The organism is Gordonia metallireducens (assembly GCF_021245825.1).
Taxonomy (GTDB): domain Bacteria; phylum Actinomycetota; class Actinomycetes; order Mycobacteriales; family Mycobacteriaceae; genus Gordonia; species Gordonia namibiensis.
The window spans coordinates 57,672-173,014 of sequence record NZ_JAJQJP010000002.1 but is presented as its reverse complement, the minus strand read 5'-3'; the positions used below and the strand labels follow the sequence as shown (position 1 = coordinate 173,014).

At 66.1% G+C, this 115,343-nt stretch carries 84 protein-coding genes (2 of these 84 cut by a window edge); 27 read left to right on the top strand and 57 right to left on the bottom strand.

The window, feature by feature from the left end; all coding sequences use genetic code 11:
• From LQD00_RS00815 to LQD00_RS00780, 8 genes are all read right to left on the bottom strand, one after another.
• On the bottom strand, window positions 1-4,548 hold the 5' portion of the coding sequence (locus tag LQD00_RS00815) for a DEAD/DEAH box helicase (RefSeq protein ID WP_232715217.1). Its footprint begins 1,695 nt before the window's first position; the window shows 4,548 of its 6,243 coding nt (coding positions 1-4,548); the start codon lies at window positions 4,546-4,548; its stop codon lies beyond the left edge, outside the window.
• Window positions 4,545-9,257 carry an Eco57I restriction-modification methylase domain-containing protein gene (locus LQD00_RS00810; protein WP_232715216.1) on the bottom strand — a complete coding sequence of 1,571 codons (4,713 nt, stop codon included), beginning with the start codon at window positions 9,255-9,257 and terminating at the stop codon, window positions 4,545-4,547. The genes LQD00_RS00815 and LQD00_RS00810 overlap by 4 nt, the downstream gene beginning before the upstream one ends.
• A gap of 4 nt (window positions 9,258-9,261) precedes the next feature.
• Window positions 9,262-12,078: a DEAD/DEAH box helicase gene (locus tag LQD00_RS00805; RefSeq protein ID WP_232715215.1), complete on the bottom strand. Its 2,817-nt coding sequence runs from the start codon at window positions 12,076-12,078 to the stop codon at window positions 9,262-9,264.
• Between the two features lie 33 nt (window positions 12,079-12,111).
• Complete coding sequence (drmB, locus tag LQD00_RS00800) at window positions 12,112-13,848, bottom strand: DUF1998 domain-containing protein (RefSeq protein ID WP_232715214.1); 1,737 nt, start codon at window positions 13,846-13,848, stop codon at window positions 12,112-12,114.
• Window positions 13,845-17,030, bottom strand: a complete 3,186-nt coding sequence (locus tag LQD00_RS00795; RefSeq protein WP_232715213.1) for a helicase-related protein — start codon at window positions 17,028-17,030, stop codon at window positions 13,845-13,847. Before LQD00_RS00795 ends, drmB begins: the two co-directional genes overlap by 4 nt.
• A complete protein-coding gene (locus LQD00_RS00790) occupies window positions 17,027-18,850 on the bottom strand; it encodes a UvrD-helicase domain-containing protein (protein ID WP_232715212.1) in 1,824 nt (607 codons plus the stop codon). The genes LQD00_RS00795 and LQD00_RS00790 overlap by 4 nt, the downstream gene beginning before the upstream one ends.
• Before the next feature lie 148 nt (window positions 18,851-18,998).
• Window positions 18,999-19,454, bottom strand: coding sequence for a very short patch repair endonuclease (locus LQD00_RS00785; protein WP_308195909.1), 456 nt, complete (start codon window positions 19,452-19,454; stop codon window positions 18,999-19,001).
• A 33-nt stretch (window positions 19,455-19,487) separates the two neighbouring features.
• Complete coding sequence (locus tag LQD00_RS00780; RefSeq protein WP_232715211.1) at window positions 19,488-20,114, bottom strand: uracil-DNA glycosylase family protein; 627 nt, start codon at window positions 20,112-20,114, stop codon at window positions 19,488-19,490.
• 513 nt (window positions 20,115-20,627) lie between these two features.
• Here LQD00_RS00780 and LQD00_RS00775 point away from each other — a divergent pair.
• From LQD00_RS00775 to LQD00_RS00765, 3 genes are all read left to right on the top strand, one after another.
• Complete coding sequence (locus LQD00_RS00775) at window positions 20,628-26,099, top strand: DUF3320 domain-containing protein (RefSeq protein WP_232715210.1); 5,472 nt, start codon at window positions 20,628-20,630, stop codon at window positions 26,097-26,099.
• Window positions 26,099-26,647: a hypothetical protein gene (locus LQD00_RS00770; RefSeq protein WP_232715209.1), complete on the top strand. Its 549-nt coding sequence runs from the start codon at window positions 26,099-26,101 to the stop codon at window positions 26,645-26,647. Before LQD00_RS00775 ends, LQD00_RS00770 begins: the two co-directional genes overlap by 1 nt.
• A 67-nt stretch (window positions 26,648-26,714) precedes the next feature.
• Window positions 26,715-27,038: a hypothetical protein gene (locus LQD00_RS00765; RefSeq protein ID WP_232715208.1), complete on the top strand. Its 324-nt coding sequence runs from the start codon at window positions 26,715-26,717 to the stop codon at window positions 27,036-27,038.
• Window positions 27,039-27,964: 926 nt separating this feature from the next.
• Here LQD00_RS00765 and LQD00_RS00760 read toward each other — a convergent pair.
• The 7 genes from LQD00_RS00760 to LQD00_RS00730 form a co-directional block, all read right to left on the bottom strand.
• On the bottom strand, window positions 27,965-31,219 hold the full coding sequence (locus LQD00_RS00760; protein WP_232715207.1) for a helicase C-terminal domain-containing protein: 3,255 nt from the start codon (window positions 31,217-31,219) through the stop codon (window positions 27,965-27,967).
• A complete protein-coding gene (locus tag LQD00_RS00755) occupies window positions 31,206-32,984 on the bottom strand; it encodes a phospholipase D family protein (RefSeq protein ID WP_232715206.1) in 1,779 nt (592 codons plus the stop codon). Before LQD00_RS00755 ends, LQD00_RS00760 begins: the two co-directional genes overlap by 14 nt.
• Window positions 32,971-34,113 (bottom strand): DUF6361 family protein, encoded by a 1,143-nt coding sequence (locus LQD00_RS00750; RefSeq protein WP_269784473.1) that lies wholly within the window; start codon window positions 34,111-34,113, stop codon window positions 32,971-32,973. The genes LQD00_RS00755 and LQD00_RS00750 overlap by 14 nt, the downstream gene beginning before the upstream one ends.
• A 264-nt stretch (window positions 34,114-34,377) precedes the next feature.
• Window positions 34,378-34,764: a hypothetical protein gene (locus tag LQD00_RS00745; RefSeq protein WP_232715204.1), complete on the bottom strand. Its 387-nt coding sequence runs from the start codon at window positions 34,762-34,764 to the stop codon at window positions 34,378-34,380.
• Between the two features lie 126 nt (window positions 34,765-34,890).
• A complete protein-coding gene (locus LQD00_RS00740) occupies window positions 34,891-38,229 on the bottom strand; it encodes an ATP-binding protein (protein ID WP_232715203.1) in 3,339 nt (1,112 codons plus the stop codon).
• Window positions 38,226-39,089, bottom strand: a complete 864-nt coding sequence (locus LQD00_RS00735) for a DUF4194 domain-containing protein (protein ID WP_232715202.1) — start codon at window positions 39,087-39,089, stop codon at window positions 38,226-38,228. Before LQD00_RS00735 ends, LQD00_RS00740 begins: the two co-directional genes overlap by 4 nt.
• Window positions 39,086-40,606 carry a DUF3375 domain-containing protein gene (locus LQD00_RS00730; protein WP_232715201.1) on the bottom strand — a complete coding sequence of 507 codons (1,521 nt, stop codon included), beginning with the start codon at window positions 40,604-40,606 and terminating at the stop codon, window positions 39,086-39,088. The genes LQD00_RS00735 and LQD00_RS00730 overlap by 4 nt, the downstream gene beginning before the upstream one ends.
• Before the next feature lie 124 nt (window positions 40,607-40,730).
• On the opposite strand from LQD00_RS00730, the gene LQD00_RS00725 reads away from it, so the two are divergent.
• Window positions 40,731-41,846, top strand: coding sequence for an alpha/beta hydrolase (locus tag LQD00_RS00725; protein ID WP_232715418.1), 1,116 nt, complete (start codon window positions 40,731-40,733; stop codon window positions 41,844-41,846).
• Between the two features lie 4 nt (window positions 41,847-41,850).
• Here LQD00_RS00725 and LQD00_RS00720 read toward each other — a convergent pair whose 3' ends face one another.
• Window positions 41,851-42,537, bottom strand: coding sequence for a ZIP family metal transporter (locus LQD00_RS00720; RefSeq protein ID WP_232715200.1), 687 nt, complete (start codon window positions 42,535-42,537; stop codon window positions 41,851-41,853).
• A gap of 629 nt (window positions 42,538-43,166) precedes the next feature.
• On the opposite strand from LQD00_RS00720, the gene LQD00_RS00715 reads away from it, so the two are divergent.
• From LQD00_RS00715 to LQD00_RS00655, 13 genes are all read left to right on the top strand, one after another.
• A complete protein-coding gene (locus LQD00_RS00715; RefSeq protein ID WP_005195025.1) occupies window positions 43,167-43,691 on the top strand; it encodes an MSMEG_0572/Sll0783 family nitrogen starvation response protein in 525 nt (174 codons plus the stop codon).
• A gap of 175 nt (window positions 43,692-43,866) precedes the next feature.
• Complete coding sequence (locus tag LQD00_RS00710) at window positions 43,867-44,766, top strand: carbon-nitrogen hydrolase family protein (RefSeq protein WP_232715199.1); 900 nt, start codon at window positions 43,867-43,869, stop codon at window positions 44,764-44,766.
• The gene (locus LQD00_RS00705; protein ID WP_232715198.1) at window positions 44,759-45,115 is read left to right on the top strand and encodes an MSMEG_0570 family nitrogen starvation response protein; all 357 of its coding nucleotides are present in this window, start codon (window positions 44,759-44,761) and stop codon (window positions 45,113-45,115) included. The genes LQD00_RS00710 and LQD00_RS00705 overlap by 8 nt, the downstream gene beginning before the upstream one ends.
• Window positions 45,112-46,398 carry an MSMEG_0569 family flavin-dependent oxidoreductase gene (locus LQD00_RS00700; protein WP_232715197.1) on the top strand — a complete coding sequence of 429 codons (1,287 nt, stop codon included), beginning with the start codon at window positions 45,112-45,114 and terminating at the stop codon, window positions 46,396-46,398. The genes LQD00_RS00705 and LQD00_RS00700 overlap by 4 nt, the downstream gene beginning before the upstream one ends.
• A 279-nt stretch (window positions 46,399-46,677) precedes the next feature.
• The gene (locus LQD00_RS00695) at window positions 46,678-47,733 is read left to right on the top strand and encodes an MSMEG_0568 family radical SAM protein (RefSeq protein WP_232715196.1); all 1,056 of its coding nucleotides are present in this window, start codon (window positions 46,678-46,680) and stop codon (window positions 47,731-47,733) included.
• A gap of 430 nt (window positions 47,734-48,163) precedes the next feature.
• Window positions 48,164-49,579, top strand: a complete 1,416-nt coding sequence (locus tag LQD00_RS00690) for an MSMEG_0567/sll0787 family protein (RefSeq protein WP_232715417.1) — start codon at window positions 48,164-48,166, stop codon at window positions 49,577-49,579.
• Between the two features lie 52 nt (window positions 49,580-49,631).
• On the top strand, window positions 49,632-50,495 hold the full coding sequence (locus LQD00_RS00685) for a carbon-nitrogen hydrolase family protein (RefSeq protein ID WP_232715195.1): 864 nt from the start codon (window positions 49,632-49,634) through the stop codon (window positions 50,493-50,495).
• Window positions 50,492-51,646 (top strand): MSMEG_0565 family glycosyltransferase, encoded by a 1,155-nt coding sequence (locus LQD00_RS00680; protein ID WP_232715194.1) that lies wholly within the window; start codon window positions 50,492-50,494, stop codon window positions 51,644-51,646. The genes LQD00_RS00685 and LQD00_RS00680 overlap by 4 nt, the downstream gene beginning before the upstream one ends.
• The gene (locus LQD00_RS00675; protein ID WP_232715193.1) at window positions 51,643-52,656 is read left to right on the top strand and encodes a DMT family transporter; all 1,014 of its coding nucleotides are present in this window, start codon (window positions 51,643-51,645) and stop codon (window positions 52,654-52,656) included. Before LQD00_RS00680 ends, LQD00_RS00675 begins: the two co-directional genes overlap by 4 nt.
• A complete protein-coding gene (locus tag LQD00_RS00670; RefSeq protein ID WP_232715192.1) occupies window positions 52,622-53,032 on the top strand; it encodes a nuclear transport factor 2 family protein in 411 nt (136 codons plus the stop codon). The genes LQD00_RS00675 and LQD00_RS00670 overlap by 35 nt, the downstream gene beginning before the upstream one ends.
• Window positions 53,032-54,066: an LLM class F420-dependent oxidoreductase gene (locus LQD00_RS00665; protein WP_232715191.1), complete on the top strand. Its 1,035-nt coding sequence runs from the start codon at window positions 53,032-53,034 to the stop codon at window positions 54,064-54,066. Before LQD00_RS00670 ends, LQD00_RS00665 begins: the two co-directional genes overlap by 1 nt.
• Complete coding sequence (locus LQD00_RS00660) at window positions 54,066-54,533, top strand: SRPBCC family protein (RefSeq protein ID WP_232715190.1); 468 nt, start codon at window positions 54,066-54,068, stop codon at window positions 54,531-54,533. The genes LQD00_RS00665 and LQD00_RS00660 overlap by 1 nt, the downstream gene beginning before the upstream one ends.
• Before the next feature lie 35 nt (window positions 54,534-54,568).
• Window positions 54,569-55,168 carry an FKBP-type peptidyl-prolyl cis-trans isomerase gene (locus tag LQD00_RS00655; protein WP_232715416.1) on the top strand — a complete coding sequence of 200 codons (600 nt, stop codon included), beginning with the start codon at window positions 54,569-54,571 and terminating at the stop codon, window positions 55,166-55,168.
• 740 nt (window positions 55,169-55,908) lie between these two features.
• On the opposite strand, the gene LQD00_RS00650 is transcribed toward LQD00_RS00655, so the two are convergent.
• From LQD00_RS00650 to LQD00_RS00615, 8 genes are all read right to left on the bottom strand, one after another.
• Window positions 55,909-57,324, bottom strand: a complete 1,416-nt coding sequence (locus LQD00_RS00650; RefSeq protein ID WP_232715189.1) for a cytochrome P450 — start codon at window positions 57,322-57,324, stop codon at window positions 55,909-55,911.
• A 100-nt stretch (window positions 57,325-57,424) separates the two neighbouring features.
• Window positions 57,425-58,702 (bottom strand): glycosyltransferase 87 family protein, encoded by a 1,278-nt coding sequence (locus tag LQD00_RS00645; protein ID WP_232715188.1) that lies wholly within the window; start codon window positions 58,700-58,702, stop codon window positions 57,425-57,427.
• Window positions 58,703-58,794: 92 nt separating this feature from the next.
• Window positions 58,795-59,235: a globin domain-containing protein gene (locus LQD00_RS00640; protein WP_232715187.1), complete on the bottom strand. Its 441-nt coding sequence runs from the start codon at window positions 59,233-59,235 to the stop codon at window positions 58,795-58,797.
• A 148-nt stretch (window positions 59,236-59,383) separates the two neighbouring features.
• The gene (locus LQD00_RS00635; protein WP_232715186.1) at window positions 59,384-61,795 is read right to left on the bottom strand and encodes an ATP-binding cassette domain-containing protein; all 2,412 of its coding nucleotides are present in this window, start codon (window positions 61,793-61,795) and stop codon (window positions 59,384-59,386) included.
• A gap of 169 nt (window positions 61,796-61,964) precedes the next feature.
• Window positions 61,965-62,375, bottom strand: coding sequence for a VOC family protein (locus tag LQD00_RS00630; protein WP_035751617.1), 411 nt, complete (start codon window positions 62,373-62,375; stop codon window positions 61,965-61,967).
• A gap of 20 nt (window positions 62,376-62,395) precedes the next feature.
• On the bottom strand, window positions 62,396-62,827 hold the full coding sequence (locus LQD00_RS00625; protein ID WP_232715185.1) for a helix-turn-helix transcriptional regulator: 432 nt from the start codon (window positions 62,825-62,827) through the stop codon (window positions 62,396-62,398).
• A gap of 187 nt (window positions 62,828-63,014) precedes the next feature.
• The gene (locus LQD00_RS00620) at window positions 63,015-64,715 is read right to left on the bottom strand and encodes a phospho-sugar mutase (protein WP_232715184.1); all 1,701 of its coding nucleotides are present in this window, start codon (window positions 64,713-64,715) and stop codon (window positions 63,015-63,017) included.
• Window positions 64,694-65,923 carry a glucose-1-phosphate adenylyltransferase family protein gene (locus tag LQD00_RS00615; protein WP_040534834.1) on the bottom strand — a complete coding sequence of 410 codons (1,230 nt, stop codon included), beginning with the start codon at window positions 65,921-65,923 and terminating at the stop codon, window positions 64,694-64,696. The genes LQD00_RS00620 and LQD00_RS00615 overlap by 22 nt, the downstream gene beginning before the upstream one ends.
• Before the next feature lie 68 nt (window positions 65,924-65,991).
• Between LQD00_RS00615 and LQD00_RS00610 the strand changes: the two genes are divergently transcribed.
• On the top strand, window positions 65,992-67,107 hold the full coding sequence (locus LQD00_RS00610) for an NAD(P)/FAD-dependent oxidoreductase (protein ID WP_232715183.1): 1,116 nt from the start codon (window positions 65,992-65,994) through the stop codon (window positions 67,105-67,107).
• Between the two features lie 79 nt (window positions 67,108-67,186).
• Here the strand turns inward: LQD00_RS00610 and LQD00_RS00605 are convergent, their stop codons facing one another.
• The 6 genes from LQD00_RS00605 to LQD00_RS00580 all read right to left on the bottom strand — a co-directional run bounded on the left by LQD00_RS00605 (window position 67,187) and on the right by LQD00_RS00580 (window position 71,352).
• Window positions 67,187-68,152, bottom strand: a complete 966-nt coding sequence (locus LQD00_RS00605) for an oxygenase MpaB family protein (RefSeq protein WP_232715182.1) — start codon at window positions 68,150-68,152, stop codon at window positions 67,187-67,189.
• 275 nt (window positions 68,153-68,427) lie between these two features.
• Window positions 68,428-69,159, bottom strand: coding sequence for a VOC family protein (locus tag LQD00_RS00600; protein WP_232715181.1), 732 nt, complete (start codon window positions 69,157-69,159; stop codon window positions 68,428-68,430).
• Window positions 69,156-69,485 (bottom strand): hypothetical protein, encoded by a 330-nt coding sequence (locus LQD00_RS00595; protein ID WP_232715180.1) that lies wholly within the window; start codon window positions 69,483-69,485, stop codon window positions 69,156-69,158. Before LQD00_RS00595 ends, LQD00_RS00600 begins: the two co-directional genes overlap by 4 nt.
• Before the next feature lie 53 nt (window positions 69,486-69,538).
• On the bottom strand, window positions 69,539-69,760 hold the full coding sequence (locus tag LQD00_RS00590; RefSeq protein WP_006864747.1) for a DUF3263 domain-containing protein: 222 nt from the start codon (window positions 69,758-69,760) through the stop codon (window positions 69,539-69,541).
• 213 nt (window positions 69,761-69,973) lie between these two features.
• Window positions 69,974-71,071 (bottom strand): DUF475 domain-containing protein, encoded by a 1,098-nt coding sequence (locus LQD00_RS00585; protein ID WP_232715179.1) that lies wholly within the window; start codon window positions 71,069-71,071, stop codon window positions 69,974-69,976.
• Complete coding sequence (locus tag LQD00_RS00580) at window positions 71,068-71,352, bottom strand: hypothetical protein (RefSeq protein ID WP_005199987.1); 285 nt, start codon at window positions 71,350-71,352, stop codon at window positions 71,068-71,070. The genes LQD00_RS00585 and LQD00_RS00580 overlap by 4 nt, the downstream gene beginning before the upstream one ends.
• A gap of 284 nt (window positions 71,353-71,636) precedes the next feature.
• On the opposite strand from LQD00_RS00580, the gene LQD00_RS00575 reads away from it, so the two are divergent.
• Window positions 71,637-71,981 (top strand): RNA polymerase-binding protein RbpA, encoded by a 345-nt coding sequence (locus tag LQD00_RS00575; RefSeq protein ID WP_232715178.1) that lies wholly within the window; start codon window positions 71,637-71,639, stop codon window positions 71,979-71,981.
• 74 nt (window positions 71,982-72,055) lie between these two features.
• On the opposite strand, the gene LQD00_RS00570 is transcribed toward LQD00_RS00575, so the two are convergent.
• From LQD00_RS00570 to cobN, 5 genes are all read right to left on the bottom strand, one after another.
• On the bottom strand, window positions 72,056-72,901 hold the full coding sequence (locus LQD00_RS00570) for a polyprenol monophosphomannose synthase (RefSeq protein WP_232715177.1): 846 nt from the start codon (window positions 72,899-72,901) through the stop codon (window positions 72,056-72,058).
• Window positions 72,902-72,909: 8 nt separating this feature from the next.
• Window positions 72,910-74,592, bottom strand: a complete 1,683-nt coding sequence (gene lnt / locus LQD00_RS00565; RefSeq protein WP_232715176.1) for an apolipoprotein N-acyltransferase — start codon at window positions 74,590-74,592, stop codon at window positions 72,910-72,912.
• On the bottom strand, window positions 74,589-76,229 hold the full coding sequence (locus LQD00_RS00560; RefSeq protein ID WP_232715175.1) for an amidohydrolase: 1,641 nt from the start codon (window positions 76,227-76,229) through the stop codon (window positions 74,589-74,591). The genes lnt and LQD00_RS00560 overlap by 4 nt, the downstream gene beginning before the upstream one ends.
• Before the next feature lie 65 nt (window positions 76,230-76,294).
• Window positions 76,295-76,831, bottom strand: a complete 537-nt coding sequence (locus LQD00_RS00555) for an FxsA family protein (protein ID WP_006864740.1) — start codon at window positions 76,829-76,831, stop codon at window positions 76,295-76,297.
• Window positions 76,832-77,047: 216 nt separating this feature from the next.
• Window positions 77,048-80,773: a cobaltochelatase subunit CobN gene (gene cobN / locus LQD00_RS00550; protein WP_232715174.1), complete on the bottom strand. Its 3,726-nt coding sequence runs from the start codon at window positions 80,771-80,773 to the stop codon at window positions 77,048-77,050.
• Between the two features lie 206 nt (window positions 80,774-80,979).
• Between cobN and cobG the strand changes: the two genes are divergently transcribed.
• Genes cobG through LQD00_RS00535 form a run of 3 tightly spaced genes read left to right on the top strand, consistent with a single transcriptional unit; the run spans window position 80,980 to window position 84,393 of the window.
• On the top strand, window positions 80,980-82,176 hold the full coding sequence (gene cobG / locus LQD00_RS00545; RefSeq protein WP_232715173.1) for a precorrin-3B synthase: 1,197 nt from the start codon (window positions 80,980-80,982) through the stop codon (window positions 82,174-82,176).
• A 13-nt stretch (window positions 82,177-82,189) separates the two neighbouring features.
• Complete coding sequence (locus LQD00_RS00540) at window positions 82,190-82,813, top strand: precorrin-8X methylmutase (RefSeq protein WP_232715172.1); 624 nt, start codon at window positions 82,190-82,192, stop codon at window positions 82,811-82,813.
• A gap of 2 nt (window positions 82,814-82,815) precedes the next feature.
• The gene (locus LQD00_RS00535) at window positions 82,816-84,393 is read left to right on the top strand and encodes a precorrin-2 C(20)-methyltransferase (protein ID WP_232715171.1); all 1,578 of its coding nucleotides are present in this window, start codon (window positions 82,816-82,818) and stop codon (window positions 84,391-84,393) included.
• Here the strand turns inward: LQD00_RS00535 and LQD00_RS00530 are convergent.
• Genes LQD00_RS00530 through LQD00_RS00515 form a run of 4 tightly spaced genes read right to left on the bottom strand, consistent with a single transcriptional unit; the run spans window position 84,346 to window position 87,879 of the window.
• On the bottom strand, window positions 84,346-85,089 hold the full coding sequence (locus LQD00_RS00530; RefSeq protein ID WP_232715170.1) for a cobalt-precorrin-6A reductase: 744 nt from the start codon (window positions 85,087-85,089) through the stop codon (window positions 84,346-84,348). The two genes, LQD00_RS00535 and LQD00_RS00530, sit on opposite strands and share 48 nt — an antisense overlap.
• Window positions 85,086-85,859, bottom strand: a complete 774-nt coding sequence (cobM, locus tag LQD00_RS00525; protein WP_232715169.1) for a precorrin-4 C(11)-methyltransferase — start codon at window positions 85,857-85,859, stop codon at window positions 85,086-85,088. The genes LQD00_RS00530 and cobM overlap by 4 nt, the downstream gene beginning before the upstream one ends.
• Complete coding sequence (gene cbiE, locus LQD00_RS00520; protein ID WP_232715168.1) at window positions 85,856-87,115, bottom strand: precorrin-6y C5,15-methyltransferase (decarboxylating) subunit CbiE; 1,260 nt, start codon at window positions 87,113-87,115, stop codon at window positions 85,856-85,858. Before cbiE ends, cobM begins: the two co-directional genes overlap by 4 nt.
• Window positions 87,112-87,879: an SDR family NAD(P)-dependent oxidoreductase gene (locus LQD00_RS00515; protein WP_232715167.1), complete on the bottom strand. Its 768-nt coding sequence runs from the start codon at window positions 87,877-87,879 to the stop codon at window positions 87,112-87,114. The genes cbiE and LQD00_RS00515 overlap by 4 nt, the downstream gene beginning before the upstream one ends.
• A gap of 63 nt (window positions 87,880-87,942) precedes the next feature.
• Here LQD00_RS00515 and LQD00_RS00510 point away from each other — a divergent pair, with 63 nt between their 5' ends.
• Window positions 87,943-88,344: a PPOX class F420-dependent oxidoreductase gene (locus tag LQD00_RS00510; RefSeq protein ID WP_232715166.1), complete on the top strand. Its 402-nt coding sequence runs from the start codon at window positions 87,943-87,945 to the stop codon at window positions 88,342-88,344.
• Between the two features lie 695 nt (window positions 88,345-89,039).
• On the opposite strand, the gene LQD00_RS00505 is transcribed toward LQD00_RS00510, so the two are convergent.
• Window positions 89,040-90,182 (bottom strand): M24 family metallopeptidase, encoded by a 1,143-nt coding sequence (locus tag LQD00_RS00505; RefSeq protein WP_232715165.1) that lies wholly within the window; start codon window positions 90,180-90,182, stop codon window positions 89,040-89,042.
• 84 nt (window positions 90,183-90,266) lie between these two features.
• Here LQD00_RS00505 and LQD00_RS00500 point away from each other — a divergent pair, with 84 nt between their 5' ends.
• Window positions 90,267-91,223 carry a 5'-3' exonuclease gene (locus tag LQD00_RS00500; RefSeq protein ID WP_006864729.1) on the top strand — a complete coding sequence of 319 codons (957 nt, stop codon included), beginning with the start codon at window positions 90,267-90,269 and terminating at the stop codon, window positions 91,221-91,223.
• Here the strand turns inward: LQD00_RS00500 and LQD00_RS00495 are convergent, their stop codons facing one another.
• The 11 genes from LQD00_RS00495 to dop form a co-directional block, all read right to left on the bottom strand.
• Window positions 91,224-92,132, bottom strand: coding sequence for a DUF4333 domain-containing protein (locus LQD00_RS00495; protein WP_232715164.1), 909 nt, complete (start codon window positions 92,130-92,132; stop codon window positions 91,224-91,226). It abuts the gene before it with no gap.
• Window positions 92,133-92,312: 180 nt separating this feature from the next.
• Window positions 92,313-95,141 (bottom strand): DEAD/DEAH box helicase, encoded by a 2,829-nt coding sequence (locus LQD00_RS00490; protein WP_232715163.1) that lies wholly within the window; start codon window positions 95,139-95,141, stop codon window positions 92,313-92,315.
• Complete coding sequence (tatC, locus tag LQD00_RS00485) at window positions 95,138-96,112, bottom strand: twin-arginine translocase subunit TatC (protein WP_232715162.1); 975 nt, start codon at window positions 96,110-96,112, stop codon at window positions 95,138-95,140. The genes LQD00_RS00490 and tatC overlap by 4 nt, the downstream gene beginning before the upstream one ends.
• 20 nt (window positions 96,113-96,132) lie before the next feature.
• Window positions 96,133-96,396 carry a Sec-independent protein translocase subunit TatA gene (tatA, locus tag LQD00_RS00480; RefSeq protein WP_232715161.1) on the bottom strand — a complete coding sequence of 88 codons (264 nt, stop codon included), beginning with the start codon at window positions 96,394-96,396 and terminating at the stop codon, window positions 96,133-96,135.
• Window positions 96,397-96,470: 74 nt separating this feature from the next.
• Window positions 96,471-97,439, bottom strand: coding sequence for a helix-turn-helix transcriptional regulator (locus tag LQD00_RS00475; protein ID WP_232715160.1), 969 nt, complete (start codon window positions 97,437-97,439; stop codon window positions 96,471-96,473).
• Entirely contained in the window at window positions 97,439-98,431 is a 993-nt protein-coding gene (locus LQD00_RS00470) for a helix-turn-helix transcriptional regulator (protein ID WP_232715159.1), read from the bottom strand. Before LQD00_RS00470 ends, LQD00_RS00475 begins: the two co-directional genes overlap by 1 nt.
• Window positions 98,432-98,476: 45 nt before the next feature.
• On the bottom strand, window positions 98,477-99,835 hold the full coding sequence (pafA, locus tag LQD00_RS00465) for a Pup--protein ligase (protein WP_005200010.1): 1,359 nt from the start codon (window positions 99,833-99,835) through the stop codon (window positions 98,477-98,479).
• 72 nt (window positions 99,836-99,907) lie between these two features.
• Window positions 99,908-100,711, bottom strand: coding sequence for a proteasome subunit alpha (prcA, locus tag LQD00_RS00460; protein WP_232715158.1), 804 nt, complete (start codon window positions 100,709-100,711; stop codon window positions 99,908-99,910).
• Window positions 100,708-101,604 carry a proteasome subunit beta gene (gene prcB / locus LQD00_RS00455; protein WP_232715157.1) on the bottom strand — a complete coding sequence of 299 codons (897 nt, stop codon included), beginning with the start codon at window positions 101,602-101,604 and terminating at the stop codon, window positions 100,708-100,710. Before prcB ends, prcA begins: the two co-directional genes overlap by 4 nt.
• The gene (locus LQD00_RS00450) at window positions 101,601-101,792 is read right to left on the bottom strand and encodes a ubiquitin-like protein Pup (protein ID WP_004019064.1); all 192 of its coding nucleotides are present in this window, start codon (window positions 101,790-101,792) and stop codon (window positions 101,601-101,603) included. The genes prcB and LQD00_RS00450 overlap by 4 nt, the downstream gene beginning before the upstream one ends.
• 194 nt (window positions 101,793-101,986) lie before the next feature.
• Entirely contained in the window at window positions 101,987-103,486 is a 1,500-nt protein-coding gene (gene dop / locus LQD00_RS00445; RefSeq protein ID WP_154883360.1) for a depupylase/deamidase Dop, read from the bottom strand.
• A gap of 81 nt (window positions 103,487-103,567) precedes the next feature.
• On the opposite strand from dop, the gene glgP reads away from it, so the two are divergent.
• Entirely contained in the window at window positions 103,568-106,114 is a 2,547-nt protein-coding gene (gene glgP / locus LQD00_RS00440) for an alpha-glucan family phosphorylase (protein ID WP_232715156.1), read from the top strand.
• A gap of 208 nt (window positions 106,115-106,322) precedes the next feature.
• Here glgP and LQD00_RS00435 read toward each other — a convergent pair whose 3' ends face one another.
• The 3 genes from LQD00_RS00435 to LQD00_RS00425 all read right to left on the bottom strand — a co-directional run bounded on the left by LQD00_RS00435 (window position 106,323) and on the right by LQD00_RS00425 (window position 111,756).
• On the bottom strand, window positions 106,323-108,842 hold the full coding sequence (locus tag LQD00_RS00435; RefSeq protein ID WP_232715415.1) for an FHA domain-containing protein: 2,520 nt from the start codon (window positions 108,840-108,842) through the stop codon (window positions 106,323-106,325).
• Between the two features lie 114 nt (window positions 108,843-108,956).
• Entirely contained in the window at window positions 108,957-110,744 is a 1,788-nt protein-coding gene (gene arc / locus LQD00_RS00430; protein ID WP_232715155.1) for a proteasome ATPase, read from the bottom strand.
• A gap of 181 nt (window positions 110,745-110,925) precedes the next feature.
• Window positions 110,926-111,756: a tRNA (adenine-N1)-methyltransferase gene (locus tag LQD00_RS00425; protein ID WP_154883362.1), complete on the bottom strand. Its 831-nt coding sequence runs from the start codon at window positions 111,754-111,756 to the stop codon at window positions 110,926-110,928.
• Between the two features lie 163 nt (window positions 111,757-111,919).
• Between LQD00_RS00425 and LQD00_RS00420 the strand changes: the two genes are divergently transcribed.
• Together LQD00_RS00420 and LQD00_RS00415 are read left to right on the top strand one after the other, a co-directional pair.
• The gene (locus tag LQD00_RS00420; protein WP_232715414.1) at window positions 111,920-112,801 is read left to right on the top strand and encodes a RecB family exonuclease; all 882 of its coding nucleotides are present in this window, start codon (window positions 111,920-111,922) and stop codon (window positions 112,799-112,801) included.
• 48 nt (window positions 112,802-112,849) lie between these two features.
• Complete coding sequence (locus LQD00_RS00415; protein WP_232715154.1) at window positions 112,850-113,710, top strand: thioesterase family protein; 861 nt, start codon at window positions 112,850-112,852, stop codon at window positions 113,708-113,710.
• Window positions 113,711-113,913: 203 nt separating this feature from the next.
• Here LQD00_RS00415 and hisG read toward each other — a convergent pair whose 3' ends face one another.
• The 3 genes from hisG to LQD00_RS00400 all read right to left on the bottom strand — a co-directional run.
• Window positions 113,914-114,759: an ATP phosphoribosyltransferase gene (gene hisG / locus LQD00_RS00410; protein ID WP_232715153.1), complete on the bottom strand. Its 846-nt coding sequence runs from the start codon at window positions 114,757-114,759 to the stop codon at window positions 113,914-113,916.
• Window positions 114,760-114,830: 71 nt separating this feature from the next.
• Entirely contained in the window at window positions 114,831-115,094 is a 264-nt protein-coding gene (locus LQD00_RS00405; protein ID WP_006437957.1) for a phosphoribosyl-ATP diphosphatase, read from the bottom strand.
• Window positions 115,091-115,343, bottom strand: the final stretch of a protein-coding gene (locus tag LQD00_RS00400) for an HAD family hydrolase (protein ID WP_308195908.1). 473 nt of this gene lie beyond the right edge of the window; 253 of the gene's 726 nt are visible here — the last part of the coding sequence; its start codon lies beyond the right edge, outside the window; it ends in the stop codon at window positions 115,091-115,093. Before LQD00_RS00400 ends, LQD00_RS00405 begins: the two co-directional genes overlap by 4 nt.

Sequence of the window (115,343 nt, the reverse complement as noted above, 5' to 3'; positions counted from 1 at the left end):
CGCTCCCTTGAACGACGCAAGTGTGGATTCAAAGTGCAACAACGACACCGGAAGCAGTAGGCGCACGGCTTGTGTCCTGAGTTCATGGGAGAGGAGTAGGCGAGTCCATTTCGCCTCTCCGCCTCTGCGGGTCGAACAGTAGCCACGGTGACGAACGTCGTCGGTGGACTTCACCCGTCCGGCGACCACACCGCAGTGTTCGCAGGTCATGAACCCCGGAGCATTACGACGCTCACCCGCGACCACGATCTCGTTCCCGGGACTGTCGCCGAATCCGGTGTTCACACTGCGGACGAGCGCGACGCGGGCATACTCGGCGCCGAAGGCCTTGTCCTTCAGGCGCCATGCCTCGGCTATGTCCTGCGGTTCGATGTCCACGCCCGTCACGGTTCCGAAGAATGTTCGGGTGCGATCCTCTGCTTCCTCGTCGATCAGGACGTCGTCGAGCCGGTGAACCGCCGACACCTTGCGGAGTTCGAGCACGTTGTGCACCGCTCCTGAGTCGGCGACGGCGGCGGACCGGCATCGCGGGCATACCGACACGGATATCGAATCGGTTGTACCCCAAGCACAGTCGGGACACAACCGCGTGCGTCGCCAATGAGGCTTGGCGGCCGGCCCTATGTCCACGGCGTCGATCTCGACCCGCTTGCCACCTGCGTAGAAATAGGCGCCGGGCGCGAGCTCGGTGAGTGCGGTCGCGCTGCCGCGCTCGTAGGTCAGATCGAGCGCTTCGGTCTGAGGCTTTCCTCCACCGTCACCGACGGTCCACCACAAGTGGACATCGAGTGTCGTGGCGTCGTCGAGCAAGTTGTAGTTCGGAAGCAGGCCGACGCCGGACAGTCCGGTGAGCGTTTCGATTGATGCGCGTTCGGTCAGCTGGTCACGTAGGGCTTTGAATTCGCCCGCACAACGCTTGCGGTCTTCTTTTTCCTTGTCGTCGAGATGGCCATGCTTGTCCAGCTCGGCAATGGTCGCTGACAGGTCGGTGAGCCGTGTGCGGATCTCCCGGGACTCCTCACACCACCGCGCTGACGCACTGGAGATGAGCTGACGCATACCCTCCTGTGCGAACGAGGTGAGTCGAGGTTTGACCTCGTCGGAAAGGTGCTCGGCGAACAGGTCCAGGAACTCCGACGTCAGTGCTGCCGCTTGTTCAGTGCACGCGTCGGTGACGGAGCGTAGCCAACGACCGTCCTCCATTCCTCCATCGAGACACTCGTCGAGCCGCGGCGGCATCGGCACCGCCACAGTGATCTGCCCTTCCGCAACCTTGTCGAGGCAGAACGCAAAGTATTGCCGGTGAAGAAGTTCCGTTGCCTCGAGATATGCGCCGGGTGGGAGTACCTCGCCGGCGATCAGATGTCCGGGTTGGGCGAAGAAGTACAGGTCGCGGGGCGACGTCGGCACTGCGGCGAGTACGAATGCGTTACCTGTCGACCGGCCTGCTCGTCCGACACGCTGCAGGTAGCTGGCGGTGGATCTCGGCAGGGAGGCGAGCGCGACCGTGCTCAGGTCACCGATGTCGATGCCCAGTTCCAGGGTGGGCGTGCAAGCAAGAATGTTCGGGTCGGCGGCTGATCCTCCCGACTTGAAGCGGCTCTCGACGTTCTCGCGCTCATCACGTCCGAGAAGGCCTGTGTGCTCGGCGCTGACGATGCGGCGAATCCGCCCACTGCGGTACATCGTCCGATAGAAGTTCGTCGACTCTATCCCGCTCACCTGAAGTCGACCGTTGCATCGCATGCGCGGACACGGCGCTTCTGCCCATACCTCGAGTCGGTTTCCAGTGGAGGGTTGGACGTGGTGGCAGGTTGGGCACTCAAGACGTGCGATGTCCTCGGTATCCAGGATCACTCGCTCGGCTGCCAGACCGTATATGCTGGAGCCCTTTTCGCCCGCGCGGACAATCAGCGGGCCATCCTGGCCGGCAAGGCGGGCGACCGTCTCCAAGAGGAGCGTCTTCGCCTCGGCTGTGGTCACTCCCAGACAGCGTTTGGTCCAGTCGGTGAGCCAGGATTCGCCCTTCGGACTCAGTGACTGGAAGTCGGTGTTGGAGGCCGGCCCGGTTGTGTAGAAGGAGGGTGCCGGCCGACCGGGGGGAAACCTCGGCGCTCCGTCTGGGCCACCCAGCCAAATCGACCACCGTTTGCCTTCGGTGGAGATATAGATGCGCAGCCACGGATACACGATTCCGCCCCCGGCACGCAGGTGATCCAACAGTCCCAGCAGCCAGGGGCGGTAGACCGTGACGTCGCGGGCTTCGTCCATGCTGAGTTGCGGCAGGTTCTGGTGGATTTCGCGAGCGTGGTGAGCGAGGACGTCCAGGTCTAGGTCGATATCGATCGCCAACGCGGATGTCAGCTCGAGTGTGCGGCCCGTTCGGGAGTTGAGTCCGACCTCCAGACCTGCCTGGAATGCGAGGCGGGTGGCGAGAAGAGCGCGTAGTGTTCCGTCGTCGTGATCGAGCCAGTCAGGGTCGGTGGTTGCGCGTCGTGTGAAGTCGGGGGGTGTAATCGAATACAGGTCGCTCGTCGACGCCGTGGCGCTCAGTGCCTCGCCTGCCTTCGCGAGTGTCGTCCGCTCCCCCGCAACACGATGCAGTGCGGATCGAAAGTTGAATGCGAAGGCACGGCCTTCGATAAACGCCGCACGGTGTGCCGCGTCCTGCACCGAATCTGTGAAGACCAGGGTCTTCTTCTCGTCCTCGGGCAGGACTTCTGAACCGAACTCGGCCGTCAGTCCGACACTGAGTAGTGTCGCGACGCTGGAACCCATGTAGCGGATGGAGTTTCGGGCGGCACATGATGGGCAGGTCTCACTGGCTGCGTCCTCGTCCGACGACGACACGTGGACGGGGATGGTGTGGGAGCCCGGTTGGCCGTGGAGTTCGAGGGTTTCGGCGTCGAGGTACCCGATCCCGGTCTCGGTGGGGTCGGCGGCCAGGAGCGTGCGCGTGCGGGCCCGGGTCTTTCGTCGAGCGCTGTTTCGCCAGACGACGGTGGGGTCTCCCGCGAGGCTGTCGCCCAGTTCGGTTGTGGCTGCCATCCATCCGGCTCGACCGCACACCCGGCAGTAGATCGCCGGGAGGTATCGCTGCCCTTCCCTCGGTCCGTCGTGCCACCATCGAAACTCGGGTTCGACGGTCACCGCCCGTAGCATGCGGGTGATCTCACGGACCCACGTCTGAACTTGAATGGTGACCAGTGGCCGCAGCGCGCCCGTGGTGTCACGAACCCTGGCGATGGACATGAGCGCGAGGAACCGAAGAAGCGCTTCTTGGACCTGCTGCGGGTGTTGGGCGTTGTGCACCCCCCAGGGCAGGATGCCGGCTTCTGCGACGCCGATCACGGCATCGGCCACGGATTTTGGATCGTCCCGCAGCACATCGATGACGACTTTGGTCAGGAAGTGCCGCTTCAGTAGTTTCCCGATGTGGGCGGGATCGGTGAGGTCGGCATCGGAATTGCCGGACCGGCCCAGTATTGCGCGCGCCAACGGAACCCAGCTGGAGGGGTCATGACTCACCGGACGTTGAGCGCTGAGGATCTGTGCCACATCTGGGATTTCGAGAGCGAAGTCGACATCAGGGACGATGTCGGTGGCCAGGAGGGAGGTCTCACCGACAACGGAATCAGGCTCGAACGAAGTGCCGAAGACCTTTTCGGCGAACTCTCGGAGATCGTCGGTACGACTGCCACTTCCGAGCGTCGCCGACGTGGCGACCGGAGTCAAGCGCCCCAGAGGCCCTTCGCTGCCGGCGACCCCGATCTTGGCACCCAGTCGGCGGATCAGCATTGCGACGTCGGTGCCTTGAGCGCCGTCGTAAGTATGGAACTCATCGAGCACCAGATACTGCAATGATGTTGCGGCGCCGGACCACAACGCGGCGTCCGCCTTCCGAAGCAGCAGAAGGTCGAGCATGCGGTAATTGGTGAGCAAGATATCCGGCGGGTTTTCCCTCAGGGTCTCTCGGTGGTCGACCAAGGCGTACCGACTCGGATGCTTCCGCTTGCCGTTGCCGCCGATATATACCCCGGCGGTCACTCCGTGGAGCCGGGGATCGCCATGAATGTACTGGGCAAGACGGCGCGCTTGGTCGGTGACGAGGGCGTTCATCGGGTACAGGATGATCGCCTTGATCCCGTCCTCTCCCCTCGCTGCGGCGCGCTGAGCGTGATCGAGGAGTGGGACAAGGAATGATTCGGTTTTTCCCGAGCCGGTGCCCGTGGTGACGATGGTCGGCTTCGAGGACCGACCATTCGTGGAGAGACGCGTGAACGCCTCAGCCTGATGTCGGAAGGGACGGAACCCCGGCGGCATCCACTCCAGCGGTGACACCCAACCGTCCCCTACCGGCTGGTACGGAGTCCGGATCTTCAGATACGGTCCCCGGAAGATCCCGGCGTCGGGGCCACTGAGGAACTCCCGCAATGCGTGTTGCGCTTCAGGGTCCGACAACGCAAAGGTCGTCGACAGGTACTCAACGATCGACTCTCGTGTCTCGGATGCCAGCAAAGACGGGATGGCCGGCTGCGGTGCCGTCATCCGTCGGCCAATCGCCGCTCGAATTCGGCGTAGGCGGCGCGCATCTCCGCCTCTCGATCTGGCTTGTAGAACCATGGCTGGTCATGGTTCTCATCCGGACCAAACGGCGTGTACCGATCGAGCAGATCGCCGCAGTCCTCACCATTCATCCATGCCTGTAACAGCTTGTAGTCATCCTTTTGCTGCCTGACTCCATGCGTCTGGTGGTCCTTGGCGATCTTGCGACCATTGGCATCGAAGTACATTGCGTACTCGTACTTGCGAAGTACGGGGAACTGGGCGCGGAACATCAGGGCCAGGTGTTCGGCGGTCAGACCCAGCATCAAGGCCGCGAGGGCATCGATCTCGACCAGCGCCGCACGACGTTCGAAGTCAGTGCGCAGCGGGGTCTTCATCGACCATGCCGGTTCCGTGACAGCGAGGTCGTCGATGAGCGACCCAAACGGTGCGGTCCAGTTGTCATGCCCAAAGCTACTGTCGTAGAGAGCATCCCATAACGATGCATAGTCCCGCGTGAGGCAATTGAGCCTGAGTGTGCGTAGCAACAGCATTCTCGCCGCTGGATGATCCAGAGGCGCGGGGAAACGATCGATGAGCTCCGCCTGAACATCGGACTTGCCGCTTACCTTGACCAGATAATCGAAAGGTAGTGATGCCCAGAGTCCGCCTACGAGTGATGTTCGCCTCACATCAGCACGCCCATCGCTATCCCCGAGTTGTTTACATGTGTTCGCGCATGTACACACGGCCAACGAGTTGACCGTGTGTACATGCGCTACCCCCGGAGGTATTAGCGCTGCGTGAAGGGATCGCTCAAGCCCTGGCTGCGTCATGCGCCTCCACGCCACCCGCCAGTAGTCGGTCGCCAGCCGGTCGCCCCACATGGGTATTCCGGCGTCGTAGGTGTCGCGGTCGCACGCGCGCTGGTAGTTGGTCCGCGGGATCACCGATTCAGGAAGGACCTCGAGCTCCCAGGTGGTGTAATCGCTGCTGTTCTTGCACCCCTCATTTGCCTGTCGTGCGAACGGATTTGCGACGGTGAAGTGTGGGCCTTGAAGGATTACCTCGTCCCAGGACCTGGGGATCCCCGTCGACCACTCGATCAGGCCCTCCTGCTTCGCACCCTTTTCGTGGAACATGCTCGACCACCTGTATCCCACGTCCGATAGTCGAGTACTCGCCGAGGCCAGTGCCTCTAGGACTTCAAGGTGTCCTTCTGACAGCGGCCGAACTAGTCTTGCCTCGTCCTGTCGCGTCCCCGGCGAATCGAATAGTTGGACCCACGTAGATAATACGGTGGCGTCAATCGTAACGACCCGCTTTGCATGCGGTCGCAAATCCCAGCCACCCCAAGGGTTCTGAATCGCCGGCTCCTCTCCGAGTACGCTTGAGGATACTGAGCGATCGATCGTTTCAGGCTGCATCAACCCTGAGCATTGTAAGAAACTGATAGAACCTGGCTCGCCGTAGACATGGACTCCAAAGAGCGTCATGTGATGTATCTCTTCGAACATCTGCAGTTCGTTGATGAACTGCCAGTGGCGTCGAAGTCGTCCGTACGCCTCAGCACGTAGGGGGCCAGCCTTTGGATCGGTGAAGTGGCTCTCCGGGTGTAGGAGGCCGCAGATGCCCTGCGCTGACATACTTCGCCAGGTCCGCTCCATGAAGTTCGTGTAAAGGTTTGTCTGCACCCCACTGAGTACCGAATGTTCGATTCCAGATCCGAGCACAGCAGCGGTACCGGACCAAGCGGTGAGGTCGTCGAGATAGTCGCCCCGAAGGTCTTCGTCCTCGAGTTGAGCAGCGCGGCGGGCTTTGAAAGCTTTCTCGGGAATCTTTTCCTGGAGGATGAAGTAGGGGTCGTGCTCGGCAAGAGTGACGTCGTCCTGCCATGTAGGTCGGACCCACGGCGGATTCCCAACCTGCAGATCAAAGCCGCCCCGTTGGAAAACCTGCGCGAAGTCCAACTCCCAGTGGAAGAAACCTTGCTCCTGTGCGATCGCACGCGCGGTCCCGAGCCATGGGTGACGCAGGAGGAGGTCGGGGATCGACCGCATCCCCGAGAATTGGCGGTCGTCGTCCTCGATCTGACTCAGTTCATCGAACTCCTCGGCAAGGTCGTGGAACGAGGACTGGTTCTTGTCGACCTTCTTGATTCCCGCCGCGCCCAGGAGCTCTTCGAGCGTGACGATCCATTCGTCAAGATTCGGCGGTTGCGTTCCCGGCTCGCCAACAGCGTGCGAGTCGGCCAAAGGCCAGAACCAGAGTGCACACCAGGCGTCCATTGCCAAATGAAGGCGTGCGTAGGGTCGCTCGGGGTCGTGGAGTTCCTGCTCGACACGAGCGCGGTCCACTGCATCTTCGACCACGGGTAGGTCGGCACCCCAGACGTCGATCTGACGGGAGATCTGCTGTTCGCTGATCTCGAGGCGGCGTTGGGCCAGCGCCCACATCCGCTCTACGCGCGTCGCGAGAGCTTTCAATCGTTCGACCTGAACTTTGCCGGGCTTCTTTGTGACGTTCTTGCGCCACTCCCTCAGTGTTGCAGCAGGTTCCGGCGCGAGTTCCTTTGCTTGCTTGGTGTCGGCGACCGCGGCCCATCCTTCGGCTGGGAGGATGAAATGGTGAATCTCGCCTTCCCCGATTGCGCCCTCCGAGAGTGGTCTTTCGGTGGCCGGTGTCTTCAACCAACTCTTCTTCGCGCGTCCGAGCGCGGTCAGATCGTAGGTTGCCCGTCGAGCCCCGATCAGTGAGTTTCCTCGTCGCAGATGCAGACCGAACCACGGGGCCTGGAGCCCTTGGTGCATCACGTTGAGCCACAAGGACACCTCTGCCAGCTCGACCGCCGTCGAGTTGAGGTCGACACCGTAGGCTCGGTGAAGTGCCAGGTAGGCCTTCACTTTCTGCAATTCTGTGGTGTAGTCCTCGGGCTTGATCGGCTGTTGTAGCTCGTCTTGCCGGCGCCTCAGGTACTCGGCGGCCAGCTGGTTGATTGCCTCGTTCAGGAAGGCGCCGCTACCCAGCGCGGGTTCGCAGATGCGGTACTCAAGTATGTCTCGTGCCGTCGTGGCCTCGGTGATCAGCTCTGCGAGCGAGTGTTTCACCACGCACTTGGTGAGCACTTCGGGCGTGTAGTAGGAAGCGCTCCGTTGACGGTCCCGTCCAGACAGACGGAACACGAAGTTGCCCTTGGTGTGCCGGACGATGTCCTTGCGTCCGGTGAGACGATCCTCGCGCCAGACGATGTCTTTCTCGTCGTAGTCACCCGACTTGGCGGATGGGACGAGCCAGGAGCCCTTGTCGGCGTTGCCGTCCTTGGCAACCTCGACCATGTCGTCGGTGGCGATGAGTCCGGTGTACGACATCAAGCCCTCGTAGACGGCGCCCAGCTGGTTGATACCGAGCTGGGCATACGAGATATACCCGCGCTGCTTGTTCTTGTTCTTCGACGGCTTCGACAGCAGGAGAAGGTTCAGCACCTCCTGAAGGACTCGATTGCTGATCCGCATGTCATCGCCGTCGATATAGGGGGTCTTCGCAGGATCGAACAGATCTGACCGAAGCGGCTCGAACACCAGCCCATCGATATCCCTCCGGCCGGAGTTGTGTCCGGTGTTCACCAGGCGGAACAGCTTGTCGAGCGAATCGTGAAGGTGATGTCCATGCGCGGAGCGCCCGGTCAGCGGAACCTGGACGAGTTCCCTGAGCCGATCGAGTCCATAGCCCGACTCGTACTCTGGCGTTCCCACGGGTAGGACCCCGAGTTCGGGTCGGGCCTCGGCGAAGAGCAGGAACAGTATCCGGTAAAGAAATCGGAGTGACTGCGTGGTGAGGTCGCGCGGAAGCTCCGGAATCCCCTCGACAGGCAGTCCTGCCGCGCGACGGCGCGCCAGAACCTCGTTGGCGATCTTCTCGATGGAGATTCGCAAACCCTCGCGGAGGTCTTCACTCACGCCGACGGCGTGCTTCTCCGAGTCCTCGGTATACCGATCGAGGGCAGCCTTCCCATCCTCGTCAGGCAACAGCGCGTCCGCTGACCACAAGCCGGCGTGGAATGCCAGTTCGCCGGTGGCCTTGTCGTCGCGCCTGTCCAGCGCTGTCGCGACATCAAAGGCCAGGTACCGCCCCTCGGCCCATCGAGCAACATCTGTCAGCAGCGCGACGCCACCGGCCACGACCAAGAGGTAACGGGGTGCATCGTCGGAGACGAAGATCTGAGTGATGGCCTCGGTGACGCAATGGATGTACTCGGTTTTCTCGCTGGTGACGTGAAGGGCGACGGGCTCGATAAGCTCCACGTCGCCCCCCATCAGTGCATCGACTCCCTGCACGGGGACGGCCTGCAGGATGTGGAGGACGTCGGACCCGGCAGCGCTCGGGTAGCGCCCGGAAAGAGGCACATCGATTTCGGTGTCCGCCTGGCGCGTTCGAAGCAGGCTCGAGTGCGCCGTCAATCCAACGGCATCGAGCAACCCCGCGTGAAGCTCGCGGGCGCGCTCAGTGAACGTGGGCGCGGTCTGCTCTGGCAGGTCGCCCATATCCCTTAGGTAGGAGGTGGCCAGAGTCGTCAGGCCGCGTAGCGGGGTCGCCTTGCCACGCTCGCCACGTTCCTTCCAATCCCGGGTGAGCACCTTCAGGCGGGTGGGAAAGACCTCGGCGAGCCAGTGCTCGGAGAGAAAGTCGTTGACATTGTGAATCGAATCAAACACTGCTCTATCCGTTCGTCTTCGGAACGATGACGCCGATCACGCGAACGTAAGGATCGCCGGACGCTGCCAAGGAGTCGATGATGGAACGACAGCTGTCGGCGATCTGCTCCACGTCGAGCCGCGTGTTTGTTCGGCTGCCCGATGAGCTGACCACCGTAAGGGCAGTCTGTTCCCACGCTTTCAGGCTATTGCGGTATCGGTCCACGCGGTCGAGAAGCTCGAGTTCGAAGTCGTCTCGACGGGTTCGAATGTGGTGCAACGCGGCGTCTACTGCATCAGCGACATACCGCTGGAGGTCGGCGATTTCGTGATCGGCGATCCCGGGGTTGCTCGTGCCCTCCTGCAAACCTGATCTTGCGACGACGGTGTCGAAGTCATCAACATCCGGTTCATCGGGTAGCCCGGTCACCGCACCCCAATGGGCGATCGCCGGGGCGCCGTTTTCGTTGGACCACACTGCCTGCGTGAGAAAGTAGGGCTGGTCGACTTCGCCTGCCACCACAGGGATCTCATTGCGGCCGAAGCGACCCACCGCACGATCCCCCGCCCACTCGAGTACAGGGTGAATAGGTGCGAGAAAGTGGACGTCTGGCCACGCACTGTCCTGTGACTTCTGCGCACGGACAAGCCGTTTCTGGGCGTAGTCGGAACTGCCGGTGAGACGGAGTCGCTGCTCGATCTGTTGTTCCTGACGGTAGTCCGGCGGTAGGTCTCGGAACCTCGTGATCAGGTCGGCCGGCGGGTTGAAAGCAATCAGGTCGTTGTCGGCTTCGCGGTGTATGTCGAGGTCGGATGCGCGGTTGTCGGCTGCGATGTCGGTCAGCTCGTCGGTGAGGTAGTTGTCGTCATCATCGAAGAAGGAGATCCGCGTTGCGGTTTCCGGCGCCGGATCAGCGTCGTGCGTACCACCCTGAACTATCAGTTGCGCGAACGGATTCAGTGCTTGCGGTGTCGCTTCGGGGACGATCTCGTCGAGATCGCGGCCGGTACGGATCGCCTCCATCACCGTCTCTTCCTCGATCTTCGCGTCGTGCACGTCGAGGAGGACCTCGGCGTCGCCCAGCGCCCGGTTGGCCTCATCTTCTTTCTTCAACAACTTAGTGACGACGTTGAGGTCGTCGGTCACCTCGCCGCCGGAGGTGAGAGCCAGTGCCGTGATCTGCGGCGGGCGGAGCTGACCGTAGCGGTCGATGCGTCCGTTGCGCTGTTGGATGCGGATGAACGACCACGGGAGGTCGAAGTGCACCAGGCGGTGACACTCCTTGTGGAGATTGAGCCCTTCCGATGCCATGTCGGAGGCGATCAGTACTCGGATCGGCGAGTTGCTTTGACCGAAACCCTCCACAACTGCCTGGATCTTTTCGTCGGACAGGCCGGCGTGGAGTACTTCTACGGGCAGTAGTCCGTTCTGGGGCTTCGCGCTGAACTTAAGCTTCTTTCGGAGTTCGTCGCTGAGCCAGTCGAGGGTGTCGATGCGCTCGGAGAAGATCACCACGCGGGTGTCGGAACCCTTCGATACCCCGATGGAGCCCAGGTACTTCACGAGTTCTGTGAGTTTGGATGGTGTGGTGCGCTCGGCGGCCTCCGCCAATTCGTCGAGGCGAGTCAGCGCCTTCGACTCTGCGTTGTCCTCGTCTCCGATGTTGTTGAGCCGCCGTGCGAGGCTGGCGCGCAGAGCGCGTGGCGACGACAGGAACGCTTTGTACAGGGTCCACGGGAAGAGCCGACGGCCCTTGCCGTCGAAGACCGGTGTGCCGGTGGGATGCAGCCACACGTCCTCCAGCTCCCGAAGAACAGCGCGTTCTGCGTCGGTGGGGTCGACCGGCAGAATGTTGGGTTTGCGCCGTTCTTTCCATCTATGGGCGACGTCGAGCTTCACGTCCGGCGAGTTGCGGTGGCGGCGAACGTAAAGGTGCTCGATGTCTTTCGCCCGGTAGTCCTTGGGGTCCGCGATGGCGGTCGGGTCGAGCATGTTGATCAGCTCGGCGAAGGACTCTTGCTTGCCGTTGTGTGGTGTGGCACTCGCCAGTATCAAGGCATCACTCTGTGCCGCAAGAAGTCTGGCCAGCTCGTTGTTTTGCGTACCGCGGTTGATGAGGTTGTGGCACTCATCGATAACCACGGCGTCCCACCGTTGGCTCTTGAGGTGGTGCTTGTAGCGAGCGGGATTCTTGAGGGTGTCGATAGAGACGATGACCCGTTTGTAAAAGCTGAACGGGTTTCGTGAGCTCGGCAAGGTCTGCTTGACCTTCTGGATGCCGGTCGAATCGAGGCGGACCAGAGGGATGGCGAACCGTGTCCACAATTCTTGCTGGAACTGTTCGAGTACAGCTCGCGGCGTGACGACGAGAATACGTTCACCGCGTCCGCGACGGATCAGCTCCGAGAGCAGGATCCCGATTTCGAGCGTCTTGCCGAGCCCGACCGCGTCTCCGATGAGGATCCGGGGGCGGAGGTTCTGTAGTGCCTGTGCGGCGGGTCTGAGCTGGTAGTCCATCCGGTCGAGAAGGGCATGGTGTCCGACGGTGATGCGTGTGTCCGAGGCTGGGACCGGGCTACCTCGGCGTACCGACTCCAGCCAGAGGCGGGTCCGCCTAAATTCAGGTGAGGTGTCGACGACAAGGCGGCCGTCCCGAGGATCCAATCGGTCGATCCGATCGAGGTCCGGATGGTCGAAGAACACCGCATCCTGATCACGTACGAGCTCGCTGACCCCGGTGACCTCGATGCGCGTCCCGTCGTACTCGGTTGACCGGACCGCGCGAACCAGCCACTCCTCGTCTCGAATGATGACGCGTTCACCTGCGGCGATGTCAGCCACTGACCTGCCTCCTCGAATCGATCTCGGTCCAGCCTATTTATTGGCGAGATAGTCGCTGAAGAGACCCGCGTCTTCCTCCCCCGGCTCGTGGGTGCCGAACAACAGCGCGCGGTCGAGGAGGGTGTTGTTCAGCTCGCACGACGTTTCCGGCGCCAGTACACAGGCATGACATGCAGCCAGGTTCATCGCATCTGTGCCGGACGCTGTTGACTCGATGCACACAGGGTCTGCCGAACACCAGGACAGACGTGTGAGCCCCTCTTCGACTGCGAGGGCGAACTGCTCAGGATCAGCCTGCGACGCGACGCCGCCGAGGCTTCCCGCGGAGTCCGAGCTCGCGGTGTAGATGAGGAGTCCAGCCATCTGGTCGTCGACGTACAGACGTTCCCGGAGGGATGACGCCGGGTAGCCGGCGTCCAGGGACAGCTGATCGATGAGAACGTGCGCGAACGTGTGGAGCGCGACCTTGACAATGTCCACGGTCGCAGGCTGCCGATCGAAGGCCTCCGCCTGCTTGTTTGCCGCGTCCTGGAGCCTGCGGCGGCGCTTCTGTGCGAACGGCGTCGTGGCCCACTGGTCGAGCGCGTCTCGATCCAAAGCGAGGAAGATCCCTTCGCCGATCACCTCGATCGCCGGCAACCAGTGCTTCTCCTCTATCGAGAGCCTGCACTTGTTGTCTGGGGTCACTTCCCCTGTCAGTCGTGTGAACCCGTGAATAGCCCGGACTTCACGAAGTCGTGTGACCTTGCGCAAGTCGGTGAAGATCTCAGGCACGTCGGCTGGGAAGTCCCCGTTGACCACTGTCTTCTCGCAGACGAAGTCCGACTCGTCTTTGCTCGCCGCGCGGCCCTCCATGAGGGCCCGGAACTCCTGCTCGCGCAATTGCTCTTCGGTCTTGGCTTCGCCTTGTGATTCTCCACGACGCCGTTCCACCTCGGCGACAATCTGTTCCTTGGTGAAACGGCTCTGTTTCGCAAGGCCTTCCAGAAGTGCATCGGTCACAGCGGCCGGGTCCTCCAGGACAGCCCAGTACTTGTTCACGAACTTGGCGACGGCCTCTGAGTAGGGCGGGATGGAGATCGTCGACATGACCGCGGGGAACCAAACGTTGGAGGCACCTCGTTGCAGGACTCGCGGGGTTTCGGAACACGGTTCGGAGTGCTCTAGTCCGAGCCACGGTCGAAGACCTCGGCACCGGCTGACCCCCTTCATCGCGGTTGCCTTCGAAGCACCGTCCAATGACCGCGCGGGTACGCCGCAGCTGCACTCCAGGACAAGGTCTTCCAGCGAAGAGGTACGCCCGAGCGACTTCATCTTCATCTCGTGCTTTGTCCCCGATGCACCACCGTGGTCGCGGTGTAGCCATTGGAAGAAGGGAAACTCGTCAATGTGGCCTCGGGTACAGGCCGTGATCAACCTGAACGGGGAGAGAGCTGCTCCGGACCGCCCGTCCTTACACCGGCAGTGTGCTGCGTTCCAGTCCCCGCCCAATTCACTGGTGCTGCCAATCCTTCGACAGCCCGGGCAAATCTGGGTATACGGGAATCGCACGACAGGCACATCGCGCTTTCCACCGGCCGGCGGCGACTTCAGCTCCCGCACGCCCAGGGTGCGAGCCAGTCGCGGCTCGACGATCTCGGGTGCCCGCTCTTCGTTCCAGTAGTCCAGCCCGACGATCATGAAACTCGATGTCTCCGAGGGGAAGAGCCCACCGATCCCGTAGGTGCTCAACAGCTGGCTACGGCGGGCCTTGGCGTCTGCGGTACTCATGACTTCCTCTTCATCGCGATCTGGTATAGAGAACTCTCGGCATCTACGTCACGCATACTCTGCAAGGTCGGCCAGGGCACCTCGCGTTGCGAGTACTCGATGTCATCGTTGACCAAGGCGTCTTCCGGGCGAATCATGAGCGCATTCTCCAGATTCTTGTTCTGGTACTTCATGTTCTCTCGGCGCTCGGCTTCGTCTGCCCACACCTCCAGGAGGGTTTCGAGTTCCTCGCTAGTTGCTTCAGCCTCACCGGGTTCCACCGCTCGAACACGCTTCTCGATCAGCGCGGTGATCTCGTTGAGCTCATCCCAATAGTCGGGAGCCAGGTACGCGGACTCATTCGAGGCCATGTCCGGGTTCAGCAGACGAGTCATCGCGATGAGTACGCCGTGTAAGCCTCGATCGCGAGCACGTGCAGCAAACGGTGTCGCACTGGTGGCTTCTACTGCGCGGTACAACGCCTGATGGAACGGGCGGAAACTCTCGTAGTGGGAGCGATCTCGCGATCGGGCGGAGTTGAAGATCGTTACCACCAGACCTGGATGTTGACGGCCCACGCGGCTGGTCGCCTGAATGTACTCAGCGCTCGCCTGAGGCTGTCCCATAACCGTCATCAAACCGAGTCTGTCGATGTCGACACCGACCGAGATCATGTTCGTTGCCAGCACCACGTCGTCCGGCTGATTGTCGCCACCAAGCTTGCGCTCCAACGACTTCAGTCGATTCGGAATTTCCGACGATGGCACACGACTGGTCAACTCGTTGATGACCAGTCGCTCACGCTTCTCGGTACCGTTGCGCTTTGCAACGAGATCCAGGCGCTCCCGGACGTCACCTTCCACCTGGAGATTGGCACTGCCCAATACCCTCAAACTGTTGAAGTAGCCCAGCAAGGTCCAATAGGGGTCGCGGGCGCTGTCATCGCCTTCAATGTCCTTGGCGGCCTGCAGAAGCGCCGCGTAGACACGGACGAGGAGGGTCGCATGGCTGGTACCCGATGCCATCACGCCGACGTAGCGGCGAGTTCCCAGTTCGTCCTTCGTCGAAGGCTCTGCAAAGAAGGATGTGTCCGGATCGATTCCCGGTGGCGGGAACAGAGTGGCCTTTCGATCGAAGACCGCACGAATCTGCTTGTCCGCCCGACGAATGGTCGCAGTTGAGGCGATGACCTTCGGGCGGGCGCGATTGCTGTCGTCGCTGAGTGAAGTGACGGTGCACGCCGCGTCAACTGCAGTCTCATAGAGACCAACCATGGAGCCCAGCGGTCCGGAGATGAGATGCAACTCGTCCTGAATGACAAGCTCTGGCGGAGTGCCTTTTCCGTCACGGGCGAAGAGCTTGCCCACGTTCTCGTTCCACGCCATCATCGCAAACTTGTCGACGGTTCCGAGTACCAGCTCGGGTCGCTCGCGGTACACGTCCTCGTCGACCACGTGCACCGGCAATCCGTTTCGGAAGTCGCACGTGGGTGTATTACAGGCGATCTTCGTATGATCGACCGGTGCTTTCGGGACCGAATAATTCGTGTGATCCATGAACGTCCCACACCACGGACACTGGGTGAGCTGGACCGGATTCTTCTCTTGCAGTTCCTGGCCTTGAGCCAACTTCTTCAAAGAAGTTCGGGACTCACGGTTGGAGTTCGGAGTGGCACCCGCCCCGACCCAAAGTCCTATGGAGAAGGGCTTGGAACCCAGTCCCGGGTTGTCTTTGCGCACGGTCTCCAGCGAACACATCAGCATCGACGCTCGCTCGAACTGCTGAATGGTCAAGAGACGAAGCGTATATCGCATGATCACTGCGACGCCCTCCGCAGAGGAGTTCCTGATGCGTCGCAGGAGAATCACATAGGCGACCAGGCCCAGATATGCCTCGGTCTTACCGCCGCCGGTGGGGAACCACAGCAGGTCCGCGACGTCGCGATCTTCATGACCCGGGTCCGTGATCCCCGGCAAATTCAGGAGTAAATAGGCGATCTGGAACGGGCGCCACTTCGCCGTCTTTCCATCCCCGACTTGCCCTTTCGCTCCACTTCGCACCCACTCCTGACGCGCACGCTGCAGCTGCATTGCGCGGTTGGCCAAGCGAAATGCTCGAAGCGCGTCCGGGTCCTTCTCCAACAACGAGATGCCAGCATCTATACGGTCGGTCGCACGGTACATGTCTTTGATGTGCTCAGCAGCCACCGGTTTCAGATCGTCCGCTACCGACGCCTTACCAGAGTCAACATCTCCCTGCAGAGTGCTGATCCACGAGCGGTACTCCGCGGTCAGCGCTCGGAGGCTCTCAATGATGCGGTCTGTCGGACCATCGGCGAAAGAAGCCATCCGCAGATCGACATCTTCAAGTGCGCCGGGCTTTGCACGATGCACTTCGTGCGTCGGGATGAAGATGGTCGATACCTGGGAAACCGCACCATCCTCGACCTCGTCAAGGTTCCAGTCGGCAGCACAGCCATGCCCGATGGCGAACGTATGCGCGTGGCGGTACATCAGCGCGGCGGTGTCGAGATCGGGATCGTTTCCGATGTTGCGAGCGGTGGTGCGATCAACGATGTTCGGATGATGTGTTCGAGCGGTGATTCCGACCTGAAACCACGAGATCCCGTCTCGTAGATCACCTTTCACTGCAACATGGGTGTTTTTCAGGGCCGCGGTGATGGTGACGATACCGTCCTTCTCCGGCCGGACATATCGATACAGCTGCAATCCCGGTGCGACGTCGTCTCGATACACGCCCGGTCGGTTCAGCTTCTGAACGACCGGTTCACCAACGAGCGGCATGCGCCGCCAACCCAGCGACGCCTCTTCGCTATCGGTGAGAAGGACGTAACTCGCGGCAGCGGGCTCGATCGTCACAAAATCGGCGGCAGCCCGCACCGAGAAGGTTATGCCGACCGACGACGGGAACCTCATGCGGGCTTCTGCAACGGGGCTCCCCTCATCGCTCTCCGCGTCCGCCTCTGCACCCGTCGGATCTGAGCCCTTCTGTTGAGCGGTCTCTTCGGCATCGTCCTCGTCTGCAGGCTGAGGCCACAGTGCACCGACGATGTAGCGACTGAGTGGCTCCTCCCCGATGACTTCGTTCTCACCGCCGCCTGGGCCAATCAGATCCTTCGCCAGGGCCTCGACCATTTCCTCCCGGAAGCGATACTTCTCCGCCAGGCTCTCGTCCACGCTCATCTCACTTTCTCCATCACGTCCCACAGCGGCCTTGCAAGACCCGCCACCCTGGGGACCAGCCAAAAACCTCCCGGACCGACCCCGGCGTGTTCAGCGATGTTCGGGTCCCCGCCAGTGGTTTCCACTGATACCAGCACCATGTCGACCAGCTCTGCCGGCCATTCGCCTTGACGAACCTTGAAGGCCTTCGAAAAATCTTCTCCGAATGCTTCGGTCGTCCGTCCGATCGAGACCCCATCGACAGTGAGGTCGTAGATCGGACATTGAATGTCGGAGCGGGTGAGATTCAGCACCCCTGCCACTGATACCCCGGTCGTCAACGATTCCAACGCCGCCTGAACAGAAGCCGCGGAATCCTCGGACGCCTCGGCAGGCCGTGCTGTGTATGTATCGTCGTAGCCGATTTCAAGAGCCCTGACGCGACTCTTACCCTGGGCGCCAACCCGTTCCTGGAGGCGGCCCGGTAGCCATCGTTGCTCGGCAACGATGGGTCGAGCGCGTGGAGTCGACACCAGGACGATCGCATCGCGGGCCCGGGTCAGAGCCACGTATTCAAGTCGGACCTGTGCCCACGGGTCCGGGTCGTCCTCAGCGGGGTCACGCCAGGCCGCGAGGAAGACGTTGTCAAATTCCAGCCCCTTCGCGCGATGAATCGTCGAGATGACGACGTCGACTTCGTCGTCTCCCTGCGTAAGGGTCAACGGCACGGTTGATGAAGCGACTCGGCGTCGTATCCGATCCAGATTGAGTTGGTCGCGGCTGCGTCCGCGCCCGCCTTCAGCCCCCTTGAGGAGGTACCACGCATCCTCTGCCTCCTGCTCGCCAAACTTCCCGGCGAGTAGTCCTTCCACCACAGGACGCTCGACATTCGGGCCGGCCAGCCCGGCGAGGATTGGACCGATCCACCTCGCAGCACCAAACGCTTGAGCCGGCCTACGCACTGCGTGCCTGATACCGAGGTCCGCGAGCTGACGCGAGATCCGAAGAACCTCCGCGTTACTTCGGCACAGGATCGCCGATCGCCCCGGGTAGAGATCCAAGAAGCCCCAGTCGTCACACCGATCGATATGAGGGAGCTTGTCTCGAACCTCTCGAAGCTGGTCTAACGCTACGACGGGGTCAACGGTTTCGCGGAGTCGACGGCCCACATCGACGACCCGTCTGCAGTCATCGCCTCGGGCACGATAGTTCCTCGACAAGGTCGTTCGGGTGGCCGAGTGATCGGACAGAAGGCACTCGAGCACTTCCGATGACGTCATCCTGCTTGACGAGTCGTCCAGGACGAAGTCGTAAATTCCCTGTAGCGGGTCCCCGAGTACGGTGTAACCGGCTTCCTTGGAGAGGCGCTCGAGAATTGCGAGTACGAACTCGGCCCGGTCGCCGACCAGGTCCTGGACCTCGTCGACAATCACATGCTGAAGATCCTCGACGAGCTGCACAACATCATCGTTTCCCTCCCGCAGGAGCGATGTCGCCTGCCGAATCCGTGCCTCGAACCCGAGTGCGGGTTCCACATCTGCCTCCAGCAGCAGCTGTGACGCGTACGAGTCGAAGGTCCGGACGTTGACCTCGGCCACCTCACGATCGGTCAGTCTGGTTCGGACCGCGTGCACCGCAGCCCGAGAGAAGCTCAGTACCAGCAGTTCCGTGGACGCGGATAGACCCTCATCCTCGATCAGAAACTTGAGTCGTGACGTCACAACCTCGGTCTTTCCCTGGCCGGCCCCAGCGATCACCACCAGCCGCTCACTGCTCGCCGACTGCGCGACAAGTCGCTGATCTGGGTCGAGCTCGAGGGCTTGATCCACTGTCTCCACCATCACCGAATCCCGTTTGTCACATGCCCGAAGCACCGTCGTTTGCCCGTCCCAAGACAGCTTTCTACTCGATCGCACCGACAGTTCGGCACGCTTACGACTGGCGTTTCCTCTATTGGTCCGGTCAGACGACAGGACACGGCGAGTCCCGTCAAGCTTTGATGTCGCGGATCTCCTTGACGAGCTCGTCCGCGATCTCCTCCGGGGATTGATGCTCCCAGAAACGGCGAACGACCCAACCCCGGTTGCGAAGGGTGTCGTCTGTTCGCCGGTCGCGGGCGATGTTCGCGTCGAGCTTCTGCGCCCACCAGTCCCGGTTGGCTGCCGGTCGTGTCGCGTGTTCAGGGCACCCATGCCAAAAGCACCCGTCGATGAACACGGCTAGTTTCAGTCCCCGCCATGCGAGATCCGCTCGCGTACGCATGTCGGGTTCCAGCTTGACGTCGACGCGATAGCGAATCCCGCGTGCATGAAGTGCGCGACGTACCGCGATTTCGGGACCCGTATCCCGGGACTTCTGCCGGCTCATACGTGACCGCACAGCGGGCGAACTCGGCGGCGGACGGAACGATCCTCCCGATTCCGGTCCGAGTGGTGCGGTGTTCACCTGACGAGGGTAAGTCGCAAGCGCAGCGACAAGTCACGCGAATGCGTCGCGGAGCGCATCTCTGAGGAGCACGAGGTTGTCACCCTTCGTGATACCCGGAGGAGATGGCGAAGGCCCGCACACCACCCGAAGGTTTGGGTCTATCGATCCAAACGAGTGCTCATGCCAACCTCGACCGACGGCGGCCCCGAGGACGAGGACCGTCTTGGGATGTTTCAAAAGGCCCAGGAACTTGCGGAAATCCTCTTTCCCCTTGCGGAGTTCACCCTCATCAGGATCGAATTCGCGGAGTGGAAACGGACAGATGTTCCACGCCACACACCGCGTACGGTCGATCGATAGCTCTTTGAAAAGGTCAAAGAGGGTCTCGGCGGTAGAGTCGTTATTGTCGAGCGAGATCAGCCTTCCGGCGCCCCGGCAGGGATCGGCTTGTGGTGCCTTGAGCAATACGACGACGTCGGCGTCAACGCCGCCGTAGGTCGGATCAAGATACAGCAGTCGGTCTTCCTTGTCCTCACGTCGTGAGATCCGCCAGATCAGCCGGTTCAGTTCCACAACCGAGGGATCTGACTTCGCAAGGCGCAGCCGTTCCCTCCTCAGGGTCGAAACGCGTAGCGCACGTGCCGAAACGGGGAGAGCCAGCGCAGGATCAGGATTCATGGGCGTCGAGTGTGCCTGTTCGCCCGGCGATTGCGCCAGATCAATCTCGCGCCGGACATGCTCGGCCGTTTCAGACCTCGGCGCGCGTTTCTGAGCACGACTGTGGGATCGACTACATGGTGAATAGATCCGCAATCCGCGTCCTTACGAAATACCGAAAGCATTCTCAGTCCCGTTTGCATGAATTGGCAACAGCGCAATTCATCCGATCAGATGAATCTTGGTGAACACCGGCGGCCGTAGTCGAAGAGTCACTCCCTCTTCGGCGAACTCCGTGTTCGCTCGGGACAGACCTGGTATCTCGCCTATTCATGGCTACCGCGACATGCAGATACCAAGTCGCCAAAGCACCGTGGTCGGACGACCCATTCTCCGCCGATTCTGCGAACGGAAGGGTAGCCAACAACCTTGTCGGCACTGCCCCCTATTCTCTTGCCTAATGGCACCTCACATAGCGGGGTGCACGGCGCAGTGTAGGGACAGCGTGTGGGCTGGCCGAGGATGAGGGTGAGTATGTCCGTAGACGTCAACAACGCAGGTACCGAGTCCAGTGGCGCGGAGAGTTTGACTCCCGAGATCCAACGCAAGCTTGACAGCACCCTGGCCGCGTGGCGCGACAAGCTCCTGGCCATGGACAAGCGGCAGCGGTTGCTCTACTTCAAGCACCTCAAGGCAGGCACCCTCGAGTTCGATCACGCGTCGCCGCTCACGACGCTCGGGACGCTGGCGTCGACCTCTGTCCCCGTGCGGCCGGCACCTGAACCCGGAACTTCGCGGTCCGACCGCGCTCTGTACGTCAAGGACAAGACCGACGAGACGCTCCGATCGTCACTGCGCCGCATCGATCAGCAGTCGAACCAGGCCTTCGCCGACAGAGGCGTGTGGACGCTGTACCTCGGCGTTCTGATGTTGCACTGGGCAGACCCCAACGACACCTCCGCCAAGATCGACAGCCCCGTACTGCTGGTCCCCGTTCAAGTCGAGAAGACCGGCGCCGACTCCCCCTATGTGATCTCTCGGACCGACGACGACATCACGGTCAACCCGGTGCTTCAGCTGAAGCTGTCGAACGAGTTCGGCGTCGAGCTTCCGACGATCGATCCCGATGACGTCTCGTTCGACCGATTCCGTTCCGAACTCGAGACCGCGATCTCGGGGCATCGTCAGTGGCGCGTCGACTCGCGAATGGTGCTCGCGAACTTCACATTCCAGAAGGAGGCGATGTATCAGGACCTCCTCGAGAACGCTGAACGCATCGCCGGCCATGACATGGTCCAGCTCCTAGCCCTGGGTCCCGACGCGCCGGCCGCTACTGCCTACGGCTTCGACGAACCGCCCCTGGAAGGTCTTGACGAACTCAAGCCACCGGAGGCGATGTTCACGATCCTTGACGCCGACTCGAGCCAGCGCCGATGCATCATTTGTGCTGCAGACGGCCGGAGCTTCGTCATGGACGGCCCACCGGGAACCGGTAAGAGTCAGACGATCGCGAACATGATCGCCGAGCTCATGGCGATCGGTAAGACAGTGCTGTTTGTCAGTGAGAAGGCGGCAGCGCTCGACGTGGTTCGCGACCGCTTGACCAAGGAAGGTCTCCAGCACTTCCTCTTCGAACTTCACAGCCACGCAGCGACGCGTAAGGAAGTCGCTGCGGAGCTGTCGAGGACGCTGCGCAAACGGGTCCAGCTGGATTCGACGTTCAGTGGCCAGGACGAGCGGAACCTTGCCCGCGATCGCCAGCAGCTCACCGACTTCGCGTCGGCGATGAACGAGGTCGATCCCAAACTGGGTTGGAGCCTGTTCACCGTCCTCGGCCGGCTGAGTGAGCTCGACCGCGGTATCGATGCATCGGTCCCCTCGCACCGTCGGTGGGCGTCGGTATCGGAGGAAGACCTTTCAGAGATCCGTCAGCACGCCTCCACCCTCGGGCGGGTCTGGGATGCGGTCGCCGATGAAGATGCTTACCTGTGGCGTGACCTCAAGAGCGACCAGCTCGGTCCAGCGGAAGCCCGCGAGTATGGCCGCTACGCCACGAGAGCGTTCGAGAGCGCGCGGCTGGTCCACGAGCGGGTCGCAGCGATCGACGCCGAACTCGACCTTTCGATTGCTGCTGACGTCAAGGGCATTCAACTGCGGCTGGATCTGCTCGGAGCGCTGGATGATCGCCCAAATGGTGTCCCGGTGTGGTTTGACTGCGATCATCTCGACGCCCTGGACGGACGGCTTCGTGAAGCGCACGCCAGTCTCAAGACAATCGCCGGGCATGTCCAGGCACTGGAGTCGGCTGGTATCCGCTGCTGGCGAGAGGTCCCGACGGCCCTGAAGGACGTGCTGGCTCAGGGTATTGAACACCCGCGTGTGGCCGGCACTGCCACGGCAGGTCAGCTGAACGAATTGGTGTCGACGCTCGACACGATGGCGTCGTACCTGACGACGTTGAATCAGGACGCGACAGACCTGGCACAGGTCCTCGGCCTGCAGACGATGCCTTCCACGATCGAGCGAGCGTCCGATGTTGCCCGCCTGGCCATGCTCGCCGCGGAGGCACACCGACCCGAACCCGAGTGGCTCAACTCCGCAGTGATCGCCCGGGTCGCCGAGTGCCTGAACGTCCTGGACGCCGTCGTCGACCACGCCAATCGACGCGAGGAAGCGCTTCGCGAGGTCTTCACACCGGCAGTCCTTGAGCTCGACCTTCCCTCCCTCGTCGTGCGATTCAGGGAGACACACAAGGGACTGAAGCGATTCTCGGGAGCTGCGCGGAGCGATCGAAAGCTGATCAGGTCCGTGTCGGTGTCGGGACGATGTGACAAGGAGGTGCTAGCGCAGCTCGACGAAGCAGCCAGCTGGCAGGAAGCCGTCGCAGAGGTCCGCAAGGCTGAAACGATGCACTCCGCACAGCTCGGCTCCCGCTATCAAGGACAGAGCACCGAATTCCCCGCTCTCCGAGCAGCACTCGACAACGCCCGCGAAGCGATGAACCTCGCGGGGATGGATACCGACGCGGCGGCCCTCGCCCAACAGCTGTCCGCAAACGCAACCCCGGATCCTCGGTTGATCCCGCTTGCCCAGCGCATCCAGTCGACGATCAGTGCGCTACGCAGTGTCGTTCAGAACCTTCCGGACGATTTCGGAACCATCGTCGACGACACCACGCCTGTTGAGGCCATTGCCAACACAGCGGCGGACGCAAGAAGCACCGCCGACACCGTGAGCAACGCACTGGCTCAATTGAACTCGGTTGCCGAGCGGGACCTCACCGTGAGTGCGGGCGACCATTTGGTAGCAAACGTCACAGAAACCCTCGACCTCGAGAATCGTCATCAGTCGCACTCGGACTCCGACACGAAATCGTTCGGTTCGCTCCTCACCAATGAGACTGACTTCGAGCTACTCGCAGCTGGAATCGACAACGCTCGTCGCGTACAACAGCTGTACCCGGGTGAGATTGACCGGGCCCTGGCACAGCGACTTGCGGAGAGCACAGCAACCCGTGCCGACTTGGCAGATCGGGTGCAGGACAACGCTTCGCGGGTCAACGAGATCCTTGATCTCTTCACTCCCGAACGCGCGAATGAACTGAGAGCCGAGTGCGATTCAGGAATCGATGAACAGATCGAGCTCATGCTGGATATGCAGGAGACCGCATCGTCGCAGATCGAAGACTGGTGTACCGCACACCGAGAACTCACCTGGGCCTATTCGCTGGACCTGCATTCGATCATCGAAGCCCTGAAGCGCGCGCCACGAACTCAGGCAGACATCGAGGCAGCCATCGAATACGTCATCCTCGAAGCCTGGGTCGACTCACGCTGCGAGGCGGATAAGCGTCTCGAGGATTACAAAGCTGCATCACGCGACGATCTGGTGCGCGAGTTCCAGGAACTCGACCGTGCTCTGGTCCGCAATGCCAAGGCGAAGGTGGTACGGCGGTGCAACGATCGCGCACCCATCAGCCTGGCGGGCCGTGCTGCCCAGATCATCAAACGCGAGGGCGAAAAGAAGACCCGCCACAAGCCTGTTCGAGAACTTCTCGCCGAGACCACATCGCTTGTTCAGCAGCTGAAGCCGTGCTTCATGATGAGCCCGCTCTCAGTCTCGCAGTACCTGCCGGCGGACATCCGCTTCGACGTGGTGATCTTCGACGAGGCTTCGCAGGTTCTGCCGCAGGACGCACTCAACTGCGTCTATCGCGGCGACCAGTTGATCGTCGCGGGAGACCAGAAGCAGCTGCCGCCGACCGATTTCTTCAGTGTCGCCGGTGATGAAGGCGATGAGGATAACGAGGCTTCAGACTTCAAGTCGGTTCTCGACCTCGCGAAGGGCGCCGGCGGACTACATTCGCTTCCACTGAAATGGCACTACCGAAGTCGCCACGAAGACCTGATCGCGTATTCGAACCACAGCTTCTATCAGGGCGATCTGATGACATTCCCGGGAGCGGTGTTCGAGGCGGACGACCTCGGCGTCGCCCACATCCCCGTCGATGGCGTCTACCAACGAGGCTCCAGCCGGGACAACCCGATCGAAGCCGCCAAGATCGTTGAACGAGTGGCCTGGTTCCGCGCGAATCATCCCACCGCGTCGTTGGGCGTCGTGACGTTCTCCGGTACCCAGGCGGACAGGATCATCCAGGAGATCGAAGCTCAGTCTGAACAGAATCCCGCTCTTCAGGGGCTGCTCACCGACCATGACCGCCTCGACGGCTTCTTCGTGAAGAGCCTCGAGAATGTCCAGGGCGACGAGCGCGACATCATCCTGTTCTCGATCGGCTACGGACCCGACGAAGTCGGCAAGTTCACAGCCAACTTCGGCCCGTTGAACCGCGATGGAGGATGGCGCCGACTGAACGTCGCCGTCACCCGCGCGCGGAAACGCATCGAGATCGTCTCCTCCTTCACCGCAGGACAGATGCCGCCGACCTCCAACCCCTCGCTTCTGCATCTTCAGCGGTACCTCGACTTCGCGGCACGCGGACACGCCGCGCTGGCAATCGATGTCAGCAGCGGTGAGGGCGGCCCGGAGAGCATCTTCGAAGAGCAGGTCCTCGCGAAGATCCGGTCGTGGGGATACGACGCGGTCCCCCAGGTCGGGGTCGCCGGCTACCGAATCGACATGGCAGTTCGCCATCCGGAACGTCCTGGCGAGTACGTGCTCGGAATCGAATGCGACGGAGCTGCATACCACTCGGCACAGACGGCGCGAGACCGCGATCGTCTCCGACAACAGGTCCTCGAGGGGCTCGGCTGGCGAATGCATCGGATCTGGGGACTCAGCTGGTGGCGGGATCGCGCCGCCCAGGAAGAGCGACTCCGTCTCGCGATCGAGGACGCGATCAACGGCAGTGGCGGTCGAAGTACCTCCCACAAAGCTCTTTCCGACACTCAGACCAGTATCCCTTCGTTCACAGAGGTGCCCGAGGTCGCAGAACGCGATTGGACCCGCCCGTACGTCGAGTACACCGTGCGACCGTCCCGAACGCGAGATCCGAAGACGCTCGAGGGCATTCAGGACATGACCGACTTCTTCCACGGCGTGATCCGTGTTGAGGCACCGGTGCACCGCGACCTGCTGAACGATCGGTTCAAGACCGTGTGGGGCGCTTCTCGTGTGGGACACCAGATGCGAAGCGCCATCGACAAGGCATTGAAGCGGGCTCACCCGGCGGGCCCCGACAATCACGGATTCCTCCGCGTCGACAATCCCGGAGCCCTCGAAGTCCGAGTACCCGAGGAAGGGTATGGCGAACGCAAAGCTTCCCAGGTTCCACCGGAGGAACTAGAGCTAGCGCTCAAGCTTGTCGTCCGCGATGCGACCACGATCGACGAAACCACACTCATCAAGCAGACTGCAGCCGTATTTGGCTGGCTCCGTGTGCGTTCCGACACTCAGGATATGCTGGGTCAGGCGATCAAGAGGCTGCTGAACACTGGAGCCTTGCACCTCGACGGGCACGGCGACCTGAGCGTGGCACCAGAGGCGTGATGGCCAAGTCGCAAAGACCGAAGCCGGTGATCAACGACGGCGACATCTCAGTTCTCGCCCTCAGGGACATCGTTCTCCGCCTGCCCACCGCACAACCGATCACGGATGCGTTCGAGGCCGGCGGCAACGGACGTGCGTGGTACACCTCGCAACAGGAGCACCTCGCGGGGTGGCTTTACGGCTACAACGGCCCTGGCGCCTACAACCGAGCAAACCCCTCGACGAGTTCGAAGAGTTTCTACAACCGGTTCCGGTGCGCTGCCGGACTCTTGTGGCTCGCTGAGGCATTGGGTGAAGACGAGATACAACTTCGGAATGGAGTCAACGCGATACGGAACGCAGGCTCGAATCCGTCTTCGCAGTGCGGCGCCTTCAGGAAGGTTGTGCCGTGGACCCGAATCCTCGAGCTGGTAGGGCAACAGCCTGAGGCGATCCTGCAACGTCAGTCACCGCAGAGGATGCGCTCGCTCGTTGCCCGCCTGAGTAGTCGGGCAGCCCGGGGCAACAGCCGATGGTCAAAAGTCGGCAAAGGTGACCCCATCCACTGATCGCGCAAAAACTCGTTCGCGGTGCGCCGCTACCCTCTGGAAACCGACAGGAGTCCTACGACCTGAGATGACCAAAGACTACGAGCTACTCCTCATCGAGTGGGCACATACCTACAACGGATACGAGCGGCTGGGTGGCGGACCACACAAACTGGCCGAGCTCGTCGCCCCGCTCCGTCACGAATTCGAGAGCCTGGGGACGATTCCCGAGTGGGCGGGAGTGGATCTGCTTCGCGGTTGGGCATTCTACCTGGTCCGTGCACATCGGCATGGCGGCGCATACGACCCGTTGATGGTGGAATATCCCGAGATCATCGCAATAGTCGATGCCATAGACAAACACCCCGCGACAACGGATGAAGACCGACCGCCGGCCCGTCCCGACAACTGATTGGCCTGCCGAACCGCAGTCAGCTAACGCCCCGATCACCGCTCACTACGCGTCCAACAAATGCCGCGGCGTCCTCAGCCGCTACAGAAAGTTCTGCGTCGATCCGCGCTCGGGTCCACGTCGCCGAGATCCCGTAGCCAGATGATGTTCCACTCGCGCACCGCACCCAAGAGATGCTGAAGCGCCGGATTCGTAGTCGCCGGCCGCGGATACGCCACACTCTGACCGAGCACAGAGCCATTCGCCCGGTTCGCCACCGCGGGCAGTCGAGACGCGAACGGATCGTCAGGTTGTTCGCCGTTCTCTGGATACGAGATCATCTGGAGCACACCAGCCGCGATATCCACATCGCCGCGCTTCACTTGGTGGCGGTATGTTGCGGCGTAGATTGCTCGGACGTAATCCCACTGAAATTAGTCCCCGGTGAACGGGATTCGGTCGCAAACCTCGAGCAACTCGCTCATCTCCGCTGCAGGGTCGGCGAGCGACACCAGCAGAACGGGCTCGAACAGTGTCCGCGTTCCCACTTCACCAGCCAGGTTCGCCTTCACCATTGCGCGATCAGCGAACTTGCGTCCGCGAACTGTCAGCACGTCGTCGTACCGACAGATCCAGTCGGCAACGCGAGGGATCAACTCTGCCCTGAGTTCCCGCCACTCAGCGTGTGTCAACTTCTTCGGCACGACTCCCCTACACCGACAACTGGCCCCCGACCGCACTTATCCGCACTTGATGGTTGTCTGGCACGAGCGGGGTGTCGGCCGACAAGGTCTCCCTGGCCTCGAATCCCTCCTACGTCATTCTGTAGAGATCGCCAATCCGCTATTTGCCGCTCGCCTGAATCAGCCAGCTCCACACGCGGAGCTTGCACACTTGGCCGCTGCTCACACCATTCCCATCGTCGGCTTTGGAAAGGGCACTCCTCGTTAGTCGTCGATCAGTCCAGCGCCTGGTCGCAGGTCAACCCGCCAAGCAGTCGCTTCATCTGCCGTCACTCCAGTAGCAGCGACGACCGAGATCAGGTCTTCCTGCCGTGCCTGCCCAAACGCCAGCCGGTAGTACGCAACCCGTTTCTTCACGCGTTCGATCCGTGCTTCATCAGTACTCAGCTGATAGGGGAACACATCGCGAAACACCCTATGCGGTCCCGGATACACCCAGTCTGGTGCCAACCCCGGCACGTCGGGATGTGGCGCATCGGCACCGGCCAACTCGTATGCTTCGCGCCACGGGTTCACCGACCGCAGCATCTCTGACCCATGCTTCTGCGCGATATTCCTTCGCACCGCATGTCCACGGAAGCGGTTCACGCGCCCGTCACGCTGCTCGAAGTCGACCGGGTTGCCCGGCACGTTCCAGTGCACGAGGTTGTGGCACCACGGATGGAAATCGATGCCCTCCTGCCCAACACTTGTCGACACCAGCACGAACGGCCAGAACGGCGAGTTGAAGGCTTCACGAATATCGGTCGAGCGCACCGACTGGTCTTCTTGTTTGGAGTCGCCGTAGCGCATGGCGAACCGGCAGCGAAAGTCGATGTCGGCCCCGCCCAGTGGGTCTTTGCCCTTGTAGATTGCGGTGCTGAGCTTGAGCGGCTGGGCGGCGTGGAACGCGAACCGGGCCAGCTTCTCGTCGGTCATCGAACTGTCACCCTCGACAGCGGCGAGGTGATACAGGTACTCATCGAGCACGGCCTGCAGATTGCCATCTGCGCAGTAGCGCAACACTTTCTGCCAGTAGGGAATGTCGTCGCGATACAGCTCGTCGAGGATGAGCGACGACTCCCAGCGGTTGAATAGCGTGCGCAGACCGGACGCTAAGACTGCGGCAGCGCACCATCTACCGGCGACGGTCACTTGGCTTGTATTCACGGACAGCCGACCGAGCGCACGCCACGCGCAGTTCGCCGGCGAATGCATCGCCAGCTGCGCGGTGCGAAGGGCGAGGTCGGGCGGGATCGTGGTCAAGTCTCCATGGCGCTCGCCGCGACGCACAGAGGCAGCCTGCTTCACGTAGTCCTCCAGAGCCGACGTTTGCTCCTGGTGTTCGGGCGCCTCGGGATCGTCGGGGTCGTGGACGCGACCTGCCATCGCCGCAGCGGGCATCAGCCCGTCCGCCGTGCCGGCCAGTGCCTCATCGAGAACACCGTCGGCGATCATAAGAGGCCATCGCCACAACACTGAGGCGCTCTCGGTGGCGGTTGATTCGCGGGCGCCCGTCGGTAGACCTGACGCGAGCTGCTCGGCGAGTTGTGCCTCGGCTTTTTCACGGTCGGCCGCGTCGCCGTTCTGGCCGGCACTCGCCAGCGGATCGGCCCGGTCGGCGAGGCCGGGTAGCGGGAAGAAGGCGATGAACGACGCCATCGCAGAGAGGTCTGAGCCCCTTCGACTGAACTGGAGTCGTTGCGAGACATTCTCGTTGGTCGTGGTGATCTTCCTTGGCTCGGCCGTCTCGCTGCGTGCAATGCGCCGGCTTGCCTCGTGGCTGAGAAGCGAAGCCACTGCGGTGGGCGTCGCCGACCATTGAGAGAAGACCAGCTTCTTCGTCATCGTTTGTGCTTGGAAGCTCGCGTAGGGTCCGGCCGGCCTGAGGTACGGCTGTGACGGCGGCATCCACAGCATCTGCTGCCAGTTCAGTCCGGTGGTCTGATCGATAAGGGTCTGCAGGCGTGGATTCTGTTGCGGTAGAGACTCGTACGACTCGATCGCCCGATGGTCGAGGCGCCGCAGGCCGCGGAGCATCCGCTGCACTTCGGGCGCCTCGGCGTCTCGTGCAACGAATCGTCCGAGCTGGTACGCATCCATGAAGTGCACCAGCGCCGGTACCGACTTCCACACGTCCATTGGAAGACGCGTGCCCACGTGCTGAGCAAGTTCGGTCAGCTTGATGAACTGACTGACATCGTCGGCGGTGACCGCCGAGGCGGGCACTCGACGTTCCTTGACCATCGATGACTTCGCTGTCGACGGCCGCTCGGTTCGGCACATAACCCTCAGCAGCTCGGTGCGCAGCCGATCCCGAAGCTCTGTTGGGTCCTGACCGCATGTAACGGCGTCACGAAACTCACTGAGCAACTTAACGATTCCGCGGGATCCTTCGTGAGGCTCAGCCTGTCCCTTGGTCAGGAAGTCCAGTGTGCCCAGGAACTGCTCGCGGTGCGTACCGTCCGACGACTTACTGGGTGAGTCGGTTCCGTCGGCGAGGTCGTCGATGTCGAAGGGCTTATACGGGGTCGCGGACAGCAGCAGCACTCGCGCGGTCGAGTAGTTGAACATCTCCTGTGCCAACTCGCTGACCGGAAGATCGTCCTGGAGCAGGTCGGTAAACCGTTGGAACTCGTCGAGGATCACTAGGTCGGGTTCGAGTGCCTCGACACCAGCACGCGCCAGCGTTCGTCGTAGCGCAATCACCATGTCGGCAGCAGCAGTGAAGCCGCCGGGGACGTCTGTGTACCCGGCCGTACCGTCGAGCAGATCGGTGAATCGGTCGAGGACCGAGGACCCGCTTCCGTCGGGCATTCGGACGAGTTCGAGAAACTTGGACACCACTGTTTGGTCTAGTGGCGGCGCACCAGCCGAGGCGTTGTCGTCCAGAGTTCGCTCAAACCATTGGGTGTGCTCTTTGAATCGCGTCCAATCCATGGTCCCGCGCAGGATGCGGTACGCGGCCGTGGCGCGGGCTCCTCGAAGGTCGAGTTCGTCTCGCAAGATCAGGAACAGCAGCGATCGTTCGTCGCGAGTGCCGGTGCGCCAGCCCCTATCCGGGAACGATGTTCGCGGCGTGAGGGAGACAAGGTTGACGGGTTTGCCGACCGAGGTCACCGGCGTGTTGAGCTGATGGGTTGCCGTGGCGAGCATGCTCAGTCGTGTCGACAAGTTGACCTTGGTGCCAAGGATGTCGAGGCGTTTGACGTTCTGTCGTGCCACGTCGGCGTTGGAGCAGATGTAGACGATGTCGATCCGCTCGACCTCGTCGTTGCCTTGCAGATCGTCGATGGCGGCAGCGATCACGCCTCGAGCAACCATACTCTTGCCGAGGCCGGTCTCATCGGCGACGAGGTATCGAGTGCCCGTCTTTCTGCGGTAAAGCACGTCGACCACCTGCTCGACGCTGGCCCGCTGAAATGGGCGCAGCTCAGCGAGATACGGTGCGGCCGAGAATCGGGATTCAGACACTGGCATCACTTTCCATTTCAGTCGCAGCGACGATTGCCGACCACAGATGCTCGAAGCCTTCGGGAAGTACTTGGTGTGGGTCGCCTTTGGAGATAATCGACGTGACGACTCCCGCGAGCTGGTCCAGAATCTCGCGGCGAGCAACCGATGCCTTCAGCATCTGCTCGAACAGCCCCTGTTCGAGTTGCGTCCACCGGCCGCCCTGCCCGGCTCCCGCGCCGTCGATGTCGGTGCCGTCCCCGGCTGGACTGCCGAAAGCGAGCAGTAGTGAGAGCAGGCGCCGAAATGCTTCGGGACTGCTGATTTCATGAGTGATGATCTCGTCGAGCCGGCGGGAGACGTCTCCGACCAGGTCGGCTTTGACAACCGTGGCGCTACGTCGACCCTGAGCATCCTCTACAGCGAGGACGACGAACGCAGTAACGTCCTTCAGGTGCAGGTCTGAGTACGCAACGCTCACCGGGGCCCCCGTGGACACCGTCGTCTCGGTGGATGGGTCGGTAAGGAGCGCAATCGACGACTTTGCGACGTGCGGGTTGTGGGGCCACGGATCGGTGCTGCTGATGTCCAGACGAGCGTGATCGTCATCGTCGAGTGACAGGTGCGCGGTTAGAGGCACAGCGGCCACCGAGCGAAGGTATGACTCAAGCGCCAGTTGTGGATCGTCCTCGCGCTCGGCGCCGGGGCTGATCTCCGCGGCTTCCAGAATCGAGCCGAATCCGTCGGTGCCCAAGAGTGCGTCGACACCATAGGTCTTGGTGCGGCCGGTGAGTTCAACCAGGATCTCGACGTTGTCTTCAAAGGCGGCGCGCGTGGCGTTGGCGGAGCCGATGAACACGTGTGCGAGTCTCGCTCGTTCGATGGCGTAAAGCTTGGCGTGCAAGCCGGTGAAGAGCGTTGCGCCGGCAGCTGGTTCTTCGTCGTCTGCCGGAATGCCTGCCGTGGGACTCAAGACGTAGGGATGATCGATCCAGTCGCCCCATTCTGCGGTGAGGCCGTCGAGCGATTCTTGCCTCGACACGACCGACAAGGCGTTTTTCGAGGTGGCCGCAAGGCGTTCGATTCCATTGTCTTGCAGGAATGGCGAGACGAGCAGGTGCTTATAGCCGCTGAAGTCAGGTTTCGGTTGCGGGCGGCTCGGGAGTCCGAATACGTGGAAGGCGAGGTCGGTCACATCGGGTGGAAAGTCCCATTCGGCATATCGGATGGTCTCGGAGAGTTCCGTCAGTCGGTTCCGGCGTGCTGCCTTCAAGCTGATGGGGACTGCGGACGCCAAGTAGCGCAGTAAATCTGCGAGGGGTTTGTTGGTCGCGTACGGACGGGTGGTGATCCGGCCGTCGAGATTGAGGGCGACATCCCACGATCGATCTCTGGTGAGGTTACGGCTGAGCACGAGCAGTCGGACGAGTCGTTCGCCGTCGTGGTTGGTATAGACACCGAGCCAGATTTTGGGGTGGAACAGGCCACGGGTGCGGGTTATGCCGTGGATCGAGTTCTCGAGGAGCGAGAACAGACGCGCCCGGTCTCTGGGTACGACGACCTGTCCGGTTTGGTGGAAAATGTCGATGCTGGCGATGCTCGCTCGGATTGCCGCGATGGTTTCGACGCTGTCTGCGGATTCGACCTTGGCGCTGCCGGCGAGCGCCAGGCACGGGAGCAGCGCGCTCTCGAGGTCGAGGGTGAAGGTAGTGGCGACGAGGTGATCAAACGCGAATCCCGGAGGCGGCGCGAGTTGTTTGAGCAGGGTGGTGCGGCTGTCAGGCGGGAGCATCGGCAAGTCCGTCCTTGATGTCGGCGAGCAGAGTCTGGACGATCTGCCAACGAAAGTTGAGACGCGCTGATCCCGACGAGCCGCCCCAGTTCTTGATCTGGCGATCGTTGTTGAGGCGGGACTGCTCGCCCTTGTTCTTGCGTTCGCGCTCGGCAATCATCCGACGGATGTCTGGATCGCTCAACATGGAGTGCGGATCGCGATGACGCACCTGGCTGATCCACTCGTTGATGAAGATCATCGTGCCGGGTGCGACTGGGTTGCCGTTCCTGCCGAGGAGGACAGTGGTCCAGAAGTCGTCGAGATCCCAGGTAGTCAGTTCGGTTCGGTTGCGCTCGATCTCGTCGGCCCAGTCGGTCACGCGTTCGGTGTAGTGGTCGGCCCACTTTGCGTCGTCTTCTCTGCCGGCATCGAAGCGTTCGGCGATCAGCAGGTTGTAGATGAGTGTTGCGCCGTTGATGGTGAGAGAAAACAGGCGCGCGTGTTCCACGGCGTCCTTCAGCTCGGATGACGCTGCGACCAAAGCGGGGTGCTGCCAGGATTGGTCGGCGTCGTCGGGGTTGGTTTCGAGTCCGTTGGCCAGGAGGTACGCGAGGTAGGTGCCGGGGGCAGCGAGCATGATGCGTTCACGGAGCCACTCGGCTTCGTCGTGGGTGAGGTCGAGTCCACCAGCGAGTGACTTGGGGAAGTCGACTGGTGGGCGGACACCGATATCCCAGCGCAGGGCTTTTGCGTCGGTGAGGATCTGATAGCGCTGCAGGGCGGACCAGTAGACGCTCGACGGGAGGTTCTGGACGGCCTTACCTGCGCGGGAGCCGATCATGCCGGGAACTGGTGACGGCGAGCGCAGAACCTCGATTAGTTTGCGTTCCTCGTCGTTGGCCTTCGAGACGACCATCGTTCCTGTGTACTTGGCCGCTGCTCGTTCGAAGATCCACGGGATGATCAGGAAGTAGCGAGGCCGAGCGTGGACCGTCGAGGTTCCGGGAAACAGAAGGTCGGCGAGCCCATCGCGGACCTGGCCGATGCCCAGATCGTCGAGGGTGCTGGTGTCACTGAACATCTTGACGATCTCACGCATGCGTCGTTCATCGTCAGGTGAAGTGTCCAGCCAGGCGAGACTCGACATTGATATACCCCTTCCGTGGGCCCTTCCCCGGTTAACCGACTCAGGACACTCAACATCGCACCTGCTCGATTCACAGTCGCTCATCGTGTCGCCCGCCACTCCGTCGGCGTTACGGAGTCGCGCGCAGCCGAATTGGGTCTGCGTGTCGAACACTAGTTGCTCCCACCGACTGTCCGGACGGATTCGCGAGGGAACTCACCGATACAGGCGTCGACAGCACACTGAGTGCCTACGAGGGGTTAATCATTGTCAGCGCAGGCTTATTCAACCGATCGGCTGATTGACACGATCGTGGCACTCGATCCCTCGCCCCCAACTCACCGGTGGAGCAGTATCTCGCTCTGCGTGCTCGAAGCCGTTTGGAGTATAGGGGGCCTCCAGTGCATCTTTGTTCGGCTCGTGGTAGTCAACCGGCACTACCTCGCTAGGCCGGAGCCCGACCAACACGTACTGAGAAAGTGAGACTTTCCTGGCGTGTTCGACTATTCCGGCGATCGCGGCCGTCAAGGCGTCGCCCAGCCGGGACGAGATCAACTCAGCCTGGTCGAGTGGACTCCCTTTGAGGTCCTTCAACGCATTGGGGTTGATTCGCGCTGTCGACCCCAACTCCTCGAGTAGTTTGTCCCCAGCCTCTTCAGGTGGCTTCGACACGCCTCCTCGCTAGCACTCGTCGCCGGCTCAACCAGCAGGAGTGTGCGCATAGAAGGATGAACCAGCGCAGGGCGCGCCATTCGACTGCTCAACCGCCAGAAGGAGGTTCGGTTGACGATCGGGGACCTATACCGACAACTGACTCCCCGACCGCCGCAACTCCGAGAACGCCTTGATCGTCGTCGACGTAGCCGTCGCGATCGGCCGCAGATCCGGTCCGGCCTCGACCTTCGACACCATCACAACGTTGTCCACGTATGGCTGGATCGTGCTGGTGTTCTGCACGGTGGCCACGATGATCAGCTGGAACCCGAACTTGCGGAACGCACTCAACGCCTGCTGTGCGAACTGCGGGTCGGACTTGGAGAACGCCTCGTCGAGCATCAGCTGGGCGAAGATCGGCCTGTTGTCGTTGCCGTGCGGGCTGGCCAGGTTAAAGCTCAGCGCGCCTGCGAGACAGAAGGCCATCAGCTTTTCCTGCTCGCCACCGGAGTTGTCGCCGGCGTTGGAGTAGGTGCGGATGGTTTCGCCGGACTCGGCGTCGTGCTCCTCGCAGTAGAAATCGAAGCGGTTTCGCACGTCGAGGGCGTCGCGCGTCCACTGACGGTCCTCCGGGGTGTTGCCGGCGAGGCGCTCGCGCAGCAGCAGGATGTCGGAGTACTGCTCGAGGATAGCCTGCTCGTCGCCGAAGCTGACCGCCGTTGCCCGCGTAGAGATCTGGCGCGCCTTCTCGGTCAGCTCCTCGACCGCGGCGAGCTTCTTGCGGCCCGGGACCAGCCGCAGGCGGGTACCGCGGTTGAACGCCACCGCGCCGAGACCAGTGTTGACGCGCTCGATCTGCTCGACGATCCGTCGTTCCTCGGCGTCGGCAGCCATGTGCAGACCCAGGATCGCGCCCGGTGCCTGCTCGGTGATCAGGCGGCGCATCCGCTCATAGGCGGACGGCAGCTCCCGTTCGTCGATGCGGCGGCAGACGGCGACGTAGTCGTGGATGCGTTCGTCGAAGTCGTCGCTGTCGTTGGGGATGGCGTCGGGGAATTCCTCGTCATAGGTGTCGAGGATCCGGGCCAGTTCGTCGCGGGAGCGTCGAGCATCGGACCGCATGCGGTCACGTTCGCGGCCGGCGGCCTTGACGATCTCCTGGCGATACGGCTCGGGGTTGAGCACGTCGAGGGTCGCCGAAAGGTCCTCGCGGAAACCGTCGAGCGTCTTCTCCGCCTGTGCGGGAACGTCTTCGGGCTTCAACCGGTCGATGAGGTCGAGCAACTGGGTACGACGCTCGTCCTGGCGGGCGATCTTGTCCTTGACCAGCGCGGCCTGCGAGATCGCGTTGCGGACCTGCTCCCAGAGGTCTTCGGCCTTACGCTGCAAGGCCTCGACGTCGGGGTGCTCTTCCATGAGGAGGTCGTACTGGTCGGTGAGCTGGTCGACGCGATCGTCGACCGAATCGACGTCGATCTCGTTCCACTGCGTGAACTGCTCACACACACGGCGGTAGGCGTCGCGGCGTCGTTCCTTGGCGGAACGTTCGCGGTCGAGCTCGGCGCAATCCTCGCGGGCATCCTCGAAAGCGCGCTCCTCGTAGGCGAGTTCGTCGCGCAGTGCGGTGATCTTGGATTCGACGTCGCCGACGAAGATGTACTGCGACCGGCGCAACTGCTGGCGGTCGTCCTTGACGGCCAGCTTCGCCGAGTCCTTTCGCAGACCCTGGTCGGTGACGGCCTTGGCGTACTGCGAGAACTCGCCCGGATTGTCGACGCACATGTGGTTACCCAGGCGCGCGAGGATGGTCATCCCCTCGGCGGCACACGGGTGGCCGGGATCGACGGGACGCAGCTTGGACGCGAGGGTGCCCGGCTCGACGTCGGGCATCGGACGGGTCTCGGCCTGGTGCAGCTGGATCCGGCCGCGCATGTCGTGCGAGTTGACGAAGCGCAGCGCGGAGCGGAAGTGCTTGTCCGGCACGAGGAGCCGCAGGCCGGCGTTGCGCAGGACCTTCTCGACGGCCAGGCGCCAGCGTTCCTCGTCGGGGTCGAGTTCGACGAGTTCGGCGACGTACTTGAGTTCAGACTCGTCGATCTGCAGCGCGTGCGCGATGACGCGACGCATCTCGTGTTCGGTGCGCGGCAGGGCGGAGCCGGCCTGTTCGACACGGCCGAGTTCTTCCTGCGCGGTGTCGCGGCGGCTGCGGGCGGCGACCTCGCGGGCGAGCGCCTCGGCGTAGTGGGCGCGACCGGCGTCGAGCTGGCCGTCGATCTTGGTGGCCTCTTCGATCAGCTCCTCACGCAGCGACCAGAAGCCCTCGGCGTTGGTCGGCGGGGAAAAGCCGAGCGCGGAGACCTTGTCCTCGTAGGCGTTTCGTCGGGCCGTGACCTCGGTGCTGAGTTTCTGTGCACCGCCGAGCTGTTCACGCAGCGGGGCGAGGTCGCCGGTGGAGGTGGCGATACGGGCCAGCAGCAGGCTGTGGTCCTGGCGCAGCTGGTCGTGCTGGGTGGTCAGCGCGGCGAGATCGCCGTCGAGGCGGGTGATCTGGTCGTCGAGGTCGGCGACCTCGGGCTGCGCGTTGCGGATCCGCAGGTTGTTGACATAGCTGCGGATCGTGGTGCTGTCGATGGTGTCGAGGACGGAGAAGGTGGCCGACTCGCTCGCGTACCGCTCGTGGACCTCCTCGATGTTGCCGAGGATGGTGCGCTTGCGGCGCGCGACGTCGAGCAGTTCACGGGCCTCGACGAGCGGATCGATCTGCTCCAGCGCATCGGAGATGCCGACGATGGACGTCGGGGCGTCGAGCATGAACTCCCGCACGAACTGTGCGAGGCCGCCGACGCTCTTGAGCGACTTGGCCTTTCCGAGGAGCTGCTGCGCGGCGTCGGACCCGCGGATGCCGATGAGCGAGTACAGCGTCGAGAGGTACTTGCCCTCGCCGGGTCCGCCGCGCCAGCCGCGGTCGCGGAACTTGGCCGAGTTGTAGTTGGCCGCGGCCCACTCGTTGCAGACCTCGACGATGTCGGCGTCGCCGTCGTAGATGAAGTACGAGCTGTGCGCGTCGGTCATCTTGCCCGCGGCCAGCCACTTGAGGACCAGGCCGGTGATGGCGGTGCCGGAGGTGGAGGTGTAGGTGACCGCGATGGCCGCCCACGCCGGGCCGGTGCCGCGCAGGTACATGATCTCGCGGTGGGCGTTGGTGCCGTCGCGCCGCTCACCCCACGCGCCGCGCACGTACTTGCCGACGGTGCGCTTACCGCTCGACGACCCGGCGGCGGTGGCGTCGCCCGAGGCGTTGAAGTTGCGGCGGTGGTCGGGCAGGAACGCCAGCGAGATGGCGTCGAGCAACGACGACTTACCCGAACCCGACGACCCGGTGATCAGAGAACCGTTGGAGCTGAACGGGATCGAGTGATACCCGTCGAACACGCCCCAGTTGATCAGCTGCAACCGGGACAGGTGGTACTGGTCGACGCTCACCAGTCGTCTCCTTCGTCGTCGCCGTACGCGTTCTCGGCGTCGTCGGGGCGGGCGGGTTCGTCGGCGGCAGCCTCGGGCGGCTCCTCCCCCGTGTCGCCGGAGCCGATGAATTGCTCGAACTGTCGCTGCAGATCGGTGATCACCGACGCCGTCATGACCGCGGAGATGACCGGGCTGACGGTGAAGGTGTCGGCGTCGTCGCGCTGCTTGCGCAGGAACTCGAGTTCTTCCATCTTGTCGATGGCCCGTTCGATGCGCTTGTCGAAGAGCGCGAGGTCGCGGTCGATGGTGTTGGTGACGCCGGCGAAGAGTTCGTGGATCTCCTCGCGGGTGATCAGCGCATCCTCATCGCGGGCGGCGCGGATGTACTTGGCGAGGTGCAGCGCCAGGATCGCGTCGTAGGTGTGGACCGTCTCGCGCTTGAGAATGCGTCGACCCCAACGGGAGTCGTAGCCGGCCTGCTCGACGAAGGCGACCTGCAGTTCGTCGACGAGGCGCAGGCGGAGGTCGAGCTCGGACAAGCGGACGCGCAAGACGTCCTGGTACTCGGACACCCACGACCACAACTGCGGCTGCCGGTCGCCACTGACGTAGCGGCGGGCCAGCAGGTTCTGCAGCGCCCAGCAGGCGCGGTCGGGCATCTCGCTGACATCGCCGTCGAAGCGGGGTGCGCTCGGAGCGTGAGAGGCGGCGCGGTTCGCGACGGTGGGGAGATCGTCGAAGCCGGCGAACTCGTCGGGGAGGTCGGGGCCCTTCGTGGCTCGCTCCGCTCGCACCTCAGGGAACGGAGAGTCGTCCGCTCGCACCTCAGGGAGCGAGGGGTTGGCCTGCGCTCGCACCTCAGGGGGCAAAGATGTCATTCGGCGTCGACCTCCGCAGTCGGAATCGGTTCGGTGAAGGTCAGGTCGGGGACTTCGATGGCGTGGTCTTCCCCGAGGAGGGACCGGAAGCGCACGGTGGTCATCGGCGCCTTCTCCCCTGCCGCGGCCTGTTTTTGGGCCCAGGACCACAGCACGATGACGTGGGCGAGGTACGCCTCGTCGAGACTTTCGATGACGTCGGTGAGCGCGACCGGACCGGCGGCGACGGCGTTGTTCACGGTCTCGGTGAGTTCGACGGTGTCGACCTGGCCGGTCATCGAGGCGAAGGCAGTGAGGTCGGCATCGGCGCCGCCGGCGGGCAGTGCCGGGGCGGGCGGGACGTGTTCGCGGATCTCGAAGGCGAGGCGGCCGATCGAGTTGAGGGTCGGGGCGGCCAGCGGCAGCTCGTAGCCGAGGCGACGGTCGGCGAGGGAGGACTTGAGGAGGTCGTTGGCAGTGGCGAGGGCGTCGTTGAGCTGACGCGCCAGACCGCGACTCTGCTCGAGGGTGCCGGAGGCGACGAAGCGTCGGATACGACGGGCACAGCGCTGGCGGGTGCGGCCGACCTCGGCCATCTGCTGGGTGACCAACCCGAAGAAGTTGTCCATCACCGACCGCAGCCCGGCGTCCATGCCGGGGAAGTTCTCGATGATGGTGTCGATGTCGGCCTTGAGGCGGGCGCGGCGCTCCGGGTCCTGGATCATCTGGGAGAACGCCTGGTACGACGCCGACTGCGACGACTGCAGGAGTGCCTCGTAGTCGTCGAAGAGCTGGCGCTGACGGTCGCGGTAGGCGAGGTCGGAGTCGCCCGGGTCGTCGAGCAGCGCGGTGGTGATGCGGTCGAGCATCGTGCCGTACTGGCCGATGTCGGAGATGATCTGCTCCATCTGGTAGCCGATGGCGCGGGCGGAGTCCTCGGCGACGCGCAGATCGACCGGCGGGCGGCGGCCGGCTTCGAGATCGGCGAGCTCGGCGTCGAGATCGGACATCTGCGCCTCGAGCTCGAGGCGGATGGTCTCGGGGTCGTTGCTGACCTGCCCGGCGACGCGTCGGAGTTCGGCGGCGATGCCGGTGATCGAACCGCCGGTGGCGATGGAGTCCTCGCGGCGCTGGCGGCGCATGAAGTCCAGGACCGAGCGGGCCTCGCTGGTCAGGTGGCAGAGGTTGGGGGCGTCGGGGTCGGTGGTGTCGGTGACGCGGTGCAGCCAACCCTGACGGGCCCACAGCTTGACCAGCTCGAGGCCGGTGGGCTGATCCTCGGTGAGGTCGAGTTCGGCGAGGTCGCGCTCGAGGCGCATCGTCAGCTCGACCTCCGACATCTTTGTGCCGTAATCGAGGTGGCGCTCCATCAAGGTGACGTAGAGGGCCGAGTTGTTGGCCGCGAACAGCTTGACCGCCGCCGACTTCTGCAGCGCGCGGTTGGCCTCCAGGGCGTCACCCAACGTGACCTGCGCCGATTCCAACGGCACGGCGGGTCGCCCGACCTCGCGCTGAGCCGGGAAGGCAGAAATCTCCATCGCCGCCTCACGGGGTTCTCGGGGACTACGGGACCCGCGATAGTCTGCCACGTCCGCCCCGCGGGACCCCAGTCCGGTGGTTGTGCAGGAGCCGGTGGTGACCCACCTCGCTACCCTGAGCGGCATGGTGATGGCTGATCGTCCCGAGGTCGAGACCGCGTCGGGACCCCTGACGGCGCTGACCGTCGTCGGACTGGCGTCGAGCATGCTCGGCGGACTCGCGCGCGTGCCGTTCAAGAAGCCGTGGTCGGGGCCGTCGGGGCTGCTCGACAACGTCGGCCAGGCCGTCACCCGGCAGTCGATCCGCGCGTTCATGGGCTACTCGATGGGGCTCCCGATCGAGGAGTTCCGGTCGATGGAGAAGATCCTCGACGACATCTGCCGCGTCGTGATGCCACCGTTCGTCGAACTGACCGATGGCGTCGAGCTCACCGACGACACCATCGGTGGCGTGCCCGGCCTGTGGTGCCGGGCGAAGGCGTCGACAGACGCCTACGTCGACGAGGACGAGGACAAGCAGGAGATCGGCGCGACGATCCTGTACCTGCACGGCGGCGGGTACATCGGTACTTCGCCGATCATGTACTCGGCGTTCGCGTCGTCGCTGGTGCGGATCACCGGGTTCGAGGTCTTCATCGCCGACTACCGGATGGCGCCCGAATTTCCCTTTCCCGCTGGCGTTCTCGACGCAGCGGATGTCTACCAGGCACTCCTGGGACGTGGTGTGACCCCTGAACACATCATCGTCGCGGGCGACTCCGGCGGTGGTGGGCTCGCTGCGTCGCTGGTGGCGCACCTGCACGAGCAGGGGTTGCCGAAACCCGGTGCGCTCGCGCTCTTCTCCCCCGAGATCGATCTCGACCTCGACCATCCGTCGATCACCGAGAACGCCCAGTACGACGTGCTGCCGTGGAACATCCCGGTGACGCCGTATCTGCACGGAGTGCAGCCCAACGACGCACGGGTGTCGGTGATCAACGCCGAACCGAATCCGGAATGGTTCCCGCCGACCTTCGTCTGCTGGGGCGCCGACGAGATGTTCCGGGACGGGATACGGGAATTCGCGGAACGGCTCGCGGACTCCGAGGTGCCCGTGCGCGCGATGGAGGAGCCCGGGATGTTCCATGTGTTCCCGATCCTCATGCCGTGGGCCGAGGCGTCGAAGCGGGTGTTCCGGGCGATGCACGACCTGGCGAAGGGTCACGTGGCGAGCGACCCGGACGCGACGCCGACGCACTGACACCTCAGCCCAGGACGAACGCGAGCAGGAAGCCGGCCGCGGTGGCCAGCCCGACCCACCAGCCACCCTCGCGGTAGGCCTCGGGCATCAGGCCGTTGGCGAGGACACCGAGGGTCGCGCCGCCGGCGAAGGCCTGGACGATGCTGACCGCGGTCGGCGAGATGGCGTCGGAGACTGCGTAACCGCCGACCGTCACCGCGATGAGGATCGCCGCGGTGGCCACCCACATCACGAGCGCATACCGCAGCGACATGTCGTGTTCGCGTCTCATCAACGACGCCCCGCTGACCGCCTCGGGAACGTTGCCGACGGCGATCGCCACCACCAGCACGAGCGAGCCGCCCGCGGTGAGAGAGACACCCAGCGCGCTGTTCTCGGGCACGCCGTCGAGGAAGACGCCGAGCATCAGTGCCGGGCCGATAGCGCGGGAGCCGAGTTTGGTCTCGACGACGTGGTCGGCGATCACGTAGACCGCGGTGCCGAGGAACAGCGCCACCCCGGCGAGGCCGATGCCGGCCTGTTTGAACGCCGGCTCGAAGAGCTCAGTGGAGACCGCGGCGATCATCGTGCCCGCGCCGAACGCCATTAGGGTCGCCAAGAGGCGGGCCGGTAGATCCCAGCGGAGACCGATCGCAGCACCGATCGCGATGGGTACCGCAGTTATCAGGCCGTAGAGGATTGCGGTGAGCATGGATCCAGCTTGCGCCTGATCGGTGGTGGGTGACCTCGATACGCGGCGTCCTCGCTCCGCTCGGTCGTCGCTACTCGGCCAGCAGGGGTGCGCGGCGGTCCCGGATTCCGTATGACGTTGCGCCCGGCTTCTGGGCACAAGATCGAACGGAACATCGAGGAGCCGGGTCGTCGAGCCCGGTGTAGTCGGGTCGTACGACGTCACGGCGGGTTACGGTGCCGTAGAGGTCGGATTAGTCGGGAATCCGTGAGAAACAGGTCACAAAATTGCGGATCCCGCGCTCGACCTGCGGAGACACAGACGATATGCTGACTTACGTCCGATGAACCGGTCAGACCCCCGACCCGACCGGTTCGTCGGACATTTTAGTGCTCGGACCATCCCACTGTCCTGACGAGCGGTTGAAGCTCCGGCACCGTCGTGCGTCGTGTTACGCCGACCGCGCCTCCATTTATTCCAGCGGTAACCACCCGGTAATCGTCGCGGGGTGAACTGGTTCACGTAGCAGTCAGCTACTCGATGAGATCGAAGTCCTACCGATCTGCCGCTCTTGGGCAACGATGCCCGATCCGCATTCTCACACGCCGAGCCGCCAGGCGCGCCGTCGTCCCGCCATTCCAGGAGTCCTTGTGCCCTCTTTCGACGAAACCATCACCGAGAACATCGCCGCATCGCTCGCGGAGATCCCGCACCCCTCGCTGCCGAAGGGGTCCAACATCTACGGCGGCACCAAGATCTTCCCGGACTATCAGGCCGAGGACGGCGAAACGTACTTCACGCTGGTGCACGGCATCGCGCACGAGTCGTCGGTCTCGTTCGTCGCGGTCCTGCAGGCGACCCGCGCGCTGCGCAAGGGTTTCGAGTCGGCCATGTACTTCTATGGGCCGGGCGCCATCAATTGCCTTGCCACACGCGGATTTCCGACGACCGGCGACTCCGGATTCCCCGGCGAGCAGAACATCAACAACGCACTCGAGACCTTCATCTCCGAAGGCGGCACCGTGTTCTGCTGCCGCTTCGGCCTCGCACTGCACGGTGGTCGTGAAGAGGACCTGATCGAGGGCGTCATCCCGGCGCACCCGCTCGACGTCCAGGACGCGATCATCCACTACGCACGCAAGGGCGCGATCATCAACTCGACCTACATGGTCTGAGGCTGGTTTCGATACGGCTCGTCGCTAGCGCTCCTCGCCTACTCAACCAGCAGGGCGGGACCCGTCGCTAGCGCTCCTCGCCTACTCAACCAGCAGAGCGGGACCCGGCGCTAACTCTTAATCCCACTCAACCAGCGAGACAACACTTTCCGCATCACCGACCCTGGGACATCCTATGACCATCATCGGATCCGTCGCGGCGAACTTCACCCGCGATCTCGAACAGAACTACGCGACGATCGAACAGTATGTCGCTCAGGCGCGGGCACGCGGCGTCGACTTCCTGGTGTTCCCGGAGGCGGCGATCGGCGGGTATCTGTCGTCGCTGGGTAATCACGGCGACACCCGTAAGAACAGTGCGCGGTCGCTGCCACCGGCGATCTCCCTCGATGGACCCGAGATCGCGCGGGTGCAGTCCATCGTCGGAGACCTGGTGGTGGCGATCGGGTTCTGCGAACTCGGCGAGGACGGCGAGACCCGCTACAACGCGGCCGCCGTTCTCGATGGCGATCGGGTCTACGGCAGCTATCGGAAGGTCCATCAGCCGTTGGGCGAGAACATGTCGTACTCGTCGGGCGACGGGTACGGGGTTTTCGACACTCCGGTCGGACGCATCGGGCTCCAAATCTGTTACGACAAGGCCTTTCCTGAAGCGGCCCGGATCATGGCGCTGAAGGGTGCGGAGATCATCGCGAGCCTGTCTGCCTGGCCGGCGGCTCGCACCGCGACCGCGGAGAACCTCCAGGAGGACCGGTGGACCTACCGGTTCAATCTCTTCGACGCCGCCCGAGCGCTGGAGAACCAGGTGTTCTGGGTGGCGTCGAACCAGAGCGGGACGTTCGGGTCGTTGCGGTATGTGGGCAACGCGAAGATCGTCGACCCGGGCGGCAACATCCTCGACACCACGCTGCTCGGCAGCGGTCTCGCGGTCGCCGAGGTGGACATCTGCGAGAGCTTCACCGCGATGCGCGCCGGGATGTTCCACCTGCGGGACCGGCGACCAGAGAAGTACGGGCTGCTCACCGAACCGGAGAACGCCGACGACCTCGCCTGGCGGGACCTCGCTCATGCCTGAGATGACCGTCCAGGTGCGGTGGCCCGACGGGCTGTTCCGCCAGTACTACTCCCCCAGCCTCGTCCTGCACGATCATCTCGCACCGGGGCCGTACAGCGTCGAGGACTTCCGATCGCGAGCGACCACCGCGCTCGAGGAAGCCAGCTCACGAGTGCGGGCCAAGTACGGGTTCGCTTGTACCTCGGCGGCGGCGTCCGCCGAGGCGATCGTCAGCGACGCTGCACGACATTCGGATTCCGCGCAGGTCGAGGTCGTGTCGATGTACCCGCCACTGCCCGCGTCCACGGATTCGACGCCGGTCGTCGCTTCGCTCCATCCCGGCTCAACCAGCGGAGAGAAGGACTCATGAGCGCAATCAAATCCCCGACACACATACCGGTCGTCGTCATCGGTGGCGGACAGGCCGGACTCTCGGTCAGCTGGTATCTCGGGCAGGCCGGCGTCGAACATGTCGTCGTCGAAGCCGAGACCGCAGTTCATGCCTGGGCCGACAAGCGTTGGGACAACTTCACCCTCGTGACCCCCAACTGGCACTGTCGACTGCCTGGGTATGCCTACGACGGCCCCGATCCGGACGGGTTCATGACCCGCGACGAGGTCGTGGAGTGGCTACACGGGTGGTTGCAGACCTTCGACGCACCGCTCGTCGAACACACACGGGTGACCCGCCTGCAGCGGTTGAACGCCGAGCGGTTCGAGGTGACCCTCGACGGTCCGGACGGCGTCCGCACGATGACGTGCGACCAGGCGGTGATCGCGACCGGCGGTTACCCGCTGCCGGTGATCCCGGCGTTCGCGTCGGCGCTCGACCCGGCCGTCCATCAGATCCACTCCGAGGAGTACTTCAACCCGGAGCAGCTGCCCGAGGGCGCGGTGCTCGTCGTCGGGTCGGGGCAGTCAGGCACGCAGATCGCCGAAGACCTACATCTGGCCGGCCGACAGGTTCACCTGGCCATCGGCAACGCGCCGAGGGTCGCGCGGTTCTATCGCGGACGCGACTGCATGACGTGGCTCTCGGACATGGGGCTCTACGACACTCCGACGCAGGAGTATCCGGGTGGACGTGCCGCGCAGGAGAAGACCAACCACTACGTCACCGGCCGCGACGGTGGCCGCGACATCGACCTCCGACGCTTCGCCGTCGAGGGCATGCGGCTCTACGGCATGCTCACCGATGGCAAGGACTCGACGCTGCGATTTGCGCCGACGCTCACCGAAGCCCTGGACAAGGCCGATGCCACCTACAACTCCATCTGCGGAGACATCGACCGGCACATCGAGTCGCTGGGGATCGAGGCGCCGGAACCCTCTCGGTACGAGCCGGTCTGGGCTCCGGACGCCGATCCTGCGGAACTGGACCTCACCGCCGCCGGCGTGACGTCGATGATCTGGGCCATCGGCTACCGACCCGACTACCGGTGGATCGAGGCCAGCGCCTTCGACGGCGGGGGCCGCCCGATGCAGACGCGCGGGATCACCGAGGTGCCCGGACTGAGCTTCGTCGGGCTGCCGTGGATGCACACCTGGGGATCCGGACGGTTCCTCGGGATCGACCGGGATGCACGGTACGTGGCGGAGCACATTGTGGGCGCTCTGGACCAAGGCCGACCGCGGTTGGCGGCGGCGCAGTAGGTGGGTGATTGAGGTGGGGGTGGTCGGGTTTTGGAGTGGCGGTCGCCGGCCCTTCGTGGCTCGTCGCTTGCGCTCCTCGCACCTCAGGGAGCGAGAACAGCTCGTCGCTTGCGCTCCTCGCACCTCAGGGAGCGGGGGTGGGCCGTCCTCGAAGCGAGTGTCACTAGCCCTTCGTGGCTCGTCGCTAGCGCTCCTCGCACCTCAGGGAGCGAGTGGTCGCGCATCCAACGCCGATGGTGGCGGTAGATAACAAACTGATTGACCAACCGAGGAGTACCCATGACGGTATCCACACGAGTTGACCTGGCACTGCTCGGGATTCGGGGCGAGCCGCCGGTACAGCGGACCGGTGGCGCCGGCCCGAGCGACGATGGCCACCTTATGGTCGACGGCCTGCATGCCGCGATCCCGCGGAACCCGCAGAGTCCGTTCGTCTTCGACGGCGATCGCGTCCTGTACGACGGTGTCGACGTCGGGATCGAGGTCGAGGCAATCGGACGCCCCCGTTTCTACGACCTGCAAACTGCCGACGGTATCAGCTACGAGAAGATCGCCCGCCTCCATGGCCGTAACGTGCTGGCGACGACGGTGGTCCAGACGTGCATCCGGTACGACGAGTCGGAGCGATGCCGGTTCTGCTCGATAGAGGAGTCGCTGCGGTCGGGCTCGACGATCGCGGTGAAGAAGCCGGATCAGTTGGCCGAGGTTGCCCGCGCCGCAGTCGAACTCGACGGCATCACCCAGATGGTGATGACCACCGGCACCACGAATGGCCGCGATCGTGGGGCCCGGCACCTCGCGCGGTGTGTCCGCGCAATCAAGGCCGCGGTCCCCCACCTGCCGATCCAGGTCCAGTGCGAACCGCCCGCCGACCTCGCCGTCCTGGCCGAACTGCGCGAGGCCGGCGCCGACGCGATCGGAATCCACGTCGAATCGCTTGACGACGAGGTGCGGCGGCGATGGATGCCCGGCAAGTCATCGGTGTCGATGGACGAGTATCGCGCCGCGTGGGCCGAGGCCGTGCGCGTGTTCGGGCGCAACCAGGTGTCGACCTACCTGCTCGTCGGACTCGGCGAGGACACCGACGAGATGATCGCCGGCGCCAAGGAACTCGCCGACATGGGTGTCTACCCGTTCATCGTGCCGTTCCGTCCTCATGCGGGGACGCTCGCGGTCGACGTCGACAAAGCGTCGGCACCGGACCCGGCGATCGTGGAGAAGATCAGCCGCGAAGTCGCCAGCCATCTCACACTGATCGGCATGACCGGTGCCGACCAGCGGGCCGGATGCGCGGCCTGCGGAGCATGCAGCATTCTGCCGACGGTGGGTGGCTGAGATGGTGGAGTCCTTTCGATACGCCCCTCCGCAAGCTCCGGGGCTACTCAAGGAACAGAAACCGCACACCACACCGCAACCTCCGGGGCTACTCAAGGAACAGAAACCGCACACCACACCGCAACCTCCGGGGCTACTCAAGGAACAGAAACCGCACACCACACCGCAACCTCCGGGGCTACTCAAGGAACAGAAACCGCACACCGCACCGCAAGCCCCGGGACTACTCAAGGAACAGAAACCGCACACCGCACCGCAAGCCCCGGGACTACTCAAGGAACAGAAACCGCACACCGCACCGCAAGCCCCGGGACTACTCAAGGAGCACAAGCCGCACACCGCACCGCAAGCCCCGGGGCTACTCAAGGAACAGAAACCGCACACCGCACCGCAAGCTCCAGGGCTACTCAAGGAGCATCGGCCGGCTGAGCTGTCGATCCTCGCCGGTCGGCGGCGTGTCGTCGCGCGGCCGGACTTCCTGATCACGGTCGCTGACACCGCCGCCGAACACGCGACCTACCGGGCGATGCGCCACCACGAATTCGTCGAGCAGCAGGAGCTTTTCGACCGCACCGACCTCGATGACACGGACGACGATCCGCGCACGGTCGTGCTCGTCGCGACGCTGCCGGACGGCACGATTGCCGGCGGGGTTCGCGTCGCGCCCGTGCGGTGGGACGGATCGTCGGACACCGAGGACATCGGCTGGTGGTTCGGTAGCCGGCTCGTGGTCGCCGATCCCGGGCACGCGGCCGGTATCGGTCCAGCGCTCGTGCGCGCCGCGTGTGCGCACATCGAACAGCAGGGCGCGTTGCGTTTCGACGCGACGGTGCAGGACCGCTACGCGCGGATGTTCCGGCGGCTCGGCTGGAATGACTGCGGCGCCGGCCCGGTCATCGCCGGTCAGGCACACCGGGAGATGCGGTGGCCCATCCATAGGATCCAGCGGACCGTCGACGGCACCAAAGCGGTTCTCGCCGAGGCGCTTGCGCCGTTCGCCGAGCAGGACGGAGGCCTCGGCGCAGCGGGTTTCCGCGGCGATGACGGCGTTCCCCTGCCCGGGACCGACGTGGTCGCGGCGTGTGATGCCATCATCCCGTCGATGATCGAACGCGACCCGGAATGGGCCGGGTGGTGTTCCGTGCTCGTCAACATCAACGACCTGTCCGCGATGGGCGCGCGACCGATCGGACTGCTCGACGCAGTCGGCGCCCCCACGACCTCGCATCTGACCCGCATCATCCGCGGCATCTCCGCAGCCGCACGAGCCTGGCAGACACCGGTTCTCGGTGGTCACACCCAGGTCGGCGTGCCGTCGGCGCTGTCGGTGACGGCGTTGGGCACCACGCCCAGACCGCTCCGAGCCGGTGGCGGCGCAGTCGGCGACACCGTGACGCTGCACGCAGACCTCGGCGGGTCGTGGCGGCCGGGTTATCACGACCGGCAGTGGGACTCCACGAGCTCGCGTAGCAGCGACGAATTGGGTGCGATGGCAGGTCATTTGGCGAGGGTCGGGCCGGCGTCGGCGAAGGATGTGAGCATGGCGGGGATCGCCGGGACCCTGGGCATGCTCGCCGAGGCGTCGGGCACCGGAGCCGAACTCGACGTGACCGCCGTGCCGCGACCGAACGACGCGTCGATGGGTGCGTGGCTGACCTGCTTCCCCGGGTACGCGATGCTCAGTACGGACCGACCGGGTCGTCGTGCCGATGTGCCTGCGTCGGACGCTCTCACGGTCGCGGACTGTGGGCGTCTCACCTCGGAACCCGGTGTGCGACTGCGGTGGCCCGACGGTGCGGTGACCGTCGCCGTGGCCTCCACGGTCACCGGGCTGGGGGCCGCGTGATCGGACCCCGGCTTCACGCTTCTCGTCGGCTCCCGGCCGGTACTGTTCGACCATGAGCACTGTCACCCTCGGTGCTCTCGCCGCGCACTTCGGCCGCGACGTGGAGCGCGGTGTGTCCAAGGCCGTCGGCATCGTCGAGGCGGCCGCGCGAGACGGCGTCGACCTGCTCGTTTTCCCGGACGCGACGCTCGGTGGCTATCTGGGCGACCTGCAGAACCCCGACCCCGACGAGCTGCCGCCGGCGCTTGATCCGGACGGGCCCGAGTTGGCTGCACTCATCGCCGCCGCGCGCGACACAACCGTCTGCATCGGTTACACCGAGGCCGATGGCGACAAGCGTTTCAACACCGCGGTCTGTGTCTCCGGGGACGGGATTCTCGGGACGCACCGCAAGGTCCACCAGCCCGCGGGTGAGTCGCTGGCCTACGCGGCCGGTGACGAGTTCCGGTCCTTTGACACCCCGGTCGGCCGGATCGGCATGCTCATCGATTACGACAAGACGTTCCCGGAGTCGGCCCGGACGCTCGCCCTCGACGGTGCGCGGATCATCGCTGCACTGTCGGCGTGGCCGGCAAGCGTGACCGATCGTGCCGCCCGGCTCCCCGCCGATCGGCAGTCGCGACTCTTCGACCTGTACGACTGCGCCCGCGCGGCCGAGAATCAGGTGTTCGTCGTGTCGTCGAACCAGACCGGCGTGATGGGATCGCTGCGGTTCCTCGGGCAGGCCAAGGTCGTCGGACCGGGCGGCGACATCCTGGCCACCACGCGGTCGAAGGGCGGGTTGGCGAGCGTGACGGTCGACGTCGACGCGGAAATCGACCGCGCCCGCCGCGTGCTGAGCCATCTCGCCGAACTGCGACCCGACTCCTATCGAAGCGCGAGCCCTCAGCCCGGGTCCGCTGCGGACCTATCATGACCGGTGTGGACTCCCCCTCACCGCGCGTCGCGCTGCTGACCTACTCGACGAAACCGCGTGGCGGCGTGGTCCACACGCTGAACCTCGCCGAGGCGATGGCGCGACTCGGCGTCGACGTGACGGTCTGGTCGCTGGCGCGTGGCGGTGACGACGGGTTCTTCCGCAAGGTCGATCCGGCGGTGACGCTGCGGCTCGTGCCGTTCGCCGATCGCGAGAACGAGACGATCACCGACCGCATCGTGCGATCCATCGACACCTTGCGCGACGCCTTCGACACAAGCGCCTACGACATCGTGCACGCCCAGGACTGCATCAGCGCCAACGCTGTCGGCACCTGCATCCGCACGATCCATCACCTCGACCAGTTCACGACGCCGATCCTCGTCGAATGCCACGAGAAGGCCGTCGTGGATCCGTATGCGCGGATCTGTGTATCGCGGGCGGTCGCCGACGAGGTGCATCACGGCTGGGGGTTCACACCTGACGTGATCCCGAATGGTGTTGCGTATCAACGGTTCGCCGACGCCGCGTCGGATGTGCCGGAAGCTGTCGAGGCGCGTGATCGGTGGACCGGCAAGCTCGGCGAGTACGTGCTGGCCGTCGGCGGGATCGAACCCCGGAAGGGCAGCATCGACCTGCTGAATGCGTACTCCCTGCTGCGGGAGCGACATCCGGAGTTGTCGCTGGTCTTCGCGGGCGGGGAGACGCTGTTCGACTATCGGGACTACCGCGCCGAGTTCGACCGTCGCCGTGCCGAACTCGACGTCGAGCCGATCGTGCTCGGCAACGTGCCGGACGACGAGCTGCCGTCGCTGGTCGCGGCCAGTCGGGTGTTCGCGTTCCCGTCGGTGAAGGAAGGGTTTGGGCTGGCCGCGATGGAGGCGCTGTCCGCGGGTCGACCGGTCGTGACGCGCGAGTTGCCCATCCTCCGTGAGGTGTTCGGCGACACAGTCGCCTACGCGTCGACGGTCCCCGAACTCGCCGAAGCGCTGGCGGACGCGCTCACGCCGGACCCGGCGCGCGTCGAGGCCGGCCGGTCGCTGGCGGCGTCGTTGACATGGGAGGACGCCGCACGTCGTCACCTCGAGTTCTATGCCCGCCACCCGATGCCGCGCGACCCGTTGCCTACACACGTCGACGCGTCGAGATGAGCGAACACCCGCGCGCCGCCGAACGCGCCGGAATCCTTGCGGTGACCCTCACCGCGTTCCTGTGGGGCACGTCGGGTACCGCCGCTGCGCTGGCTCCCGCGCTCAGTGCGGTGACGATCGGTGCGATCGCGATGTCGGGCGGTGGGTTGCTGCAGGGTGCGATCAACGCGCGGGCGGTGCGCGCCGCATGGCCGTCGTTGATGAAGCGATGGCCGACGGTGCTGGCCGGCGGGCTCTGCGTGATGGTCTACCCGCTGTGCTTCTACGGATCGATGCGCATCGGCGGCGTTGCGCTGGGCACCGTGGTGTCGCTGGCGTCGGCGCCGCTGTTCTCGGCGGTCATCGAACGGGTCGCGGAGGGGCGGGCGTTGACGACGCGGTGGTGTGTCGCGTGTGCGTTGGGTATCGCCGGCAGTGTCGCGCTGGCGTTGTCGCGCAGCGAGTCGTCGCACGGGGACTCCGTCTCCGGCAGCACCGCGTCGGCCTGGGGTGTCGCGCTCGGTCTGGGAGCGGGCGCGACCTACGCGGGTTTCTCGTGGGCGATGCGACGCCTGATGAACCAGGGACTGGCCCGCGGAGCGTCGGCAGGTGGCGTCATGGGACTGGGTGGGGTGTGTTTGCTGCCCGTGGTCGCGGTGTGTGTGCCCTCGGTGATCGAACATCCGGAAGGTCTGTACGTCCTCGCGTACCTCATCGTCGTGCCGCAGTTCCTCGGCTACGTGTTGTTCAGCCGCGGGCTGGGACGGATCGACAGTTCGACCGCCACCACCATCACCCTCATCGAACCGGCGGTCGCGACTGTTCTGGCGGTCGTCGTACTGTCCGAAACGATCACCGCGGTCGGATGGGTGGGCATCGGCGTGCTGGCGGTGGCGCTCGTCGTGTTGATGGCTCCCGCGCGGCGTCGGAGATCGGTTAGCGTCGAGCGGAGAAGTTCGCACAACGGCGCCCCTGCCGTGGATGAGGAGGACATGCATGAAGCAGTTCCGAGAGGCCGTCGAGGCACGTGACGCGCAGGCGATGCAGGATCTGCTCGCCGACGACGTCGTGTTCACCAGCCCGGTCGCGTTCAAGCCGTACCCGGGCAAGGCGGTCACCTCGGCGATCCTGCGGGGCGTGCTGCGCGTCTTCACCGACTTCCGCTACATCCGGGAGATCAACGACGAGGGCGGCCGGGACTCGGCGCTCATCTTCGAGGCCAACGTCAACGGCAAGGCCGTCACCGGCTGCGACTTCATCCACGTCAACGACGACGGCAAGATCGACGACTTCATGGTGATGGTCCGGCCGCTGTCGGGCGCGCAGGCCCTCGCCGAGGCGATGGGTGCACAGTTCGATCAGATCGCAGCCGAAGCGGCTGCCGAGACCGCGGACGGAGCGAACTGATGAAACTCGGGTTGCAACTGGGATATTGGGCCGCGCAACCGCCCGCCGGTCACGCCGATCTCGTCACCGCCGCCGAACAGGCCGGTTTCGACTCCATCTTCACCGCCGAGGCGTGGGGATCCGACGCCTACACCCCGCTGGCCTGGTACGGGTCGTCGACGAGCCGTGTGCGGCTGGGCACCTCGGTGCTTCAGCTGTCGGCGCGCACTCCAACTGCTTGTGCGATGGCCGCGCTGACGCTCGACCATCTGTCCGGCGGTCGGCACATCGTCGGACTCGGTGTGTCCGGGCCGCAGGTCGTCGAAGGCTGGTACGGACAGAAGTTCGCCAAGCCGCTCGGCCGCACGCGTGAGTACATCGACATCATGCGTCAGGTGTGGGCGCGGGAGGCACCGGTCACGAGTGCCGGGCCGCACTATCCGCTGCCCTACAACGGCGACGGCGCGTCGGGACTCGGTAAGCCGCTCAAGCCGATCACCCATCCGCTGCGGTCCGACATCCCGGTCATGCTCGGGGCCGAGGGACCCAAGAACGTCGCGCTCGCGGCCGAGATCGCCGACGGCTGGCTGCCACTGTTCTACACGCCGCGCATGGCCGACACCTACAACGCCTGGCTCGACGAGGGTTTCGCCAAGCCGGGTGCCCGACGCAGCCGAGAGGACTTCGAGATCATCGCGACCGCCCAGATCGTCATCACCGACGACCGGGCCGCGACCTACGCCGCCATCAAGCCGTTCCTCGCGCTGTACATGGGCGGAATGGGCAGTGAGGACACCAACTTCCACGCCGAGGTGTACCGCCGCATGGGGTACTCCGACGTGGTCGACGAGGTGACCAGGTTGTTCCGCTCCGATCGCAAAGAGGAAGCGGCGCAGATCATCCCGGATGCTGTCGTCGAGGATTCGGCAATCGTCGGCGACCTCGACTACGTGCGCGAACAGATCAAGGTCTGGGAGTCGTGCGGTGTCACCACGATGCTGGTCTCCCCGCGCACCATCGAGGAGATCGACCAGCTCGCCGGACTCATCAGCTGATGCTGTCCCCCGCCCGGTTCACCATCATCGACGACGTCGTGGCGTTCCCGACGCCCGTCGCGGAAACGTTCGACTATCTCACCGATCCGAGCAATCGGCCTGCGTGGCAGTCGAGTCTGCGGCGTATCGACGACCTGCAGGTGATCGGCGACCGGGCGGGTGACGTCGGCACCAGCTGGACCGACATCACCGTCGTACCCGGCATCAGTCCGCGGTTGGAGGTCACCGACTGTGAGCCGCACCGGTTGTGGCGGGAGGTCGGTGGGTGGCGGTCCGTCGACGCGGTGCTGACGTTGGGATTCGAGGAACGCTCCGACGGCGGCACGGATGTCCACGCCGAGGGGACGCTGACCGTGCCGGCCATCGGCGTACCGGTGCTGGCGGTGAACCGATGGCCGGCGGCGCGGGCGATCCGCGCCGATCTGGCTCGGGCGGCCCGGATTCTGGGCGGTAGCGGCGCTCGGTGAACCGCGTTCGCTCGGGTAGCGTGACCAGGGTGAACATGAAGAATGCGACGCTCGCGCTCGGCGCGGCCCTCGTCCTCGCGGTGGCCGGCTGTAGCTCCGACTCCGATTCCGATTCCGGCACAACCGAAGCCACCGGTACCGCCGCGGCCGGCAGCACCGACACCGGTTCGGCACCGAACAGCTGCCCCACTGCCTCGGCCAAGGACGGCGCCAAGCCGCAGTGGACTCTGAAGGGCGCCACCGGCGAGATGGAGATGGTCGCCGCCACCGAGAACGAGGCCCCGAAGATCACCGTCCAGTCGCCGTTCAGCGTCGACCAGACTGTCGTCGAAACCCTCGTCGAGGGTGACGGACCCGTCGTCGCCGAGACCGCGTCGGTCACGGTCTGCTACGTCGGCGTCAACGGACGCAACGGCGAGGAGTTCGACAGCGCGTATCAGAGCGGCACCCCCGTCGACTTCCCGCTCAACGGCGTGATCCCCGGCTTCAGCAAGGCGATCGCCGGGCAGAAGGTCGGGTCGAAGGTGGGCGTCGCGATGACGTCGGCCGACGGTTACGCCCAGGGCCAGCCGAGCGCCGGCATCGAGCCGGGTGACACCCTCATCTTCGAGATCGGGATTCTCGCGGCTTCGTAGGGGTTCTACAACGAAACACGAAGGGCTGGTGACCGTTGGTCACCAGCCCTTCGTGGCGAGTCAGGCATGAGGCGTTCACCGCATCCGATCTGCGGGTGCGGAATGACGTCGCATGCGACATCGCTCCGGCTGTAGGACCTCGGCCGAAGTCGTTCACCCGGATCGAGGTCGCGCGCGACGTCATTCCGGGCACCATGCCCCGGTATACGGGGGGCGAGCCGCACAGCGGGCCGGGCGGGGTGAAATCTCGTCCATCTCAGCGGCGTCCGAGGGCAGTGTGCCCTCGGAGGGTGCTCACAGGGACGAACTTTTCGCGTTGGGCCGGCGAACGTGGAGGACGAAAGGATATCCGCTCCCTTCAGGAGGGTCCGGAGCATGCGAACGGTGGTTTCGGTACGGCTCGTCGCTAACGCTCCACTCATATCGGAGCGGCCGTGGTGTCGACGCTCGTCGCACCCCGGGGAGCAGAGGGGTGGCGTCGTAGGGTTTGACAGCGAAATACGAAGGGCTGGTGACTGTTTGGTCACCAGCCCTTCGTGGCTCGTCGCTAGCGCTCCTCGCACCTCAGGGAGCCAGTGGTGGCGTCGCCCTCGCACCTCAGGGAGCGAGTGGTGGTGGCGCCGTCCTCGCACCTCAGGGAGTGGGGGGCTTGGTTTCGATACGGCTCGTCGCAGGCTCCTCGCCTACTCAACCAGCTGAACGACGGGGCATCGCAGCTCCTCGCGTACTCTCAGCAGCAATTACAGTGCGCGGTGCCGGATGTCGATCGGCAGGCCGTCGGCAGGGGTGGGTCCCGTGCCATAGGTGAGTTCGGGCTTGTAGCCGGCCGGGACGGTCCACTCGAAGCGCTGCAGCATCTGGTGCAGGATCGACTTCACTTCCATGCCACCGAAGTACAGGCCGATGCACTTGTGTGCGCCGCCGCCGAACGGGGCCCAGGCGAAGCGGTGGACCTTGTCCTCGCGGCGCTCGGCCGAGAAGCGTTCGGGGTCGAAGTGGGTGGGGTTCGGCCACCATTCCTTGCGCAGCATCGTCGCCCACGGATGGATGGCCAGCAGGGTGCCCTTCGGGATGTAGTGGCCGCAGATCTCGGTGTCCTCGATGGCCATGCGGAACAGCATGCCGACGGGAGCGTTGAGGCGCAGGGTCTCCTTGAAGGCAAGTTCCATGCTGGGGAGCTTGTCGACGTCGTCATAGTCGATGGTCGGCTTGTTGAGCGCCAGCGACTCTTCGCGCAGACGCTGCTGCCACTCCGGATGGCGGCCGAGGAAGTAGGTCAGCATCGACAGCGCGATGGTGGACGTGTCGTGGGCGGCCATCATCACGAAGATCATGTGGTTGACGATGTCCTCGTCGCTGAAGCTCTCCCCCTCGTCGCTCTCGCTGTTACAGAGAACGGTGAACAGGTCGTCGGCGTCGCTGCCGCGTCGGAGCGGGATCTCGGAGCGGAAGTACTCCTGGAGAACCTCACGCCCGCGGAGACCCTGTGCCCAGGTCCAGTTGCCGACGTCCTTGCGGACCATGGCCTGACCACCGCGGACCGCTGCCTCGAATGCCTTCTCGAGGCGATGTGCCTCGGCTTCGCTCACGTGTGCACCCATGAAGACCTCGGTGGCGAGCGAGAGCGTCAGATCCTTGGTGTTGGAGTACATGTGAAAGCCCTTGCCCACCTCCCAATTGGCGAGGGTCTTCTCGATGTGCGGGGTCATGATGTCCAGGTAGCCGTTCAGGCGGGGCCGGCTGAAGGCCTGCTGCATGATGCGGCGGTGCTGCATGTGCTCGTCGAAGTCCATCAGCATGACGCCACGACGGAAGAACGGTCCGATCATCGGCTCCCAGCCGAGCTCGCTGGAGAACGCCTTCTTGCGATTCATCCAGACGGCCTCGATGGCGTCGGGGCCGACGAGGGTCACCATGTTCATGCCAAGGGCACCCGACCAAGACACCTGGCCGTACCGCTCGAAGCGGTCCATCGCCGACTGCAGCGGGTCCGCGAGGGCCTGGAGAGTGTTGCCCAGGTACGGAAGACCGGGATCGCCCATGACCGGCTTGAGGCCGGAACCAGCAGGTGGCTCGGCCAGCGGACGCTCTTTGCTCGGGTACATGCTGCTCACCTTGCCGAGCGCGGTTTGCATCTGCTTCTTCCGACTAGCCATGTCCTTGCCACTCCCCGTTGATCCAATGTGCCTTAGGTCACTATGCACCATTGGAACGGAATTTGACAGATGTTTCAAGAGGCGAGTCGTCGTCGGTCTCTCAGTTCCCCCGGTACGACGCGGTTTCGACGCCGGTCTTCGAGACCAGGCGCGGTGCGAGCACGCCGAGGCAGACGATCACGACCAGTCCCCAGATCAGGTACGACGACCCGACGACGTGCTGCCACCAGGCCCACGACAGCTCGGCGTCGTAGCGCTGCGGGACGTGCTGGTGCGGGGCGTAGGCGAAGATGACCAGTCCGGTGCCGACCAGCCACCACCAGATCTTCGACGCCCCGGGGCGTGCGGCCAGCGCGATCAGCACCAGGAGCAGTGGCACGATCCACACCCAGCTGTGGTCCCAGGCGACCGGTGAACAGAACAGCCAGGCGAAGGCGACGGTCATCACGGCGGCGACCTCGATCGTCTCGTCGCGCCCGTTCTCAGACGCCTCCGACGCGGACAGCAAACGCCACGCCGACCACGCGATGAGCAGTCCGACGACGAGGGCCACGCCGAACCAGACGAGTTCGGATTCGATGCCGAGGCGCGCCACCTCGCCCTTGACCGACTGGTTGTTGGCGAACTGCGGACTACCGATGCGCTCGGTGTCGAACAGGGTGGACGTCCAGTAGGTGACGGAGTCGTCTGCCGCCAGGAGGTATCCGATGCCGGCATAGGCGACGGCCGACACCGCGCCGACGACGAGCGCACGCCAGTCGCGTCGAAGGAAGAACAGCAGCAGGAAGACCGCCGGGGTGAGCTTGACCGAGATCGCCAGACCGACCAGCAAGCCGCGCCACCAGCGTCCGCGACCGAGCAGGGCGTCGACGATGACGAGGGTCATCAGGACGATGTTGATCTGGCCGAAGTTCAGGGTGTCGCGGACCGGTTCGAGCCACAGGCCGACGGTGGTCGCGGCGGTAGCGAGCCACCACAGGTCCGACGACGGGCGATCGGTCAGGTGGGCCATCACGATCCGGCAGACCAGCAGCAGACAGGCAATGGTCGCCGCGGTGAAGAGCGCTTGCCCCAGACCCAGCGGGACGACCGTGAACACCGAGAACAGGGCCGCGGCGAGGGGCGGATAGGTGAACGGCAGATAGGAGCCGCCGCCGAGCGTCGGGAGGATGCCGTAGAGGTCGCCGCCGTCGAGGAAGACGCGGCCGCCCATGCGGTAGACGTCGAAGTCAATGCGGTAGGGCGCCGGCGGATGGTTCGGAAGGACGAAGATCGCGACCGCAGCACTGACGAGGAAGACGACGAGCATCAGCCTTCGTGCCCAGGCCGAACGGAGATAGCGATCGATCACCGACCGGGGAATGTCCACAACTGTCACGAGCCCTCTCTTCCGAGCGGGATCGTATCGCGGCGAACAGGAGCGTCAGCGGGGGCGGCGGTGACCCCGCTGAGAACTCATGTGCAGGGAACTCAGGCCGCGCCGGATTCCTCGGCGGCGGTTTCCGAGGTGGCTTCGTCGGGATAGCCGTCGAGCATAATCGTGGCGACCGCGCCTAGCGCTTCCTCCCACGCCGCGGTCATCGCCGGCGTCCACGACTCGCCGCCGATCTCGCTCATGGCGGCGATCATGCATTCGGCGACCGCGTTGTACATCGGCCGGGTGACGCCGAGGCTCGCGTGACGCTTGCCGAGGGCGTGCAGATTGGTGGTCAGCCACTCCGCGTCCTCGAGATGATCGAGGACCGAGACCACCGCGGTGCGCAGCATCTCGGCCTGAACACGGGTGTCGCGCTGGAACATCGGCTTCACGGCGGGATAGCGCTCGAAGAGGATGGCGTAGAACCGGACGGTGAGACCGGAATCGGGTAGGTCGACGAGGGTCAGGCTTTCTTCCAATAGTTGTTTGTCCATGCGAAGACTTTCCGGCCGCGGCGTTGCGTGCGGAATGTCGTGCCGCAAGGGCTGGGTAACGGTGATCTCACACGGGCTGTGCGAGCGTGTGAGAAGTAGGGATATAGCTCGAAACCGCGGTGAGCGCGGTTTCGAGCTATAAAACGGATCAGGCGCCGACGTACTCCGCCAGATGCTGCCCGGTCAGCGTCGAACGATCGGCGACGATGTCCGCCGGCGTTCCCTCGAAGACGATCCGACCGCCGTCGTGGCCGGCGCCCGGGCCCAGGTCGATGATCCAGTCCGCGTGCGCCATGACCGCCTGGTGATGCTCGATGACGATCACCGACTTACCCGAGTCGACGAGTCGGTCGAGCAGTCCGAGGAGTTGTTCGACGTCGGCGAGGTGCAGACCGGTCGTGGGCTCGTCGAGGATGTAGACGTCACCCTTCTCCCCCATGTGCGTCGCCAGCTTCAGACGCTGGCGTTCGCCGCCGGACAGGGTCGTGAGCGGCTGACCGACCTTGATGTAGCCGAGGCCGACGTCGACCATGCGATGCAGGATCTTGTGCGCGGCAGCCAGTTTGGCGTCGCCGTCGGCGAAGAAGGCCTCGGCCTGCGCCACCGACATCTCGAGGACTTCGCTGATGTTGCGCCCACCGAGGGTGTACTCGAGGACCTCTGCCTGGAAGCGCTTGCCTTCGCACACCTCACACGGGGCGGCGACGCCGGCCATCATGGCGAGGTCGGAGTAGACGACGCCGGCACCGTTGCAGTTCGGGCAGGCGCCCTCCGAGTTGGCGCTGAAAAGAGCGGGTTTGACTCCGTTCGCTTTGGCGAAGGCCTTGCGGATCGGTTCGAGTAGTCCGGTGTAGGTGGCCGGGTTCGAGCGCCGGGATCCCTTGATCGCGGTCTGATCGATCGAGACCACGCCCTCGGCGTTGGCGACCGACGAGTTGATCAACGAGGACTTGCCCGAACCGGCGACACCGGTGAGTACAACCAGGACGCCGAGCGGGATGTCGACGTCGACGTTCTGCAGATTGTGCATGTTTGCGCCGCGGACCTCGAGAGCACCGCTGGGCGTGCGGACCTCGGCCTTGACCGAGGCGCGGTCGTCGAGGTGACGTCCGGTGAGGGTGTCGGCGGAACGTAGTTCCTCGACCGTGCCCTCGAAGACGATCTCGCCGCCGTCGGTGCCGGCTCGCGGACCGAGGTCGACGACGCGGTCGGCGATGGCGATGACCTCGGGCTTGTGCTCGACGACCAGCACTGTGTTCCCCTTGTCGCGCAGGGCGCGGAGGAGGTCGTTCATGCGCTGGATGTCGTGGGGGTGCAGGCCGATCGACGGCTCGTCGAACACGTAGGTGACGTCGGTGAGCGACGATCCGAGGTGTCGGATCAGCTTGGTGCGCTGGGCTTCGCCGCCGGACAAGGTGCCGGCCGGGCGGTCGAGGGACAGATAGCCGAGACCGATGTCGACGAAGGCGTCGAGATGTTCGCGGAGCGACTTGATCAGCGGCGCGGCCGACGGTTCGTCGAGTTCGGCGACCCACTGGGCCAGATCGCTGATCTGCATCGAGCAGGCGTCGGCGATGGAGATGCCGTTGATCTTCGACGACCGCGCCTCGGCGGTGAGTCGGGTGCCCTCGCAGTCAGGGCAGGTCTGGAAGGTGATGGCGCGGTCGACGAAAGCGCGGATGTGCGGCTGCATCGCCTCGCGGTCCTTGCTCAGCATCGACTTCTGGATCTTGGGGATCAGACCCTCGAAGGTGACGTTGATGCCATCGACCTTGATCCGTGTCGGCTCCTTGTAGAGCAGGTCGTTGAGTTGCTTCTTGGTGTACTTGGCGATCGGCTTGTCGGGGTCGAAGAAGCCGCAGCCGCGGTAGATCCGCCCGTACCAGCCGTCCATGGTGTAGCCGGGGATCGTCAACGCGCCCTCGTTGAGCGACTTGGACGCATCGTAGAGCGCGGTGAGGTCGAAGTCGGAGACCTCGCCGCGCCCCTCACACCGCGGACACATGCCGCCGGTGATCGAGAAGCTGCGACGCTCCTTGATCTTCTGGCCGCCCTTCTCGACGGTGACCGCGCCCGCACCGCTGATCGACGCCACGTTGAACGAGAATGCCTGCGGTGAACCGATATGCGGTTTACCCAAGCGGCTGAACAGGATTCGCAGCATCGCGTTCGCGTCGGTGGCGGTGCCGACCGTCGACCGAACGTTGGCGCCCATACGTTCCTGATCGACGATGATCGCCGTCGTGAGACCTTCGAGGACGTCGACGTCGGGCCGGGCCATGGACGGCATGAAGCCCTGCACGAACGCACTGTAGGTCTCGTTGATGAGGCGTTGGGATTCGGCGGCGATCGTGCTGAAGACCAGAGAACTCTTGCCGGAACCCGACACTCCGGTGAACACCGTGAGCCGACGTTTGGGCAGCTCGACGTCGACGTTCTTGAGGTTGTTCTCGCGGGCCCCGTGGACCCGGATGCGGTCATGGGTGTCGGCGGGATGGGTGTCGTAGTCGGCGTCCGGGGCGGATCGGGGCGTCGACTTCGTGCGCGAGGCAGGGCTCATCGTGTCTCCATCACGGCGGCGCGTCTCGGAGCGCAGCCATCGTCGTGTGCGGGCAGGATTTCCGTGGTCGAACTGGTCTGACTCGATCCAACCAGGAGAGTCATCGGTGATTCGGCAACTCCCCCGTCGAGCGCTTCGGGTGGCGGCAATCGACCGGCGCCGCACACCTTCAAGCCGCCTGGTCGATGCGGATCAGGTTGCCGGAAGGGTCGCGCACCGCGGCGTCGCGGACACCGTAGGGCTGGTCCATCGGTTCCTGGACGATGTCGACGCCGCTGGCCTGGAGCTTCTCGAACAGGCCGTCGAGGTCCTCGGTGGCGAGGGTGAGCGCGCCGTAGCTGCCCTTGGCGATCAGCTCGAGGATGGTCTGGCGTTCGGCATCGGTGATGCCTGGTTCGGCGGCCGGCGGGTACAGGACGATCGACGTGCCCGGCTGATTGGGCGGGCCGACCGTCAGCCACCGCATGCCCTCGTAGCCGACGTCTTTGCGGACTTCGAAGCCGAGGATGTCGCGGTAGAAGCCGAGGGCCGCTTCGCCATCGGTGTGCGGGAGGAATGCGTACTGGATGCTGATGTTCATGGATGTCAGGCTAGGCATCCTCACCCCCGCTGTGCTTCTCGATTCCTGATCGGTCTGGTGATGTTCTTGGCCATGCACGCCGGGATCCCGTCGGTGGCGTCGGCGGACTGCTCGCGATAAACGGTTGGTGGTACCCCGACCAGTTCGGTGAATCGTGTGCTGAACGTACCGAGCGACTGGCAGCCGACCTCGAAGCACACCTCGGTGACGCTGAGGTCGCCTCTGCGCAACAGGGTCATCGCCCGCTCGATGCGGCGGGTCATCAGGTAGGAGTACGGCGACTCGCCATAGGTCTGGCGGAACTTCCGGCTCAGATGCCCGGCCGACATGTTGACGCCCCGCGCGAGAGCTTCGACGTCGAGCGGCTGCGCGTACTCACGGTCGATCCGGTCACGGACCTGGCGAAGCAGGATCAGGTCACGCAGACGCTGATCGGAATCAGAACGGGCCACGGGGTCGATCGTAGGCTTCAGATTCGGGTGTACACCCGCTATCGGGGACGGTCACCAGGTCTTCGAGGCTCGTCGACTTCGATACGCTCCTTCGTCGCTACTCAGCCCGGCGGCTTGCGCTCCTCGCACCTCAGACAGCGGAGGGGGCGGCGCGCCCGCGTTCGTTCGGACCATCAAGTGAGGGAGCTCAGCCACGGAGAAGTGCGGCCATGTCCGCGCTGAGCACTGTCAGCCGGTCGGCGGCGCGGTCGTGCGGAACCTCGCCATCCGCACAATCGAGGACGACTTCGAGGTAGCACTTCAGCTTCGGTTCGGTTCCCGACGGCCGCACGATGACCCGATCGTCGGCGGCCGTGCGCAGCACGAGTGCATCGGTGGGCGGAAGGTCGGCGGAACCCGTGGCGAGGTCGAGGACCTCGACGACTTCGGAACCGGCCAGTGCGTCGACCTCGGTGGTGCGCAACCGGGACATCATCTGTCCGATCTCGGCGAGGTCGTCGACGCGGATCGTCAGTGGAGCCGTTGCGTGGAGGCCGTGGCGTCGTGCGAGGTCGTCGAGCAGATCGGCGAGTGTGCGGCCATCAGTTGCAAGTTCTTCGACGAGGCTGATGACGCGGACCATCGCGGAGATTCCGTCCTTGTCTCGCACGGCATCCGGGTCGGTGCAGTACCCGATGGCCTCCTCGTACCCGAACCGTAGATCCGGTGTCCGGGCAATCCATTTGAAGCCGGTGAGGGTCGCGGCGAATCGCAGACCGTGGTGGGCGGCGATCTTGCCCAGAAGTCGGCTCGACACGATCGAGCAGGCGAGCGTGTCGCCGCTGCGGTCGGCGTCCCGGGCAGCCTGTTCACCCAGCAGCCAGCCGATCTCGTCGCCGCTGAGCTGTCGCCAGCCGTCGCGGGCCGGGGTGGCGACCGAGCAGCGGTCGGCGTCGGGATCCAGGGCGATCACCACATGTGCGTCGACGTCGCGGGCCAGATCGAGCGCGCGGTCGAGGGCGCCGGGTTCCTCCGGGTTCGGGAAGGCGACGGTCGGGAAATCCGGGTCGGGAGAGAACTGTTCGTCGACGACGTGGACGTCGGTGACACCCGCGGCGCCCAGGACGGCTAGCGCCGTCGCACCGCCCACCCCGTGCATCGGGGTCAGGACGACACGCACCGGGCTGGGTTCGGAACCGGGACGAAGTGCGCCGGCTCGGGCGATGTAGGCGTCGAGAGCCGAATCGTCGAGGGCGACAACAGAGGCAGCGTCGCGGGCGATCTGGTCGGCCGGCGGTGCGGCGGCGATGAAGGCCGCAATCTGTTCGTCGGCGGGCGGGACGATCTGGACGCCGCGCCCGGCGGCGTCGGTGGCGCGGCCACCGAGATACACCTTGTACCCGTTGTCGGCGGGCGGATTGTGCGACGCGGTGATCATCACCCCTGCGTCGCAGTCGAGCGCGCGGGTCGCGTAGGCGGTCACCGGAGTCGGGAGCTGACGCGGAAGTGTCATGACGGTGAGACCCTGTGCGGCAAGGACTTCGGCGGTGGCCTCGAGGAAGGCATCGGAACCGTACCGGGCATCGCAGCCGACGACGACGCGCGCGTCGGGTCCGACGGTGTCGATGAGGTGGCGGCCGAGGCCGTACGTGGCGCGGGTGACGACCGCGACGTTCATGCGGGTCTCCCCTGCCCCGACCTCGCCGCGCAGTCCTGCGGTACCGAAGGTCAGTGGGCCGCGGAATCGGGAGTCGAGGTCGGCGGCGGCCGCAGCATCTCCGGCTTCGGCCCCCTCGATGAGGCGGGTGAGTTCGGCGCGGGTCGCCGGATCCGGGTCGTGGTCTCGCCAGGTACGCGCGGTCTCGATCACCCGCGCGACGCTATCAGTCAGCGAATGCGACGGTGACATTCGACGCGGTCGCCGAGAGGCACCTTGGCCCCCCGCTGGATCTGGGTGTCCATCCCGATGAGAGTGATCTTCTCGGTGGGCACCGGCCGGGTTCGGGGATGGCCACCGATCGTTGCCCGCGGCCCCACCCGGACACGTTCATCGAGGATCGACCAGGCGACGGTCGCGCCGGCGCCGATGACGGTGTCACCGAAGATGACCGAGTCGACGACGGTGGCCCCCTTCTCGACGACGACGCCCGGTCCGAGGACGCTGCGTCGAACGGTTCCGCGCACGTGGGCGCCGCTGCTGACGAGGCTGTCCTCGACGACGGCCCCGGCTTCGATACGGGCTGCGGCGCGTTGCGGCTGATTCGTCAGGACCGGTCGCTCGGCGCGGAAGACGTCGATCTTGCCGTCGATCAGGTCTCGGTGGGCTTGCAGGTAGGTCTCCGGGCGCCCGGCGTCGATCCAGTATCCCTGCATCGCGTGTGCGACAGTCTTTCCGCGGTCGATGAACCAGGGCACGAGGTGTTCCCCGAAGTCGCCAAGGCCCGTGTCGTCCTCGGCCGCACCGACCGTCGTCTCGCTCGCCAGGTTTTCGAGTCCTTCGATGAGCACCTGCGGGTTGTAGATGAAGATCTCGGTGGCGATCGTGCGAGTGGTCGCCCGGTCGGGTTTGTAGCGGAACTCGCGGACGGTGCCGTCGCGACGCGAGGTGACCGTGGCGTGCTGGGACGCCTCCTCCAGCGAACAGGTCGTGGTGACGATGGTGCATTCGGCGCCGCGGTTGCGGTGAGTGTCGAGCGCGTCCCGGAAGTCGAAGTCGTAGACGTGGTCGGCGCTCATGACGATCACCTCGGCCGGACCGTGTTCGGCGATGCGGTCGCGGATCCGGTAGAGCAGGTCGGCGTTGCCGGTGGCGAAGCCGTCCTCGGTCTCGGGTGCGTCGGTCTGCTCGGGCATGACGATGCGCAGTCCGCCGCTGGTGCGGTCGAGGTCCCAGGGGCGCCCACCGGCGACCAATTGGGTCAACGTCTCCGCCTCGTACTGGACACAGAGCCAGACGTCATCGACGTGACTGTGGTGCAGGTTGGACAGCGGGAAGTCGATGAGCTGATAGTTCCCCGCGAACGGCAACGCCGGTTTGGCCCGCCGATCGGTCAGCACCTCCATCCGGGAACCACGCCCACCGGCCTGCACGATCGCGAGAACATCAGAGTGCCGCATCAGCCCAGTGTGCCCGAGAACGTGACCCGTACCGGGATGATTGATCCGCGACGAGAAGGGAGAACCCGGTGGAACGGACCGATTGCCTGGTGGTCGGCGGCGGGATCGTGGGCCTGGCCGTGGCCCGTGCGCTGGCGTCGACCGGGCGTGAGGTCATCGTCCTCGAGGCCGCCGACGCGGTCGGTACGCAGACCACGTCGCGGAGTTCGGAGGTCATCCACGCCGGTATCTACTATCCCGAAGGCAGCTTGAAGGCTCGGTTGTGCGTGCAAGGACGCGAACTCCTCACCCGATACTGCGACGAGCACGGCGTTTCGTGGCGTCGTCCCGGAAAGCTGATCGTGGCCACCGACGACGCCCAGACCGACCGGCTCGATGTTTTGCTCCGGCACGGGCACGCGAATGGTGTCGACGACCTGCGACGGATCGACAGCGTCGAACTCCATGAGTTGGAACCGGACGTGCACGGCGTGGCGGCGCTGCTGTCACCGTCGACCGGGATCGTCGACGTCGACGGGGTGGTCCGGGCGCTGCGACGCGACCTCGAGTCGTATGGCGGCGCAGTGGCGTTGCGCAGCAAGGTGATCGGCGGGCGCGTCGACGGCGGTGGAATCACCGTCGACACCGCTGAGGGCGGATCGGCGTCGGCGCGTGTTTTTGTGAACTGCGCCGGATTGGGTGCGTGGGACGTTGCCCGCTCCCTGGACGGGTTCGACGCTCCGATCCCGCCGCGGCACCTGGCGAAGGGCAACTACTTCGGATTGTCCGGTGCACGAGCACCATTCGAGCACCTGGTCTACCCGGTGCCGGTCGATGGCGGACTCGGCGTGCACTTCACCATGGACCTCGCCGGCGCGGCACGGTTCGGGCCCGATGTGGAGTGGTTGGACAGCGGGTCCGGCGGTGGGGAGCTCGACTACTCGGTCGACGAGACACGGCTGACCGACTTCGAGACCTCGATCCGCCGCTACTGGCCCGGATTACCCTCGGGGACACTGACTCCCGCGTACGCAGGTATCCGGCCCAAGACCAGCAGCCGGGGCGAGGCGGGCGCCGACTTCGTCATCCACGGGCCGGCCACACACGGCGTCGCCGGGCTGGTCAATTTGTTCGGCATCGAGTCGCCGGGGATCACCTCATGCCTGGCGATCGGTGAGTACGTGGCCGGGTTGATGGGTGAATAGCGCGGGGCGCTCACGATCTCCGTACACGCTCACGATTTCCGGGTGAGCGGGAACGGAAATCGTGAGCGAACCGGTGGAGCTACGCGTATTTGTAGGCGGCGCTCTGCTTCTCGCGTCTCTTCATGGCCTGGATCGCGTCGTGGTGGCGACGGGCGTGGTACGCCAGCGGGAAGTAGGTCGCGCGCTCGGGCAGGGTGCGGTAGGCGAACCGCAGGCGGCGGTGGATCTTCTCGAGGTGGCGCTGCTCCTCGTCGGTCCACGTCAGGCCGAGGATCTCGCGGACGCGCGGATCCATGACACCGACGGTGGTGAGGTAGTTGAAGTTCTGGAACGGGACCGACGCGGTGGCGGCGACCTTCTTGACGGCCGGACGCAGCGCCTTGGGCACCGTCTTCGGCACCGGCGGGGCGGCGCGCATCTGCTCGATGAGCTCGATCGCCACTGGATGGCGGGTCAGTTTGTTCTCGATGAAGTCGTCGAAGTACTCGTCGAACTCCTCGAGGGTTTCGGGGTAACCCTTCATCGGGACCTGGACGATCTTGGCGATGCGACGGTTGTCGCGCAGCAATTCTTTGCGCTCCTCGAGCGTGAACTCACGGCCGAGGACGAGCGGCGCGGCGGTGGTCATCGTCGGGAACGCGGTCGCGATGACCCACGCGTAGGCCTCCGGATTGAGCGCACTGATGTGCTTGCCGTCGGCGTTGCGCATTTGCAGCGGCTGATGCAGCTTGCGCAGGCGGTGACCCTCGGCGATGGCTTCCTGACCGCCGTAGGTCCAGCGCAGCACCGAGTCGGCGGAACGGATCGCACGCCCGACCGGATCGGTGCGGAACACCGAGTACTTGCCGACGACGTCGCCGATCACCGGGTGCATCACCTGCATCACGAACGCCGCGCCGTTGATCGGCAGGAACGTGTAGAGACCGGTGAGCTGCGCGGTGAGCGAATCGGGCGGGATCAGCTCGATCTCGTCGTCCCGGTGGTTGATGAGCCGGTCGGTGTCCTCGGGATCGGCGGTCGTCGGTTCGTCGTGTACCGCGGTCATGGTGCCCCCAACGTCGTTTTCGCCAGCGTGCCTTTCGACAACATTCGTAGTCAGATTAGCGCAGATGGCGCCGGGAACCCAGGTTTCGATACGGCTCGTCGCTGCGCTCCTCGCCTACTCAACCGGCGGGAAGGCACGACTGACCGGCGAGAAGGCGGACCTCAACCGGCGTGGAGGCACGACCGATTGGCGAGAAGGCAGATCTCAACCGGCGGGAGACACGACCGAACAGCACAAGGCAGATCGCAACCGACGGGGAGGCAGGGTTTTCCTGTTCAGGCAGGGCCGATGATGACCGTGCGGGTGCCGAGGGCGCGCTCTCGGACGGTGAAGATCCGGGTGCCCTTCTTGCGGCCGGCGCGGATCTCGCTGAGGTCCAGGCCCGCCGAGGACAGACGCGCGTGGGTCGCCTCGACGTCGGCGGACCGCCAGGCGACACCCCACAGCGAGGTCGCGGCAGGTGTCGGCGGTTCGGTCGAGGTCACCGCGGTGACGACCTCGACGATGAGGTCGCCGGCCCGGAAGAACAGCTGCCGTGCGTTGTCACCGATCGGCTGGTCGAGGCGGAAGTCCAAGCCGAAGACGCCACCGAACAGCGCGACTGCCCAATCGCGGTTGTCGCAGGTGAAGACGAGGTGGTCCATCCCGGTCACGTCGCCGGCATGCGCCGACTCCCCCACGGTTTCGCGAGCGGCGACACCGAGTGGGGTCGTCTCCCCGATCACCCCGAGGGTCGACTCGACGACCGGGAAGCCGCGTCGGGCCAGCAGCCGATGCATCACCGCGACGTCGTCGACCGGAAAGTAGACGCGATGTCCGGCGTCCGCGTCACCGTCGCCGACGGGTGCTTGACTCAACCGGAGGTCGGTGTTGCCGACCACCACCGGCGAATCGGCGTCGGGCGCAGCGGAGACACCGAGGAGGGTCTGGTGTGTACGGGCGGCGAGTGCAGGGTCGGCGCAGGCGAGTTCGACGATCGCGGTCGGGAACGGAGTCGGCGGGATCACCGCTTCTTCTTACCCTTCCGCCGGCGCGGTGTCGGCGGGGCGGGTCGATACGTCAGCGGAGCCGAGCTTGTGATGTGCCAGGCGCCGCACGTGCACTCGTAGTAGCGCAGAGACAGCGTTCCCAATGCTCGCCGCTTGATGCGATCGATGCCGTCGAGCGCATCGGCCGGCGACGAGAAGGGAAGTTTGTCCGGTGTCGGACACTCTGCCGTCTCGATCCGACGCTCCGCCCGTCGCGCGGGACGGTTGTGCATCAGTTCGTGGAAAGCCGTACGTGCCTCGATCTCGCGGTAGAACGATTCGAGATCGTCGTCGGAGAAGGGCACGGGTCGATTATCCCCTCACCGCGGATGGTCGGCAGAACCGCGCCGGTGCGCGGCTAGCGGGCCATCCACAGACGGCGGCGGATGACCTCACGCATACGGCGGAGCTCGGCGGCGCTCAGAGCCTCTGGCGGGTCGGCGTCGACGATCCGGTTGAGCTCGGCAAAGAAGTCCCGATCAGACAGCCCGAATTCCTCGATGATCTGCTTCGACGACCCACCTCCCAACGGGTACCAGTGCTTCTCGAACTGGATCATCTGCTGCTGCCTGTCGTTCATTCCACCTCCAACTATGTTCTGTTCCGCATCGCTCGGGCACATGCCGTCCCGGCTGAGAAAACTCTCGAATTGTGCGTGACGGATGTCACCGCCGTCGTCCTTTGTACACCTGTCGTCCGACAGTTGGGAGCAAGTGACCCAGGGTGATTCGAATGTGTCTCACAACGTTCACCCGACGGTCATGAATTCCCGCCGAGCGCTCCAGGAAGACGGTCAGGCGTTCACCGAGGACGGGGTGTCGGAACGTCGTGAGTCGCGTCTGTTCGCCCGGATGCTGCTCGCGAGCGAGGCGCCTATGAAGGCCACTCCCACGAGGCCCGTGACGACCTCGTCGATGTGGTACTTCACGCCCAGCAGAAGGATGACCGCGAGCGCACCGATCGCCCAGTGCGCACCGTGTTCGAGGTACCGGTACTCCCCCAGCGTGCCCTGACGCACGAGGTAGATCGTGATGGACCGGACGAACATCGCGCCGATGAAACCGAGGCCGAGCGCGATGATGATCGGATCCGAGGTGATCGCGAAGGCACCGATCACGCCGTCGAAGGAGAACGACGCGTCGAGCACCTCGAGGTAGAGGAAGAGGAAGAACGCGGCCTTGCCGGTCGCCTTGGTCGCTCGGGTCGGACCGGGTTCGTCGTGTTCCGGGCCGTCGGACATGAACAGCGAGCTGAGTCCATCGACGGTGATGTAGGTGACCATGCCGAGGATCCCGGCGATCAGGACGGTGGCCCGGATGTCGTCGGCGGCGAGGAACTCGGCACAGAGCACGAGCGCGACAGACGCGAGCACGACCGGTAGCTGGTCGAGCTTGCCGATCTTGGCCAGCGGACGTTCGAGCCACGTCAGCCAGGTGCGCTCCCGTTCGGTCAGCACGAAGTTGAGGAACAGCAGCAGCAGGAACATCCCGCCGAATGCGGCGATCTGCGGATGCGCCTCGGTCAGGATCGTCTCGTAACTGGGCCGACCGTCGGCGAAGTAGGCCTGCCCGTCGGGCGGAGGGTTGGTGGCCAGCCGCAGCGCCTCGGCCGGGTTCAGGCCGCCGGTGATCCAGACGATGAGCAGTGGGAAGAGCAGACGCATGCCGAAGACGGCGATGAGCACACCCACGGTCAGGAACATGCGCTGCCAGAACGCGGACATCCGCTCCAGGATCGTCGCGTTGATGACGGCGTTGTCGAAGGACAACGACACCTCGAGCACGCCGAGGATCGCGCACAACGCGAGCCCGGTCCAGCCGAGGTAGAGGTACGCGATGACCAGCGCGACCACTGACACGCCTGCGGACAGGCCGAAGATGCGGGCGATCACCGCAGCTTCTCGGCTTCCTTCGCGAGCTCGAGCAGAGTGTCGGTCAGCTCGGCGAGGACGTCATGGTCGGCACGCTCGGCGACCGCGGTGCCGAGGTCCTCGGCCGCGCATCGAAGAGCGAACATGCGATCGCCGAAGTCGGCGGCCTCGGCGGCGGAGAGGATCACGGCGTCGGCGGGAATGGAGGTGCCCTCGAGCAGCGTTCTCTGCTCATAGGCGCGCTGCCTGCACGAACGTTTGCAGTACTTGCGACGCCGGCCGAGTTCGGAGTCGACCATCATCGACCCGCACCACGCACAGTTGTACGGGCGACGCCGGTGATGAGAGAGCTGTTCCACATCGGAGACCGTACCCCGGTGGGACGCTCCGAAACCGGCACGGCACGTCGGGTGGCCGCCTCGGGTCAACACGGGTCGTCGGCAGGTGGCGGACCACCCCAGCGATTGCGCGTAGAATGTTTCTGTTGACGACTCAGTTGGCTGCGTTCGAAGGTGAACGCCGCACGAACACAGCTGATAGATCCGGCAAACTGAGAAATCTGACGAAGCTTTGAGAGGAATCCTTCATGGCAGATCGAGTACTTCGGGGTAGCCGCCTCGGCGCGGTGAGCTACGAGACCGATCGCGACCACGACCTCGCGCCGCGTCGCATCGTCCAGTACCGCACGGACAACGGTGAGATCTTCGACGTCCCCTTCGCCGACGACGCCGAGGTGCCGTCGAAATGGCCGTGCAAGAACGGCATGGAGGGCACGATCCTCGAGGGCGCAGAGCCCGAGGAGAAGAAGACGAAGCCGCCGCGCACCCACTGGGACATGCTGCTCGAGCGTCGTAGCGAGGAAGAGCTCGAGGTGCTCCTCAACGAGCGCCTCGAACTGCTGAAGCAGCGTCGCAAGGGCATCTCGCACTGAGCCCCATCGCTTGACAGACAGACCGGCCCGGCAGGAACACCTGCCGGGCCGGTTTGTCTGTGTGTACTGCTGAGCTAGGAGCTCTTGACGATGCCCAGTCGCTCGAGGCGACTCTGGATTCCCCAGCGCGCGACCATGGTGAAGGCCTCCGACATGACGCCGCCGCTCATCTTGGACACGCCCAATTCGCGTTCGGTGAACGTGATCGGCACCTCGCGGACGTCGAACCCGGCCCGCACGGTCCGCCAGGCGAGATCGATCTGGAAGCAGTACCCGGCCGACTCGACGGTGTCGAGCTGGATCTTCTCCAGCACGCCGCGTCGGTAGGCGCGGAAGCCGGCGGTGATGTCGTGGACCTTGGCGCCGAGCGCGACCCGGGCGTAGGTATTGGCACCCCGCGAGAGGAACTCGCGGTGCTTGGGCCAGTTCACCAGCTTGCCGCCGGGCACGTACCGGGATCCGATGACGAGGTCGGCGCCGTCGTTGACGGCGTCGAAGAGGCGATGCAGCTGCTCGGGCGCGTGACTGCCGTCGGCGTCCATCTCGACGATGACCGGGTAGTCGCGGCTCAGGCCCCACGCGAACCCGGCGAGGTAGGCCTTGCCGAGGCCGTCCTTCTCCTGGCGGTGCATCACGTGGATGCGGCCCGACTCCTTGCCGTTGTCGGCATGTGCCTCGGCGTCCTTGCGAGCCAGTTCTTCGGCGACCTCACCGGTGCCGTCCGGGCTGGAATCGTCGACGACCAGCAGGTGCACGCCGGGCAGGGCGGCCTGGAGGCGTTCGACGATCACCGGCAGGTTGTCGCGCTCGTTGAACGTCGGCACGACGACCAGTGCGCCCGCCCCGTCGGCGCCGACCACCGGCTGCGGCGCGCCGCCTGACTGCCGCTGTCCTGCCGAGGCGTCAATCCCCGATGCCATCGAGCTCCTTAAATGTCACCGGACGCCCGTGCGGCGTCCCTGCGTGGCTTGAGTGTGAACCTAGTACGCGAGGCCAGCGCAAACAAAAGACCGCCCACCGCCACGACGATCGCGAGCGCCTCGGGCCACACCCCGAGGCGGGTCGCGAGGGTCTCGCCGTCGTGCAGCGGGAGGGTGCTGGTCAGCACGTCCGAGGCGAAGATGCCGGATTGCTCGGTGATCGAACCGTCGGCGTCGATGATCGCGCTCACACCGCTGGTCGCGGCGACGACCACAGCACGTCCGTGTTCGACGGCACGCACCTGCGACATCGCCAGCTGCTGATAGGTCATCTCGGTGCGGCCGAAGGTCGCATTGTTGGTGGGCACGAAGAGCATCTGCGCCCCGTCACGGATCGACTGGCGGGCCGCACGGTCGAAGGCGACCTCCCAGCAGGTCGCGACGCCCACGGAGACCTCACCCGAGCGGCCGGGGACGTCCACGACAGTGGGACCGGTGCCCGGTTTGAAGTTGCCGGCCATGTCCGCATACGACGAGAAGAGGCGGAAAAACGAGCGCCACGGCAGATATTCGCCGAACGGCTGCACGATGTGCTTGTCGTAGCGATCGACAGGCCCCTTCGCACCGTCCCAGACGAGCACCGAGTTCGTGGGGCGGCCGTCGGAGTTGCGGATCAGGGTGCCCACGAGGATCGGGGCGCCGACGGCCTCGGAGGCGTGGATGATCTCGGCGGCGGCGTCGGCGTTGTCCAGCGGTGAGATGTCCGAGGCGTTCTCCGGCCACAGCACGAAGTCGGGCGGGGCGGCAAGGCCGGCGTCGATCGCCTGGGCGTAGCCGATGGTGGTGCGCACGTGGTTGTCGAGCACGGCACGGCGCTGCGCGTTGAAATCGAGGCCGAGGCGCGGCACGTTGCCCTGGACGGCGCCGATACGCACCGACTGCGACGAGATGGTGCGGTCGATGGTGGCCGGGGTCAGGGCGATCGCCGCCACGGGTGCGAGCAGCGCGATGGCCACCGCGAGGGTCGCGACCCGCACGAAGCCCGACGGCTGGTCGGCGGTGAGCGCCGCCGCCGAGCGGGCGGATCGGCGGTAGGCGGAAACGAGGATGATCAGCAGCCAGGCGACCGAGGCGCCGAACAACGCCACCCCGGCGGACAGCCCGGGTGCGCCCAGCACGGACGCCAGTGGCAGCAGCGGGCCGTCGACCTGACTGAAAGCTGTTCGCCCCCAAGGAAATCCGCCGAACGGGAACGACGATCGCAGGGCTTCGACGAGCACCCAGGACAGCATGAACCAGACCGGCGGTACCGGGAGCCGCATGGTCAGGGTCGCGATCGCGCCGAACAGGGCGAGGTACCCGGACAGCAGCACCGACAGCGCGAGCCACGGTAGCGGGCCGACGTAGACACCGATCCACGGCAGCAGCGGGATGAAGAAGGCGAGACCGAAGACGAAGCCGACCCACGCACCCGTGCGCACCCGTGGACGCCGCACGTACAGCGCGGTGAAGAGCACGCCGAGACCGAAGACCGCAAGGAACCACCAGTTGCGGGGAGGGAAAGCCGCCCACATCGCCAGACCGGCGACGATCGCGGCCACGGTGCGAAGACTCCAGTCCCAGGTCAGTGTGAAACGGCGGGAACGCGCCTCGGTCTCCTCGGGGGACGTCATCGTGTCGGTGGCGTTCACCCGGCGTCCCGGTCGAAGAGAACCTGTCCGCGGTGCACGGTCCGGACACACCGCGGCAGTTCGGCTCCCGGGGAGACGTCCGGCAGGGCGGGCACGCGCGAACGCGGGTCGGTGGACCAGCGCTGCACCTTTTCGTGGGAGCCGGCGACGACGAGGTCGTCGACCTCCCAGACCGCGTAGCTTGCGGGTGCACCGGGCGCCAGGGTGCCGGTGAGGCCGTCGTTGACACCCCCGGCGCGCCAGCCGCCGCGGGTCGCCGCGGCAAAGGCACCACGGGCCGAGATCGCGTTGGTGGGCTGGTGGTGGTGGACCGCGGCCCGGATCGTTGACCAGGGGTCGATCGGCGTGACCGGGGCATCGGACGAGAACGAGAGCGCCACACCGGTTTTGGCGAGCATGGCGAAATCGTTGAGGGTTGCCGCGCGGGCCGTGCCGAGCCGGGCGTCGTAGAGGTCGCCCTCGCCGCCCCATTCGGCGTCGAAATGCGGCTGCATGCTGGCGATCACGCCGCAGCGTGCCAGGACCTCCGCGTCGCGGGCGGTGACCATCTCGGCGTGCTCGAGCCGGTGGGCGCAGCGGGCGATCGCCGGGGTGCCCAGTTCGTCGGCGAGTTCGGTGAGAGCGGCGACGACGGCGCCGGTGGCAGCATCACCGATGGCGTGGAAGCCGGACTGGATGCCGGCGAGCGTGCAGCCGCGGAGGTGATCGCGGATCGTCTCCATGTCGAGGTAGCTGATGCCGCGGGTGTCCGGGGCGTCGGTGTACGGCTCGTTGAGCCACGCGGTGTGCGACCCGATCGCGCCGTCGATGAAGAGGTCACCGCCGAGTGCGTGGGCGCGGGTGATGGTCATCAGTTCGGCCGCGTGGTCGGCGTCGGTGACGGTCTGTCCCCAGTAGCGGCGGATCTCGACGGGGTGGTCGAGGTCGGCGATGGCCAGGAAGTCGTCCATCCCGCTGATGTCGGGGCCGCCGTTCTCGTGGACGGCGACGACACCGTGCGCGGCGGCCACGTCGAGTGCACGACGTTGCGCCCGCTCACGGTGTGCGGCGGTGACGAGGAGTCGGGCTGCACCACGGACGAGGTGATGCGCCTCGGCGACCAGAGGCTCCTCCGGGTGGTAACCGACGGCGTCCGCGAGTTCGGGGACGAGGCGGCGCAGAGCGGTGGACGCGACCGCGGAGTGTTCGTCGACGCGGGCGAGATAGACCGGACGTCCGCCGACCACTGCATCGAGCTCACTGGTCGTCGGGAAACGACCGTCCTCGGGTTCGGGGCCTTCCCACGTCGAGTCGTCCCAGCCGAGACCCCAGAGGAGATCACCCTCGTCGTGTCCGGCGACGGCGTCGTCGGCGACCGCCTTCTCGACGAGACGCAGGCAGTGAGTCCGGCTGGTTGCCTCGTTGAGGGTGAGGCCGCCGAGGGAGAGTCCCGTCGACGTGAGGTGCACGTGCGAGTCGACGAAACCCGGGCTGACGAACAGCCCGTTCAGATCGACGATCTCCGCATCTGGGTGGAGGGCCCGGCCGACGTCATCGGTTCCGACCCACACCACCACCCCATCGGTGATGGCCATCGCGGTCGCGTCAGGGGCGGCCGCCGAGTACACGGCACCGCCGAGGAGCAGTTGGGTTGCCACGATCGTTCAGTCTGCCTTGCCGTGAGTGAATGTGGCCGGGAGGGGTCGCGCGGGGCGTGCCCAGGTCAGCGCGTGGGCGGCAGCTGCGGGGTGGTCATCGGTGTGGTTCCTGGGCCGAAGCCGGTTCCGGAGGTGTCCGAGTCCACAACCGTGCCGTCGACGACGGTCCCACCACCGGGAACGCCGCCACCGCGGATCCGGCTGCCGTAGACGCCGGTGGCGTACAGGCCCGCGCGGTCCACCGCGGTCGCCATCCGCTTGGCGCCGACGGCCACCACGGCCGGGCGCAACGCTTTGCGGGTCGGCGGGAAGAGCAGCAGTATTCCGGCGAGAGTCGAGACGATGCCCGGGATGACCAGCAGGATGGTCGAGGTCGCGACGAGCGCGGTGTCGGCCAGCGGCGCCCGCGCGTCGACCTCGTTGTTCGCGGCGCGACGCAGCTCGCCGAAGACCTTGCGGCCCTGCCAGCGCAAGGTGAGGAACCCGAGGACGCCGGCCGCGATGCTGATCAGCACAGCCCAGCCGAACCCGAGCCACAACGCCATCGCCACGAAGGCGGCGATCTCCAGCAGCGCGTACACGGCGAAGTAGCGGAGTGCCATGGTCGTTCTCACCTGTCTTTCGGTGCCTTGCGGGCACCCCTCGATGTCAGGGTCTGGCGGGGTAACGAACGAGGGAGCGATTTTTCTCCCGGGGGTTTGACCTCGATACGCGGCGTCCTCGATCTCGATGCGCTCCTTCGTCGCTTACTCGACCCGGCGGCTCCGCTCGGTCGTCGCTACTCGGCCAGCAGGGGGCCTGCGGTGGTTTCGACAAGCTCAACCAGCGGAGGTTTCCCCGCGGGCCTCGATGTCGCCCTCGGTCTGCAGGTACACGTTGCGCAGCTGATCGAGCAGTTCGGCGGGCGGTTCGTGCCACATGTCCCGTTCGACGGCCTCGAGCAGGCGTTCGGCGATGCCGTGCAGTGCCCAGGGGTTGGACTGCTGCATGAACTCCTGATTGGTCACGTCGAGGACATAGGACTCGGTGAGCTTCTCGTACATCCAGTCGGCGACGACGTCGGTGGTGGCGTCGTAGCCGAAGAGGTAGTCGACGGTCGCGGCCATCTCGAAGGCACCCTTGTATCCGTGGCGCTGCATCGCCGAGATCCAGCGCGGGTTGACGACGCGAGCGCGGAACACGCGGGCGGTCTCCTCCGACAGCGTGCGGGTGCGGACGGAGTCGGGCCGGGTGCTGTCGCCGATGTAGGCCTCGGGCGCCGTTCCGGTCAGCGCGCGGACGGTCGCCACCATGCCGCCGTGGTACTGGAAGTAGTCGTCGGAGTCGGCGATGTCGTGTTCGCGGGTGTCGGTGTTCTTGGCGGCCACCGCGATCCGCTTGTAGGCGGCGCGCATGTCGTCGACCGCCGGGACACCGTCGAGTCCGCGGCCATAGGCGTAGCCGCCCCACTCGGTGTAGACCCGTGCCAGGTCCTCGTCGCTGCGCCAGTCGCGGGAGTCGATGAGCTGCAGGATTCCGGCGCCGTAGGTTCCGGGTTTGGAACCGAAGACGCGGGTGACCGCGCGGCGGCGGTCGCCGTGCTCGGCCATCGCGGCGCGGAAATGGGCGGCGACGAAGTTCTGCTCATCCGGTTCGTCGGCGCCGGCGGCGAGAGCGACCGCGTCGTCGAGCATCGCGACCACGTGCGGGAAGGCGTCGCGGAAGAACCCGGAGATCCGGACGGTGACGTCGATGCGCGGGCGGCCGAGTTCGGCGAGGTCGATGAGTTCGAGGTCGACGACACGGCGCGACATCTCGTCCCACACCGGCATCACACCGAGGAGGGCGAGGACCTCGGCGACGTCGTCGCCGGACGTGCGCATGGCACTGGTCCCCCACACCGACAGCCCGACCGAGGCCGGGTGGTGGCCGTGGTCGCTGACATAGCGTTCCAGCAGCGAGTCGGCCATCGCGCGACCGGTCTCCCACGCCAGCCGCGAGGGCACGGCCTTCGGGTCGACGGAGTAGAAGTTGCGTCCGGTCGGCAGCACGTTGATCAGTCCGCGCAACGGGGATCCGCTGGGGCCGGCGGGGATGAAGCCGCCGTCGAGGGCGTGCAGGACGCGGGGCACCTCCCCCGTCGTCTGCCGCAGACGCGGGACGACTTCGGTCGCCGCGAAACGCAGGACATCGCCGACCGCATCGGGCAATCCGGCGGTGGCCTCCGAGACGGCGATCGGAGACCAGTCGTCCTTCGCGCACGCCGCGACCAGCTCACGGGCCTGCGCCTCGACGACGTCGACGGTCCCGCGTTCGGCGGTGCCGTCCTCCACCAGGCCCAGTGCTTCGCGGAGTCCGGGCAGCGCCGACGTTCCACCCCACAGCTGCCGGGCGCGCAGCATCGCGAGGACGAGGTCGACCTCGGCGTCGTCGCGCGGTGCCTCACCGAGAACATGGAGGCCGTCGCGGATCTGGACGTCCTTGATCTCGCACAGCCAGCCGTCGACATGCAGGAGCATGTCGTCGAAGACCTCTTCGTCGGGGCGTTCGGTGAGCCCGAGGTCGTGATCCATCTTGGCCGCGGTGAGCAGTGTCCAGATCTGCTGGCGGATCGCCGGGAGTTTCGCGGGATCGAGGGCGGTGATGTTGGCGTGTTCGTCGAGCAGTTGCTCGAGTCGGGCGATGTCGCCGTAGGACTCGGCGCGCGCCATCGGCGGGATCAGGTGGTCGACGAGGACGGCGTGGGCCCGGCGCTTCGCCTGGGTTCCCTCCCCCGGGTCGTTGACGAGGAAGGGATAGATGAGCGGGAGATCGCCGAGGGCCGCGTCGGTTCCGCAGCTGGCGGACATGCCGAGGTTCTTACCCGGCAACCATTCGAGGTTGCCGTGTTTGCCGACGTGCACGATCGCGTCGGCACCGAAACCGGCCTGACCCGAGGCCTGCCGAGCGGCGATCCACCGGTAGGACGCCAGGTAGTGGTGCGACGGCGGGAGGTCGGGGTCGTGGTAGATCGCGACCGGGTTCTCGCCGAACCCGCGCGGCGGCTGCACCATGATCGCGATGTTGCCGAAAGTCAGTGCGGCGATGACGATGTCGCCGTCGGGATTGGTCGACCGGTCGACGAACAGGTCACCGGGTGCCTCGCCCCAGTGTTCGACGACGGCACTGCGTAGTTCTTCCGGCAGCGTCTCGAACCAGGCGCGGTACTGCGCGGCGGGCAGGCGGATGGGGTTGGCGGCGAGGGTTTCCTCGGTCAGCCAATCCGGATCCTGGCCGCCGGTCGCGATGATCTCGTGGATCAGCGCATCCGAATCGTCCTCGGCCAGGCCGGGTATCGCACCGGGGCCCGATGCGGGTCCGATGTCGTAACCGGCCGCCCGTAGGGCCGAGAGCAGGCGCAGCAGGCTGCGCGGGGTATCGAGACCGACGGCGTTGCCGATGCGGGCGTGCTTGGTCGGGTACGCCGACAGCATGACGGCGATACGCTTGTCGGCGGCCGGGATCCGGCGCAGCCGCGCATGCGACACCGCGATCCCCGCCACGCGGGCGCAGCGTTCGGGGTCCGGCTGATACCAGGGCAGACCGTCGTCGTCGAATTCCTTGAAGGAGAACGGGACCGTGATGATGCGGCCGTCGAACTCCGGCACCGCCACCTGTGTCGCGACGTCGAGTGGTGACAGACCGTCATCGCTCGCCTCCCAGTCCGCGCGAGAGCCCGTGAGGCACAGGCCCTGCAGGATCGGGATGTCGAGTGCCGCAAGTCGTTCGATGTTCCACGCTTCGTCGTCGCCGCCGGCCGATGCGGTTGCCGGGGTTGCTCCCCCGGCCGCCAGGACGGTGACCACGAGGGCGTCAACCGTGCCGAGCAGCTCGATCAGGTCATCGGGAGCAGTGCGCAGGGACGCGCAGAAGATCGGCAGTGCGCGCGCGCCACACTCTTCGATGGCGCTGCAGAGCGCGTCGATGTAGCGGGTGTTCCCAGCGAGGTGCTGGGCGCGGTAGTAGAGGACCGCGATGGTCGGCCCTTCGTGGCTCGTCGCTTGCGCTCCTCGCACCTCAGGGAGCGGATGGGCCGGCGCTTGCGCTCCTCGCACCTCAGGGAGCAAGGGGGACGCAGGGTTCGAGGAACGCTGGAGAATTCCCCAGGGCGGGGTCTGCTGGGGTGGTTCGAAGCCGTGTCCGGTGAACAGCACGGTGTCGGACAGGAAGTGATGCAGGTTGACGATGTTCGCGACGCCACCGGCGGCGAGGTAGTCGTGCGCCTGGGCGGCGACACCGGCCGGCACCGTCGAATGGGCCATCAGGTCTGGATCCGGCTGCTGCTCGCCGGAACACACCACCAGCGGTTTGCCCGTCGCCTCGACCGCGGCGAGTCCCTCTTCCCAGGCGCGCGTTCCGCCGAGGATGCGGACGACGATCAGGTCTGCGTCGGCGGCGAGGGCCGGGATCTCGTCGACGAGGAGCCGTGCAGGATTCGCGCCGCGAAACCCCACCTCGGGGTTCGCCTCGCCGGCGGCCGCCGCGGTCAGCAGGTCGGTATCCGAGGTCGAGAGCAGCAGAATCATCGTGTCTCCTCGCCGGGTTGTCGCGCCCGGAGTGTCGGGTGTGTGCGAGGGACTGGTCTGGCTGGGGCACCCGGTTTTCGTCGGGACCCGTCACAGTGGCGCGACCGCGCCGGATTCTCACCGGCTTCAGCCCGCTCGCGGTTGGGTCTCAGCGTACGGCGACCGGTCGGCGAAGTCCTCACCTGGGCCGGTCGTAGGCTGAGGGAATGACTGAGGCGGCCGAACCCGCTCCCGGCACGACGATCCGGGAGACCGCGATCCGGGAGTCTGGGGATCGTTGTCCCGGCGTGTTCAGCACGCACGAGGCGCAGGACGGCGCGCTGGCCCGAATCCGGCTCCCCGGAGGCCGGATCCGCGCCGACCAGCTCACCACCCTCGCCCAGGCGGCAGCCGCTCACGCCGACGGCTTCCTCGAACTGACCGCACGCGGGAACCTGCAGCTCCGAGGCATCACCGACGTCGAGGCCGTGGCCGACGCCGTGGTGAACGCCGGCCTTGCGCCCAGCTCGTCGCACGACAGGGTGCGCAACATCGAGGTCAGCCCGCTGACCGGCCGCATCGGCGGCATCGCCGACGCCGGTCCGCTGGCAACGGCGCTCGACGACGCACTGCGGGCCGATCCGTCGGCCTCCTCGATCTCGGGACGGTTCTTGTTCGGGATCGACGACGGCCGGGGCGACATCCGGCGCCGCGGCGCCGATGCGTGTGCGGTGGTGCGATCGGCCGAACCCGTGGTCGCCGACATCTTCATCGGTGGAGTCCCGGTCGGGTCTGCCGAAGGGCCAGACGGTGTCGTCGAGGCACTCATCGCGGTGGCCGTCGGCCTGAACAAGGTGGCACCCGGCGCCTGGCGGGTGCGAGATCTCGGCGCCGAGGACCGAAGCAGCCTGGAGCGCCGCGTCGCCGAAATCCTCACCCCCCTGGTCGAATCCGGCGAAGAAGACATACCGGACCCGCCGGGGCCGATCGTGGGCTGGTTCGATCAGGACGACGGATCGGTGCTGCTCGGCTCGGTCGTCGAACTCGGCCGGCTGCCCGCGCGCCTGGCCGAGTTCATCGGCGCGGTCGAGTCGCCGGTGGTCTTCACCCCGGACCGGGAGATCCTGATCTGCGACCTCGGTGAAGGTGTGGCCGAGACCGTGGTGCGGGTTCTCGCGCCGATGGGTCTGATCTTCGACGCGAACTCGCCGTGGGCGCGAGTCAGCTGCTGTGTGGGCGCCCCCGGCTGCGGATCCGCCAACGCCCCGGTGCGCGACGACCTTCTCGCACACGTGGAGGTGGGCCTCCCGGTCGGCGACCGCGAACATTGGGTCGGTTGTGAACGTCGCTGCGGCTCCCCCGCGGGCGCTCACCTGTCGGTGCAGGCCACGCCCGGGGGCGGGTACGACCGGCATCGCCGCTAGGCTCGTGCGCACCATGACCGAGTACCTGCGCGACGGCGCCGCGATCTACCGCCAGTCCTTTGCAACGATCCGGGCCGAGTCGGACCTGTCCGCCTTCGACTCCGATGTGTCGACCGTGGTCGTCCGAATGATCCACGCCTGCGGACAAACCGATCTCACGCGCGACGTCGTCGCGACGCCCGGCGTCGTGCGCGCGGCCCGCGGGGCACTCGAGGCCGGCGCCCCGATCCTCTGCGACGCGTCGATGGTGGCCTCCGGAATCACCCGCAAACGTCTGCCGGCCGACAACGAAGTGCTGTGCCACCTCTCCGAACCGGGCCTCGCCGCCCTCGCCGAGGAGATGGGTACCACAAGAACCGCTGCCGCCCTACAGTTCTGGTTGCCACGCCTCGAGGGTTCGGTCGTCGCGATCGGCAATGCCCCGACCGCGTTGTTCGCCCTGCTCGACATGATCGACGAGGGCGCGCCCCGCCCGGCCGCGATCGTCGGCGCACCTGTCGGTTTCGTCGGCGCGGCGGAATCCTGTGAGGCCCTCGCTGCCCGCACCGATCTCGAGTTCATCACCGTCACCGGTCGTCGTGGCGGGTCGGCGATCACCGCCGCTGCCGTCAACGCGCTCGCCACCCCTCAGGAGTGAATGTGCCTGCAGTCAACGACGACGTCATTCCGGGCAAGCTCTGGGGCATCGGCCTCGGCCCCGGCGACAGCGAACTCATGACGGTCAAGGCCGCGCGGGTGATCAGCACCGCCGACGTGGTCGCGTATCACTGTGCGCGCCATGGCAACAGCATCGCGCGGTCGGTCGCCGAACCGTACCTGCGGGACGACCAGACCGAAGAGCGGCTCATGTACCCGGTCACCATCGAGACCACCGACCATCCCGGGGGCTACCAGGGCGCGCTCGACGACTTCTACACCGAAAGCGCGGAGCGACTCGCCGTCCACCTGCGTGCGGGCCGGGACGTCGTCCTTCTCGCCGAAGGGGATCCGCTCTTCTACAGCTCCTACATGCACATGCACAAGCGGCTGTCCCCGCACTTCGACGCCGAGATCGTGCCGGGTGTGACGTCGGTGAGCGCGGCGTCGGCGGCCACCGGCATTCCGCTGGTCGAGGGCGAGGAGACCCTCACGGTGGTGCCGGGTACGGCGTCGACGGAGGAGCTGCTCTTCCGTTTCCGCTCTGCCGACGCCATCGTCATCATGAAGCTGGGTCGCACCTTCGAACGGGTGCGGGAGGCGTTGCGCGAGGCGGGTCGTCTCGACGAGGCCTTCTATGTCGAACGGGCCTCGACCACCGTCGAACGTGTGCTACCGGCCGCGGACGTGAATCCTGCTGAGGTGCCGTACTTCTCGATCCTCGTGGTTCCCGGCCGCCGGAACAACCCGCGCTTCGAGCCGGAACCGGTACCGGGCGAGCTGGTGGTCGTCGGCCTGGGACCGGGCCACGACAGCTGGACGACGCCGGAGGTGCGCGCCGAAATCGCCACCGCCACCGACCTGGTCGGTTACACGACCTACCTCAAGCGCGTGACCCCGCGGCCCGGCCAGCGCGTGCACGCCAGCGACAACCGGGTCGAGTCCGAACGCGCCGAATTCGCACTCGACCTCGCCCGACGTGGTGCCCGGGTGGCCGTGGTGTCATCGGGCGACCCCGGTGTCTTCGCCATGGCGGCCGCGGTCGCCGAGGTGGCCGCCGAGCCGCAGTGGCATGACGTCCCGGTCCGGGTGGTTCCGGGTGTCACCGCCGCAACCGCGGTGGCGGCGGCCGTCGGTGCGCCTCTCGGTCACGACTTCGCGGTGATCTCCCTGTCCGACCGCCTCAAGCCGTGGTCGGTGATCGAACGTCGCATCCGTGCCGCACTGGCCGCCGACCTGGTCATCGCCGTTTACAACCCGGGTTCGGCGAGCCGCTCATGGCAGGTCGGGGCCCTCAAACACACGCTGTTGCAGACGGTGTCGCCGGATCGCGTCGTCGTTCTCGGTCGCGACGTGGGTGGCCCGGAACAGACGCTGTGCACCACAACCGTCGCCGACCTCGACCCGGAAGTCGTCGACATGCGGACGCTGCTCATCATCGGGTCATCGGCGACCCGCGTCGTCTCGCGCGCCGCCGGCTCCCTGGTGTTCACGCCCCGCCGGCACACCCCGGCCGATGAGCCGGAACAGATCTCAGCCGAGCAGCCGCTCGAGCCAAGCCTGGGCGGCAGCGACGTCTGACACCGCCGGGACGTCGGGTTCGATCGGACGGTCGACGACGATCACGTCGATGCCCAGGGTCGCGGCGGCGTCGAGTTTCGCCTTCGTCAGCGCTCCCCCGCTGTTCTTGGTGACGAGCAGATCGATCCGGTTCTCGCGCAGGAGTGCGAGCTCCGAGTCGTAGTCGTACGGTCCTCGGGACCGCAGGATCTCGTGGTGTGCAGGCAGTTCCGCGGTCGGCGGGTCGACGACGCGGATGAGGAACCAGACGTCGTCGATGCCGGCGAACTCGCCGACATCCTGGCGGCCCGTGGTCAGTAGCACCCGCGTTCCGCGGCGTCGTACCTCGTCGGCGGCAACCGCGAGATCCGGAACGCGGATCCAGCGGTCGGCCTGGGTCGGGACCCAGGGTTCGCGACGGAGCCGGAGCAGCGGCACCCCTGCCTCCGACGCGGCCTGCGCGGCGTTGCGGGTGATGGTCGCCGCGAACGGATGGGTGGCGTCGACGACGGCCTGAATCCGGTTGCTGATCAGCCACTCCCGCAGACCGTCGACTCCCCCGAAGCCGCCGATCCGGACCGGGCCGACAGGCAGGCGGGGATTGTCCACGCGCCCGGCGAGGGAGCTGATGACAGACCGTCCGGCGTCGAGGAGTCCGGCCGCCAGTCCACGTGCTTCGCCGGTGCCGCCGAGGATGAGGATCTGTTGATCGGTCATGGGTGCGGTGTCTCGCGGAGTTTCGTCATCCGGGCGTGGGAGTACAGGTAGCTGTCGGTGACCTCGGGGTGCGCCGCGGCGTCCAGGACGCTACCGACGAAGATGATCGCGGTCTTGCGGATATCGGCGACGTGCAGCGTCTCGGGTAGCCGGCTCAGCGGACACCGCACCACCTGCTGGTTCGGCCGACTCGCGAAAGCGACGGTCGCGGTGGGGCACTCCGAACCGTAATGCGGTGTGAGCGCTTCGACGATCTGTTCGGCGCGGTGTGCGGCGAGATGGAGGGCGAGTGTCACTCCGGTTGCGGCGAGGCTTGCCAGGTCCTCGCCGTCGGGCATGTCGGTCGACAGCGTCGACACCCGGGTGATGAGCAGGCTCTGACCCACGCCGGGCACGGTGAGTTCGGTGTCGAGCGCCGCGGCCGCGGCGGCGAAGGCGGGCACCCCGGGCACGATCTCGAACGGGATGCCGCGAGCCCGGAGTTCGCGTTGCTGTTCGGCCAGCGCGGAGTAGATCGACAGGTCACCGGAGTGCAGGCGGGCGATGTGATCCCCGCGTTCGTGAGCGGAGACGATGTGATCGACGATGTCGGACAGCGGCATCCGCGCGGTGTCGACGAGGACGGCGTCGTCGGGGCACAGGTCGAGCATCTCGTCGGGTACCAGCGAGCCGGCGTACAGACAGGTGCGGCACTCCCCCAGCAGCCGCGCGCCGCGCAGGGTGATCAGGTCGGGGGCACCGGGGCCGGCGCCGATGAAGTAGACGGTCATGCCTTCGGTCCCGCCTCGTGTGCTGGGTCGTCTCTGGTTGCGGCCCACTGGACGATCGGCAGCGCCGGCCGCCAGGTGGTCATCGTCCCGAGCGGCGCGACGGTCTCCACGGACAGGCGTCGCAGGGTGCCGCCGCGTTCGGCGTGCCAACGGACCAGGATCTCCTGGTTCTCCACGGTGACGGCATTGACGACGATCCGTCCGGACGGTCGGAGTGCGTTCCAGGCGGCGTTCAGGACCTTCTCGTCGAGGCCGCCGCCGATGAACACCGCGTCGGGAGACGGTGCGTCGGACAGGGCTTCGGGTGCCGCACCGCGAAGCGACAGGCGATGGCCGACGCCGTGCCGTCGGGCGTTGGAGGTCAGGCGTTGGGCCCGTTCGGCGTTCTGTTCGAAGGCGATCGCACGTCCGCGGTCGTCGGCGCGCAGCCATTCGATGGCCACACTTCCGGAACCAGAGCCGATGTCCCAGAGCAGTTGCGGTCCGGCCGGTTCGAGAGCGGCGACCGTGATCGCACGGATCGTGGACTTGGTGATCTGGCCGTCGTGGTCGTAGGTGTCGTCGTCACGGCCGGGCATCCTGCTACGACGAGGTCCGGCGCAGTCGACGGCCACGATGTTGAGCGGGTCCACGGGTGAATTCGCCCACGATTCCGCGGTCGAGGAACGGATGCGCTCGTCGGGCCCACCGAGTTGTTCGAGCACGGTCATCGTCGAGTCGCCGAACCCGTTCTGCGCGAGCAGTTCCGAGATAGCTGCCGGGGTCGTGTCGTCGCGGCTGAGGATGAGGAGACGTCCGCCGCCGGTGGCCTCGGTGAGAACGACCTCGGGGTCGGCGGTCACGGCACTGACGATCCGGGTCGTGGCGAGGTCCCAGCCGAGACGCGCGCAGGCCAGGCTCACGCTGGACACCGCCGGATAGATCCGCACCTGGTCGGCGCCCATCCGCCCGACGATGCTGGCACCGACGCCGTGGAACATGGGATCGCCGCTGGCCAGGATGTGGATCTGACCGGGAGCGATCTCGAGGACTTCGGCGAGATGTGCCGACATCGGGGAGCGCCACGCCTCCCGTGTACCGGTCAGTTCGTGCTCGACCTCGTCGAGCAAAGCGAGTTGCCGTGTGGCGCCGTAGATCACGCGGGCACCCCGAAGTTCGTCGCGTGCCGCGTCGCCGAGTCCGCGCCAGCCGTCGGCGCCGATCCCGACGACCACGAAACGCGGCGGCACGCCCGAACCCGACGGGGTCGAGCTCATCGGGGCATTCTCCGCCACACCGCACGAGGGAGAAGACGCATGCCGAAGAAGACCGGCCGCAACACCGCCGGGATCCAGACCTCGCCGCGACCCCTGCGGTACGCACGGGCGACGGCGTCGGCGACCTGGTCGGGCGTCTTCGAGAACGGTGCGGGTTTCACGCCGGACTCCATCAGTTCCTTGGTCATCGCGCCGATCACGAAGCCGGGTCGGGCGAGGAGCAGCCGCACGCCGGTGCCGTGCAGCGAGTCCGCCATGCCGCTGGCGAAGCCGTCGAGCCCGGCCTTGGTGGAGCCGTAGACGAAGTTGGCCCGGCGTACGCGAATACCGGCGACCGAGGAGAAGACGATCATCGTGCCCGATCCCTGCGCGCGCAGGGCGGCGGCCAGCGGGATCAGAACACTGACGTGCGCGTAATAGTCGGTGTGCGCGATCTGCAGGGCATGCGCGACATCGGCTTCCGCGCGCGACTGGTCCCCGAGGATCCCGAACGCGACGATCGCGATGCCGATGGGCCCGAACTCCTCGACCAGGGACGCGATCAACCCGGGGTGGCTGTCGATGTCGTTCGCGTCGAAGGCGACGGTGTGCACGGCGGTCGCGCCGGCGTCGAGCAGGATGGCCTTCTGGTCGGCGAGGTCGTCGGGCCGACGCGCCGCGAGGACCACGGTCCGGCCTTCGGCCAGGCGCTGTGCGGTGGCCACCCCGATCTCGCTGCGGCCGCCGAACAGGACGAGCGAACCCGGAGATGTCTCAGACGCCATGCACAGCAGTATCGCACCAGCCCCGGGGCCCTCCTGCCACCCCGTCGCGCTAGCGTGGCTGTCATGCCACGCACCGCTGCCGACATCGGCCCCGCCGCCGTCGAGTTCCTGACCGAACGCCACCTCGGCACACTCACGACGCTGCGCGCCGACGGGACACCGCATTCGGTCGCGGTCGGATTCACCTGGGACCCCGACGCCGGGCTCGCGCGGGTGATCACGTTCGACGGCAGCCAGAAGGTGCGCAACGTCGAACGCGGTGGCTATGCGGCGGTGACGAACGTCGAGGGTCCGCGCTGGCTGACCCTGGAGGGCCCGGCGCGCATCAGCCGCGAACCGGACCGCGTCCGCGAGGCCGAACAGCGCTACGCGCAGCGGTACCGGCAGCCCAAGCCCAACCCCCGACGCGTGGTGATCGAGATCAGCGTGTCGCGGGTGCTCGGGTCGGCGTCGCTGTTCGGTTAGACCGCTGTCCGGGTGACCTCGATACGCGGCACCCTCGCTCCGCTCGGTCGTCGCTACTCGGCCAGCGAAGAACACGCGTCGCTGTTCGGTAAGACCGCTGTCCGGGTGACCTCGATACGCGGCACCCTCGCTCCGCTCGGTCGTCGCTACTCGGCCAGCGAAGAACACGCGTCGCTGTTCGGTAAGACCGCTGTCCGGGTGACCTCGATACGCGGCGTCCTCGCTCCGCTCGGTCGTCGCTACTCGGCCAGCGAAGAACACGCGTCGCTGTTCGGTAAGACCGCTGTTCGGGTGACCTCGATACGCGGCACCCTCGCTCCGCTCGGTCGTCGCTACTCGGCCAGCGAAGAACACGCGTCGCTGTTCGGTAAGACCGCTGTCCGGGTGACCTCGATACGCGGCACCCTCGCTCCGCTCGGTCGTCGCTACTCGGCCAGCGAAGAACACGCGTCGCTGTTCGGTAAGACCGCTGTCCGGGTGACCTCGATACGCGGCACCCTCGCTCCGCTCGGTCGTCGCTACTCGGCCAGCGAAGAACACGCGTCGCTGTTCGGTAAGACCGCTGTCCGGGTGACCTCGATACGCGGCGCCCTCGCTCCGCTCGGTCGTCGCTACTCGGCCAGCGGAGGTCAGGCGTCGCTCCTCGGCCAGCAGAGGTCAGGCGTCGCTGTTCGGATAGACCGCTGTCCGGGTGACTACAGCTGCACGAGCTCGTGCGGGCGGTTGTTGAACGATTCGCAACCCTCCTCGGTGACCACGACAATGTCCTCGATGCGGGCACCCCAGCGGCCGGAGAAGTACACCCCCGGCTCCACGCTGAAGGCCATGCCGGGGCGCAGGGTGATGTCGTTGCCGTTCACGATGTAGGGCTCCTCGTGGACCGAGAGGCCGATGCCGTGTCCGGTGCGGTGGATGAACTCATCGGCGAGGCCACGCTCACGGAGAAGGTCGCGGGCGGCCGCGTCGATCGAGGCGGCGGTGACTCCGGGACGTACCGCGGCGACCGCAGCCCGCTGCGCTTCGTGCAGGGCGGCGTACGCGTCGGCGACGTCGGCTGCCGGCGGTTCGAAACAGTAGGTGCGGGTCGAGTCGGAGTTGTAGCCGGGTTCGACCGGCCCGCCGATGTCGATGACCACGATGTCGGACCGTTCGATGACCCGGTCGGAGAACTCGTGATGCGGATCGGCGCCGTTGGGTCCGGAACCGACGATGATGAACGCCGCCTCGGTGTGTCCTTCCTCGAGGATCGCCGCCGCGATGTCGTCGGAGACCTCGCGCTCGGTGCGTCCGGGTTTGAGCCACTCACCCATCCGGGCATGCACGCGGTCGATGGCCGCGCCGGCTCGACGCAGGGCCTCGATCTCCGCCTCGTCCTTGATCATCCGGAGTTCGCGCAGGACCGCGGTGGCGAGCTGCGGTGTGGCGCCGGTGTGCCGGGCCAGCGGGATCACGTGCAGGGCGGGCATCGAATCCGACACCGCGATGGTCGGATTCGACGGCAGACCGGCGAGTGCGAGACCGTGCGCGTCGTCGCCGTCGACCCAGTCGGCCACCTCGATGCCGAGATCGCCGACGGCTGAGGCCGACAACGACGGCACCTCGAGGCGCGCGATGACCAGTTTCGGGTCCCCCGCGGCGGGGATCACGAGTGCGGTGAGGCGTTCGAAGGTGTCGGCTCGTGAGCCGACGAGGTAGCGGAGGTCCGGGCCGGGCGCCACCACCAGCGCGTCGAGGCCGGCGTCGCGGGTGAGTTCCGCGGCGCGGCGCATGCGTTCGCGGTACACCTCGGGATCGAACAGCGGTGCCGCCGAGCCGGCGGTCGTCGATGTCGCAGCCATGGTCGAAGACTACCGCCGGGTGTGCGGGTCGTGGTGACGCGGCGACACCGTCAATGCGAGAGTGTGTGGGTGACGGATTCGTTGATGCTGCTCGACGGTGCGAGCCTGTGGTTCCGGTCGTTCTACGCCCTGCCCGAGAAGATGACCAGCCCCGACGGGCGACCGGTCAACGCGGTCCGGGGATTCATCGACACGATCGCGAATCTCGTGACGCGCGAACACCCGACGCGCCTCGTCGTCTGCCTCGACCTCGACTGGCGTCCCGAGTTCCGCACCGCCCTCATCCCGACCTACAAGGCGCACCGCGTCGCGGTCGAGGACGGTGCGACCGACGCCACGGGCACGGAGACCATCGATGTCGAAGAGGTTCCGGACACGCTGACGCCGCAGGTCGACATGATCATGAATGTCCTTGCCGCCGCGGGGATCGCGACCTCGGGTGCGGTCGGCTGCGAGGCCGACGACGTCATCGGGACGCTCGCCTGGGAGGAGGCGAAGGACCCCGTCATCGTCGTCAGCGGTGACCGCGACCTGCTGCAGGTGGTGTCCGACGATCCAGTTCCGGTGCGGGTGCTCTACGTCGGGCGCGGATTGGCGAAGGCCGAGATGATGGGGCCGGTCGAGGTCGGCGAGAAGTACGGCGTACCCGCCGATCGCGCCGGGATCGGCTACGCGGAGATGTCGATGCTGCGCGGCGACCCGTCGGACGGTCTTCCCGGCGTGCAGGGCATCGGTGAGAAGACCGCGGCGAAACTGATCAGCGAATACGGCAGCCTGGACGCGCTCGAGGAGGCTGCCCGGGACTCGTCGTCGAAGGTCCCGACTCGGGCTCGCAAGGCGCTACTCGCTGCCGCTGACTATCTGGAGGCCGCACGCACCGTTGTCTCGGTGCGCACCGACGCGGAGACCATCGACAGCGGGCCGGATCTGCTCCCGTCGGAACCGGCCGACCCCGAGGCGCTGGCCGCGCTCGTCGAGGAGCTGGGCATCGGGGCGTCGGTGAGCCGGTTGTCGAAGGCGCTGGGCTGGCCAAAGGCCTGATCAGCTGGGACGCGAGACCTCGTAGCGACCCTCGTCGTCGATGAAGGTGACGGTGACCTGCTGGTCCTGTCCGCCGACGGTCACCGAGCAGGTGAACGACGACCCCTCCTTGACGCGCTGACCGGACGGGCATTTCACGTTGCTGACGTCGCTGGCCTGGTAGTCCTCGGTGAGGATCTTCTGCACGCCGTCCTGGGCCGCCTGCTGGTCGAGGTTCTTCGGTGCCCAGCCGGGTGCTACGAAGGCGGTGATGAGGACGATCGCGGCGATCACGATCAGCGCACCGCCCCCGGCGAACAGCAGGGTTCGGAGCGTCTTGTTCGATTTGGGCGTCGCCATGCCGCTGAACTGGTCGGGTCCGCCGAACTGGTTCTGGCCGTAGGCGCCCGGCGCCTGCTGCGGCTGGCCGTAGGGCTGCTGACCGTACTGACCCGGGGCCCCGTACTGGGCAGCACCGTATTGACCGGCCCCGTATTGTCCGCCCCCGTACTGTCCGGGGTCGGGCCGACCGTAGGGCTGCGAGGGTCCGCCGTAGTTGGGCGCGCCCTGGTCCGGGGCACCGTAGGCCGGCTGGCCACCGGGTTGTCCGTACTGGCCGGGCTGCACCCCCGGGTACCCGACCTGGGTCGGCTGATTCTGGGGCGGCTGACCCCCTGATGCCTGCGCTCCGGGCGCGTATCCGGGAGTCTGATACGGGTTCTGCTGGTACGGATTCGCCGGATAGGGAGCCTGCTGGTTCGGGTCCTGCGGCGGCTGCTGGCCGTATCCCGGATTCGGCGCCATCGTCGTGGGGTCGGCCTGCGGACCGCCCTGCTGGGAACCGCCCGTGTTCACGATCTCGGTCTTGTCGCCGGCGCCCGGCTGGGCCTGCTGGGGTTGGGACGGATTCGGGTTGTTCGGGTCGGTCATGAGTCCCCTCCCACTCGGCTCCCACCTCGGCGAGGTGTCGGCGAACTGTGACGTCACGCGACAGTGCCGGGGCATTCCTCCCCGACACCGAATGCGGGATGAACGTTACCTCAGGCACCCACGACTATCAGGCAACCGAGCACAGGGTGGCCGGGAGCGTCGTCTGGTGAACCGACGGGCTCAACCGAGCTCGGCGGCAACCACTCCCCGGCGGATCGCCTTGACCGCGGAACGTGCGGTGCCGCCCAGCCGGGTGTCGGTGCCGACGCACAGCCGGACCTGCTCCAGGAGGTCGATGACCTGGCGGTTCCAGCGGACGAAGTCGCCCGGCGAGAGCAGCTGCCCGCGTTCACCCGCGAGGAGCAGCGCCTCGCTGAGCGATCGGCCCGACGCCCACGTCGCCACGGCGACCGAGAAACCGGTGTCCGGCTCGCGAGTGGGACTCACCCGGTGGCGGGACTCGACCGCGGTGACCTTCGACCAGATGTCGACGGTCGCGGCCATCGCCGTGCGCAGCGAGGTGCTCCCGGGCAGCGCGTCGACCCCGCCGTAGCTGTCACGGCGGCTCTCGTAGACGAGTGCGGCGACGACGGCGGCCAGGTCGGCGGGCGACAGGTCGTCCCACACGCCCGCGCGGATGCATTCGGTCACCACGAGGTCGCTCTCGCTGTAGATGCGAGCGAGCAGCTTTCCTGATTCGGTCACCCGCATGGTGTGGCCGGTCGATTCGGAGGCCTCGCGGACGCGTTCGACGTAGCCGAGTTCGCTGAGGACACCGACGATGTGGTCGAAGGTGACACCGAGCGTCGAGGTCCGCTCGCCGATGCTGCGTTCGGCGGTGACGATGTCGCGCAGGAGGCGGTTGCGCTTCTCGGCGAGCCGGAACAGTTCGTCGCCGTTCGGGATCTGGTGTGCGGGATGGGCACGCAGCGTGCGTCGCATCGCGGCCAGTTCGGAATCGTCGGCGGCGTCGGCCCGTTTCTTGGATCGGCCGCGGGGCATCTCGATCCCGGTGGAGCGCAACGCCGATGCGAGATCACGACGGCCGCGTCCGGTGCGGCGGTCGGCGTTCTTCGGCAACCGCATGTTGCCGAGGACCTCGGGCGGGTTGACGAAGTCGCGCAGTCCGATCCGGCCGCACCAGGCGTCCTCGGTGACCACCAGCGGTTTGGGATCCGCTGCCTGGGTGGCAGGTTCGACGATCACCGCGAGACCGCGATGGCGTCCGACCGGCACCCCGATGACGTGGCCGCGTTTGAGCGCGGCGAGGTCGGCGACGATCGCGTCCTCGGTGTTGATCCGTTTGCGGTACTTGAGGTCTCGTTCGCGGCGCCGGATGTCCTCACGGAGCGTGACGTAACCGAGAAACCCTGCGTACGCCTCCGCGTCACCCACGGCCGGTTCCCCGGTGGCGTCGACTCCCCCGGGCTCCAGACCCCGGGCCTCGGCGGCGCGAGCGAGCTCGCCGTCGAGCTTGCGCAGCGCCCGCTGCGATTCATGGAGCTTGCGGGCCAGTCCGACCACCGAGCGGTCGGCCTGGAACTGTGCGAACGACCGGTGAAGGAGCTCGCGGGCCCCGTCGAGACCGAGCCGGCCGAGCAGGTTGACCGCCATGTTGTACTCCGGCGAGAACGAACTGCGCAGCGGGAACGTGCGGGCACCCGCGAGGCCGGCGACCTCCTCGGGGACCACCTCGGGGGTCCACACCACGACGGCATGGCCCTCGACGTCGATCCCGCGGCGTCCGGCGCGGCCGGTCAGCTGGGTGAACTCGCCGGGGGTGAGGTCGACGTGCGACTCGCCGTTGTACTTCACGAGACGCTCGAGGACCACCGACCGGGCAGGCATGTTGATCCCGAGAGCCAGTGTCTCCGTGGCGAACACCATACGGACGAGACCGCGGACGAAGAGTTCTTCGACGGCGTGCCGGAAGGTCGGGAGCATTCCGGCGTGATGCGACGCCAGCCCACGACGAAGACCTTCGCGCCATTCCTGCACGCCCAGGACGTCGGCGTCAGTGGGTGAGAGTTCGGTGAGTCGCCGGTCGACGACGGCGTCGACCTCGGCGGCCTCCTCGGGTGTCAGCAGCGCGATACCCGACCGCAGACACTGTGCCAGGGCGGCGTCGCATCCGGCCCGGGAGAAGATGAACCCGATCGCGGGTAGCAACCCCTCTCGGTCGAGGCGTCCGACGAGGTTGGGGCGCGAGAGCAGTGGACCCCGACCGTCGCGGCGTCGTGGTTGTCCCCCGCCACCCCGGCGGCCTCGGCCCCGGGACGACTCGCGCTCGTCCTCGGCGAGCAGGATGCGGTGACGGATGTGCCGTTTGAGTTCGGGATTGACCCGCGGTCGTGACCCCTTGCGGTCGGCGGGATCGCGATCGGCCGGATCGAAGAGGTCGAACATGCGCTGGCCGACCAGCATGTGCTGGGACAGCGGGACCGGCCGGTGTTCGTCGACGATGACGGAGGTGTCGCCGCGGACGGTCTGGATCCAGTCGCCGAACTCCTCGGCGTTGCTGACGGTCGCGGACAGGCTCACCACACGCACGGACGGTTCGAGGTGCAGGATCACCTCCTCCCACACCGCACCGCGGAAGCGGTCGGCGAGGAAGTGCACCTCGTCCATCACCACATGCGACAGTCCGTCGAGCGCGCGGGATTCGGCGTAGATCATGTTGCGCACGACCTCGGTCGTCATCACGACGATCGGCGCATCCGGGTTGATGGAGCTGTCACCGGTGAGCAGACCGACGGACTCGTGACCGTGGACGGCGACGAGGTCGGCGTACTTCTGGTTGCTCAGCGCCTTGATCGGGGTCGTGTAGAAGCACTTCGTCCCGCCCGCGAGAGCGAGGTGCACCGCGAACTCGCCGACGATCGTCTTGCCCGCGCCGGTCGGTGCGCAGACCAGCACGCCGTGACCGGCTTCGAGTGCCTCGCAGGCACGACGCTGGAACGGGTCGAGTCCGAAGTCCAGCCGCGAGGTGAACGCGTCGAGTTGACTCACAGGACGTCGTCGAATGTCTCGCGTGCCCGCGTCGAGGTCCGGGTGGCGTTCGGGCTGCCCGCAGCCGAGGTCGCGACCGGCGACGGCGCCGAGACCGGGCGGGTCGGCGGCAGCGGGCTGGCCTCGTCGTCGGAGAGTCCGGCCCAGCTCGGCGCCCGCTTGCCCCGACGCTTGTCGACGATGCGGGCGAACTGGATGGAGAACTCCAGGAGGACCGTCAGTGCGACCGCGAGGGCCAGCATGGTGAACGGATCCTGGCCCGGGGTGACGATGGCGGCGAAGACGAAGACCGCGAAGATCAGGCCGCGGCGCCACTTCTTGAGGCGGTCGTAGGTCAGCACGCCGACCAGGTTGAGCGCGATGATCAACAGCGGCAGCTCGAAACTGACACCGAAGATGACCAGCACGTTGATCATGAAGCCGAAGTACTGATCGCCGGCGAGCGCGGTCACCTGGACCTCGTTGCCGACGGTCAACAGGAAGTCGAAGGCCTTCGCGACGACCAGGTACGCCAGAACGGCGCCGGCGACGAAGAGCGTGGTCGCGACCGTGACGAAGGCGATGCCGTAGCGGCGTTCGTTCTGGTGGAGGCCGGGAGTGATGAACTGCCAGGTCTGATAGATCCACACCGGGCAGGCCAGGACCACACCGGCGGTGAGCGCGACCTTGAGTCGCAGCATGAACTGGTCGAACGGGCCGGTCGCCAGCAGACGGCAGGAGTCGTCGGCGGTCAGCGTGGCACGGCTCGAGGCCGGCAGGTCGCAGTACGGCCCGCGCAACATGTCGCCGAGCGACGAGACGCCCAGGAAGCCGTGGCTGTACCAGATGAAGCCGAGAATCGTGGTGGCCACGATCGCCAGCAGCGAGATGACCATGCGCGTGCGCAGCTCATAGAGGTGCTCGACCAACGACATCGTGCCGTCGGGATTGAGTTTGCGCTTGCGGTATCGGGGGTCGAAGGGGATGCGCACTCGGATTCTCCGACGCGCCCCTAAGCCGATTTCTTGGCGTCGGCGTTCGACGACGTGCCCGGCTGGGTGTTGTCAGCCGACGGGAGTTCCCGCTGCGGTGCGTCGGGCGATGCCGGTGCGGCATCGGCCGGCTTGTCGTCCTTCTGCATCTCCTTGACCTCGCTCTTGAAGATGCGCAGCGACTGTCCGAGACCTCGGGCGGCGTCCGGCAGCTTCTTCGAGCCGAAAAGGATCAGCAGCACGACGGCGACAATCGCCCAGTGCCACCACGAAGTGAAGCCCATGAGATCACCCTTCAGATCGGATCCAGACCGTGGTCAATGCTACCCGAGTTGTCGGCGGGCGGTGGACCGCCGGGTCAGCGGTAGCGCTCGCGTGCACTCGCCGCCGATTCGACCACCGCTGTCGCGACCTTCTCATCGTCGACGACGCGGACCGAGCCGCCGAAGCCCAGCAGGAACCGGGTCAGCCACTCGGGTGAGCCGTAAACCATGCGGGCGCGCACCGGTTCGTCCGGATCGCGGTCGTCGATCGAGGTGGTCGGTTCCACCGGGTAGTAGTCGAGGATCCACAGGTGATCCGGGTCGATCTCGAGTTCGACCGCGGGTAGATCCGGGTTCTCGGGGACCAGCACCGACTGCGACGACGACTCGGCCTCGGCGGGCGGGTTGCTCGGTTCGTCGAGTGCGACGGCGGTGTCGATGCGGTCGAAGCGGAACAGTCGCACGCCCTCGGCCATGCGACACCAGGCCTCGAGGTAGGTGTGCTGGTCCATCACCTGCAGGCGGATGGGGTCGACGACCCGGTCGGTGACGCTGTCCCGGCTCGCCGAGTAGTAGCTCAACTGGAGTGCACGTCCCCGGCGGACGGCTTCGCGGACGGTGGTGAAGGTCGGGTTCTCCCCCGGCGTCGTGTCGGTCTCGGCGCCGGAGGACAGGCCCGGTACGGCAGTCGCCCCGACCGCCTCCTCGATCTTGGCGATCGCCCGCCGCGCGGCGGTCACGTCGACCACACCGGGCGTCTCCACGAGGGCGCGCAGTGCCACGAGCAGGGTGCTGGCCTCGACGGTCGTGAGCCGCAGCGGGCGGTCCATCCCCGCGGTGAAGCCAACGCTGACAAAGCCCTCGCTGAACTCGAGTTCGATCAGGTCGTCGGGGTAATAACCCGGGAGCCCGCAGACGAACAGCAGCTCGAGATCCTTGGTGAGCTGCGACTGGGACACGCCGAGCTCGCGCGCGGCCTGCTCGATCGAGATGCCGCGGCGGGCCTGGAAATACGGGACCATCGCCAGCAGTCGATTGAGACGCGACGGTTGTGCACCGGCCATCAGGCACTCACCCCTGCCAGCCGGTCGAGGCCGGCGATCACGAGCTCGCGCAGCTCCGGCGGATCGAGGACGACGGCGTCCCGGCCCACGCCCAACACCATGCGCGCCACCGCGGACAGCGAGTGGATGTCGAGGGTCAACACGTCGCCCGCCTCACCGTCGAGGTCACCCGGTTCGGAGGCCGTCGCGGCCCGGCGGAGTCCGGCGGCCCGACCCGCAGCCACCCAGATGCGCGCGGTGCGACCGTCGGTGCCCGCCGCGGAATCGACCGCCGCGGACACGATCTGCTGGAGATCGGTGCCGGCGGGCACGTCGACGGCGTCGGCGGGCCCGACCGGGGTCACCGACGAGATGCGCGACAGACGGAAGGTACGCGTGGCGGCTCGGTCGAGGTCGTGTCCGACGACGTACCAGCGGCCACGATGGGACACCACTCCCCAGGGCTCGACCCGGCGGACGGCCGGGGTCGCCGTCGCCGACGACCGATGGGTGAACTCGACGGCACGCTTGACCTGGATCGCGTTGAGGAGTCCGGCGATGACCTGCTCGGAACCCATCGACCGCGTCGAACCGCCCGCGGTGATGCCGAGGTCGTCCTCGGAGCGGACGTCGAGGCCCGCGGCGCGGAGTTTGAGGATCGCGGTCTGCGACAGCGTGGAGACCTCCGGGGTGTCCCAGAGCGCGGCGGCCATCGCGATCGCGGCGGCCTCGTCGGAGTCCAGGGAGATGTCGGGCAGCTCGTAGGTGTCGCGGTCGATGCGGTATCCCTCGGCGCCCGCCGCCATCGACGATCGCCCGGTGACCAGCGGGATGCCGAGGTCGCGCAGTTCGTTCTTGTCGCGCTCGAACATCCGGTTGAACGCCTCGTCGGACTTGTCGCCGTCCTGATAACCGGCGACGTTGCGTCGGATGTAGTCGGCGGTGACGTACTGCTTCGTCCACAGCAGACAGATCACCAGATTGAGCAGTCGCTCGACTTTGGGAGTGGCCACTGCGTCAGGTTAGATCCTCGCCGATCGGGCGGTGCGGAGGCTCGCTCACATGGATGCGATCAGCCGGTCGACCCGCTCGTCGACACTGCGGAACGGGTCCTTGCACAACACGGTGCGTTGGGCCTGGTCGTTCAGCTTGAGGTGGACCCAGTCGACGGTGAAGTCCCGTCCGGCCTTCTGCGCCGCCGAGATGAAGTCACCCCGGAGCTTGGCGCGGGTGGTCTGCGGCGGCTCGTTGACGGCGGTCTTGATGGCCTCGTCGGTGGTCGCGCGGGCCACGAGACCCTTGCGCATCAGGACGTCGAACACACCGCGGCCGCGCTTGATGTCGTGGAAGGCGAGGTCGAGCTGCGCGATCTTCGGGTCCGACAGCTCCATCGAGTACTTGTCCTGGTAGCGCTGGAACAGCTTGCGCTTGATGACCCAGTCGATCTCGGTGTCGACCTTCGCGAAGTCGTCGGCCTCGACCGCGTCGAGCATGCGGCCCCACAGGTCGACGACCATGTCCATCTCCGGATCGGGACGACGGTTGGTGAGGTGCTCGACCGCGCGTGCGTGGTACTCGCGCTGGATGTCGAGGGCACTGGCCTGGCGTCCGCCGGCGAGACGCACGGGGCGTCGGCCGGTGGGATCGTGGCTGACCTCGCGGATGGCGCGGATCGGGTTGTCCAGGGCGAAATCCCGGAATGCCACGCCGGCCTCGATCATCTCGAGCACCAGGGCCGCCGAGCCGACCTTCAGCAGGGTCGTCATCTCGGACATGTTCGAGTCGCCCACGATGACGTGCAGGCGCCGGTACTTCTCGGCGTCGGCGTGCGGCTCGTCGCGGGTGTTGATGATCGGACGCGAGCGGGTGGTGGCGGACGAGACGCCCTCCCAGATGTGCTCGGCCCGCTGCGACAGGCAGAAGGTGGCCGCCTTCGGGGTCTGCAGCACCTTGCCGGCACCGCAGATCAGCTGCCGGGTCACCAGGAACGGCAGGAGGACGTCGGAGATGCGGGAGAACTCCCCCGCGCGCACGACGAGGTAGTTCTCGTGGCAGCCGTAGGAGTTGCCTGCGGAGTCGGTGTTGTTCTTGAACAGGTAGATGTCGCCGCCGATGCCCTCGTCGGCGAGACGCTGCTCGGCGTCGACGAGCAGGTCCTCGAGGACGAGTTCGCCGGCGCGGTCGTGGTTGATCAGCTGGATGAGGCTGTCGCACTCGGCGGTCGCGTACTCGGGATGCGACCCGACGTCGAGATAGAGCCGTGCACCGTTCTGCAGGAAGACGTTCGAGGAGCGGCCCCACGACACGACGCGGCGGAACAGATACCGCGCCACCTCGTCAGGGCTCAGCCGCCGATGGCCGTGGAAGGTGCACGTGACACCGAATTCGGTCTCGATGCCCATGATTCGTCGCTGCACTTGACCAACCCTACTCGCGGGACCCGCGGTCGACCGGGCAGAAGCGCCCGGTCGACCGCGCGTCGTCGCGTTCTAATTCGATCCGTCGGAAGTCGTCCCGCCGGAGGTGGTGCCGTCCGCCCCGGTGTCCGGCGCCGACGCGTCGGCGGCGGGGGTCTCGGCGGTCGGCAGGAGCTCCTCGACCGCGGCCGAGGTCAGGCGCTTGAACGCCCGACGCGGCCGGTTGCGGTCGAGAATCGCGACCTCGAGGTCGCCGGCGGTCAGCTCCCGCGGCGACGCCGGGGCGCCGTTGCCGGAGTCGGCCGGGGTGACGAGCGCCGTGACCGCGACCCCGATCGCCTGGGCGAGCTCCATGTCGGGCGCGTAGCTCTCCCTGAGAGCCGCCGCGATGGGCTCGGTCGCGCCGCCCATCACCAGGAACCGGGTCTCGTCGGTGATCGAGCCGTCGTAGGAGATCCGGTACAGCTGAGACGGTTTCGGCTTGCCCGCACGGGCGACCTCGGCCACACACAGCTCCACCTCGAACGGCTTGGCCTGCTCGGTGAAGACGCTGCCCAGGGCGTTGGCGTAGGTGTTGGCAAGCGACAGACCGGACACGTCGGCGCGGTCGTAGCTGTAGCCGCGCATGTCGGCGAGCTGGATGCCCGCCTTGCGCAGACTCTCGAACTCGTTGTACTTGCCCACCGCGGCGAAACCGATGCGGTCGTAGATCTCGCTGGTCTTGCGGAGGGTGTTCGACGGGTTCTCCGCGACGAACAGCACACCGTCGGCGTAGGTCAGGATGACCACCGAACGACCGCGTGCGATGCCCTTGCGTGCAAGCTCCGAGCGATCGCGCATGATCTGCTCGGCACTGGCGTAATACGGGAAGGTCATCGGGCACCTCCCTCGTGCTCGGCGGTACGGCGTTCGACGACGGCCCGCGCCGCATCCTCGATCTCGGTCGCGTCCACCTCCCGAGCACCCTCTGCGTCGACGACCGCGGCCATCGGGAAGATCTTGCGGACCAGGTCGGGTCCGCCGGTGGCGGAGTCGTCGTCGGCGGCGTCGTAGAGGGACTCCACCGCGATGACGAGCGCCTCACCGGCGGTCAGATCGGAGCGGTAGAGCTTCTTCAGCGACGACTTCGCGAACACCGAACCCGAACCGATGGCCGTGTACCCGCCGAACTCCTCGTGACGGTCACCCGCGACGTCGAAGCTGAAGATCCGGCCGCGCTCGGTCGGGTCGTCGTGGTCGATGTCGTAACCGACGAGCAACGGGATCGCGGCGAGACCCTGGAGGGCCGCGCCGAGGTTGCCCCGGACCATGCTCGCGAGCCGGCTGACCTTGCCGTCGAGAGTGAGCGGGATGCCCTCGATCTTCTCGTAGTGCTCGAGTTCGACGGCGAAGAGCCGCACCATCTCGATCGCGATACCCGCGGTGCCGGCGATGCCGGCCGCCGAGTACTCGTCGGTGATGTAGACCTTCTTGACGTCTCGCGTCGCGATCAGGTTGCCCATGGTGGCACGACGATCCCCGGCGAGGATCACGCCACCCGGGTACGACACGGCGACGATCGTCGTGCCGTGCGGGATGTCTCCGGCGCCGTCTGCGCCACCGGCGAAAGACCCCACGCGATCAACCTGAGCCTGCGGAAGCTGCTCGGGCGCGTGCATCCGCAGGAATTCGGTGAACGACGAGATGTCCGCGCCGAAAGAGGATCTGGGGCCGAGAGCGGAACCCGTACGAGATTGTGAGAAGGGCAGTGATCCGAACCTGTCGCTCACTGGCCGCCCTTCTGCACGTAAGCACGCACGAAGTCCTCGGCGTTCTCCTCGAGCACGTCATCGATCTCGTCGAGCAGGTCGTCGGTGTCCTCGGCCAGCTTCTCGCGACGTTCCTGTCCGGCACCGGAATCGGGGCCAACGCCCTCATCGTCGCCGCCGCCACCACGCTTGGTCTGTTCCTGCGCCATCTGCTGCCTCCTTGAAACCGATCGCCCCTTGGCGGGCTACCCGCGACCGACCACCATCGGGTCTTGCGACCCCTGGGATCTCACCGGCTTCCGCCGGGCGCTGATCCCTGGTGAATCGGCCTCGGAATCGTGTGTTCCCACACTACCTGTGGCGGCGACAACTGGGGCGGAACAAAGCACATGCCCCGCGCGTGTCAGGTCGTCAGCTGGTCGACCAGTTCGGCGGCGGAGTTGACCGAATCGAGGAGCTTGCCCACGTGGGCCTGCGTCCCGCGCAGCGGCTCGAGCGTCGGGATGCGGACGAGGGAGTCCCCGCCGAGGTCGAAGATGACCGAATCCCAGCTGGCCGCGGCAACATCGGCACCGAACCGGCGCAGGCATTCGCCGCGGAAGTAGGCGCGGGTGTTGCGCGGCGGCTCGTGGATCGCGGCGAGCACGTCGTTCTCGTCGACCAGACGCTTCATCGAGCCGCGCGCGACGAGGCGGTTGTAGAGCCCCTTGTCGAGCCGGACGTCGGAGTACTGCAGGTCGATGAGCTGCAGGCGCGGCGCCGACCAGGCCAGGCCTTCGCGCTGGCGGAAGCCCTCCAGGATGCGCAGCTTGGCCGGCCAGTCGAGGATGTCCGAGCATTCCATCGGGTCGCGCTCGAGCCGGTCGAGCACATCCGCCCACGTCTCGAGGACATGCTTGGCCCGCTCGTCGTCGGAGTGCTCCTGCTCGTGGAACTTCATGCAGCGTTCGAGGTACTCGCGCTGCAGGGCCAGCCCGGTGAGCTCGCGGCCGTCGGTGAGTGCGACGGTCGCGGTCAGGGTCGGGTCGTGGCTGATGGTGTGCACGGCCTGGACCGGGCGGGCTAGTTCGATGTCGGAGAAGTCGACGCCCGCCTCGATGAGGTCGAGGACCAGTGCGGTGGTCCCGACCTTGAGGTAGGTCGCGGTCTCGGCCAGGTTGGCGTCGCCGATGATGACGTGCAGCCGGCGGTAGCGCTCCGGGTCGGCGTGGGGCTCGTCGCGGGTGTTGATGATGCCGCGTTTGAGGGTGGTCTCGAGGCCGACCTCGACCTCGATGTAATCCGAGCGCTGCGAAAGCTGGAAGCCGGCCTCATCACCCGACTGGCCGATGCCCACGCGACCCGAGCCGGTGATGACCTGCCGCGAGGCGAAGAACGTGGTCAGACCGGCGATCACCGCGGTGAACGGGGTCTCGCGGGCCATCAGGTAGTTCTCGTGCGTGCCGTAGGAGGCGCCCTTGCCGTCGATGTTGTTCTTGTACAGCTGCAGCTTGGGCGCACCCGGAACGCTCGCCACGTGGCGTGCGGCGGCCTCCATGACACGTTCGCCCGCCTTGTCCCAGATGACCGCGTCCATGGGGTCGGTGACCTCGGGTGCGGAGTACTCGGGATGGGCGTGGTCGACGTAGAGGCGGGCGCCGTTGGTGAGGATCATGTTCGCCGCGCCGATCTCGTCGGCGTCGATGATCGGGGCCGGTCCGGAACCGCGCCCGAGGTCGAATCCGCGGGCGTCGCGGAGCGGGGATTCCACCTCGTAATCCCAGCGCGTGCGCTTGGCACGCGGCACGCCGGCCGCCGCCGCGTAGGCGAGAACAGCCTGGGTGGAGGTCATGATCGGATTCGCGGTCGGGTCGCCGGGAGCGGAGATTCCGTACTCGACCTCGGTACCGATGATTCGCTGCATGCTTCGAGGGTAGAGGGTGATGCGGAGTGGCTCGCATCGTCCCGTTCGCAGGGAGGGCCCGGCACCAGTACCGTCGTCGCCGTGAAAGCTTTCCGCCGGTTCACCGTTCGGGTGCCGCTGCCTCCCGAACTGGCCGCCCTCGGTCCCCTGTCGCACAACCTGCGCTGGGTGTGGAACCCGCCGACCCAGGAGTTGTTCGCGACGATCGACGCCGAACGGTGGGAGGCGACGGGTGATCCGCTGCGGGTGCTCGCCGACGTCGATCCGGCCCGGCTGACCGAGCTGGCGGCCGACGAGGAGTTCCGCGCGCGGGTCGCGGCGGCGGAGGCGAGTCTCGGGGAGTACCTCGACGCGCCGCAGTGGTTCGGCGGGTACGCGGAGAACCATCCGGTGCCGCCCGGGATCGCGTACTTCTCCATGGAGTTCGGTGTCTCCGAGGTGCTGCCGATCTACTCCGGCGGACTCGGCATCCTCGCCGGCGATCATCTGAAGGCGGCATCGGATCTCGGACTCCCCCTGATCGGCGTCGGACTGTTCTACCGGTCGGGCTACTTCCGCCAGGGTCTCGACCACGATGGCTGGCAGGTGGAGCGATACCCGGTCAACGACCCGCGAGATCTGCCGCTCACCCTCCTCACCGACGGCGATGCGCCCGTCGTCGTCGAGATCTCGATGCCCGGCGGTCGTACCCTGTCCGCGCAGGTGTGGGTCGCGAACGTCGGCCGAATCCCCTTGCTACTCCTCGACTCCGACATCGCGGCCAACACCGACGACCAGCTGCGCGGCGTCACCGACCGTCTCTATGGCGGCGATCAGGAGCACCGCATCCTGCAGGAGATCCTGCTCGGCATCGGCGGTGTCCGTGCGTTGCGCGCCTACGTGCAGGTGACCGGCCGCGACGAACCGACGGTCTTCCACATGAACGAGGGGCACGCCGGATTCCTGGGCACCGAACGCATCCGGGAGTACGTGGCCGCCGGACTCGACTTCGACACCGCCGAGGCCGTGGTCCGCGCGTCGAACATCTTCACCACGCACACCCCGGTGCCGGCCGGGATCGACCGCTTCCCCACCGATCTGGTGAACCGGTACCTCGACGCCGACGACTCCGGGACCTCGCGGCTGCTGCCCGGCCTGCCCGCGTCGACCGTTGCCGAACTGGGCGACGAGGCCGACCCGGGCGTGTTCAACATGGCGCACATGGGTTTCCGCCTCGGACAGCGCAGCAATGGCGTCTCGCAGCTGCACGGCGAGGTGAGCCGGGAGATGTTCGCCGACCTGTGGCCCGGCTTCGACGCCGCGGACGTGCCGATCGGTGCGGTCACCAACGGCGTACACGGTCCCACCTGGGTGTCGAAGGTCTGGCGTGACTTCGCCTCGAGCGACGAGGATTCCGCCCCCGAGGTCTACGCCGGACTGCCCGCGGAGACCATCTGGTCCACCCACGAGTCGCTGCGGGCCGAGCTCGTCGCCGAGGTTCGGCGTCGGGCTCACGCGAGCGGACGCGAACGCGGCTTCACCGATGCCGAACTCGGTTGGACCGCCGACCTCTTCGACCCCGGGGTGCTGACGATCGGCTTCGCCCGTCGCGCAGCCACATACAAGCGCCTCACGCTCATGCTGCGCGACCCCGACCGCATGCGGCGCATCCTCACCGACCCCGACCGCCCGGTGCAGCTCGTCATCGCGGGCAAGGCGCACCCGGCCGACACCGGCGGCAAGGCACTCATTCAGCAGGTGGTGCGCTTCGCCGAGGATCCGCAGCTGCGCGACCGCATCGTGTTCCTGCCCGACTACGACATCTCGATGGCCCGCCACATCTACGCCGGCTGTGACGTGTGGCTGAACAACCCGGTGCGGCCGATGGAGGCGTGCGGGACGTCGGGGATGAAGTCGGCGCTCAACGGCGGCCTCAACCTGTCCATCCTGGACGGTTGGTGGGACGAGATGGCCGACGACGACAACGGCTGGGCGATCCCGTCGGCCGAGGGCATCGAAGACGAGAACCGACGCGACGACCTCGAAGCCGAGGCGCTCTACGCACTCCTCGAGGACACCGTGATCCCGCTGTTCTACCAGCGCGACGACAACGGGCTGCCGACGCGTTGGGTGGAGATGATGCGCCACACGCTCACCCGATTGGGGCCTCAGGTCCTCGCGTCACGCATGGTCCGGGACTACACCACCGAGCTGTACTGCCCGGCCGCGGAGGCCTACGTCGCCGCGTGTGCCGACGACTACGCGGGGGCACGCGATCTCGCGGTGTATCGCCGCGAGATCGAGACCGGCTGGGGGTCGATCGTCGTCGCGGGTGTGGACGAAGAGAGCCAGGACGACGGCCTTCGGGTCTCGGCGCATGTGGCGGTCGGTGAACTCGACCCCGAGAGCCTCCGTGTCCAACTCGTGCTGGGCCGCGTGACCGACGACGGCGACATCGTCGACCCGGCCATCATCGACATGAGCCCGGCGGCTGATCGCGACGCATCGGGCCGGGTGGTCTTCTCGGTGCCGGCCACCCCGCCGGCGTCGGGCCACCTCGGTTACACGGTGCGGGTACTCCCCCGCCACGACCAGCTCTCGCACGACGCGGAACTCGGTCTCGTCCGGTACCCTGTCACGGCTGGTTAGAGCGCTCGCACCCGACTGACGAACCTCAACCCGACTCACAGACTTCGATCGAAGTCTGCCCGTCGAGTTGGCGTCTGCAGGTCACCAGGCCTTCGAGGCTCGTCGCTTACGCTCCTCGCACCTCAGGCAGCGGAGGGCTTGGGCTCTCCCAACAGAGTGCGTTCTGAGTGCCGGAACCCGGTACTCAGAGCGCTTTCGGATGGGGGCGTCAGCGCTTCTTCAGCCGCAGTCGTGAGTAGGTGAACGCCAGCAGCAGGATGCTGATGAACGCGAGCACGGCGTAGGCGATGGCACTGTGGGCGATCGATGTCTCCCACAACGTGATCCGCTGGGGTGCGGCGACGTTGATGTTGTACAGGTCGACGCTGCCGGCGGCGGTGACGTAGCCCCAGAACGACGGGAAGATCCACGACAGCTGCTGCAGGCCGGCACCGTCGAGCTTGAACAGGCCGCCACAGAAGACGAGCTGCACCATCACGACGATGACCAGCGGCGGCATCACCTGTTCGTTGGACTTCACCGCCGACGAGATCGCGAGTCCCACAAGGGTGCTCACACAGGCGAGCACGGCGACGGCGAACAGCAGGGCCAGCGGTGGCGGCAGGATCGGGCCGCCGAAGTCGGGCAGGCCACGACCGGCGAAGGTGATGCCGACCATGATGATGGTCTGCAGGATCGCCGCGATGAAGAAGACCACGATCTTCGCGAACAGGTAAGCGCCGGGACGCAATCCGACGGCTCTCTCCCGCTCGAAGATGTCGCGCTCACCGACGAGATCGCGGACCGTGAGGGCCGCACCCATGAACGCCGCACCCACGACGAGGACGACGAGGATCTGGATCGCCTCCGCACCATCCTTGGGTGGCGGCGCATTCGGGATCACCTCGAGCCGGGCGAAACCGCTCGACCCCGGGATGACCAGCGTCAGCAGCCCGAGGACCACCGGCAGCAAGACCAGGAACACCAGATAGCCGATGTCGGCGAAGACGAGCCGCACCTGGCGTCGGGCGATCGTCGACGCCTGTCTGGTGAAGCTGGTGTGCGGCACCGGTATCGGCGGGCCCGGGGGCCGTTGCGGCGGAGGCGGATTGGGTGTGCGTCGATGACGTTCGAGGTAGCGCGTGTGCGCGGCGTCGGGCTGGTCGGCGACGTAGGCGAAGATCTCCGCCCAGTCGGAGGTCCCCATCTCCTGCTCGACCTGCGCGGGCGCGCCGCAGAACGACGTCTTGCCGCCCGGAGCGAGCAGCAGCACCTGGTCGCACATCGACAGGTACGTCAGCGAATGGGTGACCACGAGGACGACGCGGCCGGCGTCGGCGAGGCGACGCAGGGTCGCCATGACCTGACGGTCGAGTGCCGGGTCGAGACCCGATGTCGGCTCGTCGAGGATCAGCAGCGACGGACCGGTGAGCAGCTCCATCGCCACCGATGCGCGTTTCTGCTGGCCGCCGGAGAGCTTCTCGACGCGGGTGTCGACGTGTTCGGTCAGCTGCAGCTCGCTGAGGACGCCGTCGATGACCCGGTCGCGGTCCTCCTTCGACAGGTCGGGCGGTAGCCGCAGCTCGGCTGCGTACCGCAGGGCCTGCCGCAGCGTGAGTTTGTGGTGGAGGACGTCCTTCTGCGGGACCATGCCGATACGGGTGCGGAGTGCGTCATATTCGGCGTGGACGTTGCGACTCTCGAAGGTGACCAGACCGCTCGTCGGCGAGTTGAGGCCCGCGGCGATCTTCGACACGGTCGACTTGCCTGCGCCGGACGGGCCGATCACCGCGGTGAGTGTGCCGGGACTTGCGCTGAAGTCGACGTCGGCGAGGAGGCGCTTGCCGCCGTCGACGACAAGGCTGACCCCGTGCACGTGGAGGCCGTCGGCGACCGCCGCGCTCTCCTGGCCGCGCATGAGGGTGCCGCCCGACACCACGAAGTCGCTGTTGCCGATCGTGACCACGTCGCCGTCGGACAGCGGTGCGTTGGTCACGCGCCGGCCGTTGACGAAGGTGCCGTTGACGCTGCCGAGGTCGTCGATGACCAGGACGCCGCCGCGGCTCGACACCTGCGCGTGGTGGCGGGACGCGAGGACGTCGCTGACGACGATGTCGTTGTCGGGTGTGCGGCCGATGCGCTGCACGCCGCGCAGCGAGATCGATTCGCGCTCGGGCGGAGTCGGCGCCCCCGGGAGCCGATAGACGGCGGAGACGTTCTGTTTGAGCGCCTGCAGATGTGGGGCGTTGCGTAGCTCGGCGGGCATGGGTTCCGGCGCACCGGGGCGAGAGGGACCACCCGGGGCTCGTGACGGGATGCGGCCCGACGGCGGCATGTTCGGTCCGGGATGGCCGGCGCCGGCGAACCCCGCCGACCGGGGGCCCGGCGGGAACGGGCCCGGCCGGGCCGGTGAGGACGGCATCCGGCCGCTGGGCGGCGGCGGGTAGGCGGATGGATCGATGACCAGGTCGACGATCGGGCCGGTGCTCACGTCGCCGAGCCGGACCTGTGTCGGGCCGGCGATCACCATCTCGGCCATGCGTCGGCCGCCGGCGAAAAAGCCGTTGGTGCTGCCGATGTCGACGAGATACCAGGCGGTGCCGCGCCACTCGATGGCGAGATGCCGACGCGACACCATCGGATGATTGATCACGATGTCGTTGTCGGGTTCCCGACCCAGGGTGATGCGCGGGGATTCGCCCAGCGGATGAGGCGCCCCACCGTCGACGATCACCCGACCGCGAGCCATCGATGTACTGTTCATCGCCGCCAACTTTAGTGCTTGACGACGGTTTTCATGCCGTTCTGTACAGCAGACGACCGACCCCGTGGGGAGTCGGTCGTCTGCTGGGTGAGGCGCGTGTTACAGGTACTGACCGGTGTTCGTCTCGGTGTCGATGGCGCGGCTCGCCCCGGAGGACTTGCCGGTGACCAGCGTGCGGATGTAGACGATCCGCTCGCCCTTCTTGCCCGAGATGCGAGCCCAGTCGTCCGGGTTGGTGGTGTTGGGCAGATCTTCGTTCTCCGCGAACTCGTCGAGGATCGAATCGAAGAGGTGCTGCACACGCAGACCCGGGGCACCGGAGTCGAGCTGCGACTTGATCGCGTACTTCTTCGCACGGTCGACGACGTTCTGGATCATCGCGCCCGAGTTGAAGTCCTTGAAGTACATGATCTCCTTGTCGCCGTTGGCGTAGGTGACCTCGAGGAACCGGTTGTCCTCGCTCTCGGCGTACATCCGCTCGACGACCTTCTCGATCATCGCCTTGATGCAGGCCGTGCGATCGCCGCCGAACTCGCCGATGTCGTCGGCGTGGATCGGCAGTTCCTCGGTGAGGTACTTCGAGAAGATGTCGATCGCCGACTCGGCGTCGGGACGCTCGATCTTGATCTTCACGTCGAGGCGGCCGGGACGCAGGATCGCGGGGTCGATCATGTCCTCGCGGTTCGACGCACCGATCACGATGACGTTCTCGAGGCCTTCGACACCGTCGATCTCGCTGAGCAGCTGCGGGACGACCGTGGTCTCGACGTCGGAGGAGACACCGGAACCGCGGGTGCGGAAGATCGAGTCCATCTCGTCGAAGAACACGATGACCGGGGTGCCCTCGGACGCCTTCTCCCGGGCGCGCTGGAAGATCAGCCGGATGTGACGCTCGGTCTCACCGACGAACTTGTTCAGCAGCTCGGGGCCCTTGATGTTCAGGAAGTAGGACTTCGCCTCCTTGGCGTCGTCGCCACGGGCCAGGGCGATCTTCTTCGCCAGCGAATTGGCGACGGCCTTGGCGATGAGGGTCTTGCCACACCCGGGCGGACCGTAGAGCAGCACGCCCTTCGGCGGCCGCAACTGGTAGTCGCGGAACAGGTCCTTGTGCAGGAACGGCAGCTCGACGGCGTCGCGGATCTGCTCGATCTGCCGGCCCAGACCACCGATGTCCTCGTACCCGACGTCGGGCACCTCTTCGAGGACGAGGTCCTCGACCTCGGCCTTGGGCACCCGTTCGAAGGCGAATCCGGCTTTGGTGTCGATGAGCAGCGAGTCGCCCGGACGCAGCTTGCGGCGCTTGCCGTCCTCCGCGTCGACCTCGCCCAGCAACGGCTCGGCCAGCCACACGACGCGCTCCTCGTCGGCGTGGCCGACGACCAGCGCCCGCTTGCCGTCCCCGAGAACCTCGCGCAGGGTGCTGATCTCGCCGACCGTGTCGAACTCGCACGCCTCGACGATGGTCAGGGCCTCGTTCAGACGAAGCGTCTGCCCCTTGGTCAGGGTCTCGGTGTCGATGTTCGGCGAACAGGTGAGCCGCATCTTGCGACCGGAGGTGAACACGTCGACGGTCGCGTCGGGGTACACGTCGAGCAGGACCCCGTAGCCACTCGGCGGCTGACCGAGACGGTCGACCTCCTCGCGCAGGGCGACGAGCTGCTGACGCGCTTCCTTGAGCGTGTCGAGCAGCTTCGCGTTGCGTGCCGTGAGGCTGTCGACGCGTTCCTGGAGGCTTTCGGTGTCTGCCTGACGTCCGAACGACGGGCGTTCGGAACCACTCCGCGCAAGAGGCGGGGTGTAGGCAGGGGTGAAGCCCTCTTCGGGTGCACTCGCGCTCTCGGGGACCGCGCGGTCCCCGGTGGCGTCATGGCGGTCAGATTCGGTCATTGCTGACTCCTCTCCCCGGCAATCACCCGATCCCTCGATCGGAATGCTCGCGCCGTATCCCTACGCTACCGGCACGGACGCAGAATCGCCCTTCACCCGCCAAATGGCGGTGTTGACGGTGTGTTAAATGTGCGCCTTCGCAACGGAATCGCGATCTTGCGGCCCGTGAGACCGGCCGAACTCACCCCTTCGTGGGCCGACGCTGCGGACGCAACGTGGTGGTGCCGTCGGCGAGTCGGCGGGCGGTGATGAGAAACGCGGTGTGGCCTTGCATTTTGTGCTCGGGACGAACGGCCAGGCCGACCGCCGACCACTCGCGCAGCAGGGTCTCCCAGGCGCGGGGCTCGGTCCAGCACTCCTGCTCGCGCAGCGCCTCGATGACGCGCGAGAGCTGGGTGACGGTCGCCACATAAATGGTCAGGACTCCGCCTGGTTTCAACACGGTGCGCACGACGTCAAGGGGTTCCCACGGTGCGAGCATGTCGAGGATGACGCGGTCGAAGCGCTCGTCCTGGTCGACGTTCGCGAGGTCGTCGACGACGATGTTCCAGTTGTCCGGGCGGCCGCCGAAGAAGGTCTCCACGTTGCGGATCGCGTGCTCGGCGTGGTCCTCGCGGATCTCGAAGGAGTTCACCTCGCCCTCGCTGCCGACGGCGCGCAGCAGCGAACACGTCAGCGCGCCGGAGCCGGCACCGGCCTCCAGGACGCGGGCGCCCGGGAAGATGTCGCCCTCAAGGACGATCTGCGCGGCGTCCTTGGGGTAGATGACCTGCGCGCCGCGCGGCATCGAGAGCACGTAGTCGACGAGCAGCGGCCGCAGCGCGAGGTACTGGGTGCCGCTGGTGGCCGAGACGACGCTGCCCTCGGGCGAACCGATGAGGTCGTCGTGCGAGATGGCGCCGCGGTGGGTGTGGAACTGCTTGCCCTCTTCGAGGAGCACCGTGAACTTTCGGCCCTTGGCATCGGTCAGTTGAACCCGGTCGCCGACGGCGAACGGTCCGGTGGTGGGCACTGGGTGCTTCCTCTCGTGAACGGGACGGAGCCGACGCCTCCGCGCTGGGCGGATCGGTGGTGGTCGGGAGTCCGGTGGGCCGTGAGGACGATACCCGACCGCAGGTGGGTGTCGGACCGGCAGAGTGTCGGGGCCGCGGCCTAGTCTGCGAGATGTGAGCACGATGACCGGCACCGACGACCCCTCCACCAGCGCGGCCCCCGCGCCGGAGCCACCCCCGTCGGAGGGGGCTCGCGGGATCGTCGGACGACCCCTGGCCTTGTCGCCGTCGCGGGCGGCGGACTTCAAGCAGTGCCCGCTGCTGTACCGGTTCCGCGCCATCGACCGCTTCCCGGAGACCCCGACCGCCGCGCAGACCCGTGGCACCGTCGTCCATGCGGCACTCGAGAACCTCTTCGACATGCCTGCCGAGCTCCGCACCCAGGATTCGGCGGAACTGCTCGTCGAGGGCGCTTGGGCGGCCCTGTGCGAGGAGGATCCGCAGCTCGCCCGGGTGATCGGCGAGGGCGGTCAGGCGGCGTTCATCGCCGGTGCCCACAAGCTCATCGCGACGTACTACACGATGGAGAATCCCACCGCCTTCGACGCCGACGCGGTGGAGGAACACGTCGAGATCGAGGCCGACGACATGCTGATGCGCGGCTTCATCGACCGCATCGACGTCGCACCGACCGGTGAGATCCGCGTCGTCGACTACAAGACCGGACGCTCCCCCGGCGAGGCCTATGAGGCCAAGGCGTTGTTCCAGATGAAGTTCTATGCCCTGGCGATCCTGCGCACGCGTGGCGTCGTGCCGGCTCGGCTGCAGCTCATGTACCTGTCCGACGGCCAGCAGCTGATCTACCACCCCGACCACGACGAGCTCCTCCGCTTCGAGCGGACGCTGCGCGCGATCTGGCAGGCCATCCGCACGGCCGTCGCATCCGGGGATTTCCGGCCGCGGAAGTCCCGGATGTGCCGGTTCTGCGAACACCAGTCGCGGTGCCCGGAGTTCGGCGGCGAGATCCCGCCCTACCCGGGTCCGCCGCCCGGGTTCGTGGCCTGACGCACACCCCGGGCCGCCCGATTATGTAGATGCACATAGGCTGGGAATGTGGAGAGTTCGTACTACGTACCCGTCGACGCCCCGGCGTCCGACGGCACCAGCCCGGCCGGCGACCCGTCGGCGCGATATGAGTATTTCCAGCCGACCGAGGCCACCCTGAGCGTGTGGTCGCCGACCATGCAGCACGGTGGCCCACCGTCGGCGCTGATGATGCGCTCACTGTTGCGCTGCGATCCCGATCCGACGCAGCACTTCACCCGCGTGACGACCGAGATCCTCGGCCCGATCGGATTGGGCGTCAACCGGATTCACGCTCGAGTGACCCGTCCGGGTCGGCAGATCAGTCTCGTCGAGACCGAACTCGAGGTGCAACAGGCCGACGGCTCGTTCCGCACGGCCGCGAAGTCGGTGGGCTGGCGCATCCGCGGCGCGGACACCAGTGAGATCGCCAACGGTCCCGCTCCCCTGACCCCACTGCCCGACGAGCTGCCGAGCCAGATCGGGTTCCCCGACGACAGCGGCGAAGCGGTGGACTGGGGAACGCTCGGGTTCATCGGCACCGTCGAGTCGGCACGCACCGAGGGCCGCTACGGCGAGACACCGGCGGTATGGCTGCGCGCAGTCCTCCCGCTGGTCGAGGGTGAGAAGACGTCGGACCTCGAGGCGATGTTCATCGTCATCGACGTCGCCAACGGAGTGGGCACGCGGCTGCGCCCGGACCGCTGGTCCTGGATGAACACCGACACCACCGTGCACCTGACGCGGGTGCCGAGCGGACCGTGGGTCGGCATCGACGCCAACATGGTCGCCGGACCCGACGGCTTCGGCGCGACCCTCGGCGACCTGTACGACACCTCCGGCTACATCGGCCGGTCGGCGCAGACGGTGTTGCTCAACGCCGTGGGCTAGTCGTGAACCCACAGAGGCCTGGCGAGTTCGCTCACCAGGCCTTCGTGGCTCGTCGCTTGCGCTCCTCGCACCTCAGGCAGCGGACCTGGGTGCGTTGCGTTCTTTCGGATCAGGCAGCAAGAAGGGGCACTCCCATCTTGGATGAGGGTGCCCCTCTTCTGCTCCCTGAGGAGGCCTGAGCTTGCGAAGGCCGTCTCGAAGGGTCAGAACCGGCAGGACCGGATGTCGGTGGCGAGGATCGCCTTCGCGCCCAGCTCGGAGAGCTCGTCCATCAGGTTCTGGTGGTCCTTGCGCGGAACCATGGCACGGACGGCGACCCAGTCGGGATCGGCCATCGGGGCGACCGTCGGGGATTCGAGTCCCGGGGTGATCGCCGATGCCTGGTCGAGCAGGTTCTTCGGGCAGTCGTAGTCGATCATCACGTACTGCTGGCCGAAGACGACGCCCTGGACGCGGGCGATGAACTGCTTCTCGGCCTTGGTCAGTTCGGCGTCGCGTCGGGAGATGAGGACGGCCTCGGAGTCGCACAGTGACTCGCCGAAGGCGGCGAGTCCGTGCTGGCGAAGCGTTCGACCGGAGCCGACGACGTCGGCGATGGCGTCGGCCACCCCGAGCTGGATCGAGATCTCGACCGCGCCGTCGAGCCGGATGATGTCGGCGGTGATGCCGCGGCCGGCAAGGTCGTCGCGAACCAGGTTCGGGTACGACGTGGCGACCCGCTTGCCGGCGAGGTCGGCGACGGTCCACTCCTGGTCGGCGGGGGCCGCGTAGCGGAAGGTCGACGATCCGAAGCCCATCCCGAGCTGTTCGTGGACCTGTGCGCCGGAGTCGCGGGCGAGGTCGCGGCCGGTGATGCCGAGGTCGAGGCGTCCCGACCCGACGTAGATGGCGATGTCCTTGGGACGCAGGAAGAAGAACTCGACGTCGTTGCCGTTGTCGAGAACCGTCAGGTCCTTGGAGTCACTTCGTTTGCGGTAGCCCGCCTCGGCGAGGATGGCCGACGCGGATTCGGAGAGCGCACCCTTGTTGGGTACGGCCACTCGCAGCATCTCGATGTCCTTTTCGTGGGGTTGCGCTCAGCTGAGCAGGAGGTGGTGGTCTGTGGTGCCGGGTCGTCCGGTCACAGATGTCGGTACACGTCCTCCAGCTTCAGGCCCCGCTTGATCATCATCACCTGCAACCAGTAGACGAGCTGGGAGATCTCCTCGCCCAGCGATTCGTCGGACTCGTGCTCGGCGGCGAGCCACACCTCACCGGCTTCCTCGATGATCTTCTTGCCCAGGGTGTGCACACCCGAGTCGAGCGCGGCGACCGTGCCCGACCCCTCGGGGCGGTTCTCGGCCTTGTCGCTGAGTTCGGCGAACAGCTCCTCGAATGTCTTCACGATTCCTCATTTTGGCATGTCGCGCTACGCGCGAGACCGCCGGTCCATGCCTCGGTGACGTCGTCGAGTCCCAATCCGACGAGAGACTGCCGGAACACCCGCAGCGGACCGCGCTCCACCGGTGCCGCCGATTCGACGACGAGGGTGGGACATCCGGCCGACGACGCGGCCTGCGCACCGGTCGGGGAATCCTCCACCGCCAGGCATTCTGCGGTCGAGAAACCGAGCAGTTCGGCGGCGCGCAGATAA

Excerpts from the sequence above, each read along its gene's own strand:
- drmB (WP_232715214.1), bottom strand. The coding sequence starts at position 13,848 with ATGAGTACCGCAGACGCCAAGGCCCGCCGTAGCCAGCTGTTGAGCACC.
- LQD00_RS00795 (WP_232715213.1), bottom strand. The coding sequence starts at position 17,030 with ATGAGCGTGGACGAGAGCCTGGCGGAGAAGTATCGCTTCCGGGAGGAA.
- LQD00_RS00790 (WP_232715212.1), bottom strand. The coding sequence starts at position 18,850 with ATGGTGGAGACAGTGGATCAAGCCCTCGAGCTCGACCCAGATCAGCGA.
- LQD00_RS00780 (WP_232715211.1), bottom strand. The coding sequence starts at position 20,114 with ATGAATCCTGATCCTGCGCTGGCTCTCCCCGTTTCGGCACGTGCGCTA.
- LQD00_RS00775 (WP_232715210.1), top strand. The coding sequence starts at position 20,628 with ATGTCCGTAGACGTCAACAACGCAGGTACCGAGTCCAGTGGCGCGGAG.
- LQD00_RS00770 (WP_232715209.1), top strand. The coding sequence starts at position 26,099 with ATGGCCAAGTCGCAAAGACCGAAGCCGGTGATCAACGACGGCGACATC.
- LQD00_RS00765 (WP_232715208.1), top strand. The coding sequence starts at position 26,715 with ATGACCAAAGACTACGAGCTACTCCTCATCGAGTGGGCACATACCTAC.
- LQD00_RS00760 (WP_232715207.1), bottom strand. The coding sequence starts at position 31,219 with ATGCCAGTGTCTGAATCCCGATTCTCGGCCGCACCGTATCTCGCTGAG.
- LQD00_RS00755 (WP_232715206.1), bottom strand. The coding sequence starts at position 32,984 with ATGCTCCCGCCTGACAGCCGCACCACCCTGCTCAAACAACTCGCGCCG.
- LQD00_RS00750 (WP_269784473.1), bottom strand. The coding sequence starts at position 34,113 with ATGTCGAGTCTCGCCTGGCTGGACACTTCACCTGACGATGAACGACGC.
- LQD00_RS00735 (WP_232715202.1), bottom strand. The coding sequence starts at position 39,089 with ATGACATCTTTGCCCCCTGAGGTGCGAGCGCAGGCCAACCCCTCGCTC.
- LQD00_RS00730 (WP_232715201.1), bottom strand. The coding sequence starts at position 40,606 with ATGGAGATTTCTGCCTTCCCGGCTCAGCGCGAGGTCGGGCGACCCGCC.
- LQD00_RS00725 (WP_232715418.1), top strand. The coding sequence starts at position 40,731 with ATGGTGATGGCTGATCGTCCCGAGGTCGAGACCGCGTCGGGACCCCTG.
- LQD00_RS00720 (WP_232715200.1), bottom strand. The coding sequence starts at position 42,537 with ATGCTCACCGCAATCCTCTACGGCCTGATAACTGCGGTACCCATCGCG.
- LQD00_RS00710 (WP_232715199.1), top strand. The coding sequence starts at position 43,867 with ATGACCATCATCGGATCCGTCGCGGCGAACTTCACCCGCGATCTCGAA.
- LQD00_RS00705 (WP_232715198.1), top strand. The coding sequence starts at position 44,759 with ATGCCTGAGATGACCGTCCAGGTGCGGTGGCCCGACGGGCTGTTCCGC.
- LQD00_RS00700 (WP_232715197.1), top strand. The coding sequence starts at position 45,112 with ATGAGCGCAATCAAATCCCCGACACACATACCGGTCGTCGTCATCGGT.
- LQD00_RS00695 (WP_232715196.1), top strand. The coding sequence starts at position 46,678 with ATGACGGTATCCACACGAGTTGACCTGGCACTGCTCGGGATTCGGGGC.
- LQD00_RS00685 (WP_232715195.1), top strand. The coding sequence starts at position 49,632 with ATGAGCACTGTCACCCTCGGTGCTCTCGCCGCGCACTTCGGCCGCGAC.
- LQD00_RS00680 (WP_232715194.1), top strand. The coding sequence starts at position 50,492 with ATGACCGGTGTGGACTCCCCCTCACCGCGCGTCGCGCTGCTGACCTAC.
- LQD00_RS00675 (WP_232715193.1), top strand. The coding sequence starts at position 51,643 with ATGAGCGAACACCCGCGCGCCGCCGAACGCGCCGGAATCCTTGCGGTG.
- LQD00_RS00670 (WP_232715192.1), top strand. The coding sequence starts at position 52,622 with ATGAAGCAGTTCCGAGAGGCCGTCGAGGCACGTGACGCGCAGGCGATG.
- LQD00_RS00665 (WP_232715191.1), top strand. The coding sequence starts at position 53,032 with ATGAAACTCGGGTTGCAACTGGGATATTGGGCCGCGCAACCGCCCGCC.
- LQD00_RS00660 (WP_232715190.1), top strand. The coding sequence starts at position 54,066 with ATGCTGTCCCCCGCCCGGTTCACCATCATCGACGACGTCGTGGCGTTC.
- LQD00_RS00655 (WP_232715416.1), top strand. The coding sequence starts at position 54,569 with ATGAAGAATGCGACGCTCGCGCTCGGCGCGGCCCTCGTCCTCGCGGTG.
- LQD00_RS00650 (WP_232715189.1), bottom strand. The coding sequence starts at position 57,324 with ATGGCTAGTCGGAAGAAGCAGATGCAAACCGCGCTCGGCAAGGTGAGC.
- LQD00_RS00640 (WP_232715187.1), bottom strand. The coding sequence starts at position 59,235 with ATGGACAAACAACTATTGGAAGAAAGCCTGACCCTCGTCGACCTACCC.
- LQD00_RS00635 (WP_232715186.1), bottom strand. The coding sequence starts at position 61,795 with ATGAGCCCTGCCTCGCGCACGAAGTCGACGCCCCGATCCGCCCCGGAC.
- LQD00_RS00630 (WP_035751617.1), bottom strand. The coding sequence starts at position 62,375 with ATGAACATCAGCATCCAGTACGCATTCCTCCCGCACACCGATGGCGAA.
- LQD00_RS00620 (WP_232715184.1), bottom strand. The coding sequence starts at position 64,715 with ATGTCACCGTCGCATTCGCTGACTGATAGCGTCGCGCGGGTGATCGAG.
- LQD00_RS00615 (WP_040534834.1), bottom strand. The coding sequence starts at position 65,923 with ATGCGGCACTCTGATGTTCTCGCGATCGTGCAGGCCGGTGGGCGTGGT.
- LQD00_RS00605 (WP_232715182.1), bottom strand. The coding sequence starts at position 68,152 with ATGACCGCGGTACACGACGAACCGACGACCGCCGATCCCGAGGACACC.
- LQD00_RS00590 (WP_006864747.1), bottom strand. The coding sequence starts at position 69,760 with ATGAACGACAGGCAGCAGCAGATGATCCAGTTCGAGAAGCACTGGTAC.
- LQD00_RS00580 (WP_005199987.1), bottom strand. The coding sequence starts at position 71,352 with ATGATGGTCGACTCCGAACTCGGCCGGCGTCGCAAGTACTGCAAACGT.
- LQD00_RS00575 (WP_232715178.1), top strand. The coding sequence starts at position 71,637 with ATGGCAGATCGAGTACTTCGGGGTAGCCGCCTCGGCGCGGTGAGCTAC.
- LQD00_RS00570 (WP_232715177.1), bottom strand. The coding sequence starts at position 72,901 with ATGGCATCGGGGATTGACGCCTCGGCAGGACAGCGGCAGTCAGGCGGC.
- LQD00_RS00555 (WP_006864740.1), bottom strand. The coding sequence starts at position 76,831 with ATGGCACTCCGCTACTTCGCCGTGTACGCGCTGCTGGAGATCGCCGCC.
- cobN (WP_232715174.1), bottom strand. The coding sequence starts at position 80,773 with ATGATTCTGCTGCTCTCGACCTCGGATACCGACCTGCTGACCGCGGCG.
- cobG (WP_232715173.1), top strand. The coding sequence starts at position 80,980 with ATGACTGAGGCGGCCGAACCCGCTCCCGGCACGACGATCCGGGAGACC.
- LQD00_RS00540 (WP_232715172.1), top strand. The coding sequence starts at position 82,190 with ATGACCGAGTACCTGCGCGACGGCGCCGCGATCTACCGCCAGTCCTTT.
- LQD00_RS00530 (WP_232715170.1), bottom strand. The coding sequence starts at position 85,089 with ATGACCGATCAACAGATCCTCATCCTCGGCGGCACCGGCGAAGCACGT.
- cobM (WP_232715169.1), bottom strand. The coding sequence starts at position 85,859 with ATGACCGTCTACTTCATCGGCGCCGGCCCCGGTGCCCCCGACCTGATC.
- cbiE (WP_232715168.1), bottom strand. The coding sequence starts at position 87,115 with ATGAGCTCGACCCCGTCGGGTTCGGGCGTGCCGCCGCGTTTCGTGGTC.
- LQD00_RS00515 (WP_232715167.1), bottom strand. The coding sequence starts at position 87,879 with ATGGCGTCTGAGACATCTCCGGGTTCGCTCGTCCTGTTCGGCGGCCGC.
- LQD00_RS00510 (WP_232715166.1), top strand. The coding sequence starts at position 87,943 with ATGCCACGCACCGCTGCCGACATCGGCCCCGCCGCCGTCGAGTTCCTG.
- LQD00_RS00505 (WP_232715165.1), bottom strand. The coding sequence starts at position 90,182 with ATGGCTGCGACATCGACGACCGCCGGCTCGGCGGCACCGCTGTTCGAT.
- LQD00_RS00500 (WP_006864729.1), top strand. The coding sequence starts at position 90,267 with ATGCTGCTCGACGGTGCGAGCCTGTGGTTCCGGTCGTTCTACGCCCTG.
- LQD00_RS00495 (WP_232715164.1), bottom strand. The coding sequence starts at position 92,132 with ATGACCGACCCGAACAACCCGAATCCGTCCCAACCCCAGCAGGCCCAG.
- tatA (WP_232715161.1), bottom strand. The coding sequence starts at position 96,396 with ATGGGCTTCACTTCGTGGTGGCACTGGGCGATTGTCGCCGTCGTGCTG.
- LQD00_RS00475 (WP_232715160.1), bottom strand. The coding sequence starts at position 97,439 with ATGGCCGGTGCACAACCGTCGCGTCTCAATCGACTGCTGGCGATGGTC.
- prcA (WP_232715158.1), bottom strand. The coding sequence starts at position 100,711 with ATGACCTTCCCGTATTACGCCAGTGCCGAGCAGATCATGCGCGATCGC.
- LQD00_RS00450 (WP_004019064.1), bottom strand. The coding sequence starts at position 101,792 with ATGGCGCAGGAACAGACCAAGCGTGGTGGCGGCGGCGACGATGAGGGC.
- dop (WP_154883360.1), bottom strand. The coding sequence starts at position 103,486 with ATGCAGCGAATCATCGGTACCGAGGTCGAGTACGGAATCTCCGCTCCC.
- LQD00_RS00435 (WP_232715415.1), bottom strand. The coding sequence starts at position 108,842 with ATGGCTCGCGGTCGGGTGATCGTCGACGGTGGGGCGCCTCATCCGCTG.
- arc (WP_232715155.1), bottom strand. The coding sequence starts at position 110,744 with ATGACCGAATCTGACCGCCATGACGCCACCGGGGACCGCGCGGTCCCC.
- LQD00_RS00420 (WP_232715414.1), top strand. The coding sequence starts at position 111,920 with ATGACCGGCACCGACGACCCCTCCACCAGCGCGGCCCCCGCGCCGGAG.
- hisG (WP_232715153.1), bottom strand. The coding sequence starts at position 114,759 with ATGCTGCGAGTGGCCGTACCCAACAAGGGTGCGCTCTCCGAATCCGCG.